At 36.0% G+C, this 99,846-nt stretch carries 93 protein-coding genes and 1 pseudogene; 59 read left to right on the top strand and 35 right to left on the bottom strand.

All coding sequences use genetic code 11. The annotated features are described in order from the left end of the window. Positions 1-192: 192 nt before the first annotated feature. Positions 193-2,376, bottom strand: coding sequence for a DNA helicase RecQ (gene recQ / locus LB452_RS12105; RefSeq protein ID WP_262903013.1), 2,184 nt, complete (start codon positions 2,374-2,376; stop codon positions 193-195). Between the two features lie 89 nt (positions 2,377-2,465). Between recQ and LB452_RS12100 the strand changes: the two genes are divergently transcribed. The 5 genes from LB452_RS12100 to lptB are packed head-to-tail and all read left to right on the top strand — an operon-like array spanning position 2,466 to position 6,064. Next, the gene (locus LB452_RS12100) at positions 2,466-3,428 is read left to right on the top strand and encodes a KpsF/GutQ family sugar-phosphate isomerase (protein WP_224461997.1); all 963 of its coding nucleotides are present in this window, start codon (positions 2,466-2,468) and stop codon (positions 3,426-3,428) included. 1 nt (position 3,429) lies between these two features. Next, on the top strand, positions 3,430-4,275 hold the full coding sequence (tatC, locus tag LB452_RS12095) for a twin-arginine translocase subunit TatC (RefSeq protein WP_224461996.1): 846 nt from the start codon (positions 3,430-3,432) through the stop codon (positions 4,273-4,275). Positions 4,276-4,277: 2 nt separating this feature from the next. Further along, the gene (locus LB452_RS12090; RefSeq protein WP_224461995.1) at positions 4,278-4,637 is read left to right on the top strand and encodes a carboxymuconolactone decarboxylase family protein; all 360 of its coding nucleotides are present in this window, start codon (positions 4,278-4,280) and stop codon (positions 4,635-4,637) included. 9 nt (positions 4,638-4,646) lie between these two features. Further along, a complete protein-coding gene (locus tag LB452_RS12085) occupies positions 4,647-5,312 on the top strand; it encodes a hypothetical protein (RefSeq protein ID WP_224461994.1) in 666 nt (221 codons plus the stop codon). After that, positions 5,309-6,064: an LPS export ABC transporter ATP-binding protein gene (gene lptB, locus LB452_RS12080; RefSeq protein WP_224461993.1), complete on the top strand. Its 756-nt coding sequence runs from the start codon at positions 5,309-5,311 to the stop codon at positions 6,062-6,064. Before LB452_RS12085 ends, lptB begins: the two co-directional genes overlap by 4 nt. 4 nt (positions 6,065-6,068) lie before the next feature. Here the strand turns inward: lptB and LB452_RS12075 are convergent, their stop codons facing one another. The 5 genes from LB452_RS12075 to tgt all read right to left on the bottom strand — a co-directional run bounded on the left by LB452_RS12075 (position 6,069) and on the right by tgt (position 12,289). Next, on the bottom strand, positions 6,069-7,253 hold the full coding sequence (locus tag LB452_RS12075; RefSeq protein ID WP_407692607.1) for an asparagine synthetase B: 1,185 nt from the start codon (positions 7,251-7,253) through the stop codon (positions 6,069-6,071). Positions 7,254-7,334: 81 nt separating this feature from the next. Continuing rightward, the gene (gene dnaB, locus LB452_RS12070) at positions 7,335-8,879 is read right to left on the bottom strand and encodes a replicative DNA helicase (RefSeq protein ID WP_224461991.1); all 1,545 of its coding nucleotides are present in this window, start codon (positions 8,877-8,879) and stop codon (positions 7,335-7,337) included. A gap of 165 nt (positions 8,880-9,044) precedes the next feature. Then, the gene (locus tag LB452_RS12065; RefSeq protein ID WP_224461990.1) at positions 9,045-9,998 is read right to left on the bottom strand and encodes an acetyl-CoA carboxylase carboxyltransferase subunit alpha; all 954 of its coding nucleotides are present in this window, start codon (positions 9,996-9,998) and stop codon (positions 9,045-9,047) included. Positions 9,999-10,072: 74 nt separating this feature from the next. Continuing rightward, the gene (locus tag LB452_RS12060) at positions 10,073-11,149 is read right to left on the bottom strand and encodes an LptF/LptG family permease (RefSeq protein ID WP_224461989.1); all 1,077 of its coding nucleotides are present in this window, start codon (positions 11,147-11,149) and stop codon (positions 10,073-10,075) included. A gap of 9 nt (positions 11,150-11,158) precedes the next feature. Beyond that, positions 11,159-12,289, bottom strand: coding sequence for a tRNA guanosine(34) transglycosylase Tgt (tgt, locus tag LB452_RS12055; protein ID WP_224461988.1), 1,131 nt, complete (start codon positions 12,287-12,289; stop codon positions 11,159-11,161). A 141-nt stretch (positions 12,290-12,430) separates the two neighbouring features. On the opposite strand from tgt, the gene LB452_RS12050 reads away from it, so the two are divergent. Further along, complete coding sequence (locus LB452_RS12050; protein ID WP_224461987.1) at positions 12,431-13,276, top strand: transketolase; 846 nt, start codon at positions 12,431-12,433, stop codon at positions 13,274-13,276. A 45-nt stretch (positions 13,277-13,321) separates the two neighbouring features. Further along, on the top strand, positions 13,322-14,278 hold the full coding sequence (locus LB452_RS12045) for a transketolase family protein (protein ID WP_224461986.1): 957 nt from the start codon (positions 13,322-13,324) through the stop codon (positions 14,276-14,278). A 107-nt stretch (positions 14,279-14,385) separates the two neighbouring features. Here LB452_RS12045 and LB452_RS12040 read toward each other — a convergent pair whose 3' ends face one another. Beyond that, a complete protein-coding gene (locus LB452_RS12040; protein ID WP_224461985.1) occupies positions 14,386-14,814 on the bottom strand; it encodes a BLUF domain-containing protein in 429 nt (142 codons plus the stop codon). Between the two features lie 150 nt (positions 14,815-14,964). On the opposite strand from LB452_RS12040, the gene LB452_RS12035 reads away from it, so the two are divergent. The 11 genes from LB452_RS12035 (at position 14,965) to LB452_RS11985 (ending at position 24,160) form a co-directional block, all read left to right on the top strand. Continuing rightward, positions 14,965-15,735 carry a 3'-5' exonuclease gene (locus tag LB452_RS12035; protein ID WP_224461984.1) on the top strand — a complete coding sequence of 257 codons (771 nt, stop codon included), beginning with the start codon at positions 14,965-14,967 and terminating at the stop codon, positions 15,733-15,735. Positions 15,736-15,746: 11 nt separating this feature from the next. Continuing rightward, complete coding sequence (locus tag LB452_RS12030) at positions 15,747-16,361, top strand: fumarylacetoacetate hydrolase family protein (RefSeq protein WP_224461983.1); 615 nt, start codon at positions 15,747-15,749, stop codon at positions 16,359-16,361. A gap of 3 nt (positions 16,362-16,364) precedes the next feature. After that, positions 16,365-17,612 (top strand): competence/damage-inducible protein A, encoded by a 1,248-nt coding sequence (locus tag LB452_RS12025; protein WP_224461982.1) that lies wholly within the window; start codon positions 16,365-16,367, stop codon positions 17,610-17,612. An 84-nt stretch (positions 17,613-17,696) separates the two neighbouring features. Continuing rightward, positions 17,697-17,936, top strand: coding sequence for a 50S ribosomal protein L28 (gene rpmB, locus LB452_RS12020; RefSeq protein ID WP_224454780.1), 240 nt, complete (start codon positions 17,697-17,699; stop codon positions 17,934-17,936). A 22-nt stretch (positions 17,937-17,958) separates the two neighbouring features. Further along, the gene (gene rpmG, locus LB452_RS12015) at positions 17,959-18,141 is read left to right on the top strand and encodes a 50S ribosomal protein L33 (protein ID WP_164004590.1); all 183 of its coding nucleotides are present in this window, start codon (positions 17,959-17,961) and stop codon (positions 18,139-18,141) included. A 3-nt stretch (positions 18,142-18,144) separates the two neighbouring features. Continuing rightward, positions 18,145-18,297: a DUF4295 domain-containing protein gene (locus LB452_RS12010; protein WP_224454779.1), complete on the top strand. Its 153-nt coding sequence runs from the start codon at positions 18,145-18,147 to the stop codon at positions 18,295-18,297. A 104-nt stretch (positions 18,298-18,401) separates the two neighbouring features. Next, positions 18,402-19,361, top strand: a complete 960-nt coding sequence (gene ftsY, locus LB452_RS12005; RefSeq protein WP_224461981.1) for a signal recognition particle-docking protein FtsY — start codon at positions 18,402-18,404, stop codon at positions 19,359-19,361. Between the two features lie 3 nt (positions 19,362-19,364). Beyond that, a complete protein-coding gene (locus LB452_RS12000; protein WP_224461980.1) occupies positions 19,365-19,667 on the top strand; it encodes a hypothetical protein in 303 nt (100 codons plus the stop codon). 100 nt (positions 19,668-19,767) lie between these two features. Next, on the top strand, positions 19,768-21,090 hold the full coding sequence (gene rimO / locus LB452_RS11995; protein ID WP_224461979.1) for a 30S ribosomal protein S12 methylthiotransferase RimO: 1,323 nt from the start codon (positions 19,768-19,770) through the stop codon (positions 21,088-21,090). A 64-nt stretch (positions 21,091-21,154) separates the two neighbouring features. After that, positions 21,155-22,768: a bacillithiol biosynthesis cysteine-adding enzyme BshC gene (bshC, locus tag LB452_RS11990; protein WP_224461978.1), complete on the top strand. Its 1,614-nt coding sequence runs from the start codon at positions 21,155-21,157 to the stop codon at positions 22,766-22,768. Between the two features lie 3 nt (positions 22,769-22,771). Further along, entirely contained in the window at positions 22,772-24,160 is a 1,389-nt protein-coding gene (locus tag LB452_RS11985) for a pyridoxal phosphate-dependent decarboxylase family protein (protein WP_224461977.1), read from the top strand. Between the two features lie 245 nt (positions 24,161-24,405). On the opposite strand, the gene LB452_RS11980 is transcribed toward LB452_RS11985, so the two are convergent. Next, positions 24,406-24,939: a DUF2911 domain-containing protein gene (locus tag LB452_RS11980; protein ID WP_224461976.1), complete on the bottom strand. Its 534-nt coding sequence runs from the start codon at positions 24,937-24,939 to the stop codon at positions 24,406-24,408. Positions 24,940-25,172: 233 nt separating this feature from the next. On the opposite strand from LB452_RS11980, the gene gyrB reads away from it, so the two are divergent. The 4 genes from gyrB to secDF all read left to right on the top strand — a co-directional run bounded on the left by gyrB (position 25,173) and on the right by secDF (position 32,306). Further along, positions 25,173-27,113: a DNA topoisomerase (ATP-hydrolyzing) subunit B gene (gene gyrB / locus LB452_RS11975; RefSeq protein WP_224461975.1), complete on the top strand. Its 1,941-nt coding sequence runs from the start codon at positions 25,173-25,175 to the stop codon at positions 27,111-27,113. 9 nt (positions 27,114-27,122) lie between these two features. Further along, positions 27,123-28,139, top strand: a complete 1,017-nt coding sequence (locus LB452_RS11970) for a DUF6588 family protein (RefSeq protein WP_224461974.1) — start codon at positions 27,123-27,125, stop codon at positions 28,137-28,139. A gap of 25 nt (positions 28,140-28,164) precedes the next feature. Further along, positions 28,165-29,088, top strand: a complete 924-nt coding sequence (locus LB452_RS11965; protein WP_224461973.1) for a malate dehydrogenase — start codon at positions 28,165-28,167, stop codon at positions 29,086-29,088. A 185-nt stretch (positions 29,089-29,273) separates the two neighbouring features. Next, entirely contained in the window at positions 29,274-32,306 is a 3,033-nt protein-coding gene (secDF, locus tag LB452_RS11960; protein WP_224461972.1) for a protein translocase subunit SecDF, read from the top strand. 86 nt (positions 32,307-32,392) lie between these two features. On the opposite strand, the gene LB452_RS11955 is transcribed toward secDF, so the two are convergent. From LB452_RS11955 to LB452_RS11945, 3 genes are all read right to left on the bottom strand, one after another. Next, on the bottom strand, positions 32,393-33,397 hold the full coding sequence (locus LB452_RS11955) for a 3-oxoacyl-ACP synthase III family protein (RefSeq protein WP_224461971.1): 1,005 nt from the start codon (positions 33,395-33,397) through the stop codon (positions 32,393-32,395). Positions 33,398-33,529: 132 nt separating this feature from the next. Continuing rightward, positions 33,530-34,837 carry an ABC1 kinase family protein gene (locus tag LB452_RS11950; protein ID WP_224461970.1) on the bottom strand — a complete coding sequence of 436 codons (1,308 nt, stop codon included), beginning with the start codon at positions 34,835-34,837 and terminating at the stop codon, positions 33,530-33,532. A 3-nt stretch (positions 34,838-34,840) separates the two neighbouring features. Continuing rightward, a complete protein-coding gene (locus tag LB452_RS11945; protein ID WP_224461969.1) occupies positions 34,841-35,503 on the bottom strand; it encodes a TetR family transcriptional regulator C-terminal domain-containing protein in 663 nt (220 codons plus the stop codon). A 154-nt stretch (positions 35,504-35,657) separates the two neighbouring features. Here LB452_RS11945 and htpG point away from each other — a divergent pair, with 154 nt between their 5' ends. The 8 genes from htpG (at position 35,658) to LB452_RS11905 (ending at position 43,024) form a co-directional block, all read left to right on the top strand. Continuing rightward, positions 35,658-37,550: a molecular chaperone HtpG gene (htpG, locus tag LB452_RS11940; protein ID WP_224461968.1), complete on the top strand. Its 1,893-nt coding sequence runs from the start codon at positions 35,658-35,660 to the stop codon at positions 37,548-37,550. A gap of 152 nt (positions 37,551-37,702) precedes the next feature. After that, positions 37,703-39,649 carry a threonine--tRNA ligase gene (thrS, locus tag LB452_RS11935; protein WP_224461967.1) on the top strand — a complete coding sequence of 649 codons (1,947 nt, stop codon included), beginning with the start codon at positions 37,703-37,705 and terminating at the stop codon, positions 39,647-39,649. Positions 39,650-39,709: 60 nt separating this feature from the next. Then, the gene (gene infC / locus LB452_RS11930) at positions 39,710-40,225 is read left to right on the top strand and encodes a translation initiation factor IF-3 (protein WP_323670377.1); all 516 of its coding nucleotides are present in this window, start codon (positions 39,710-39,712) and stop codon (positions 40,223-40,225) included. A gap of 28 nt (positions 40,226-40,253) precedes the next feature. Further along, entirely contained in the window at positions 40,254-40,451 is a 198-nt protein-coding gene (gene rpmI, locus LB452_RS11925; protein WP_093367423.1) for a 50S ribosomal protein L35, read from the top strand. 81 nt (positions 40,452-40,532) lie between these two features. Then, a complete protein-coding gene (gene rplT, locus LB452_RS11920; RefSeq protein WP_224454762.1) occupies positions 40,533-40,877 on the top strand; it encodes a 50S ribosomal protein L20 in 345 nt (114 codons plus the stop codon). 170 nt (positions 40,878-41,047) lie between these two features. Further along, positions 41,048-41,287 carry a hypothetical protein gene (locus LB452_RS11915; RefSeq protein ID WP_224461966.1) on the top strand — a complete coding sequence of 80 codons (240 nt, stop codon included), beginning with the start codon at positions 41,048-41,050 and terminating at the stop codon, positions 41,285-41,287. Between the two features lie 84 nt (positions 41,288-41,371). After that, positions 41,372-42,142: a helical backbone metal receptor gene (locus tag LB452_RS11910; protein WP_224461965.1), complete on the top strand. Its 771-nt coding sequence runs from the start codon at positions 41,372-41,374 to the stop codon at positions 42,140-42,142. Positions 42,143-42,211: 69 nt separating this feature from the next. Beyond that, positions 42,212-43,024: an alpha/beta fold hydrolase gene (locus LB452_RS11905; protein WP_224461964.1), complete on the top strand. Its 813-nt coding sequence runs from the start codon at positions 42,212-42,214 to the stop codon at positions 43,022-43,024. Here the strand turns inward: LB452_RS11905 and LB452_RS11900 are convergent. Continuing rightward, the gene (locus LB452_RS11900) at positions 43,021-43,725 is read right to left on the bottom strand and encodes a DUF4197 domain-containing protein (RefSeq protein ID WP_224461963.1); all 705 of its coding nucleotides are present in this window, start codon (positions 43,723-43,725) and stop codon (positions 43,021-43,023) included. The genes LB452_RS11905 and LB452_RS11900 overlap by 4 nt on opposite strands. Before the next feature lie 146 nt (positions 43,726-43,871). On the opposite strand from LB452_RS11900, the gene LB452_RS11895 reads away from it, so the two are divergent. From LB452_RS11895 to guaB, 7 genes are all read left to right on the top strand, one after another. After that, positions 43,872-47,306: a methylmalonyl-CoA mutase family protein gene (locus LB452_RS11895; protein ID WP_224461962.1), complete on the top strand. Its 3,435-nt coding sequence runs from the start codon at positions 43,872-43,874 to the stop codon at positions 47,304-47,306. 347 nt (positions 47,307-47,653) lie between these two features. After that, on the top strand, positions 47,654-47,935 hold the full coding sequence (locus LB452_RS11890) for a type II toxin-antitoxin system RelE/ParE family toxin (RefSeq protein ID WP_224461961.1): 282 nt from the start codon (positions 47,654-47,656) through the stop codon (positions 47,933-47,935). 12 nt (positions 47,936-47,947) lie between these two features. Beyond that, entirely contained in the window at positions 47,948-48,250 is a 303-nt protein-coding gene (locus LB452_RS11885) for a HigA family addiction module antitoxin (protein WP_224461960.1), read from the top strand. A 202-nt stretch (positions 48,251-48,452) separates the two neighbouring features. Then, positions 48,453-48,704, top strand: coding sequence for a hypothetical protein (locus LB452_RS11880; protein ID WP_224461959.1), 252 nt, complete (start codon positions 48,453-48,455; stop codon positions 48,702-48,704). 304 nt (positions 48,705-49,008) lie between these two features. Further along, positions 49,009-49,413 (top strand): hypothetical protein, encoded by a 405-nt coding sequence (locus LB452_RS11875; RefSeq protein WP_224461958.1) that lies wholly within the window; start codon positions 49,009-49,011, stop codon positions 49,411-49,413. Positions 49,414-49,471: 58 nt separating this feature from the next. Then, positions 49,472-49,705 carry a hypothetical protein gene (locus tag LB452_RS11870; protein WP_224461957.1) on the top strand — a complete coding sequence of 78 codons (234 nt, stop codon included), beginning with the start codon at positions 49,472-49,474 and terminating at the stop codon, positions 49,703-49,705. 123 nt (positions 49,706-49,828) lie between these two features. Then, the gene (gene guaB / locus LB452_RS11865; protein WP_224461956.1) at positions 49,829-51,295 is read left to right on the top strand and encodes an IMP dehydrogenase; all 1,467 of its coding nucleotides are present in this window, start codon (positions 49,829-49,831) and stop codon (positions 51,293-51,295) included. A gap of 75 nt (positions 51,296-51,370) precedes the next feature. Here guaB and LB452_RS11860 read toward each other — a convergent pair whose 3' ends face one another. After that, positions 51,371-51,919 carry an OmpH family outer membrane protein gene (locus LB452_RS11860; RefSeq protein ID WP_224461955.1) on the bottom strand — a complete coding sequence of 183 codons (549 nt, stop codon included), beginning with the start codon at positions 51,917-51,919 and terminating at the stop codon, positions 51,371-51,373. 51 nt (positions 51,920-51,970) lie between these two features. Next, positions 51,971-52,423 carry an SRPBCC family protein gene (locus tag LB452_RS11855; RefSeq protein WP_224461954.1) on the bottom strand — a complete coding sequence of 151 codons (453 nt, stop codon included), beginning with the start codon at positions 52,421-52,423 and terminating at the stop codon, positions 51,971-51,973. 115 nt (positions 52,424-52,538) lie between these two features. Here LB452_RS11855 and LB452_RS11850 point away from each other — a divergent pair, with 115 nt between their 5' ends. The 7 genes from LB452_RS11850 (at position 52,539) to LB452_RS11820 (ending at position 61,365) form a co-directional block, all read left to right on the top strand. Continuing rightward, positions 52,539-54,470: a peptidylprolyl isomerase gene (locus LB452_RS11850; RefSeq protein ID WP_224461953.1), complete on the top strand. Its 1,932-nt coding sequence runs from the start codon at positions 52,539-52,541 to the stop codon at positions 54,468-54,470. A 19-nt stretch (positions 54,471-54,489) separates the two neighbouring features. Then, complete coding sequence (locus LB452_RS11845; protein ID WP_224461952.1) at positions 54,490-55,320, top strand: hypothetical protein; 831 nt, start codon at positions 54,490-54,492, stop codon at positions 55,318-55,320. A 10-nt stretch (positions 55,321-55,330) separates the two neighbouring features. Continuing rightward, positions 55,331-56,737, top strand: a complete 1,407-nt coding sequence (locus LB452_RS11840; RefSeq protein ID WP_224461951.1) for a peptidylprolyl isomerase — start codon at positions 55,331-55,333, stop codon at positions 56,735-56,737. 1 nt (position 56,738) lies between these two features. Then, a complete protein-coding gene (locus LB452_RS11835) occupies positions 56,739-57,692 on the top strand; it encodes an AAA family ATPase (RefSeq protein ID WP_224461950.1) in 954 nt (317 codons plus the stop codon). Between the two features lie 229 nt (positions 57,693-57,921). Then, positions 57,922-60,189, top strand: a complete 2,268-nt coding sequence (locus LB452_RS11830; protein ID WP_224461949.1) for an aconitate hydratase — start codon at positions 57,922-57,924, stop codon at positions 60,187-60,189. A gap of 75 nt (positions 60,190-60,264) precedes the next feature. Continuing rightward, positions 60,265-60,834: a TlpA family protein disulfide reductase gene (locus LB452_RS11825; protein ID WP_224461948.1), complete on the top strand. Its 570-nt coding sequence runs from the start codon at positions 60,265-60,267 to the stop codon at positions 60,832-60,834. 48 nt (positions 60,835-60,882) lie between these two features. Then, on the top strand, positions 60,883-61,365 hold the full coding sequence (locus LB452_RS11820) for a glutathione peroxidase (RefSeq protein ID WP_224461947.1): 483 nt from the start codon (positions 60,883-60,885) through the stop codon (positions 61,363-61,365). Positions 61,366-61,389: 24 nt separating this feature from the next. Here LB452_RS11820 and LB452_RS11815 read toward each other — a convergent pair whose 3' ends face one another. From LB452_RS11815 to LB452_RS11805, 3 genes are all read right to left on the bottom strand, one after another. Further along, a complete protein-coding gene (locus LB452_RS11815; protein WP_224461946.1) occupies positions 61,390-62,559 on the bottom strand; it encodes a BamA/TamA family outer membrane protein in 1,170 nt (389 codons plus the stop codon). Between the two features lie 112 nt (positions 62,560-62,671). Then, complete coding sequence (locus LB452_RS11810; protein WP_224461945.1) at positions 62,672-63,172, bottom strand: dihydrofolate reductase; 501 nt, start codon at positions 63,170-63,172, stop codon at positions 62,672-62,674. Continuing rightward, positions 63,169-63,573, bottom strand: coding sequence for a 2TM domain-containing protein (locus LB452_RS11805; RefSeq protein WP_224461944.1), 405 nt, complete (start codon positions 63,571-63,573; stop codon positions 63,169-63,171). The genes LB452_RS11810 and LB452_RS11805 overlap by 4 nt, the downstream gene beginning before the upstream one ends. Before the next feature lie 49 nt (positions 63,574-63,622). Between LB452_RS11805 and LB452_RS11800 the strand changes: the two genes are divergently transcribed. Next, a complete protein-coding gene (locus tag LB452_RS11800) occupies positions 63,623-64,705 on the top strand; it encodes an aminotransferase class V-fold PLP-dependent enzyme (RefSeq protein WP_224461943.1) in 1,083 nt (360 codons plus the stop codon). Positions 64,706-64,724: 19 nt separating this feature from the next. On the opposite strand, the gene LB452_RS11795 is transcribed toward LB452_RS11800, so the two are convergent. The 7 genes from LB452_RS11795 to LB452_RS11765 form a co-directional block, all read right to left on the bottom strand. After that, positions 64,725-65,699, bottom strand: a complete 975-nt coding sequence (locus LB452_RS11795) for an L-histidine N(alpha)-methyltransferase (RefSeq protein WP_224461942.1) — start codon at positions 65,697-65,699, stop codon at positions 64,725-64,727. Between the two features lie 15 nt (positions 65,700-65,714). After that, positions 65,715-66,857 carry an ergothioneine biosynthesis protein EgtB gene (gene egtB, locus LB452_RS11790; protein WP_224461941.1) on the bottom strand — a complete coding sequence of 381 codons (1,143 nt, stop codon included), beginning with the start codon at positions 66,855-66,857 and terminating at the stop codon, positions 65,715-65,717. 71 nt (positions 66,858-66,928) lie between these two features. Next, positions 66,929-67,753 carry a thymidylate synthase gene (locus tag LB452_RS11785; protein ID WP_224461940.1) on the bottom strand — a complete coding sequence of 275 codons (825 nt, stop codon included), beginning with the start codon at positions 67,751-67,753 and terminating at the stop codon, positions 66,929-66,931. A 112-nt stretch (positions 67,754-67,865) separates the two neighbouring features. Beyond that, on the bottom strand, positions 67,866-69,563 hold the full coding sequence (locus LB452_RS11780; protein ID WP_224461939.1) for a NupC/NupG family nucleoside CNT transporter: 1,698 nt from the start codon (positions 69,561-69,563) through the stop codon (positions 67,866-67,868). Between the two features lie 3 nt (positions 69,564-69,566). Beyond that, positions 69,567-70,181, bottom strand: coding sequence for a bifunctional nuclease family protein (locus tag LB452_RS11775; RefSeq protein ID WP_224461938.1), 615 nt, complete (start codon positions 70,179-70,181; stop codon positions 69,567-69,569). Between the two features lie 88 nt (positions 70,182-70,269). Beyond that, positions 70,270-71,238 (bottom strand): electron transfer flavoprotein subunit alpha/FixB family protein, encoded by a 969-nt coding sequence (locus tag LB452_RS11770; protein WP_224461937.1) that lies wholly within the window; start codon positions 71,236-71,238, stop codon positions 70,270-70,272. Positions 71,239-71,256: 18 nt separating this feature from the next. After that, positions 71,257-72,003, bottom strand: coding sequence for an electron transfer flavoprotein subunit beta/FixA family protein (locus LB452_RS11765; protein ID WP_224461936.1), 747 nt, complete (start codon positions 72,001-72,003; stop codon positions 71,257-71,259). A 153-nt stretch (positions 72,004-72,156) separates the two neighbouring features. Here LB452_RS11765 and LB452_RS11760 point away from each other — a divergent pair, with 153 nt between their 5' ends. From LB452_RS11760 to LB452_RS11745, 4 genes are all read left to right on the top strand, one after another. Then, positions 72,157-73,134, top strand: coding sequence for a pyruvate dehydrogenase complex E1 component subunit beta (locus LB452_RS11760; protein ID WP_224461935.1), 978 nt, complete (start codon positions 72,157-72,159; stop codon positions 73,132-73,134). Between the two features lie 65 nt (positions 73,135-73,199). Further along, positions 73,200-75,692: a DUF5686 and carboxypeptidase-like regulatory domain-containing protein gene (locus LB452_RS11755; protein WP_224461934.1), complete on the top strand. Its 2,493-nt coding sequence runs from the start codon at positions 73,200-73,202 to the stop codon at positions 75,690-75,692. 62 nt (positions 75,693-75,754) lie between these two features. Then, complete coding sequence (locus tag LB452_RS11750) at positions 75,755-76,732, top strand: hypothetical protein (protein ID WP_224461933.1); 978 nt, start codon at positions 75,755-75,757, stop codon at positions 76,730-76,732. Between the two features lie 182 nt (positions 76,733-76,914). Next, the gene (locus LB452_RS11745; protein ID WP_224461932.1) at positions 76,915-77,700 is read left to right on the top strand and encodes a DUF4382 domain-containing protein; all 786 of its coding nucleotides are present in this window, start codon (positions 76,915-76,917) and stop codon (positions 77,698-77,700) included. A 933-nt stretch (positions 77,701-78,633) separates the two neighbouring features. On the opposite strand, the gene LB452_RS11740 is transcribed toward LB452_RS11745, so the two are convergent. Beyond that, positions 78,634-79,671: a hypothetical protein gene (locus tag LB452_RS11740; protein ID WP_224461931.1), complete on the bottom strand. Its 1,038-nt coding sequence runs from the start codon at positions 79,669-79,671 to the stop codon at positions 78,634-78,636. A gap of 124 nt (positions 79,672-79,795) precedes the next feature. Between LB452_RS11740 and LB452_RS11735 the strand changes: the two genes are divergently transcribed. From LB452_RS11735 to ffh, 6 genes are all read left to right on the top strand, one after another. After that, on the top strand, positions 79,796-80,317 hold the full coding sequence (locus LB452_RS11735; RefSeq protein ID WP_224461930.1) for an RNA polymerase sigma factor: 522 nt from the start codon (positions 79,796-79,798) through the stop codon (positions 80,315-80,317). Positions 80,318-80,360: 43 nt separating this feature from the next. Then, positions 80,361-81,245 carry a FecR family protein gene (locus LB452_RS11730; RefSeq protein WP_224461929.1) on the top strand — a complete coding sequence of 295 codons (885 nt, stop codon included), beginning with the start codon at positions 80,361-80,363 and terminating at the stop codon, positions 81,243-81,245. Further along, positions 81,232-83,760, top strand: a complete 2,529-nt coding sequence (locus LB452_RS11725) for a TonB-dependent receptor plug domain-containing protein (RefSeq protein ID WP_224461928.1) — start codon at positions 81,232-81,234, stop codon at positions 83,758-83,760. Before LB452_RS11730 ends, LB452_RS11725 begins: the two co-directional genes overlap by 14 nt. 131 nt (positions 83,761-83,891) lie before the next feature. After that, complete coding sequence (locus LB452_RS11720; protein WP_224461927.1) at positions 83,892-84,308, top strand: DUF2141 domain-containing protein; 417 nt, start codon at positions 83,892-83,894, stop codon at positions 84,306-84,308. A 135-nt stretch (positions 84,309-84,443) separates the two neighbouring features. Beyond that, positions 84,444-84,950, top strand: a complete 507-nt coding sequence (locus LB452_RS11715) for an inorganic diphosphatase (protein ID WP_224461926.1) — start codon at positions 84,444-84,446, stop codon at positions 84,948-84,950. A 114-nt stretch (positions 84,951-85,064) separates the two neighbouring features. Next, positions 85,065-86,393, top strand: a complete 1,329-nt coding sequence (gene ffh, locus LB452_RS11710) for a signal recognition particle protein (protein WP_224461925.1) — start codon at positions 85,065-85,067, stop codon at positions 86,391-86,393. A 37-nt stretch (positions 86,394-86,430) separates the two neighbouring features. Here ffh and LB452_RS11705 read toward each other — a convergent pair whose 3' ends face one another. The 6 genes from LB452_RS11705 to LB452_RS11680 are packed head-to-tail and all read right to left on the bottom strand — an operon-like array spanning position 86,431 to position 90,477. Then, the gene (locus tag LB452_RS11705) at positions 86,431-86,844 is read right to left on the bottom strand and encodes a YkvA family protein (protein ID WP_224461924.1); all 414 of its coding nucleotides are present in this window, start codon (positions 86,842-86,844) and stop codon (positions 86,431-86,433) included. After that, entirely contained in the window at positions 86,807-87,874 is a 1,068-nt protein-coding gene (locus tag LB452_RS11700; RefSeq protein WP_224461923.1) for an AI-2E family transporter, read from the bottom strand. The genes LB452_RS11705 and LB452_RS11700 overlap by 38 nt, the downstream gene beginning before the upstream one ends. A gap of 1 nt (position 87,875) precedes the next feature. Next, complete coding sequence (locus LB452_RS11695) at positions 87,876-88,301, bottom strand: VOC family protein (RefSeq protein ID WP_224461922.1); 426 nt, start codon at positions 88,299-88,301, stop codon at positions 87,876-87,878. 18 nt (positions 88,302-88,319) lie between these two features. Beyond that, entirely contained in the window at positions 88,320-89,024 is a 705-nt protein-coding gene (locus LB452_RS11690; protein ID WP_224461921.1) for a pseudouridine synthase, read from the bottom strand. Between the two features lie 2 nt (positions 89,025-89,026). Next, on the bottom strand, positions 89,027-89,875 hold the full coding sequence (locus tag LB452_RS11685; RefSeq protein WP_224461920.1) for an alpha/beta fold hydrolase: 849 nt from the start codon (positions 89,873-89,875) through the stop codon (positions 89,027-89,029). A gap of 38 nt (positions 89,876-89,913) precedes the next feature. Continuing rightward, positions 89,914-90,477 (bottom strand): hypothetical protein, encoded by a 564-nt coding sequence (locus LB452_RS11680; RefSeq protein WP_224461919.1) that lies wholly within the window; start codon positions 90,475-90,477, stop codon positions 89,914-89,916. A 110-nt stretch (positions 90,478-90,587) separates the two neighbouring features. Here LB452_RS11680 and LB452_RS11675 point away from each other — a divergent pair, with 110 nt between their 5' ends. Next, positions 90,588-91,220, top strand: coding sequence for a 7-carboxy-7-deazaguanine synthase QueE (locus LB452_RS11675; RefSeq protein WP_224461918.1), 633 nt, complete (start codon positions 90,588-90,590; stop codon positions 91,218-91,220). 110 nt (positions 91,221-91,330) lie between these two features. Continuing rightward, positions 91,331-93,271 carry a CHRD domain-containing protein gene (locus tag LB452_RS11670; RefSeq protein ID WP_224461917.1) on the top strand — a complete coding sequence of 647 codons (1,941 nt, stop codon included), beginning with the start codon at positions 91,331-91,333 and terminating at the stop codon, positions 93,269-93,271. A 51-nt stretch (positions 93,272-93,322) separates the two neighbouring features. Here the strand turns inward: LB452_RS11670 and LB452_RS11665 are convergent, their stop codons facing one another. Then, positions 93,323-93,862, bottom strand: coding sequence for a pyridoxamine 5'-phosphate oxidase family protein (locus LB452_RS11665; protein ID WP_224461916.1), 540 nt, complete (start codon positions 93,860-93,862; stop codon positions 93,323-93,325). Positions 93,863-93,931: 69 nt separating this feature from the next. On the opposite strand from LB452_RS11665, the gene guaA reads away from it, so the two are divergent. Together guaA and LB452_RS11655 are read left to right on the top strand one after the other, a co-directional pair. Continuing rightward, the gene (gene guaA / locus LB452_RS11660) at positions 93,932-95,461 is read left to right on the top strand and encodes a glutamine-hydrolyzing GMP synthase (protein WP_224461915.1); all 1,530 of its coding nucleotides are present in this window, start codon (positions 93,932-93,934) and stop codon (positions 95,459-95,461) included. Then, the gene (locus LB452_RS11655) at positions 95,461-97,392 is read left to right on the top strand and encodes a LysM peptidoglycan-binding domain-containing protein (RefSeq protein WP_224461914.1); all 1,932 of its coding nucleotides are present in this window, start codon (positions 95,461-95,463) and stop codon (positions 97,390-97,392) included. Before guaA ends, LB452_RS11655 begins: the two co-directional genes overlap by 1 nt. Positions 97,393-97,406: 14 nt before the next feature. Here the strand turns inward: LB452_RS11655 and LB452_RS11650 are convergent, their stop codons facing one another. From LB452_RS11650 to LB452_RS13730, 3 genes and pseudogenes are all read right to left on the bottom strand, one after another. Continuing rightward, positions 97,407-98,357 (bottom strand): NAD(P)H-dependent flavin oxidoreductase, encoded by a 951-nt coding sequence (locus tag LB452_RS11650; protein WP_224461913.1) that lies wholly within the window; start codon positions 98,355-98,357, stop codon positions 97,407-97,409. Positions 98,358-98,366: 9 nt separating this feature from the next. Then, on the bottom strand, positions 98,367-99,560 hold the full coding sequence (gene mnmA / locus LB452_RS11645) for a tRNA 2-thiouridine(34) synthase MnmA (RefSeq protein WP_224461912.1): 1,194 nt from the start codon (positions 99,558-99,560) through the stop codon (positions 98,367-98,369). Positions 99,561-99,727: 167 nt separating this feature from the next. Further along, a pseudogene (locus LB452_RS13730) lies at positions 99,728-99,846 on the bottom strand (IS30 family transposase); the annotation flags it as partial.

The raw sequence follows: 99,846 nt of genomic DNA, 5'->3' as shown, positions 1-99,846 counted from the left end.
TCGACTACCTGAAGCTTAAAAGAAAGCGAATAATCTTTTTGGGTTCGCTTTACATACCCTTTATTTGTTGGTGATTCCATATACACTTGATTTTAGTGTATCGCTATATTAGGACGGGACATAAAATATTACAAAAAACCCCAACTTTATTCAAGTTGGGGTTTTTTGTAATATTTTAAAATTGGATTACTTCTAATTTGCTTCTTCGCTTATAAATTTGATTCTATAGAGCCTTAGTTCTTCTTCATCATAATCACCATCAAATTCATCGATGGCTTCATTGATACTATCTGAATCTGCTTCCAAGAAATAGTCATGTATCTCTTCCTGTTGGTCTTCGTCCAACAGATCGTCCAGCCAGTAATCGATATTGAGTTTGGTGCCACTGAAGACAATAGCTTCCATTTCTTTGATAAAATCCTTCATCTCAAACCCTTTACCTTGAGCAATGTCTGTGAGTGGGAGTTTTCTATCAATATTCTGGATAATATAAAGCTTATTGGCGCTATTGGCACCTGTACTTTTAACTACCAGGTCATCTGGTCTTAAAATGTCATTCTCTTCTACATAGTTTTGAATAAGATTAATGAACTCGCTTCCAAATTTTTTAGCCTTTCCTTCACCAACACCATGAATATTGACGAGTTCTTCTTTATTTATGGGGTATTTTAAAGCCATATCTTCAAGAGAAGGATCTTGAAAAACGACGAAAGGTGGAACTTCTTTTCGTTTAGCAATCTTCTTACGTAAATCTTTCAGCATTTTGAGCAACTTCTCATCGGTTCCTCCAGTAGGTTGTGAAGATGTGGTGCTAGTAGCTTGGCTGAAGTCATTGTCTTCCGTCATCATGAAAGAAGTAGGACTTTTTAAAAACTCTTCTCCTTCAGGACGTATTTTTACAACGCCGTAGGACTCCAATTCTTTTTTAAGAAATCCAAATATGATTACTTGCCTCAATAAGGCTGTCCAATAACTGGCTGGTTTATCTTTTCCAGCTCCAAAAATTTCTAGAGTATCTGCCTTATTAGATTTTATAAGCACATTCGTTTTACCTGTAAGGGTGTGAACAATTTCCTTGGATTTGAAAAGTTGTCCAGTTTCTTTTACTGTTTTTAAAATAAGCTCGACATCTTCTTTGGCTTCTTTCTTGGTTTTTGGATACCGCACATTATCGTCCATATCACCGCCTTCACCCGTTTCATTGTCAAATTCTTCTCCAAAATAGTGAAGAATGTATTTTCTTCGAGAAATAGAGCTTTCAGCAAAAGCAACAACATCCTGAAGGAGGGCGTGACCAATTTCCTGTTCAGCGATAGGTTTACCACTCATGAATTTTTCTAGCTTCTCAATGTCTTTATGATTGTAGTAAGCGATACAGTGACCTTCTCCGCCGTCTCTTCCGGCTCTTCCCGTTTCCTGGTAGTAGCTTTCAATACTTTTAGGAATATCGTTGTGTATAACAAATCGTACATCTGGTTTGTCGATACCCATCCCGAAAGCTATGGTCGCCACTACAACATCAATATCTTCCATCAGGAACATATCCTGATGTTTACTTCTTGTTTTCGCATCCAATCCGGCATGATAAGGAACGGCCTGTATGCCATTAACCTGAAGCGTTTGAGAGAGTTGCTCTACTCGCTTTCTGCTCAAACAATAGATAATACCACTTTTGCCAGAATTCTTTTTTACAAATTTGATGATGTCAGAATCTACTTCATCTGTTTTTGGCCGAATTTCGTAATAGAGGTTCGGTCTGTTAAAAGAAGCTTTGAAGGTGTTGGCATTTGGGATTCTTAAGTTTTTAAGAATATCCTCCTGAACTTTTGGGGTAGCAGTTGCAGTCAGGCCAATAATGGGGATGTCGCTACCTATCCGTTCAATTATATTTTTAAGATTTCTGTATTCTGGTCTGAAATCGTGACCCCATTCTGAAATGCAGTGCGCTTCGTCAATGGCTAAAAATGAAATATTTTCATCTTTCAGAAAGTCTATGTATTCTGTTTTGGTAAGAGACTCCGGTGCAACATAAAGCAACTTTGTAATACCGTTGGAAATGTCCTCTTTTACTTGTTTGACCTGCGTTTTGTTTAGCGATGAATTTAAAACATGAGCAACACCTTCGTGTTCTGAAATGTTTCTTATGGCATCCACTTGATTTTTCATGAGAGCAATAAGAGGAGAAACCACAATTGCAGTTCCATCTTTTATTAAAGCTGGTAGTTGATAACACAGAGATTTACCACCTCCAGTAGGCATTATCACAAATGTATCTTCATTGGCAATGATGCTCTTTATAACGCTTTCTTGAAGTCCTTTGAACTCGCTAAAGCCGAAGTATTTCTTTAATTCTTGATGTAAATTGATTTGTTCCAATTGAATAGTTACTATTATGTTTTATTTACCTTTGTAAAATTAAATATACGCATTCTTTAAGAGCGCGCAATTGTTAAATATAGTATTTTATGAAAGATGTAGCAATACAGTCTTATGCCAAGGAAATTATTCACATAGAGTCCAAAGCTATTGAAAATCTTGAAAATTTAATTGATAACTCTTTTTCTGATGCTGTAAATGCTATTTACAATTCTAAAGGCCGCGTCGTAATAACGGGTATCGGCAAAAGCGCAATTATAGCTACCAAAATTGTAGCTACGCTCAATTCTACAGGTACACCAGCTGTTTTTATGCATGCTGCGGATGCTATACATGGTGATCTTGGTACTATTCTGAGAGATGACATAGTAATTTGTATTTCAAAAAGTGGAAACACTCCTGAAATTAAAGTATTGGCACCACTCATTAAAAATTTCAAAAACACACTCATAGCGATTACAGGAAACAAGGATTCATTTTTAGGAAAACAAGCAGACTTCGTTTTGAATTCTTATGTAGACAAAGAGGCTTGTCCAAATAATCTTGCACCAACCACTAGTACTACTGCACAACTTGTACTCGGAGATGCTTTAGCTGTATGTTTGCTCAAGCTGAGAGGGTTTTCCAGTGATGACTTTGCAAGATTTCATCCTGGTGGGTCCTTAGGGAAAACCCTTTACTTAAGAGTGAGAGATATTACTTCACAAAACATGAAACCTCAGGTTTCTCCAGAAACGACCACAAAAGATGTGATTGTTGAAATTTCTAAAAACATGCTGGGGGTTACTGCAGTTTTGGAAAACGGAAGAGTTGTTGGAATCATAACTGATGGTGATTTAAGAAGAATGTTAAGTTCCACAGAAGATTTCACCAAACTTAAGGCTAAGGATATCATGTCTAAAAACCCTAAAACCATTAAAAATTCAGCAATGGCAATAGATGCCTTGGAGCTTTTGGAAAATAATGATATCACTCAACTTATAGCTGTAGATTCTGGAGAATATGCTGGAATTGTCCATCTTCATAATCTTGTAAAAGAAGGCATCATTTAATATGGCAAAAAAAGCGAAGACGAGAAAGGATCCAAATGATATGTCATTTTTGGATCATCTTGAAGAATTGAGATGGCATTTATTGAAGGCCGTGTTGGCAATACTAATCGCTGGTGCAATAGCTTTCGCAATGAAATCTTTCATTTTCGACGTGATCATCTTTGGTCCAAAAAACGCCGATTTTTACACCTATAGCTTACTTTGTACTATTTCAGAATATCTCAATCTCCAGGAAAGTTTCTGTTTTGACGAACTCCCTTTTAGGATACAAAGTAGAACTATGGCGGGGCAGTTCAGTGCACACATCTGGACATCGATAACAGCTGGTTTTATCATCTCATTTCCTTATGTCATCTATCAGTTTTGGGCCTTTATTGCTCCAGGACTGGAGTCTTCAGAAAAAAAATCTGGTAGAGGTTTTATCTTCGTGACTTCATTTTTATTTATGCTGGGTGTATTATTTGGATATTATGTCATCACTCCGTTATCCATAAATTTTCTGGGTAGCTATACTGTGAGTGAAGTTGTGTTCAATGACTTTGACCTTAGTAGTTATATAGGACTTGTAAGGGCTTCTGTGCTGGCAAGCGGACTTATATTTGAGTTACCAGTGATTATCTATTTCCTTACTAAAGTTGGTTTGGTCACACCAGAATTTTTGAAGAAAAACAGGAAGTATTCATTGGTTTTTATATTGATCATTTCCGCATTGATTACTCCGCCAGATATTGCCAGTCAGGTAATCGTGGCGATTCCAGTCTTGATTTTGTATGAAATCAGTATTTTAATTTCAAAACTAGTATTAAGAAAACAACGTAAACAAGAAAAGCAAAAAACAAATAAATAATTATGATTGATTTAGTTGACGAATTCGAGGCCTATAGAGCTAGGATGAACGGTAAGATTTTAGAAGAAAACAATAAGGTCTTGAAGCGGATTTTTAATCTGGACACCAATTCTTTTACTGAAGGTGCTTTGGATGTTAAAACCAAAGAGCTCTTAGGTTTAGTATCTTCATTGGTGTTGAGATGTGATGACTGTGTAAAATATCACTTAGAATCATCTTATAAAGAAGGACTTAAAAGGGCACAAGTGGTCGAAGCTTTGAGTATTGGAACACTTGTAGGGGGTACAATAGTTATTCCTCATCTGAGAAGAGCTTTTGAATATTGGGAAGCTTTAGAAAATAAATTTGGTAAAACAGAATAAATTAAACCTATGAAACCCCTATATCCACTTATTGTTAGGCTTTTTGCATATGCAGGTCTTATGTTTTTGATGTCTTTGGCTATACAATTCGATTTCGCAGAAGGTGAAGTGAAGGAAGATTCTTTAATTGAAATTACTCAAGAAGTACTATTACTGATTAGTTCCTTACTACTTATTGGATTTTCTTCAAAAGCTAAGAACTTTAAAATTTTTAATTTAACACTTGCTGGATTTCTGGGAGTTCATTTTGTAAGAGAGTTTGATTTCTGGCTGAACACTCAGCTTTTTGACAAAGCCTGGCAAGTGATTTCACTTGTGATTGTTATAGCTGTTATTATCATGCTTATAAAGAATTGGAAAAAACTAATTCTAGAAATCGTTTCTATTTCAAAAACTTATGGGTTTGCCTTTTTCTTTTCAGGTCTTGTTATACTTCATGTCTTTTCAAGACTTTATGGGCGTAAGTTAATGTGGATCGATTTACTAAGAGATACACACCACAAATATGTGATTTCAGAAAACGGCGAGAAGATAGTAGAATTGAGAGACTTTATGAGACCTGTAAAGGATGCTTCCGAAGAAAGTATAGAACTTTTAGCTTATTCTATCATGCTTATAGGTGTTGTTGAGATGATTATCTTTGGTGTGAAATCTTCCAGAAAAATCAAGTTATGAGTTCAAATCGAGCAACTTTAAGAGCAGATAATCTTATTAAATCTTATAAAGGTGTAAGAGTTGTCAAGGGCATAAGCGTTGAGGTTACTCAGGGTGAAATTGTTGGTCTTCTAGGTCCTAATGGAGCAGGGAAGACCACTTCTTTTTATATGATTGTCGGCTTAATAAAGCCCAACGGCGGAAATATTTATCTGGATGATACGAATATTACCAAATATCCTATGTACAAGCGGGCTCAAAATGGTATCGGTTATTTAGCTCAGGAGGCTTCTATTTTTAGAAAACTGAGTATAGAGGACAACATCATGAGCGTTTTAGAGCTGACTGACCTGAACAAAAAGCAACGCGAGGAAAAGATGGAATCTTTGATCAGTGAGTTTGGTTTAAATCACATTAGAACCAATCGGGGAGATTTACTTTCTGGTGGTGAGAGACGGCGAACTGAGATTGCTCGAGCACTCGCCACAGATCCAAAATTTATCTTGCTGGATGAACCATTTGCTGGTGTAGATCCCGTGGCAGTGGAAGACATTCAAAAAATCGTAGCTCAGCTTAAGGATAAAAACATTGGTATTCTGATCACAGACCACAACGTACAGGAAACACTAGCGATTACAGACAGAACATACCTAATGTTCGAAGGTGGTATCTTGAAACATGGAAATCCTGAAGATCTGGCAAGTGATGAAATGGTAAGAAAAGTTTACTTGGGTCAAAACTTTGAACTCAGAAAGAAAAAAATATTTGAGTAGAAATTTAAGTTTTCTGCTTCTTCTTTTCTGCAGCAGGAAACAAAATATTGTTGAGAATAAGGCGGTAGCCTGGTGATTTTGGATGCAATTCCAGCTCTGTTTTAGGATCACCAACCCGATGTTGATAGTCTTCAGGATCGTGTCCTCCATAGAACGTAAAAAAACCTTTCCCTTTTATACCGTGGATATATCGAGCTTCGTCGTTAAGCTTATTTTTTCCCATGATTAGCACATTAGATTTAATCTGAGTGGGATTAAAAGCCGTAGTTTGTCCCATAAAACCTTTTACAACCGCGGTGTGATTCTGGCACAACATTGTAGGAATAGGATCCCACTTCGCAGAGTAATCCATCAGAGTAAAGTAGTCTTTAGATTTTGGAATATTCCTTTTCTCTGTCATGTCAATAGAAGAATATTCATACACCATTGGGTTCCTTTCCAGAACATAATCGGTAAATGCAAAAGTTTTAGAGTAATCTATTTTGTTTTGATATCCTGATTCAGAAGCATCTCCATCAAACATAGGCTCGCAAATATCGACTCCGTCTGCTGATAGAGCAATATCAAATGAATCTGTGGCGCTACACATGGCAAACATGAACCCACCGCCAATGACATATTCATTTATTTTCTTAGCTACAGCAAGTTTCTCTTCAGAAACCTTATCGTATCCAAGTGACAGAGCCAGTGCTTCTGCTTCTTCTTTCTCTTCGATATACCAGGGTGCAGATCTGTAGGCTCTGTAAAATTTGCCATACTGGCCTGTAAAATCTTCATGATGCAAATGAAGCCAATCGTACAGAAGCAACTCATCATTTAAAACTTCCTTATCATAAATCGTTTTATAAGGAATTTCAGCAAACTCCAAAACCATGGTCACCGCATCATCCCAGGGCGCATTTCCCTGTGGAGAATAAACGGCAATTTTTGGTGCCTTTTCAAGTAGCACCGCTTCCATATTTTGAGACGGGCTGCTTATCGTTTTTAAAATTTTTTCTGATTTTGAATCTGAAATCACTTCAAAAGAGACACCTCTTATGGTGCATTCTCTTTTGAGTTCTTCAGAATAAGGAGAGAGAAAAGAACCGCCTCTATAGTTAAGAAGCCATTGTACTTTTTGATTTTTCTCTAAAAGCCAGTAGGAAATTCCATAGGCTTTAAGATGATTGTCTTGCGTTTCAAAATCCATAGGGATCAAAATAAAGTTGGAATGTCCGTTCCAACCCATCAATAACATCACTATGAAAATTAAAACTCTCATTTTTTCTTTCTAAAAGGGTACTTCATCGTCGCTTTCATTACCGAAATTTTGGTTAGGAGGTGTGGAGCCGAACACATCTTCAGCATTAGGGAATGACGGGGAGTCTGCTTTGCCAGAATTCATGCTCGAATTGATTTCAAAAGGGGAATCGAAATTATCCATATTTTCGAACTTACCAAGGTGACCAATAAATTTCAATCGTATGTTGTCCAAGCCACCATTTCTGTGCTTAGCAATAATAAATTCAGCCTGACCTTGTGTAGGGGATTGTGTATCATCGTCCCACTCATCAATATCGTAGTATTCTGGTCTGTAAATAAAAGATACAATATCCGCATCTTGCTCAATGGCCCCAGACTCTCTAAGGTCACTTAATAAAGGTCTCTTGGTACCGCCTCTGGTTTCTACAGCTCTGGAAAGTTGTGATAGTGCAAGAACTGGAATGCTTAATTCCTTCGCTAATGCTTTCAGGTTTCTGGATATCGTGGAGATCTCTTGTTCTCTGTTTCCTCCTTTTTGAGACCCGCCGCCGGTCATCAATTGCAGGTAATCCACAACGATAAGCTTGATGCCGTGTTGTGATGAAAGCCTTCTGGCCTTTGCACGCAAATCGAAAATAGAAAGTGAAGGGGTGTCATCTATGAATAAAGGCGCTTGTTCGAGAGACTTTACTTTAACGTTCAATTGTTCCCATTCATGAGGCTCAAGGTTACCGGTTCTCAGTTTCTCCGAACTTAATCCAGTTTCAGAAGAAATAAGCCTGGTGATCAGTTGTACAGAGGACATTTCAAGCGAGAAAAACGCCACAGGTATATTTTGACCTACTGCAATATTTCTTGCCATCGTAAGAGTAAGAGCAGTTTTACCCATACCAGGACGAGCTGCAATAATCACCAGGTCACTTGGTTGCCATCCAGAAGTTAATTTATCTAAATCTGTAAAACCAGAAGGAACTCCACTCAATCCTTCTTTATTTGAAATTTCTTCAATTCGCTTTTTGGCTTGCATCACCAAATTTTGGGCAGTTTCAGAAGAGCGTTTTATATTTCCTTGGGTAACTTCATAAAGTTTAGATTCAGCATGATCAAGTAAGTCAAAAACATCGGTTCCTTCGTCGTAGGATTCTTCTATAATTTCGTTGGAAATTTTTATCAAACATCTCTGAATATATTTTTGAAGAACAATACGAGAATGGTATTCAATATGGGCAGAAGAGGAGACTTTTTGAGTCAATTGAATCAGATAATATTCACCTCCAGAGGCTTGTAGCTTTTTGGACTTCTTTAATTCTGTGGAAACGGTTAATAAGTCAATAGGATCTCCTTTCTCAAAAAGCACGATAATGGCTTCATAAATATTTTTATGGGCTTCTTTGTAGAATACATCGGGGTGAAGAATGTCAATGACTTCATCAACCCCCTTTTTATCAATCATCATCGCTCCTAGTATAACCTCCTCAAGATCAATGGCTTGAGGTGGTATTTTTCCTTTTTGAAGACTGATAACATCGCCTTTCGGCTTGGTTTGATATGAAGATTGAGTTGCGTTTTCCATGTTACGAATGTAAATAAAAGGTTATGAAGTTTGGAGAAAATAGTTCAGCTTAACACTCTGGCTTTTCCACAATGCGGTGTGGATAACCTCAAATTATTGTGGATAACTAAAAAAATCCAGATAAATATTATCTGGATTTTTATGTGAGATTATGTTTTGTAGGGTTTATTCAGAATAAACTCCAATGTCTATGAATTTTTGCATTCTTTTTTCAATCAAATCTTCTGGGGAAAACTTTTTCAATTCATCAAATTCACTCAATATAGACTTCGTTACAATCTCAAAAGTTTTCTCTCTGTTGCTATGTGCACCACCAAGAGGTTCTCTGATAATTTTATCTATAATTTTTAGCTTTTTCATGTCGGTGGCTGTCAATTTCAAAGCCTCCGCAGCTGTTTGTTTATGTTCCCAGCTTCTCCATAAAATAGAAGAACAGGATTCTGGAGAGATGACAGAATACCATGTGTTTTCAAGCATCATCACTGTGTCACCAACCGCAATGCCTAAAGCACCACCGCTGGCTCCCTCGCCAATGATAATTACAATAATTGGAACCTTGAGCTGGCTCATTTCCATGATATTTCTTGCAATAGCCTCACCTTGGCCTCTTTCTTCAGCCTCAAGACCTGGAAAAGCTCCTGGAGTATCCACCAGAGTTACTATAGGTAAGTTAAACTTCTCCGCTTTTTTCATCAAACGTAAAGCCTTTCTGTAACCTTCTGGATTGGCCATACCAAAGTTTCGATACTGGCGTGTTTTTGTGTTGTAACCTTTCTGCTGTCCTATGAACATGAAACTTTGCTCATTTATTTTTCCTAAGCCACCAATCATCGCTTTATCGTCGCCAAAAGTTCTATCTCCGTGCAATTCCATAAATGTATTACCGCAAATAGCATTGATGTAGTCTAAAGTATATGGTCGACTAGGATGTCTGGAAAGTTGAACTCTCTGCCATGCATTGAGATTGGAATAAATTTCCTTCTTCTTGTTGTCAAGTTTGGACTTTATTTGCTTGCAGGTTTCTGTGACATCTACTTCACTATCTTCTCCGATTTCACAAGCTTTTTCATATTGCTCCTGAAGTGCTTTTATAGGTAATTCAAAATCTAAATATTCCATGAATACAGTGTATTTCTTTAAAATCTAATTGGCAAATATATGAAAGATATATCTGTTTATCTCAAATTTACTGATTAGCGTTTTGATTTGAAAAGAAGGTAAATGGCAAGAATTCCAAATAAAATATTTGAAAACCAGACCGCCAGGAGTGGGGAAAATGTTGACTTTTCAGCAATGGTACCAAATACCTTATCCAGAAATATGTAGCCAAAAGCAATCACGATTCCAATCGCAAGATTAGCGCCCATGCCACCCCGTCTTTTCATTGCTGATACAGATACAGCAATAATAGTTAATATAAATGCAGAGACAGGAACACTCCAGCGTTTATAAGCTACAATCTGATAGCTGCTTATATTTGCAGAACCTCTTCTTTTTTCTATTTCTATAAATTCTTTTAGTTCTCCATAATCTAAAGTTTCTGCGATATATTCCACAGGAGTAAGCTCGTCAAATTCAAAAGGGAGAACCGTATCAATAGAAGATTTTCTCAAAATGATATCTTCTCTATCTTGTATGATCCGCTTTTCAAAATTGCTAAGCGTATATGTTGAATCTTCAGGATTGAACTTTAATCTGGAGGCTGAAATTTTGAATTTCATTTCGTTATTTTCAAAATGTTCTAAAGTGAAATTTCTAGCTGTTCTGGTGCTAGGCTGAAAATTTGTTGCAAAAATAAACTCTTCATCGTTCACTTGTCTGTAAACATTTTGAGTTTGCTGTGATTGTTTCCCTCTTTTGAAGTATTGATATTTAAATTCATTAAAACCCTGACTGGCATTCGGCACCAGGTACATCGTAAATATCAGAGCAACTCCGCAGACCAATGTTGCTCCTATAATATAAGGTCTCAAAAACCGCCAAAAGGAAATTCCTGAACTTAATATGGCTATAATTTCAGTATTATTGGCCAATTTGGAGGTGAACCAGATGATGGAAAGAAACAGAAAAATAGGGAAAAGCAAGTTGGCAAAGTAGATAGTGAAATTTCCATAAAAGACCAAGACCTCCTCCAAGGGCACTTCATTTTCAGTAATTTCATCAATCTTTTCTGATAAATTGACGATGATTCCTATAGGAATAAACATGAGTAACAGCGCAACAAAAGTGGCTAAGTATCTCTTTAATATGTACCAGTCAATTATTTTCAAAATCTAAAATTATAGTCTTACCGATAGTTTTTTAACCATAACGTCCTTCCAGGCTCTAAATGTTCCAGCTTGTATTTGTCTTCTTGCTTCTCTTACTAACCAAAGGTAAAACCCTAAGTTGTGAATGGTAGCAATTTGTTTTCCCAACAGTTCTTTTACGGAAAATAAATGTTTTACATAAGCTTTAGTGTATTCGGTATCTACCCAGGTGTAGCCTGCCGGGTCAAGAGTGGAAAAATCGTCCTCCCATTTTTTATTTTTGATGTTGATGGTACCTTCAGAAGTAAATAACATACCATTTCTGGCATTTCTTGTCGGCATTACACAATCAAACATGTCAACACCTAAAGCAATATTTTCCAATAAATTAGATGGTGTTCCCACTCCCATAAGATATCTCGGTTTATCCTCTGGTAAAATATCGGTAACGACTTCTGTCATGGCATACATTTCATCATCAGGCTCTCCAACAGACAAACCACCAATCGCATTTCCTTCCGCACCAACATTGGCGATGTATTCTGCAGATTGTTTCCTTAAGTCTTTATAAGTACTTCCCTGTACAATTGGAAATAAAGTCTGATCATGACCATAGAGTGGTGACGTTTTTTTCATGTGAGTCATGCAACGGTCGAGCCAGCGATGCGTCATGTGCATGGAACGCTTCGCGTAACTGTACTCGCAAGGATAAGGCGTGCATTCGTCAAAAGCCATAATAATATCGGCTCCAATTTCTCGCTGAATATCAACAGCACTTTCTGGAGTGAAAAGATGAGTAGAGCCGTCTATATGGGATTTAAATTTTACGCCTTGTTCATTAATTTTTCTATTGGCCGAAAGTGAATAAACCTGATAACCACCGCTATCGGTTAAGATATTTCTATCCCAATTCATAAATTTATGAAGTCCACCAGCCTTTCTTAAGATGCCAGTTCCTGGACGTAAATAAAGGTGATAGGTGTTTCCTAAAATAATGTCTGGATTTATCTCCTCTTTAAGTTCTCTTTGGTGAACACCTTTTACAGTAGCAATGGTACCAACAGGCATAAAAATAGGCGTCTCTATAACGCCATGGTCTGTTGTAATTTTTCCTGCTCTTGCTTTAGAATTAGGGTCTTTACTTAGTAATTCAAATTTCATATGTATTCTAATAGCCAGCAAATATACTCAACTCTATCAAACTTTTAATTCAGCTGAGGTATATTCGGATTGATAAATCTACAGACTGGTATTTTATAATAAATCCTTACTTTTGAGCAACTTAAAATTCTTAAATATCTCATGTCAACAACACAACATTTGCAAGATTTTGTTACACAAGTCAGAAGAGACATTCTTCGTCAGGTTCATCAAGTCAATTCTGGCCACCCTGGAGGTTCATTAGGATGTGCAGAATTCTTTTCAATACTTTATCAAGAAGTTATGGAGTATTCCAGCGACTTCGATATGGATGGAAAAAATGAAGACTTGTTTTTTCTATCCAATGGTCATATCTCACCAGTATTCTACAGTGTTTTATCAAGGTCAGGATTTTTTCCGGTTGAAGAACTTAAAACTTTTAGAAAAATCGACTCAAGACTTCAAGGTCACCCCACAACTCATGAAGGTCTTCCTGGAGTAAGAATTGCTTCAGGTTCTTTAGGTCAAGGAATGTCAGTCGCAATTGGAGCTGCCCTTACCAAAAAAATGAACAAGGATTCACATCTTATTTATAGCCTCCACGGTGATGGTGAGTTACAAGAAGGTCAAAACTGGGAAGCGATTTTATATGCCGGTTCCAAAGGAGTTGATAATCTTATCGCTACGATAGACTACAATAAAAAGCAAATCGATGGGGCGACAGATGATGTTTTGCCACTTGGAGATCTTAAAAAAAAGTTTGAAGCTTTCGACTGGAAAGTTTTAGAACTAAAAGAAGGAAATGACATTGAAGCTATTAAGAATACACTTGCAGCAGCTAAATCCCTGACCGGGAAGAAACAACCTGTTGTGATCTTGATGGAAACTGAAATGGGGAATGGTGTTGACTTTATGATGGGAACTCATGCTTGGCATGGTAAAGCTCCGAATGATGAGCAACTTGAAACAGCTTTAGCTCAAAACCCTGAAACTCTTGGAGATTACTAAAAAGCTTTTCTCATTAAATAAAAAAACTAGAAAGACCACACAATAATGAAAATATACAAAAACACAGGAAATATAGATACACGTTCTGGATTTGGAGCAGGCTTGGCAGAACTTGGCAAATCCAATCCAGATGTAGTTGCGCTTTGTGCAGATCTGACAGGATCTCTCAAAATGGACGAATTCAAAAACAATCACCCAGACCGATTTTTTCAAATAGGGATTGCTGAAGCGAATATGATTGGTATTGCCGCAGGAATGACCATTGGTGGGAAAATACCTTTTACGGGTACTTTTGCCAATTTTTCTACGGGTAGGGTTTATGATCAGATTAGACAATCTGTAGCCTACTCAGGGAAAAACGTTAAAATTTGTGCTTCTCACGCTGGTTTAACATTAGGGGAAGATGGTGCAACTCACCAGATTTTAGAAGATTTAGGCTTGATGAAAATGCTTCCAGGGATGACTGTTATCAATACCTGTGATTACAATCAAACCAAAGCAGCGACCATCGCGATTGCCGAGCACGACGGTCCCGTTTACTTAAGATTCGGAAGACCAAAAGTAGCTAACTTCACTCCAGAAGACCAAACCTTTAAAATCGGAAAAGCAGTAACACTCACTGAAGGTAACGATGTAACGATTATAGCAACTGGACATTTGGTATGGGAAGCTTTAGAAGCGGCAAAGGAATTGGATGAAAAAGGAATTTCAGCCGAGGTGGTCAATATACACACCATAAAACCACTTGATGAAACTGCTATTCTTAAGTCAGTAAGAAAGACAAAATGTGTTGTGACTGCAGAAGAGCATAATATGCTTGGAGGACTTGGAGAAAGTGTAGCCAGAACTTTGGCACTTCATCATCCTGCACCTCAGGAATTTGTAGCTACAGAAGACACATTTGGTGAAAGCGGAGAGCCAATTATGCTTCTTGATAAATATGGCTTAAATGCTAAAGCCATTTCAGAAAAAGCTGAAGCGGTTATACTAAGAAAAGAGTAGTTCAAAATAAAAGTGTCTCGTCGAGAGCAGTTGAGACCCTATTTAATCTAATAAACCTCAGGGTATAGATATAAAAAACCTTCGGAAAGCAATTTTCCGGAGGTTTTTTAGCTTGAAAGTGTTTTTACAAAATCGTACAATACTGTCAATACAGGGTGATTTTTAATGTCTTTACCATTCAGGAAAACATCTTCCAGGTGAAGATCTTCTTTTCCTACAATTTCTTTGATCTGTTTATCATCCACTTCCTTATAAGCCATAGACCAGTCCTTAAATTGACGCTCTGTTAAGCTTCCGGAATCCAGCATAATCATTTCAGTGTGCCTTTTGTCCTTACTTATAGATTCATATACTTTATCAATTTCTTCAGCTGGGCCTTCTATATATTGAACGAATTTTCCTTGGATAAGTAAAAGAATACCAGTTATTGCTAAGCGCTTATTTTTATCTCTGACCTGAAATAAGAAATCCTCAATACTTTGCTTTGTCATTATGCGAGATTGGGAACTTATATAGGATACAAATTTTAAAGACATCTATGGTTGGATTGATTTGATCGTAATTTAATCTTTTTTTTCGAAATTTCAAGACACACTTTTTTGCCTAGCCTAAGGCAATTATTTCAAATTTTAGTTAATTCAGGATTTCTTTGGCTTCAAATACTAACTTTGCATAAAATATCTATAATGGAATTAAAGTTGACGCGTCCTATCTGTTTTTTTGATCTTGAAACGACAGGTACAAATATTTCAAAAGACAGAATTGTTGAGATTTCAATTCTCAAAGTTTTTGAAAACAATAATAAAGAGAGTTACACCTGGAAGGTGAATCCAGGAATACCAATTCCAAAAGAAACTACTGCTATTCATGGCATTAGCGATGAAGATGTAGTCAATGAACCAAAATTTGATGAGTTGGCACCAAAAATCAATCAGATGATTAAAGGTTGTGATTTGGCAGGTTATAATAGTAATCGGTTTGATATTCCATTGCTTGCCGAAGAAATGTTGAGAGTAGGAATTGATTTTGATTTAAAGAAGGTTAATGCAGTTGACGTACAAACCATTTTTCATAAGAAAGAGAAAAGAACTTTGGAGGCAGCTTATAAGTTCTATTGTGATAAAGACCTGACTGATGCCCATAGTGCTGAAGCAGATACAAATGCGACTTACGAAGTTTTGAAATCTCAGCTCGATCGTTATCCAGATTTAGAAAATGATACCAAATGGTTATCGACCTACAGCGCTCACAAGAAGTTTGCTGATTTGGCAGGCTTTATTGTTTTGAATAAAAAAGATGAAGAAGTCTTCGGTTTTGGAAAGCATAGAGGTAAAAAGGTAGAAGACGTCTTAGAGAAAGAACCCGGCTATTTTGGTTGGATCCAAAATTCAGACTTTCCACTTTATACCAAAAAAGTCCTGACAGCGATTAAGCTGAGGAAATTAGCGACTAAATAAATTATACCGTTATGAAACTGATTTGTATAGGTAGAAACTACGCTAAACATATTTCTGAATTAGATAGCGAAAAGCCAGATCATCCTGTTGTGTTTATGAAACCGGATTCTTCGGTCTTACTAAGAAACAATCCGTTCATTATTCCTTCTTTTTCTGATGATGTGCACCATGAGGTTGAAGTATTGGTCAAAATCAAAAAGGTTGGAAAGCACATTCAGTCTAAATTTGCTCATAAGTATTATGACGAAATCGGTTTAGGGATTGACTTTACCGCCAGAGATATTCAAAATCAATTGAAAGATAAAGGTTTGCCCTGGGAAAAAGCTAAAGGCTTTGATGGTGCAGCTGTGATTGGAGAACGCTGGTTTCTTAAGTCAGAGCTTGAAAATTTCAATGACATTTCATTCAGATTAGAAAAAAATAAAGAAATAGTTCAAGCTGGATCTACCTCAGAAATGCTCTGGAAAATCGACGAGCTTATCGCTTATGTGTCTCAATATTTCACGCTCAAAATTGGAGATATTATTTTCACTGGTACACCTTCAGGAGTAGGAAGAGTTGAAGAAGGTGATGTATTAGAAGGCTTTATTGAAGAGTCTTCGTGTTTTTCAATTCAAGTTAAATAAATTATGCAAGCAGAAATAATTACGATTGGTGATGAGATTCTTATTGGCCAGATTATAGACACCAATTCAGCCTACATCGCCAAACAACTCAATAAAATTGGTGTAGACGTTTATCAAATCACTTCCATTGAAGATGAAAAGACTCATATCTTAAATGCGTTTGAAGAAGCTTCAAAGCGGTCTAATATTATCATCATCACTGGAGGCCTTGGCCCGACTAAAGATGATATTACCAAACATACTTTTTGTGAGTACTTTAATGATGAGTTGGTGTTGGACCAAAAGGTGTTGGATCATGTAGAAGATATTTTCAAAAAATACGTCAATACTCCAATTCTTGAAGCGAACCGCTCTCAAGCCTGGATTCCTTCTCAGGCGATTACACTTCATAATGAGTACGGCACCGCGCCAGGAATGTGGTTCGAAAAAAATGGAGTGGTCTATATTTCTATGCCTGGTGTTCCTTATGAAATGAAATCCATTTTGACAGAACAGGCGATGCCGAGATTACAAGATCGATTTAAAACGCCTTATATCATTCATAAAACAGTTTTGACTTATGGTTTGGGTGAAAGTGCCATTGCCGAGCGAATTGAAGATTGGGAAAATGAATTACCTCCTTATATCAAGCTGGCTTATCTGCCAAGTCTAGGGAGAGTTCGGTTGAGGTTGAGTGCTCGAGGAGAAGATGAACAAGTCCTGAAAGACGGTTTGAGCTCTGCAGTAGAAAGCTTGAATCGAATCATCGGAGACATCATAAAAGGTTATGAGGATGAGCAAACTTTGGAAGAACGCATCGCTGAAGCTTTTACGACTAAAGGCAAAACCTTAGTTACTGCTGAAAGTTGTACTGGAGGAAGATTGGCAGCAAAATTTACTGAAATTCCAGGGGCATCTTCTTATTTTAAAGGCTCTGTTGTGACCTACGCCACCTCGGCAAAAAGTGGTGTTTTAAAGATTTCTAAAGAACTGATTGAAAAATACTCTGTCGTAAGTTCTGAAATTACAGAAGCAATGGCCATTAAAGCCAAAGCGATGTTCAATTCGGATTTTGCTATAGCGACAACTGGCAATGCCGGTCCCACTAAAGGTGATAGCAATGCAGAAATCGGAACCATTTTTATAGCTATTTCCACGCCGGAAGAGACACAAGTTCATGAATTTCAATTTGGTAAACATCGCGAGCGTGTGACACAGAAAGCCGTAAACAAAGCCTTAGAGTTGATTTATGAAGTCATTTCGAAAAATTGAAAATCAGTAAAATTTATTTTTTCTAATTCAGAAAAAAGTCGTTAATTTGCAACCTGTTTTTAATAACATCTAAAAGTATATATAATGTCAAGAGTTTGTGAGCTTACTGGAAAAAGAGCATTGTCAGGAAATAACGTTTCCCACGCATTAAATAGAACTAGACGCAAATTTAGCGTCAACTTGGTTAAGAAGAGATTTTACATCCCTGAAGAAGATAAATGGATATCCCTTAAAGTATCAACTTCAATCTTAAAAACCATCAATAAAAAAGGAATTCACGCTGTTTTGAAAGAAGCTCGTGCTAAAGGATTCTTGACTAAATAAGAGATTATAAAGCATTAAGATTATGGCAAAGAAAGGCAATAGAGTTCAGGTTATAATGGAATGTACAGAGCACAAAGATTCTGGACTTCCTGGAACTTCAAGATATATTACAACAAAGAACAAAAGAAATACTCCAGATAGACTTGAGCTTAAAAAGTTCAACCCTATCATGAAGAAAATGACTGTTCACAAAGAAATTAAATAAGTTATGGCAAAGAAATCGGTTGGTACAGTACAAACGGGAACAAAAAGACTTACAAAAGCTATCAAGATGGTGAAATCACCAAAATCTGGAGCTTATGTATTTGTAGAAAAAATAATGAATCCAGAGGAAGTCAATGATTTCCTAAAGAGCAACTAAATTTAGGACTTTATTATATATGAAGCCGTCGCTAATCATGCGAGGGCTTTTTTGTTTTGTCTATATTTGTTATGAATTAAGTCCTAATCTTGATAACATAAATAATGAGTTTTTTCAAAAAAATATTCTCAAAAGAGAAAAAGGAAAAGTTAGATGAAGGTTTGGAAAAATCTAAATCTGACTTTTTTGGTAAACTGAGTAAAGCGGTTGCCGGTAAATCAAAAGTAGACGAAAGTGTTTTAGATGATCTTGAAGAAATTCTTGTTTCCAGCGATGTTGGTGTAACTACGACCATCAAAATAATTGACAGAATAGAAGCTAGGGTAGCAAAGGATAAATACCTCGGTACAGACGAACTCAATCTCATATTGAGAGAAGAAATTGCAGGCTTATTGAGTGAATCCGAAAACGGAGAACTTGAAAGTTTAGAACTGCCAGAAGGTAAAAAACCTTATGTGATCATGGTTGTTGGTGTGAATGGTGTTGGAAAAACGACGACCATTGGCAAACTTGCAAAACAATACAAACTGAAAGGCAAAAAAGTGGTTCTTGGAGCTGGTGACACCTTTAGAGCTGCTGCTGTCGATCAATTACAGATTTGGGCAGACCGCGTTGGTGTTCCGATTGTAAAGCAGAAAATGGGAAGTGATCCTGCTTCAGTTGCTTTCGATACCGTACAAAGCGCTGTAAAACAAGATGCAGATGTTGTTATTTTGGATACTGCAGGGCGACTGCATAATAAAGTTAACTTAATGAACGAATTGACCAAAATAAAACGAGTAATGCAAAAGGTTACTCCTAATGTCCCGGATGAGGTGCTTTTAGTTTTAGACGGGTCTACAGGTCAAAATGCTTTTGAACAAGCCAAGCAATTTACAGCGGCTACCGAAGTTACAGCACTTGCCATCACAAAACTAGACGGGACTGCAAAAGGTGGAGTTGTAATAGGAATAAGTGATCAGTTCAAAATTCCTGTAAAATATATTGGAGTAGGGGAAGGGGTAGATGATCTTCAGATTTTTAATAAGTATGAATTTGTCGATTCATTTTTTTCAAATAAATAATACATGACTGAGCAAAGACCAAAGCCGTTTTCAGCAGCAAAGAATAAACTCATCATCACCAAAATCATTGTGATTTATTCTGCATTTTTTTTAGTTCTAAAACTTTCAGCAATCTTTCAGGGAGGTTGGATTGCTTCAAACTTGCTGGTAGCATCACCAATTGTGCTTTTGGGACTTCTGGGATTTTATTTTCTTAAAACTAACTCTACAAACTGGCTCTACGCTATTGGAAGTATTATCGTCATATCCGCTATGCGGTACTACGAACAGGATTTAATACTTTGGGTTCATAACACAATAGCCTAATCTTTAATTATTTATATCTAGTCTTTTAGTTAAGCTTTAAGGCAACTTCATCTTCAGTCAGTTTCAGAGATCGTATCTTTGCAATTCAATTTTAAAATACATGAGAACAAAGTCAATCAAAAAAAATAAAATCAACGTTGTTACCTTAGGTTGCAGTAAAAATATTTACGATTCTGAAGTTTTAATGGGTCAGCTTAAAGCTAGCGGTAAAGAGGTTGCACACGAAACTGAAGGAGATGTTGTGGTGATTAATACCTGTGGTTTTATTGATAATGCCAAGGAAGAATCTGTCAACACGATTTTAGATTACGTTCAAAAGAAAGAAAATGGCGAAGTTGAGAAGGTTTTTGTGACAGGATGTTTATCGGAACGCTACAAACCAGATTTACAAAAGGAAATTCCAAACGTTGATCAATATTTTGGTACTACTGAACTTCCAGCTCTACTAAAAGCACTCGGCGCTGACTACAAGCATGAATTGATAGGTGAACGTTTGACGACGACCCCAAAGAATTACGCCTTTTTGAAAATTGCTGAAGGCTGTGATAGACCTTGTTCGTTTTGTGCCATCCCGTTAATGCGAGGTGGACATAAATCTACCTCTATCGAAGATTTGGTGACTGAAGCTAAAAATCTAGCAAAGCAAGGTGTCAAAGAATTGATTTTGATCGCCCAGGATTTGACGTATTACGGTTTAGATTTATACAAGAAAAGAAACCTGGCAGAATTACTCAAAGAACTTGTAAAGGTAGAAGGCATTGAATGGATCCGTTTGCATTATGCATTTCCAACAGGTTTTCCAACCGACGTCCTCGACGTCATAAGAGAAGAACCCAAAGTTTGTAATTATATAGACATACCGCTTCAGCATATTTCAGACCATTTGTTGAAATCCATGCGAAGAGGAACCACCCATAAAAAAACTACTGATCTACTTTACAAATTCAGAAGGGAAGTGCCTAACATGGCTATCAGAACTACATTGATTGTTGGATATCCTGGGGAAACTGAAGAAGATTTTCAGGAATTGAAAGACTGGGTAGCTGAAATGAGATTTGAGAGACTGGGTTGTTTTACCTATTCTCACGAAGAAAATACGCATGCTTATAACCTTGAAGATGACGTACCTGAAGATGTCAAAATTAAGCGTGCCAATGAAATTATGGAAATTCAATCTCAGATTTCATGGGAACTGAATCAGCAAAAAATCGGAGAAACCTTCAGATGTGTGATCGATAGAAAAGAAGGTGGATACTTTGTTGGAAGAACTGAATTTGACTCCCCAGATGTGGATAATGAAGTTTTAATCGATGCTCAAACTCATTATTTAAAAACTGGAGAATTTGCTGAAATCAAAATTACAGATGCCGGCGATTTTGATTTGTATGGAGAACCAGTCTCTGTAGATGCGATTTTGAATTAACTTATCTTTTAAAGCTTTTTAAAATGCCTCCTCTATATTTGCGAGTATTCTAAATTCTTAAAACATGGCTGACTGTTTACCTTTTCGATCCACAGGTTTTTTTACTGATTTGATTTCAGATTACATCGAAGAAAAGAAAAATTTAAAGCCATTTTACAATAGATTTCCTTCTATTGATAATTTTAAAGCACAAATAGAAGAGAAGAGCAAATCTTATGATCAAGATAATCGAAAGGGTTTAGTTGAAGTGTTGACAAATCAATACAAGTCGTTATCAACTTCAGAAGAAACACAGCAACATATTGATTTACTTATAGAGAATTCTACTTATACAGTTACGACTGGTCATCAACTGAATTTATTCACTGGACCACTTTATTTCCTGTATAAGATTGTTTCAACCATCAATTTGGCTAAGCAACTCAAGGAAAAATATCCTGACGACAATTTTGTTCCCATTTACTGGATGGCTTCAGAAGATCATGATTTTGATGAAATCAATTTTTTCAATTTCAAGCAAAATAAATTAGAATGGAAAAAGGATGCAGAAGGAGCAGTAGGTCACTTGTCAACTTATGGATTGGAGGAGTTATCCAAAACCATTGAAAAAGAATTCGGAAAAAGTGACAATGCTGAGTATCTCAAGGGGCTTTTCAAAGTGGCATACCTTGAACATGAGACTTTAGCCAGCGCCACTCAGTTTTTGGCCAATGAGCTTTTTGGAGAGTATGGCCTTGTCGTTCTAGATGCCGACGATGCTATATTGAAAACCATGTTTACTAAGCATATCAAAAATGATTTGCAATACCATACTGCCTTTCGTCAAACCGAAAAACAAGCTGATAAACTAGCCGATCTTGGCTACAATATTCAGGTCAATCCCAGAGAAATCAACTTATTCTATATGCATGAAAGCATAAGGGAAAGAATCGTAAAACAGGATGATAGGTATCTAGTTATCGATTCAGAATTAAGCTTTTCAGAACAAGAAATTTTAGATTTTGTTGATGAACACCCTGAGCGATTTTCGCCAAATGTTGTCATGAGACCGCTTTATCAGGAAGTGATTCTTCCAAACTTGGCCTACATCGGAGGTGGCGGAGAATTGGCATATTGGCTGGAGCTAAAATCTTTATACGAAGCAGAATCCGTCACTTTCCCAATACTGATGTTAAGAAATTCAGTTTTATTATATTCTGATAAAACAGCAAAAAAGCTTAAAAAATTGGACACTGAAATCAAAGATCTATTCTTGACTCCTGATGCTTTAGAAGCTAAGCAAACCAAGAAAAATTCTTCAATTGATATCGATTTTCAAAGTCAAAAAGAGATTTTAGAAAAGCAGTTTACGGATTTATATGAGCTAGCTGAAAAAACAGATCAATCGTTTTACGGAGCAGTGGCTGCGCAAGAGAAAAAGCAAAAAAACGGTTTGGATCATCTTGAAAAACGACTGCTAAAAGCTCAAAAGCGAAAGCTAAAAGATGAAAACGAACGCGTTTTGGAATTACAACGCATGTTGTTTCCTAACCAATCCTTACAAGAGAGAACTTTCAATTTCAGTGAAATTTATTTGGATTACGGAGATGAACTTATTCCAAAATTAATGGAAGAACTAAATCCTTTCCAATTCGAATTTCTCTGTCTGGAACTAACTATTTATAACACAAAATCATAAACTATGAAGAGCATGCACGCTGTTGATATGGAGACTGTCGAGATGACACTCGATATCATGAAATATGCGATCAATAGAATATCAAATACATCACCCGAATTAGGAAAACCAAAACAGGAGCATGAATTATTGGAACTTGTCGGAGATACGGTGACTAAAGAAGGGATAGGAGGAGAGAAAGCTTTTCAATTATTCAGAGACATTTTGGTGAAAGCGTCTGTCCCGGTCGATCATCCCAGACATCTCGCATTTGTACCTGCTGCACCAACACGGGCAGCGGTTTTGTTTGATCTTGTCACTTCTGCGGCTAGTATTCACGGCGCATACTGGATGACTGGTGGTGGCGGAATTTTCTGCGAAAACAGAGCTATGGAATGGTTGGTTTCTCTCACAGGAATGCCAGAAGGAACTTTTGGAGTTTTCACTAGCGGTGGAACAGCAGCCAATCTATCAGCAATAGTTACTGCAAGAGAATACTGGAGATCCATCAACGATGACAACAAAAAGCTGAAAGGACTTATAATTACTTCAAGCGGTGCGCATTCCTCTGTAAAAGCTATGGCTCAGGTTATCGATGCGGATATTATAACTGTAGATGACAATGATGAGCATAAACTCACTAAAGAATGCCTGGAGAAAGAAATCAAAAGTTTATCAGATTTCGATAGAAAACGCTTGTTTGCGGTTGTAGCAACTGGTGGAACTACAAATGCTGGAATCATCGATGATTTAGACGGAGTGGCAGAGGTGACGGAAAAAGAACAGCTTTGGTTTCATATAGATGCTGCTTACGGTGGAGCAGCCTTGGCCGCACCTTCTGTAAGACATCTTTTCAATGGTATTGAAAGAGCAGATAGTGTAACTATTGATCCACACAAATGGATGTTTTCTCCCTACGATTGTGGAGCCATTATTTACAAAAATATGGAGTTGGCCAAAAATGCTCATTCCCAAAAAGGTGCTTACCTGGATATTTTTAAAGACGAAGGTGCCCAGGGGTTTAATCCATCAGATTATCAAATTCAATTAACCAGAAGGCTTCGGGGTCTTCCATTATGGTATTCTCTTGCTATGCACGGGACAGATCGTTACACCACAGCTATCGAAAGAGGTTTGGAATTGGCAAATAATGCGGCTAAGCAAATCGAACAATTACCACATGTAGAGCTAATTCGTGAGCCAGGACTTTCCTGCGTGTTATTTTCGAGAATTGGATGGACTGCAGAAGATTATAAGGAATGGACTTACACCAACCACGATAGCGGATTTGCCTTAGTCACTCCCACCAAATGGAATTCACAGGAAGGAGAAATCACCTGTGCAAGATTTTGTTTTATCAATCCAGATACTACCGAAAAAGACGTTAAAGAGATTTTGGAGTCTATGAAATAAGTTTTTTCAATGTTGAATTTATTCTGAATTTGATTCTGTTTTTTTAATGCTTTTAGATACATTGCTTGAGGCCATGAGTTAACTTGATGATCCAGTCTTTATCTAGAAAGATTTAAAGTTTCTAAGAACAAATTCAGTAAAAAATCACCTGAATTAGATTTAGAAAATTTTTAAAGCAAATGAGAACAAAAAATCCCAATCTTTTGATCAAAAGACTGGGATTTTTTTGGAATTAATCTGAATTATTATTCAGCTTTCCGGATAGGGATTTCTACAAAAGTGTCATCCCATCCCATTAGAAGGTCAGAGCCATTTGCAGCAGGTTTGAAGGTGATTGAAAAATCTTCTACCGGTGCAGCAGTATTTCGTGTAGGTACACTAGTTCTCAAAAGATCTAAAGATTCATCATAACTATACGCTCCCCAAACATTAATTTGTTCGTTCACAATTATAGTCCATTTGTCTTTTTCTGGTATGGTGTATAATGAATAGGTGCCTGGTTCAACCTCAACACCGTTAAAGAGGACATCTTCATAAAATGTAATTTCGGTAGCCTCGTTGGCTCCAGTCCTCCAAACTTTATTGAATGGAACTAATTGACCAAAAATTTCGCGGTTGTTCTTTTTAGGCCTGCTATAAATAATTCTTGCCAGTGGAGAATTGTCCTGATTTCTGGTGATCACTGCATCCATTGGACTTTTGTCCAGATCCTTAAATTCTTGAGCTGTCGTAGTAAGTGTAACTAAGCTTAAAATAAGAAACACGTTAAATAATTTCATAAGTCTAAAATTTTAAACAAGTTTAAATCTAAGTTTCCTCTTTATGAGTTTAATTCTTGTTAAAGTAATATTTATAGTGTTACAGAAATAGCTTTTCAGGCTGATTTTACAATTTCTAAGAAAAAACACCGTTCAGGATTTTAGCTCCAACATAATCGATTTAATAGCGTTAAAAACTTCAAAAAACACATCCGATTTACTATATTTGTTTGTTGTTAATCTAATAATAAATTATGAGCGAAGAAGTCAAAAAACACAATTATTCGGCTGATAGTATTCAGGCTTTAGAGGGTATGGAGCACGTAAGATTGCGTCCATCCATGTATATAGGAGATGTAGGAGAGCGAGGTCTTCACCACTTGGTTTATGAGGTGGTAGACAACTCTATAGATGAGGCTATGGGTGGCTATTGTGATAAGATTGACTTGATCATAAATGAAGATGGATCTGTAACGACTATGGATAACGGTCGTGGAATTCCTATCGACATGCACAAGAAGGAAGGTGTTTCGGCACTGGAAGTAGTCATGACCAAAATTGGTGCTGGTGGTAAGTTCGATAAAGATTCTTATAAAGTATCTGGAGGTCTTCACGGTGTAGGAGTTTCTGTAGTGAATGCACTTTCCGTAAAACTTCACGCACGAGTTTTTAAGGATGGTAGAATCTGGGAACAAGAATACACCCGTGGAAAAGTGGATTATCCTGTAAAATCTACAGGTGATACAGAGATGAAAGGAACTGAAATCACTTTTAAGCCCGATTATGAGATTTTTAAAGAATCAGTCGAGTTCAAATATGAAACCTTAGCCAAGCGTTTAAGGGAGTTGGCCTTTCTAAATAAGGGTATTAAAATTTCTTTGATTGACAAACGTCAAAAGAACGAGAATGGAGAGTACCGTTCTGATGCCTTCTACTCTGAAGAAGGATTAAAAGAGTTTATTCGTTTTATAGACGCTAATCGTGATCCAATTATCACGGATGTTATAGCTATGGAGGGAGAAAAGAATGACATCCCGGTAGAAGTTGCTATGATTTACAATGACTCTTACGGTGAGAATCTGCATTCTTACGTTAATAATATTAATACACACGAAGGTGGTACCCATTTGTCTGGTTTCCGAAGAGGTTTAACGGCTACTTTAAAAAAATATGCCGATAACTCTGGAATGCTTGACAAATTGAAATTTGAAATTACCGGAGATGACTTTAGAGAAGGACTTACAGCTATTGTTTCTGTAAAAGTAGCTGATCCACAATTTGAAGGACAAACCAAAACCAAATTAGGTAACCGCGAAGTAACTTCAGCAGTATCTCAAGCAGTTACAGAGATGCTTGAAATTTACTTGGAAGAAAATCCTAATGATGCTAAAACCATAGTTCAAAAAGTAATTTTAGCTGCTCAAGCCAGACATGCCGCTAAAAAAGCGCGTGAGATGGTTCAGCGTAAAACTGTGATGAGTGGTGGAGGTTTGCCAGGAAAACTTTCTGATTGCTCTGAAACAGATCCAAATGCATGTGAAGTTTTCCTTGTTGAGGGAGATTCTGCGGGCGGAACTGCCAAGCAAGGTAGAGATCGTAATTTTCAGGCCATTTTGCCTTTAAGAGGTAAAATTCTGAATGTTGAAAAAGCAATGCAACACAGAGTGTTTGAAAATGAAGAGATCAAAAACATATATACTGCACTTGGTGTAACGATTGGAACCGAAGAAGATACCAAAGCCCTAAACCTCTCAAAATTACGATACCATAAAGTCATCATCATGTGTGATGCTGACGTCGATGGTAGTCACATTGCTACACTTATCCTTACATTCTTTTTCAGATACATGAAAGAGTTAATTGAAGCGAGTCATATTTACATCGCGACACCTCCCCTGTATTTGATTAAGAAAGGAAGTAAAAAACGCTATGCCTGGTCTGAGAAAGAAAGAAATGAAATTGCAAACGAATATAAAGGAGGAGTAAGCGTTCAGCGTTACAAAGGTCTTGGTGAAATGAATGCTGAGCAACTTTGGGATACCACTATGAATCCTGAAAATAGAATCTTGAGACGAGTCACTATTGATGATATGGCAGAAGCAGATAGAATTTTCTCTATGTTGATGGGAGATGAAGTGCCACCACGAAGAGAATTTATCGAACAAAATGCTGTTTACGCAAATATTGATGCTTAATACAAAGGGATGAAAAGCTTAAAGCTTATTTGTTTGATTCTTTTATCGGTTTTGTCTGTGGAATCTTATTCACAAAATGGAATCAGAAACCTTCTTTCATCAGGCTTCGAAGATGCGAATAGATTTGCAAACGCATACACCAGGCCTGGATCCGATGCCATCATCTTTGGTTTGGCTAATGGATGGTATAATACAGCCAAAGTTAAAAATCTTGGCGGATTTGAAATTTCTATCATTGGTGGTGTTTCACAGATTGGTAATAAGAATACTTCTTTTGCTATAAACGAAAATGATTATAACTTCCTGAGGTTTGAATCTGGTCCTTCAACTCAACAAGTAGGGACTGTTTTTGGACAGAATTCACCAGAGGTGACCATGAATATTGTAGAGGGAGGCCAGGAATTGGGCTCAATCACATTGCCACAAGGTTTGGCTTCAGAAAATGTAGAATATTTGCCCAATATTATTTTGCAAGGAAGTGTAGGCCTGCCTTTCAGTACCGAACTGAAATTGAGATTCCTTCCTGAAATTGAAAACAAAGATGTGACTTCACAATTCTATGGGGCTGGATTTCAACATGAATTTACAGACTGGATACCAGGTTTTAAAGTTTTACCAATCGCAATTTCTGGCTTTGTAGGTTACAATAAATTTGAGGGAGAGTATAGATTTTCAGAACAATCTAGTTTGATATCAGCCACCAATCAAAGCATAACTACAGATATTAATTCCTGGCATTACGCCGTGCTGGTGTCTACAAAACTTCCGGTTATCAATTTTTATGGAAGTTTGGGAGCTGTCACAGGATCTGCAGACACTCGATTGAGGGGAGAATATACGATTGAAACGGGAGTCGCGGAAGTTGAAGGTCAAACAATTACAGATCCAATCCGATTGGATTCTTCAGTAAATGGTTTAAGAGCCACCTTAGGAACCAAGCTCACATTGGCCTTTTTTAGGTTGAATATAGATTATAGTTTTCAGGAATTCAATACATTGAATGTTGGAATCAATTTTGGAATTTAAATATTAATTATAAAATAAATTTAAGATGAAAATTACAGTAGTAGGTGCTGGTGCCGTAGGTGCTAGTTGTGCAGAGTATATAGCAATTAAAGATTTTGCTTCAGAAGTCGTTCTTTTAGATATTAAAGAAGGTTATGCAGAAGGAAAGGCGATGGACTTGATGCAAACAGCAACACTTAACGGTTTTGATACAACAATTACAGGAACAACAGGAGACTATTCCAAGACTAAAGATTCTCAAGTTGCAGTAATTACCTCTGGTATTCCTAGGAAACCAGGAATGACAAGAGAAGAACTTATCGGAATCAACGCTGGTATCGTAAAAGATGTCGCGTCACAATTGGTAAAACATTCACCAGACGTTACTATAATCGTCGTGAGTAACCCAATGGATACGATGACATACCTAGCTCACAAAGAATTGAATCTGCCTAAAAACAGAATTATAGGAATGGGTGGTGCTTTAGATAGTGCTAGGTTTAAATATAGACTAAGCGAAGCTTTAGAATGTCCAGCATCTGATGTGGATGGTATGGTCATCGGTGGTCATAGTGATACAGGAATGTTACCTTTAACTCGTTTAGCAACACGTAATAGTGTAAGAGTGACAGAATTTCTTTCTGAAGAAAGACTTTCTCAAGTGTCTGAAGATACTAAGGTAGGAGGTGCAACTTTAACGAAATTACTTGGAACAAGCGCTTGGTATGCACCAGGAGCTGCGGTTTCTTCTTTAGTTCAATCCATAGCTTGTGATCAGAAAAAAATGTTCCCATGTTCTTCGCTTTTAGAGGGTGAATACGGACTTAATGATATATGTATTGGAGTTCCAGTTATCATTGGTAAAAATGGAATCGAAAAGATTGTAGACATCGATCTTAACGATGAAGAAAAAGCAAAACTAAAAGAAAGTGCAGAAGCAGTAAGAAAGACAAATGGTCTTTTGGAATAGTTTCAAACTTTTATAAAAAAAAACAGACCCGACATTTGTCGGGTCTGTTTTTTTGAATCACAAGTACCTTTTTAAGGGGTAAAATAGGCTTTCAAAAGTTAAAATTATCTTTAATAAAAAAATTGCCATTTCTATATCGAAAACCTATATTTGCCTGATTTTATAACAGCACTAATAATTTAAAAATGCAGAATAAAGGACTCATAAAGCTATTTGCTATCCTATTTGGTTTGGTAAGTATTTACCAATTGTCATTTACGTTCATAGCTAACAATGTTGAAGAAAAAGCAGAAGCTTTTGCAGAAAGACAAATTTCTGAAGGTGAAGAAAACTTCACTGAAAAGCGAGCAGTTATCGTAGATAAATACCTTGACTCTATTGGTAATGAGCCGATTTTTGCTGGTATTACTTACAATACCTCCAAAGATAAAGAGCTTAACAAGGGCTTGGATTTGAAGGGTGGTATTAATGTAATACTTCAAATATCTGTTCAGGATCTTTTAAAAGGTCTTGCTAATGATTCAAAAGACCCTGCTTTCAATCAAGCTTTAAGAGATGCTCAAGAAGCCAGGAAAAACAGTCAAGATAGCTATTTAGAATTGTTTTTTGAAGCTTTTGATAACATCGAGGGCGCAAAGCTGGCCTCACCAGATATCTTTGGAACTAAAGCACTTGCAGATGAAATTAGCTTCGATATGACTAACAGTCAGGTTAGGCCAATCATCAATAGAAAAATCGACGAAAGCGTTACTTCAGCATTTGAAGTTTTAAGAGAGCGTATCGACAAGTTTGGTGTAACGCAACCAAACATTCAACGTTTAGGTGAATCTGGGAGGATTCTTATTGAATTGCCTGGCGCAAAGGACATAAGCCGAATTCAAAATCTTCTACAAAGCACTGCTCAGCTTGAATTTTGGGAAGTGTATAAAGCCAATGAGCTTTCTGACTTTTTAGTGACTGCAGATGCAATCGTTGCTGAGAACATGAAAGCAGAAGACGCTAAGTCTGAAGAAGACCAAGCGCAAACTTCAGAAGAAGGTCAAGAAACTACAGATGAAGATGATTTAGAAAGGTTACTTTCCACAGAAGATGATACTGATGAAGATTTTACAAAATCAAATCCGCTTCTTAGTTTAGTCCAGTCTGCAGGTCAGCCACAAGGTCCAGTCATTGCTTATTTTGCGATTAAAGATACTGCTAAGGTGAATTCATATTTATCTATGCCTCAGGTAAAATCACAATTACCTTCAGATAAAAGATATGCGGAATTTGCATGGGGAAAGCCACCTAAAGACTCTGAAGTCATTGAATTATACGCATTGAAAGGGAATAGTAACGATGATCCACCTTTGAGTGGGGCAGTTGTTACTGATGCTCAGCAAACTTATGATCAAGTAGGTAGAGTTGCTGTGAGTATGCAAATGGATGGTCGTGGAGCCAAAATCTGGGAAGATATGACCGGTAAAGCTTCAGCCCAAGGTACTCAAATCGCTATTGTATTGGATAACATTGTTTATTCTGCTCCTGGTGTTTCTAGTGGAGCTATCTCCGGAGGAAGGAGTGAAATTACTGGACAATTTACTATTGAAGAAGCACAAGATTTAGCGAATGTTTTAAGAGCTGGTAAATTACCTGCTTCAGCTGATATTGTTCAAAGCGAAATCGTAGGTCCTTCTTTAGGCCAGGAAGCAATTGATAGTGGTATACTTTCATTTGCTATCGCTCTAATATTCGTTTTATTATATATGATCTTTTACTACGGTAAAGCTGGTTTGTATGCTGACATTGCGTTAGTAGTAAATATTTTATTCATATTCGGGGTTTTATCAGGACTTGGAGCTGTACTTACATTACCTGGTATTGCAGGTATCGTGCTTACCATTGGTATGTCGGTAGATGCGAATGTCCTTATTTTCGAAAGAATCAGAGAAGAAATAGCCAAAGGTAAAACACAAGCCGAAGCCATCAGCGACGGTTTTAGAAATGCATTATCCTCCATTCTTGATGCGAACATCACTACAGGTCTTACCGGTTTAATCTTATTAACCTTTGGGACGGGTCCAATTAAAGGTTTTGCAACCACTTTACTTATAGGTATTGTAACCTCTTTATTTTGCGCAATATTCTTAACTCGTTTATTCATTGCTGGAGGTGGTAAAAAAGGAAAATCCTTGCCATTCTCTACTAGCTTAACTAAAAATTGGTTCCAAAATGTTGATATAAATTTCTTGAAGAAAAGAAAAGTAGCTTACATCATTTCAGCAATTGCTATCCTGATAAGTGTTGGATCATTAGTTACCAAGGGTCTTAATCAAGGTGTTGATTTTGTAGGTGGTAGAACCTACACAGTAAGATTTGATCAGCCGGTTAATCCTTCAGAAATTGAATCCAATTTAATTCAGGAACTGCAAAGTGTTGAGGCAAAAACATACGGTGCTTCTAGTCAATTAAAAATTACTACCAACTTCAAAATTGAAGAAGAAGGAACAGGCATTGATGACGAGATTCAAAATATTTTATTCAATGGCTTAAAAGAGTATTTGCCTAGTGGAATTACAATAGATGAATTTAAAATTGGCGATAACAGTTCCAACGAAAAATTCGGGATAATGTCTTCAATGAAAGTTGGGCCAACTATCGCAGATGATATTAAAACTGCTTCTTATTATGCCATTATAGGATCACTCATAGTAGTATTCCTATATATTCTTATAAGATTTAGAAGATGGCAATTCTCCCTTGGTGCAGTAGCCGCAGTCATCCATGATGTTATAATAGTCTTAGGCTTATTCTCTCTATTATATAATGTATTACCATTCAGTTTAGAGATTGATCAAGCATTTATAGCAGCGATCCTCACTGTAATTGGTTATTCCTTAAACGATACGGTTGTTGTGTTTGATAGAATTCGTGAGTTCTTCAACGAGCATCCAACCTGGAAAATGGATAAACTAATCAACCTGGCTGTAAGTTCAACGATAAGTAGAACAATCAACACCTCTTTGACAACTCTTGTTGTATTGGTAGCTATATTTATCTTCGGAGGTGATAGCATAAGAGGATTTATGTTTGCCCTTATCATTGGGGTAATTGTAGGTACTTATTCTTCTGTCTTTATTGCTACACCAGTTATGTTTGATTCTGTTAAGAAAAAAGGTATTGATCTAGCTGATAAAAAGCCTGAAGACGTTGAACAAAAAGATAAGCTTAAGATGTAAGCATCAATTTATAGTTAAAAAAAAGGTCCTGTGAATAGTATTCACAGGACCTTTTTTTGGTCTAAATAAAAGTTTTTAATAAATCTCTACCAGCGTATGATAACACTTCCCCATGTGAAACCACTTCCAAAAGCAGCAAGAACCACCAAGTCGCCTTTTTTGATTTTTCCTTTTTCCCAGGCTTCTGTCAGTGCAATTGGAATAGAGGCAGCTGTGGTGTTTCCGTACTTTTGAATGTTATTATGAACTTGGGTATCCTCTAAGCCTAATTTCTTTTGAATAAATTGAGAGATTCTTAAGTTAGCCTGATGGGGAATGAACATGTCGATGTTTTCTTTCTTCAATCCATTGAAATCTAAACCTTCATTAATGACTTCTGAAAATCTTACCACTGCATTTTTGAATACAAGTTGTCCATTCATCTTCGGATAGTAGGGAATATCTTCTTGTGGATTCTCAGCAATAATTTCTGGCACCCATTTTTCTGTTGAGGGTCCTCTTAAAGAAAGTTCATCTATGTACTCTCCCTGAGAATGTAAATGCGTGGATAAAATCCCAGATTCATCATCGCTTCTTGTTAAAACTGCAGCTCCGGCACCATCACCAAATATGACAGAGACATGTCTGCTTCGATTGGTCATGTCTAAACCTCCACTGTGATTTTCACTTCCTATGACTAAAACATTTTTATACATTCCTGTTTTAATGAATTGATCTGCAACAGATATCCCGTAAACAAAACCGCTGCATTGATTTCTGACATCCAATGCTGGACAAGTTTTGATACCTAGTTTCTCTTGAATTTGAACTCCACACCCAGGGAAATAGTAGTCTGGACTAAGCGTGGCAAATACAATAAGATCTATTTCATCTTTATTGATTTCTGCTCTATCAATAGCTTGCTTAGCAGCCTTCAGCCCCATTATAGCTGTTGAATTTCCATCTCCTTTTTTGATGTGTCTTCTTTCCTGTATTCCTGTTCTTTCCTGGATCCACTCATTTGAAGTATCCATGAGTTTACTCAAATCATCGTTAGTAACTATATTATCAGGAACATATTTTCCTAAACCTATTATTTTTGATTGATACATATTTTTTAATTATTTAACAATGCAAGATACGTATTATCGCTTATTTCGTAATCTTTAAAGCAAAAGAAAACGCTCTTTTACTAAGTTTCAAAGAGCGTTTTCCAACCAACCTAACCAATAATCTTGAATATCTTACATGTATTTCTTGTAATCGTTGATGTCAACTTTAGCTTTTAGATCATGAAGCAGATTAAAAAGCCCGAAGAATGTCCTATTGATATAAAGGAAGTGTTGACTTCCTCGGTTACCATTCATCTTTCTTAATTCTTTGTCACTACTATACTTTTCACTCAATCCAGAAATTTGATTCCAAAATTCTTCACTTCCAAAGTCAAAAGTTTCTTGGTGAAAAGGACTTGTAAACAGGCTAAGCATTTCATGGAAAAGCGCTGAGAAATATTTAATTTCCTTTTCAGTGTCATCTGGCCTTATGATTTCCAATTCTCTCAATTTCTTTAGAAAAAAATTAGGATCATTTATGTTCTTAGGAACTGCTAATTCGAAATAAGGTGTATAAAATTGATCCGGAATGTTTTTAATACAACCAAAATCAATAGCGATAAGGTTGTAATCCTTATCAATTAAGAAGTTACCTGGATGAGGGTCGGCATGTACTTCTTTTAACTTGTGGAATTGGAACATATAGAAGTTCCAAAGAGTTTGACCAATTTCATTTCCTACTTCTTCAGAAAAATCTTGCTTTACAAACTCACTTAAATGTTTCCCTTCCATCCAATCCATCGTTATGATTCTCTCGCTGGAAAAATTTTCGTAATATTTAGGAAATTTCAAGTTTGGAATCATACCACACGCTTCAGAAATGCGCTTGCTTTGCTCAACCTCAAGTATGTAATCTGTTTCTTCTACCAGTTTATCTTCAATTTCTTTGAAGTATTTTTCAGAATCTTTTCCCTTCAGATTAAACATTCTAGTTGCAACTGGTTTGACCATTGCTAGATCCGAACTTATGCTATCCGCAACACCGGGATACTGAATTTTGATAGCGTATTTATTTCCGTCTTTTTCTGCTCTGTGGACTTGACCTATACTTGCAGCGTTTACAGATTCTGATGTGAATTTGTCAAAAATCTCCTCAGGATATTTTCCGTTATATTTTTTAAAGGTTTTTCTCACCAATGGAGCCGATAATGGTGGAACACTAAATTGAGCCAAACTAAATTTTTCAACATAAGCGTTTGGTAATAAGCTTTTCTCCATGGAAAGCATCTGCGCAACCTTTAGGGCACTTCCCTTTAGGTTTTTAAGCCCATCATAAATATCAGATGCGTTATCTTCATCTAAGCTATCTCTGGTTAACTCAGGATTAAAAGCTTTTTTTGAATAGTATTTTAAATAGTTAGCACCAACTTTAGTTCCTGTTCCAATTAATTTTGAGGTTCTACTAAATTTTCCAGTTGGAATTTTATCAATTGTCTTCATGTATTATTTCATTGTTTCTTTGTAAAGAAATTTTCCAAAATCGAAAACTTTCTCTAGGGGTGTGTTGTCAAAAACATCAAAAATGGTATTGACTGATTTTTCAATGGCTACATCTGTTTTTTCAAAATCTGGTGATGAGTCATCTTTCCAGAATTTAAGTAAAAACAAAAACTGTATCCAGGCACCTTCAGAATAGATATTTTCATTTCGCTTCAAAAATGAATACGCTTTTTCATCATTATCATCTTCAATCAAGTCTTTTGCAAAAGATTTAATATGTTTACGAAGCCCTTTGAGCTGCTTCATATTTTTCATCTGGTCGCCATGTTCATTCAATACATAAAGAACATAACTTCTGTTGGCAGAAAGAATTTCAAAAAAAGTGTAAAAGAAAGTGAGCATTTTTTCTCTGCTACCATAATTTGCAACCTCTTCATTATTCGACATTAATGAGTGCGCATTCTGAAAAAAGGTTTCCCAAATTCCTTCTCTTAAAGCGTCAAAATTTCCGAAATATTTATAAAAATTCTTCTCTTCAAATTTATGATCTTTAGCAAATTTATAAACCGATTTAGGTACATGTTCATGTAACAAAACGTGATCCATGTAAAAGGTTATGATATCTATTTTGGATAATTTTTTTTCGGTTTTAGGTTTAGTTGCCATAGTAAAAATTTTATATACAAATATAATTATTGTTTAATCTTCAAACTTCAACTTTAAACGAAATCTTTTGTTAAATGTGCTGTGCTCTGTCAGTTTGTCAGAATCTGATACACGGTATTTCCTTTGATATAAGTGTTGTAAATAAATTTTAATTATGGCTACAGGTAATATTAATGTTTCAGTGGAAAACATCTTTCCACTTATCAAAAAATTTCTTTACAGCGATCACGAAATATTTTTAAGAGAATTGATATCCAATGCAACGGATGCAACGCTTAAAATGAATCATTTGGTAAGAATAGGTGAAGCGAAAATCGATATAGGTAAACCTAAAATTGAAATAAAAATTGATAAAGACAACCAGACTCTTCACATTATAGATGAAGGTGTTGGTATGACAAAGGGCGAAGTTGAAAAATACATTAACGAAGTTGCTTTCTCTGGTGCTGAAGAATTTTTGGAAAAATATAAAGATTCAGATGCTAAGGAGACGGGCATCATTGGTCACTTTGGACTTGGTTTTTACTCAGCTTTTATGGTTGCCAACAAAGTTGAGATAAAAACTAAATCCTGGAAAGATGAACCAGCAGCGCATTGGACTTGTGAAGGGACTACTCAGTTTACCTTAGAAGAATCTGATAAAACAGATCGTGGAACTGAAATTATTCTTCACATCAATGATGATGAAAAGGAATTTCTTGAAGAGTATAGGATAAACGAGCTTTTAATAAAGTATAATAAGTTTATGCCTATCCCTATCAAGTTTGGAACTAAGGAAAAGGAACTTCCAAAGGCTGAAGATGCCAAAGAAGACGAAGAACCCAAAAAGGTAACGGTTGACAATATCATTAATAATCCAGATCCTGCATGGACTAAACAGCCTGCCGAACTTGAAGAAGATGACTACAACTCTTTTTACAGAGAATTATATCCTACTCAATTTGAAGAGCCTTTATTCCATATTCACTTAAATGTAGATTATCCATTTAATCTTACAGGAATACTTTATTTCCCTAAATTGACAAATGACTTGTCTATACAGAAGGATAAAATTCAGCTTTATCAGAATCAGGTTTTTGTAACAGATAATGTGGAAGGCATTGTTCCGGAATTTTTAACCATGCTGAAAGGTGTTATCGATTCTCCAGACATTCCTTTGAATGTTTCTAGATCCTACTTGCAAGCAGATGGTGCAGTGAAGAAAATATCTAGTTACATAACTAGGAAAGTAGCAGACAAGTTGAATTCGTTATTCACCAACAACAGAGAAGATTTCGAGAAGAAATGGAATGATATCAAAGTTGTGATCGAATACGGAATGTTGTCTGAAGACAAATTTTTTGAAAAAGCTCAAAAATTTGCCTTGTATCCAACGACTTCAGATGAATATTACACTTTTGATGAGTTAAAAAATAACATCACTGAATTACAAACAGATAAAGAAGGAAAGCTAGTAGTACTTTATGCTTCAAATAAAGATGAACAACACAGTTACATCAAAAGGGCAGAAGCTAAGGGATATAAAGTATTGCTCTTAAATTCTCCTATAGTTTCTCACTTGATTCAAAAACTCGAACAAGAAAATGAGCAAAAAGTTTCTTTTGTAAGAGTAGATAGTGATCACGTTGATAACTTGATAAAAAAGGAAACAGAACAAGTTTCTAAGCTTTCAGATGAAGAAAAAGAAAATGTAAAAGCAAGTTTTGAAACTGTAGTGCCTAAAGAAAAATATACAGTCCAGCTTGAAGCTTTAGACTCTGATTCTGCCCCAGTTATGATTACACAGCCAGAGTTCATGCGTCGTATGAAGGAGATGCAGCAAACAGGTGGCGGCGGAATGTTTGGAATGGGTAATATGCCAGAAATGTATAATTTGGTCGTTAATACCAATAATCCACTGATTTCAAAAATCCTGAAAGCTAAAGAGGGTTCTAAAAAAGAAGGCTTAATCAAGCAATCTTTAGACTTGGCATTGCTATCTCAGAACCTTTTAAAGGGTGAAGAATTAACAAATTTCGTCGAAAGAAGCTTTAAAATGATCAAATAAAATTATTTAAATATTTTGGATTTAAGCCACTTTTGATAAGTGGCTTTTTTCTTTTAAAACTAATTGTTCGAGTATCAATGTGAGATCAAACAAACAAGATTTCATGTTGCAAAGAAATATTAACATAGTATCTTTGTTCAAAATTAAAACTAATGATCAATATTACCTTACCAGATGGGAGTGTAAAGCAATATGAGGAAGGAACAACCCCTCTTCAAGTAGCTTTAAGCATAAGCTCAGGCTTAGCTAGAAATGTGATTTCTGCAAAATTCAATGATACAATTGTAGAAACCACCATGCCACTCAATCAAGATGGTAATTTGGTGCTTCTGACTTTCAATGATGATGAAGGGAAGCAGGCTTTCTGGCATTCATCTTCGCACATTTTGGCACAGGCTTTACTGAAGTTATATCCAGGAATCAACCTGACGATAGGCCCTTCAATTGATAATGGTTTTTATTACGATGTGGATCTTAAAGATCAATCCATCTCTGAAAATGATTTTCCTAAAATTGAAGCCAAGATGCTTGAGCTTGCAAGAGGGAAACATGATTTTGAAATGCGTGAAGTTTCAAAAGCTGATGCTCTAGAATATTACAAAACCAGAAATAACCCCTACAAAGTAGAATTGATAGAAAATCTTGAAGACGGAGAAATCACGTTTTGTGATCATGATGATTTTACAGATTTATGTCGAGGTGGACACATTCCTAATACCGGTTTTGTAAAGGCTATCAAGTTGATGAATATCGCTGGAGCCTACTGGAGAGGTGATGAAAATAATCCGCAGTTAACGAGGATCTATGGAATTTCTTTTCCTAAGCAAAAAGAACTTAAAGAATATTTAGAGCTACTTGAAGAAGCCAAAAAACGAGATCATAGAAAATTAGGTAGAGAATTAAAACTGTTTACTTTTTCTCAAAAAGTTGGTCAGGGTTTGCCATTGTGGTTACCTAAAGGTGCAGCTCTGAGAGACAGACTTGAAAAGTTCCTGAAAGATGCACAAGAAAATGCTGGCTACCAACAAGTGATATCTCCACATATTGGTCAGAAAGAATTATACATGACCTCAGGTCATTATCAGAAATATGGAGAGGATAGCTTTCAACCTATCAAAACTCCTCAGGATGGTGAAGAATACCTTTTGAAGCCTATGAACTGTCCTCATCACTGTGAAATTTTCAACTCACAGGCTTGGAGTTATAGAGATTTACCACAGCGTTATGCAGAGTTTGGGACGGTTTACCGTTACGAACAAAGCGGAGAGCTTCATGGTCTTACACGGGTAAGAGGATTTACACAAGATGATGCACATATTTTTTGTATGCCCGAGCAATTGGACGAAGAATTTAAGAAAGTAATCGATCTTGTGCTCTATGTCTTCAACTCTTTAGGTTTTGAAAACTTTACAGCTCAGGTTTCTTTAAGAGACCCAGATAATCCTTCAAAGTATATAGGATCTGATAAAAACTGGACAAAAGCTGAGGCTGCTATTTTAAATGCAGCAGAAGAAAAAGGTCTAAATTATAAAGTGGAAACTGGAGAGGCCGCCTTTTATGGTCCAAAATTGGACTTTATGGTAAAAGATGCATTAGGAAGACAGTGGCAGCTTGGAACTATTCAGGTAGATTATAATTTGCCAGAGCGATTTGAGTTAGAATATAAAGGGAGTGACAACGAAATGCACCGTCCCGTAATGATACACAGAGCGCCTTTCGGAAGTTTAGAACGATTTATAGCCATCTTGTTAGAGCATACTGGGGGAAATTTCCCATTATGGCTAATGCCAGAACAGGCTACTATCCTATCAATCAGTGAGAAATATGAAAATTATTCTAAAAAAGTTTTAAGTTTACTTAAAAAACACGAAATTCGCGCTACTATTAATAATCGAGGTGAAACCATGGGTAAAAAGATCCGGGAAGCCGAGATGAATAAGATTCCTTACATGTTGATAATAGGCGAAGCTGAAGTAGATAACGAAACGGTTTCTGTGAGAAGACATGGGGGAGATGATTTAGGTGAAATGCCAATAGAAAGCTTTGCCAAAATTTTAGAAACTGAAATAGAAAATGAAATTTATAAATTCGAAGTTTAATTAAAAAAATATTTAGCCATAGCAATACGTAGAAAAAAATCAAGACAGGCACCGAGGCAGATAAAAGAAAATCCTCATAAAATCAACGACAAGATAAGAGCTCCAAAAGTTCGAGTTGTTGGTGAAAATGTAAAAGTAGATATCTATTCGCTCAAAGAAGCTTTGGCCATGGCCGAAGAGCAGGAGTTGGATTTAGTTGAAATATCTCCAAAAGCAGACCCTCCTGTTTGTAAAGTTATGGATTACAAGAAGTTCTTGTATGAACAAAAAAAGAGAGAAAAACAGCTCAAGCAGAAAACTACCCAAGTCGTTGTAAAAGAAATTCGTTTCGGTCCTAATACAGACGATCATGATTACGAATTCAAAAAGAAAAATGCAGAGAAGTTCCTTAAAGATGGAGCTAAATTAAAAGCCTTTGTGTTTTTTAAAGGCCGTTCCATAGTCTTTAAAGATAAAGGCCAAATCTTGCTCTTAAGACTTGCTCAGGATCTTGAAGATCTTGCTAAAGTAGAGCAAATGCCTAAGCTGGAGGGTAAGAGAATGATTATGATTCTTGCTCCAGTTTCCAAAAAATAATTGCGATAATCCTTAATATATATTCCAGATGCCTAAGATGAAAACAAAGTCGAGTGCTAAAAAGCGTTTTAAACTTACCGGAACAGGTAAAATAAAACGTAAACATGCATTCAAAAGTCACATTTTGACTAAAAAGTCAAAAAAGAGAAAATTGAAGTTAACTCACAGCGGTTTAGTAGACAAAGCTGATGAGCATAGCATCAAAACTCAATTACGCTTAAAATAAGTAAACAAGGTTAATTATTAATCCATGGAGTTAGGCTCACAAAACGTTTATTAAACTGCCTACTACAAAAAACTTTAAAATATGCCAAGATCAACAAATTCTGTCGCTTCCAGAGCCAGACGTAAAAAAATAATGAAGCAAGCAAAAGGTTACTACGGACGTCGTAAAAATGTTTGGACAGTAGCCAAAAATGCAGTCGAAAAAGCAATGTTATATGCTTATAGAGACCGCAAAACCAAGAAGAGAAATTTTAGATCACTTTGGATCATAAGAATTAATGCTGCTGCAAGACTGCACGGTTTATCTTACTCTCAATTTATGGGAAAAGTAAAAGCTAACAACATTGAATTGAATAGAAAAGTTCTTGCGGACTTAGCTATGAACAATCCTGAAGCTTTTAAAGCCGTAGTCGACCAAGTCAAATAAATTCTAACTTTTATCGCAATTACAAAAGCACCTGTTTTAATTAACAGGTGCTTTTTATTTTTAATCAGTCTAATAACGTATTGTAAGAGTTTGAGTTGTAATTAACAGCTTTAATGTATTTCCTATATACATTAGAGAAAATTTTGATAATAACTTAAAAACTAAACATTATGGCCATTAGATTCGCAAATAACTGTAGCAACTGCACCAACTTAATTGAAAAGACATTTTGCAGTAAACACGAAGTCTTGGTATCTCAAAAATATACTTGTGACTTATTTAATATGAAGGCAGAGTTGAAAAACGAAAGAAGCTGTTCCAATTGTAAGAAACATGAAACAGATTCTTGCGCTCATCCAAGTAAAGCTGCCCCAGGAATGCTTTGTGCATCATGGGCACCTTCAACGTAAGTTTTTTTCAAAATCCACAAAAAACCTTGAATTTAATTCAGGGTTTTTTATTTTAGGGCAATTGGATATCATTTATAAAGGCTAATGAAAGATCAACTAAAGCGGTCACTTCACAAAACTTCTGTTCCAAACCGGATTGTCTGTTTGGTTCCTAGTCTTACTGAAATGCTTGTAGATTTAGGACTGAAAGATAAACTGGTAGGAGTGACCAAATTTTGTGTTCATCCTGAAGATATAAGATCAACGGCTGAAATCATAGGTGGAACTAAAACCGTAAAGGTTGATAAAATCAAAAGTTTACAGCCAGATCTTATTTTAGCCAATAAAGAAGAGAACGAGTTAGAAGTCATTGAGAAACTAACAGAAGACCATTCAGTTTATGTAAGTGATATCAATAAGATCGAAGATCTGCTTCAGTTGATAAGAGATATTGACGAAATCTTTAAGATCCCTGAAAACTCCAAGCAACTTGTTGACAGCATTGAAACTAACTTTATCAAATTCCGAAGAAAAAGTAAAGAGCAACCTAAACTCAAAGTAGCTTACTTCATTTGGAGAGATCCTTGGATGGTTGTTGGTGCCTCAACATTTATCAATTATATGTTGGAACTTAATAATTTTGAAAATGTATATAAAGAACTTCCAAGATATCCTGAGGTAGATATTAAGAATCTAGTAGCGGTCGATTATGTTTTCTTGTCTTCGGAGCCATTTCCCTTCAAAGATCAACATAAGTTAGAATTCAAAATTCCAGCGGAAAAAATTAAAATTGTGGATGGCGAATACTTTAGCTGGTACGGTTCCAGGCTTTTACAAGCCTTTGACTATTTCTTAAAGCTTAGGGACAACTTATAAAATTTTACTAGTATTTAAGGACATTTTAGTTTTAACGATTATCCTGTGTATATTTACAAAAAGAAAGCTTTGATACACCATTCAGTTTATCGTCACGAAAACTCCATAGAGTGGGTTACCTTTGTGCATGGTGCTGGTGGAAGTTCTTCCATATGGTTTAAGCAACTCAGAGCCTTTAAATCTCAATTTAATGTTTTACTATTAGACCTTAGAGGTCATGGCAATTCAAATCCAAAATTGCAGGATTCGCTTGATGAAAATTACACTTTCGATGCTATTACCGGCGATATAGTTGAAGTTTTAGATATCAACAATATTGAAAAATCTCATTTCATAGGTATCTCTCTGGGTACCATTTTAATAAGGAACTTAGCTGAGAACTATCCAAATCGCGTTTCTAGCATGATCATGGGCGGAGCTATTATGAAAATGAACGTGAGGTCCAGGTTTTTAATGAATGTTGGAGTAATATTCAAATCGGTTGTGCCTTATATGATTCTTTACAAATTATTTGCTTTCATAATAATGCCTAGAAGGAATCATAAGAAATCAAGAAATCTCTTCGTGAACGAGGCTAAAAAATTATACCAGAAAGAATTCATCAGATGGTTTAAGCTAACTTCTGAAATAAATCCTTTGCTCAAGTTCTTTAGGCAAAAAGCGATCAATATACCTTCCCTTTACATGATGGGTGAACAAGATTATTTGTTTCTACCTGCGGTTAGAAAAATTTCTGAAACTCATAAAGAAGCCAAATTATTTGTCATCAAAAACTGCGGTCACGTGGTGAATGTTGAACAGCCAAAAGTGTTTAATTCCAAAGTGATAGATTTTATTAAAAGTCTGGAGAACAATACTAAATTACAATTGCAAGCGACTTAATCCTGAAGCGCAAAAACTCGTCTTAATAGATCTGTAGATCTTTCCCTAACGTCATTTCTGATTCGTTGTTCTTCCAGTTCAATCATTTTATAAACGCCCTTTAAGGCTTCGTTGGTGACGTAGTCTGTGAGATTTGGATTTACATTAGAGGTAAAAGGCACCTGATTGTATTTTTCAATCACATTTTTCCATATTTGATCGGCGCCTACTTTCTGAAAATTATCTCGTACGATGGGCTCAAATTTTTGATACAATTCTGTTTGTGTCTTATCTCTTAAGTAAGACGTTGCTGCTGAATTTTCTCCGAGCAGAATAGATCTGGCTTCCTCAAATGTCATGTCGCGTATCGCAGATAAGAAAATGAGTGTCGCTTCTTTAACAGCTTGCTGAGCGGTCGTGTTAAGTGCCTTGATGCCTTCGTCAGCTAAATTACCTAAACCTAAGCTTCTCATGGTGCTCTCCACACTAGATAATTCCTCAGGAAGTTTGATCCTCACCAAATCATTATTATAAAATCCATTTCCCTCAGTCAATTTGGAAACTTGCTCATCTACACCTTTGGATAGTGCTTGTTGTAGGCCATTGGCTATTTGTTGGTCAGTAACCCCGGCAGACTTTGTCATCTCTCTAGAAATCTGTTCAAGTTCTGCGCATGAACTCAATGAAATAGAAACTAGCATAAGTAATAAAAATCGTTTCATAGAAATGAATTTTAGATCTATTGTAAAGATAGAGACTTTTGAAGACAACCTTCTATTTTTTCGTTATTAGAAGCTTAAATCAATGAGTTTAAATTGAATATTTCGTAATTTCACGCCATAAAAATTATTTATAATTCAATTTTATAATGCAGCAACAAAAACCATATACTCCTAAAAATCAAATTCGAATAGTCACCGCAGCTTCTTTATTTGATGGCCACGATGCCTCCATCAATGTGATGCGTCGTATCATCCAATCTACCGGCGTAGAAGTGATTCATTTAGGTCATGACAGAAGTGTAGAAGAAGTCGTCAATACCGCCATACAAGAAGATGTGAACGCAATTGCTTTGACGTCTTATCAGGGTGGGCATAATGAGTATTTTAAATACATGTATGATTTGCTTCAGGAGAAAGGAGCCGGGCACATCAAAATCTTTGGTGGTGGAGGAGGAGTCATCCTGACCGAAGAAATCGAGGAATTGATGAAGCACGGAATTACTAGGATCTATTCTCCAGATGATGGACGCGAAATGGGATTACAGGGTATGATCAACGACCTAGTCAAACAAGCTGATTTTAAAACACCTGAGCTAAAAGCTCCAAAAAAGACCAAAGAAAACTTAGATAATAAAGACGTCAATACCATAGCACGTTTAATTTCCTTAGCTGAAAACAGACACGACGAATTTTTAGAGGTGTTTGAATCTATTCAGAAAAACAATGAGAATAAAGTTCCCGTTCTTGGAATTACAGGAACTGGGGGTTCCGGCAAATCTTCATTGGTCGATGAGTTAGTTCGTCGATTTTTAGTGGATTTTGAAGACAAACAAATCGGGATTATCTCGGTGGATCCTTCTAAACGTAAAACTGGAGGTGCTTTGCTTGGAGATAGAATTCGTATGAATGCGATCAACTCATCAAGAGTATACATGCGTTCATTGGCTACAAGACAATCCAACTTGGCTTTATCCAAATATGTGCAGGAGGCAGTAGAAGTCTTAAAAGCGGCTAACTATGATTTAATTATTTTAGAAACTTCGGGAATAGGTCAGAGTGATACAGAAATTCTCGATCACTCGGATGTGTCGCTGTATGTCATGACACCAGAATTTGGAGCAGCTACTCAGTTGGAGAAAATCGACATGTTGGACTTTGCCGATTTGGTGGCTATCAATAAATTTGATAAACGTGGTGCTAAAGATGCTTTGCGTGACGTCAAAAAACAATACCAGCGCAATCACAATCTGTGGGATGTTAAGCCAGATACTTTACCAGTATATGGAACCATCGCTTCTCAATTTAACGATCCAGGCATGAATATTCTTTACAAGAGAATCATGGATCAGTTGTCAGAAAAAACATCAACAACACTTAAGAGTGATTATCAGATTTCTGATGAAATGTCAGAAAAAATATTTGTCATTCCACCAGCCAGAACCCGTTACCTTTCAGAAATTTCAGAAAACAATCGGGCCTACGATCAGAAGGCGAACTCACAGGTAGAAGTGGCTCAAAAGCTTTACGGGATTTTCAAAACCCTTGAAAGTGTCACCGATACAAAATTAGAACTTGATAAAAATGGCATTGAAGAAACACAATTGGAAGAGGTGGCCACTTCAGACAATGAAACTTTGGTAGGTTTGCTGAAGAAGGAATTCGACCGTGTCAAGATGGACTTTGATCCATACAACTGGGAAAAAATATTGGATTGGGGCAATGTTGTTCAAAAATATACCGACGAGGTGTACACCTTTAAAGTAAGAGACAAAGAAATCAAAATTGATACTCATACCGATTCGCTTTCTCATACCAAAATTCCAAAAGTAGCTTTACCTAAATATAAAGCCTGGGGAGATTTGCTCAAGTGGTTGCTACAAGAAAATGTGCCTGGAGAATTCCCATATACCGCAGGACTATATCCGTTCAAAAGAACTGGTGAAGATCCTACCCGAATGTTTGCCGGGGAAGGTGGGCCGGAACGAACTAATCGCAGGTTTCATTATGTGAGTGCAGGCTTGCCTGCTAAGCGTTTGTCTACAGCTTTTGATTCGGTAACACTGTACGGAAACGATCCCGACCATCGACCAGATATTTACGGTAAAATTGGTAATGCGGGTGTTTCTATTTGCTGTTTAGACGATGCCAAAAAGTTGTATTCAGGATTCGATCTGGCAGATGCCATGACTTCTGTGAGTATGACCATTAATGGTCCAGCTCCGATGCTGCTCGGGTTCTTTATGAATGCCGCCATCGACCAGCAGTGTGAAAAATACATTGCAGAGCACGGACTTGAAAAAGAAGTTGAAGCCAAAATCAAAGAGATATATCAGAAAAACGGAACAGAACGACCAGTCTACCAAGGTGAACTTCCAGAAGGAAACAATGGCCTTGGCTTGATGCTGCTTGGTGTTACTGGCGATATGGTCTTGCCGAAAGATGTATACGAAAAGATAAAACAAGACACCATTGCTGTTGTTAGAGGAACGGTTCAGGCGGATATTCTTAAAGAAGACCAGGCGCAAAACACCTGTATTTTCTCTACAGAATTCGCTATCCGATTGATGGGTGACGTCCAGGAATATTTCATTGAAAATAAAGTCAGAAACTTTTATTCGGTGTCAATTTCAGGTTATCACATTGCCGAAGCAGGCGCCAACCCCATTACACAATTGGCATTGACGCTTTCCAACGGCTTTACTTACGTAGAATATTACTTGAGCCGAGGCATGGATATCAATAAATTTGGTCCTAACTTAAGTTTCTTTTTCTCCAATGGTATCGATCCAGAATATGCGGTCATTGGTCGTGTGGCCCGACGTATCTGGTCCAAAGCCATGCGGGATAAATACGGCGCCAACTCCAGAGCGCAGATGTTGAAATACCACATCCAGACCTCAGGACGTTCGCTTCACGCCCAGGAAATCGACTTTAACGATATCCGGACCACGCTACAGGCGTTGTATGCGATTTACGATAACTGTAATTCGCTGCACACCAATGCCTACGATGAAGCTATCACGACGCCAACCGAAGAATCTGTACGCCGTGCCATGGCCATTCAGTTGATTATCAACAAAGAATTAGGGCTGGCCAAAAACGAAAACCCAATCCAAGGCTCTTTTATTATTGAAGAATTGACAGACCTTGTGGAGGAAGCTGTTTTACTTGAGTTCGACCGTCTTACCGAGCGTGGTGGCGTGCTTGGTGCCATGGAAACCATGTACCAGCGTAGCAAGATTCAGGAGGAAAGTTTACATTACGAAACCCTCAAGCACACCGGAGAATTTCCAATTATCGGAGTGAACACCTTCCTGAGTTCCAAAGGTTCGCCAACAGTCAAACCTAGAGAAGTCATCCGCGCGACTGAGGAGGAGAAGGAATTCCAGATCAATACTCTGGAAAAACTTCACAAAGTCTACGAAAACAGAGCCGACAAGAACCTAAAACGCATACAGGAAGCAGCCATCCACAACGAAAACATCTTCGAAGAATTGATGGAAGCCACCAAATACTGCTCTTTAGGCCAGATCACCGAAGCCCTGTTTGAAGTCGGCGGCCAGTATAGAAGGAATATGTAAACATAGAGCCATATTTTGCTTTACAAAATGTATGTGAATCACTTACCCGAGAACGACAGCGATTCGGGATATTTTTAAATTTTATTAGAGCCTGCCCCCCAATGCTTTTGGGGCAGGCTTTTCTCTATTACACCTTCCTCAATGCTTTGGGAATCGGGGTAACCGCTGCAATCTCTCACGTGGGACTTTGCGGTTGACTGATGTTTTTATGATTTAGAAACTTGGGCTCGTAACGCTATGGGTTAAAAAATGAAATTCACTCTTCCTTAAGTAATTAAAAGCATTTTGTTTTAATTCTAATTTAGAAATTTTGCTTACTTTTACCGTTAGTAACGTAAAGCATTAGTATGATTGTTTCATTTCGCTCAAAAGTGACAAAACAAATTTGGAATGGACATCGAGTAAAAAAAATACCTATTGAAATTCAAAGAATTGGACGCCGAAAATTGAGAATGTTGAATAACTCTCAAAATATAGCTGATCTGAGAATTCCACCTTCAAACCGACTTGAAAAATTGAGTGGAAATTTGAGTGGATTTTACAGTATCCGAATCAATAAACAGTGGCGAATAATTTTTGAGTGGAGCAACGGAAATGCGAGCGAAGTTGAAATAGTTGATTATCATTAAAAGACAAAGAAAATGGAAGAGTTAGAAAATATACACCCAGGCGAAATTTTACTTTACGAATTTCTTGAGCCACTTGAAATTTCGGCTTATCGACTTTCTAAAGATTTGAAAATTCCACAAACTCGAATATCTGAAATCGTAAAAGGTCGTCGACGAATAACAGCTGACACGGCTTTACGATTGAGTAAATATTTTGGTAATTCAGCTAAATTTTGGCTTGGACTCCAAGATGATTATGATATCGAAGAAGGAAAAGAAAACAAACAATCTGAACTGAACGAAATAAAACAATTCGTTGATAAAAATATTGCTTAATTAAGGCTACGTTTAATTTGCGCTAATGGTTCTATTTTGTTGATTGCAAAAGACAAACAAATTATTAAATGAACAAGTAAGTGCCTTTTAATTCTACCCTTAAAATCCAAGAAAACTATAGGCATCAGTTTGAATTCACCAAGGATTTTCAACAATTCAACACAACCATTTCTAAAAAAAATCACCCTTATATATAAACCTTATGTCAATTTCAAATTTTATTCAAAAATCTATGTTGTTGCTTATTCTTATATTCAGCATCGTAAGTTGCAATCAGGATAATGATGACGACAACCTTGTTACTGATCCTGGTGGTTCTGCAGACTATTTCATAAATAATGAAACCGCTATGGATATTGTTGTCATCTTTCAGAAATCTGAACCCTTAGGATCAGAAATTGATACAACCGATGTTATAGAAAGAGACGCTTCAGTAAAATCTTTAGAGATGTAATTTTAGGTGACAACCCAACACCTGAGGATTCATACAAAGAAATTAAATTCTTTGAGTCACCTGATTTAGAGAACCCTTTTAAGGTATTATTACCTATTGATAATGAAGACTGGACAATTGTTAGTAAAGATTTTGACAGCATAGATTTTTACGGAAATACTATTTATGAAATCAAATTAATGAATTGAAATTTTCACGGACTCAATATTCAGTCACTTATAATAAGTCTTATTCGACTTCAAAGAAATTTAGTCCTCTAATAGTTCGGAGTGATATTTGAAATTTTGAATAATACTTTTGAAATATGAAATATAAAGTAATGAACTTCTCAAAACTCTTCAGCCTTCTTTTATGTATCAGCCTTTTGTTTTCCTGTAGCGATAGCGATGACCTCACTCAAGAGCAGGAAGCAGAGCGCTTAAGTGAGTTATTTACTGAGATCGAGAACTTAGCCAGCAGTGTAGATTGTGAAGATTCTTCTAACTGGACATTTACTCCTTACGGGAGTAAAACTTGTGGTGGGCCAGTTGGGTTTATTGCTTATTCGACTGTGATCGATACCCGAGATTTTCTGAACAAGATCGAAGAACACCGAACTCAACAAGAAAACTTCAATAGAAAATGGGGAGTTTTCAGTGATTGTTCTGTTCCGCCGCAACCTAAAGGTATTAGATGCGAGGAGGGAAAGCCTGTTTTTGAATATGAATAATTAAGGCTTAATAAAGATTGTTATATTTACTTTTTAAACATTAACCAAGTTAAACTATATGGATTTTTTTCTTCCTTATTGGGCTTATAAGTTAATCCTCTACACTTTAGTAGGAATATTTTTTTCTGTATTAGCCTACATTCTGATCAACAAAAAGTTGAAATTAACTGAAAAACTTTTCCTCATCATCTTATGTGCAATGCTTCCATTTTTTGGTCCTCTAATTTCTATTTATTATGTGAAAGATTTTGAACTCATTGATCTCCTGAAACTAAACAATAAGACGCCTTAAAATTATAATCTCTTCAAAAAACTTAAAATTGTGCCCGGTATAGTGAAAACCAAACTAAACCTTAAAGTCTCAGTCACTTAATTACAAATTGTGTATTTTTGCACGCAATTAAATCTAATTGCAATGACAAATTCAAAAGTAAAAGGACTTGGACTTACCTACGACGATGTTCTTTTAGTACCGGCTTACTCAGACGTTCTTCCAAGAACTGTGAGTATCGAGAGTAAATTCACCAGAAATATATCCCTTAATGTTCCAATAGTTTCTGCCGCCATGGATACGGTGACAGAATCGAGAATGGCCATTGCAATTGCTCAGGAAGGCGGCATTGGTGTCTTGCATAAAAACATGACGATCGAAGAGCAGGCTCTTAAAGTACGTCGAGTAAAACGTGCGGAAAGCGGAATGATCATCGATCCAGTGACTTTGCCTATCACAGCGACGGTTAAGGATGCCAACGATAACATGAGAGAACACAGTATTGGTGGAATTCCAATTGTAGATGATGCCTATAAGTTGATAGGTATTGTGACCAACAGGGACTTGCGTTTCGAAGTTAAAAATGACCGTCCCATTAAAGAGGTCATGACTATTAAAAACCTGGTCACAGTAAGCGAAGGTACTTCGCTTAAAGAAGCTGAGGTTATCCTTCAAAAACATAAAATCGAGAAACTTCCTGTTGTCGATAAAAATGATAAACTCGTTGGTTTAATCACCTTTAGAGATATAACAAAACTCACTCAAAAACCTTTTGCTAATAAAGATGAATACGGTCGATTGAGAGTAGCTGCCGCACTGGGCGTCACCAATGATATTGTAGAACGTGCTTCTGCTTTGGTCAAAGCTGGCGTTGACGCTGTGGTTATTGATACCGCTCACGGACATACCAAAGGTGTGGTTGAGGTATTGAAAACCATCAAAAAAGAATTTCCAAAACTGGACGTTGTAGTGGGTAATATCGCCACTGCAGACGCTGCAAAATATTTGGTAAACGCTGGAGCTGATGCTGTAAAAGTTGGAGTAGGTCCTGGATCTATTTGTACCACAAGAATTGTTGCAGGTGTTGGTTTTCCACAACTTTCTGCAGTAATGGAGGTTGCAGAAGCTTTAAAAGGTTCTGGAGTTCCAGTAATCGCTGATGGTGGAATTCGTTACACTGGTGATATTCCTAAAGCCATTGCAGGAGGTGCAGATTGTGTAATGTTAGGTTCATTACTGGCAGGTACCAAAGAATCTCCCGGGGAAACTATTATTTATGAAGGACGAAAATTTAAGTCCTATAGAGGAATGGGTTCTATTGAAGCCATGGACAAAGGCTCTAAAGACAGATATTTTCAGGATGTGGAAGCCGACATCAAGAAATTAGTACCGGAAGGCATCGTAGGTCGGGTTCCTTACAAAGGAGAATTGGTAGAAAGCATGGTTCAATTCATCGGTGGTTTAAGAGCAGGGATGGGCTATTGTGGTGCAAAAGACATCCAGACCTTAAAGGAAAACGGAGAATTTGTACAAATCACAGCTTCCGGAGTTATGGAAAGTCATCCTCATAGTGTCTCTATTACCAAAGAAGCACCAAACTATAGCAGATAGACTTTTAGAATATATACTTATTAAAAAAGCTCGAAATGAAAATTCCGAGCTTTTTGTTTTTAGATGAGTTAGGATTTAATTACCAGAATTTCCTTCCGGAATTACATCTTCTGCTGATTCTTCTTTAATTTCAATTCCAAGTTTGTCTATAACCTTTAGAGTAATGTCAAATTCAGGATCTATATAAATGATACTGTTGTTTTCATCAAAAATTTGAGTAAAATCTTCTTCATTGACAATTTCTTCGATAGCAGTACCAATTTTGTTGTAAAGCGGTCTCAAATATTGATCTTGTTGTAGTTGTAGCATTTGTGATGAATTTTGCTGAAGCTTTTTGAGATCTTCTTCCAGATCTACAATTTCTTTTTGCTTTATTTTTTTCATCACATCGTTCATGCCTTCTTTTTCCTTTTCGTTGTAATCGTCCAAAACTTCACGATAAGCGACATACTTTTCTTGAATGGTACTGTCCAGTTTGGTGCTGTAGACTTTTAATTTTTCTTCTACATCTTTGATCTCTGGCATCTGAGAAAGGATGTATTCGTTGTTAACTGTACCCACTTTGGTTTGGGAGAAAGAGGTAAAACTAAGCGCTAATAAGGCAATACAAATTATGTGTTTCATTATTTATTTTTTTACAAATAAAGTCAATATAAATATTAAAACAAACCTTACTTAATTTGTTTTCACACTCTTACCTTCTTCTATAAATGCTTTGAAATCTTGTTGAACGACTTTTGACCTTTTTTTGAATATGTCCGGAAGCAATTTACTGATTAGCACCATAAACCCTGAGAACTTGAATTCACTGTAAGACGTCCATTTGGTTTGATTCTCGCTTATCGCTTCAAAGTAATTTTTTTGAGTGCTTTCCATTCCTTTGGAAGTGTATCGCCCATGCCATTCGTTTGGTAAGTCTTTTTTTAATATGGTCTCTGTCATTTTGATGGATTGACCTTCCATGTTGATGTACAGTTTTCTCTTACTGCCAACCTCTCCATTTTCTCCGCTAATCACCCGACTTCGTTTTAAGCCACGCTGCCAATGTGGGAGCAAATCGGGGTTTTCAAAAGCGTCGATAATCTCTTGTCTCGGTTTATCAATAATAACTTCAGTAGTATATTTCATAAGGCAAGTTTACTTTTATCTTTCTAAAGTTGAGGCTGTAAACGGCATTTTTTAAAAAAACTTAAACATTGTGTGCATTGGCATTTTTCTTACTTTTGCCTCCAAAATCTTAAAAATGAAATCACTTTTTAGTATTTGCATATGTCTAATATGTTTTGTTTTTGTTTCCAATGCTCAAATTAAAAATGAAGTTCTTTTTAAAATTAATGATGACGAATACAAAGTTGAAAAGTTTGTCACTTCTTTTCAAAAAAATGCTGATCTCATTTCTTCATCAAACGAATCTATTGAACAACATCTAGATCGATTCATAAATTTCCACTTAAAACTCAAGTCTGCTTATCATCTTGGATTAGACACTCTTCCTTCTTTCCAAAAAGAGTTCGGTAGGTATTATAAACAAATAGCTGATAATTATATATCCAACGGTGAAGTTACGGAAGCCATGGTGAAAGAAACTTATGATAGAACCAAAACTGAAGTGAGAGCCAGTCACATTTTATTAAACCTTCCCAAAACTGAAGCCGATACAACTGCTGTTTATCAAAAAGCTTTGATGCTTAAAAAGCGTATTGAAAATGGTGAAGACTTTGAAAGTTTAGCTAAACAGTTTTCTGATGATCCTTCGGTGAAAGCTAATGGAGGTGATCTTAACTGGTTCAATACGTTCAAGATGGTTTATGAGTTTGAAAATGCAGCCTATAATCTAGAGGTTAGAGAAGTTTCCGACCCTGTAAAAACAGATTTTGGCTATCATATTATCAAAAAAACTGGTGAGCGTCCATCCAAAGGTCAGTTAAAAACAGCTCATATCATGTTGCTTCCAAGTGATTCCCTTCAGGATCCAGAGGTGAAGATTCAAAAAATCTATAAACGTTTACAGGAGGGTGAGGACTTTCATGAGCTAGCGATCAAATACAGTCAGGACCCTAACACAGCAAGTAATGGAGGCTATGTTTCCCCTTTTAGTTTGGGAGGATTGAATTCAAAAGTTTATGAAAACGAATCTTACGAACTTGAAAATGAAGGTGATTATACCGAGCCTTTCAAGACCAGATTTGGTTGGCATATTGTCAAATTAATTGAAACTATTCCTTTAGAGCCTTATGATGAGGTTAAGGATGACTACAAAAGAAGACTTAAAAGTTCTTCGCGTTCAAAAGTATTAGTTTCCAAAATCAAAGAAGGCCTTGAACAATTATATGAAGTTGAAATTAGCGAGGAAGCCAAAAATCACTTTTTGAATTTGATGGATGAGAGTTTTTCTAAAGGAAAATGGAAGTATCAACCTGATGAGGAAGATGCTACTCAGACAGTCTTTAGTGTTGAGAATTTGAATGTAGATTATAAAACCTTCGGAGAGTACCTGGAAAGACAGCAACGCAGTCTGTCGAAATTGCCAGAAAATAAGATTGTGCTTGAAACTGCTGTAAATGATTTAGTCTACAGTAAACTCCTTGAGTATCATAAAACCCAACTACCAGAAATCGATAAAGAGTTCAGTGAGAAAATTGATGAATACAAAAATGGTATTTTGATTTTTGATTACATGACAGCTAAAATCTGGGAGCCAGTCTCTAAAGATACTCTGGCGCAAAAGAAGTATTATGAAAATCACAAAAAAGAGTTTGTGATTCCTTCCAAAGTGCAAGGACAGCTTTACACTTCTAAAGATAAAAAATCACTTAAAGTTCTTAGATCAGAATTGAAAAAGAGAAGCAAGACAGACACTTTGGCTATCAATTTATCGGAGGATATAATTATTGAAGAAGTTATTCTTGCTGAAGATTCAGATAAACTTCCAAAAAAATTTAATTTTAAAGGAGGATTAAGTAAAATATATAAGCACTTGGACCAGTTTATGATAATGGATGTTAAGGAAGTTGAAATTTCAAAAATTCCGGAATTTAAAGAAGTAAATGGTAAAATCATAAGTCATCTTCAAGATCAAAAAGAAGAGGATTTAATTTCAGAGTTGAGAGCTGATTATGATGTCGAAATAAATAATGATGTTTTAAAACAATTAAAAGAAGAACTTGAGAAATAAACAGTTAATACTCTTGATTTTGTTTTCCTTTATCTTAGGGGCTTGTTCTCTTTTTTCAGAAAAGGAAAATTCAAATTACGTTGCCAGGGTCAATACCCATTTCCTAAAATTTGATGAGCTCAACCAACATATTTCAAAAGACTTGTCTGAACAGGATAGTACAATTGCAGCAAAAACTTATATTCAGAATTGGGCTACAGATAAACTTTTGTTGGATAGGGCTAAGCTGAATTTACCAGAAGAAAAACAAATCGATTTTAGAGAGTTGGCCAAAAAATACGAAGAGCAGCTGTTTAAAAAGGCTTACAAAGATGCTCTTATAGAAAGAGAATTAAAAGATGTTATTGATTCATCTGATGTGGATGAATATTACAAAAACAACAAATCTAATTTCAAGCTCAATGAAGAGTTGGTCCAATTGCGTTATTTGCAATTAGATAAAAAAATGAAGGCTTTAAAGGACATAAAACGTCAGTTTCAACGTTTTAATCCTGAAGATATGCTATCATTGCAAGAGAAATCTTTGGAATTCAAATCTTTATCGCTTAATGACTCTATATGGGTTAGATACTCTGAAGTTGTAAAAGAGTTCAAGGAAAGTAAAGGTTTACAACTGGATAAGACTGAGCTCTTTAAATCTGGAAATTTTATTGAAATTGAAAGTGAAAATGACCTCTATTATATTTTTATAAAATCAACTTTAAAACGTAACGAGGAAGCGCCAATTGGATATATAAGACCTACGATTGAGCAAATATTGCTCAATAGAAAAAAAATAAATATTGCTAAGAAAATTGAAAAAGAGATTACAAAAGATGCTACAAAAAATAATGAATTTGAAGTCTATTAATATAATTACAATGGCTGTAATTATGCTCATAAGTTTGACCTCTACAGCTCAGGTAACTGTTGACGAAAAAGACAACCTTCTCAAAAATTCTGATATTGCTCCAGAAGTGCTCGAAGCCACTAAAGTGACTGAGGATGGAAGAATAAAAATCGATGGTGTTGCTGCAGTTGTTGGAAATTACCTCGTACTGGAAAGCGATATTTCCAAAGCTTATCTGGATATGAAAAACCAGCAGATCGGCGAAATCTCCTATTGTGATGTTGCAGAAACCATAATGGAAAACAAGTTATTTGCTCACCATGCAGAACAAGATAGCTTACCTTTTAATCCGGCGAGAGTAGAGAGTTTTACAGAACAACAAATCAGTCAATTCGTAAGCCAGGTAGGGAGTATGGAGAGGCTACTTCAGTTTTATAAACTTGAGGATGAAACTGAGCTAAGAAATCAACTTAATGAGATCAATAAGCAGAGAATGCTGGCAGAGGAAATGCAAGGAGCTATTGTGGATGAAGTAGAAATTACTCCAGAAGAGACCAGAGATTTTTTTGAAGCTATCCCAGAAGACGAAATCCCTTTGATTAACGATGAGGTAGAGCTTGCTCAAATCATTGTGCGACCAAAAGTTGGAGAGAAAGAGCGACAAGCAGTTATAGATAAACTGAATTCTTTTAGAGACGATGTCCTATCTGGAGGAAGCTTTGCAACCAAAGCAGTTTTGTATTCTGAAGATCGAGGATCTAAAAGTTCGGGTGGAAAGATTACACTTACCAGAGATGATAACTATGTAAAAGAATTTAAAGATGCTGCTTTTAGTTTGCAAGAGGGAGAGATCAGCAAGCCTTTTGAAACTGAATTTGGATGGCACATTTTGACTGTTGACAGAATTAGAGGTCAGCAGGTGGATGTAAGACACATATTGCTTTATCCTGAAATCAGTTCTGAGGCCATAGAGAAAGCGAAGGAGGAAATTGAAAAAGTTAGAGAATTGATCGTTGATGGTTCCGTAAGTTTTAGAGATGCTGCTAGAGAAGTTTCAGATGAAAAAGAAACAAGAGAAAGTGGAGGTCAGCTTATCAATAATGCCACTGGAGATAGAAGGTTTGAATTGACTAAAGTAGATCCCGCAATTTACGATCAGGTTGTGGATCTTAAAGAAAATGAAGTTTCACCAGTAATTAAGGATTCTGAACCAAGAACAGCTAAGGTGTTTTTCAAACTCATTACTGTGACCAAAAAAATACCAGAGCATATTGCTGAATTTAGTGAAGACTATACTCGTATTCGTGAATTGGCCCTACAGCAGAAAAAGCTTAAAGAAATAAACGCCTGGAAAGGGAAGAAAGTGAAAGACACCTATATTAAAGTAAATGGAGATTATAAGGCTTGTAAGTTTTCCAAGTCTTGGATAAAAAAATAGTATGCCAGACGTTGCTGATTTAGATGAGTTTGTAAAGAAGTATGAAATCTTAAAGTCTGAGATCGCTAAAGTTATAGTGGGTCAGGAGAAGGTTGTAGATACTATACTTCTATCTATATTTTCCGGAGGTCATTCCTTACTTGTCGGAGTTCCGGGATTGGCTAAAACTTTAATGGTAAATACGATATCTCAGTCTCTAGGGCTGGATTTTAGCAGAGTTCAATTTACACCAGACCTCATGCCAAGTGATATCATAGGTTCTGAAATTCTCGATGAGAATAGATCTTTTAAATTTTTGAAGGGACCTGTGTTTACAAATATTTTATTAGCCGATGAAATAAATAGAACCCCTCCAAAAACTCAGGCGGCGCTCCTGGAAGCGATGCAGGAAAAGGCAGTCACAGTGGGAGGTAAAAACTATTTATTGTCAAACCCATACTTCGTTCTCGCTACGCAGAATCCGATTGAGCAGGAGGGAACTTATCCACTTCCCGAGGCTCAGCTAGACCGATTCATGTTTGAAGTGAACTTGAAATATCCTAGTTTTCAGGAAGAAGTTGATGTAGTGAAAGCTACCACACAGAATAAAGAAGTCAAAGTTGAAGCTCTTTTTAATGCTACAGAAATTATTCAACTTCAGAAGTTAATTAGAAAAATGCCTATAGCGGATAATGTTATAGAATACGCAGTAAACTTAGTTAGTAAAACCAGGCCGAATACTGAAAAAAGTTCAGACTTTATAAACACTTATGTTGACTGGGGAGCAGGTCCCAGAGCTTCGCAAAATCTTGTTTTGGCTGCTAAAACTCATGCTGCTACGCGAGGTAAATATTCTCCAGATATTGAAGATGTACAGGCGGTAGCACTAGCAATTTTGAGGCACAGAGTCGTGCGTAACTACAAAGCTGAAGCTGAAAATATTTCCATAGAGCAAGTGATCAATAAGCTGTTATAACAATTATTGATACTCAGTCTAAATTATACTTCCAAAAGACTATAATTCGTAATTTTCATTTGCATTTTTATCAATTTATCATTTTTAATTTATAAAAAATGTAAATCTGATAATTATATGTATTAAAATTACGGTTAGTGTGAAATATTGTTAGGGATTTTGCTTTAATCTTACAGATTTTCTAAATTCATCCAAAAACGTTATTTTTGCAATCTAAAATTTATATACTATGGCTTTTGATATTGATATGATAAAAGAAGTGTATAGCCAGATGTCGGAAAGAGTTGAAAAAGCTCGTGAAGTCGTTGGCAAACCACTTACACTTTCTGAAAAAATTCTTTATTCCCACCTATGGGAAAACAAACCCAACCGAAAACTTACTAGAGGTAAAGATTACGTAGATTTTGCCCCAGACCGTATTGCTTGTCAAGATGCAACAGCTCAGATGGCTTTGTTACAATTTATGCAGGCAGGAAAAGAAAATGTTGCAGTACCAACAACTGTTCATTGCGATCACTTGATCCAAGCTAAACAAGGAGCTGCTAAAGATCTTCAAAGAGCAAATGAAACCAGTAATGAGGTTTTTGACTTTCTAGAATCTGTTTCTAGTAAATATGGTATTGGATTTTGGAAGCCAGGTGCTGGAATTATTCACCAGGTGGTATTAGAAAATTACGCATTTCCTGGAGGTATGATGATTGGTACCGATTCTCACACCGTTAACGCAGGTGGATTGGGAATGATTGCCATTGGAGTAGGTGGAGCAGATGCAGTAGATGTGATGGCTGGTATGCCATGGGAGCTTAAATTCCCTAAACTTATTGGAGTAAAGTTAACCGGTGCTCCACAAGGATGGACGGCTGCTAAAGATGTTATCTTGAAAGTTGCCGAAATTCTTACTGTTAAAGGTGGAACTGGATGTATCGTAGAATATTTTGGAGAAGGTGCCAAAAATTTATCTTGTACTGGTAAAGGAACGATTTGTAATATGGGTGCCGAAATAGGAGCAACAACCTCTACTTTTGGTTATGATGATTCAATGGAGCGTTTCCTAAGAGCGACCGATAGAAATGAAATAGCAGACGAAGCCAACAAAATAAGAGAACACTTAACAGGTGATGACGAAGTTTACGCTAACCCTGAAGAGTATTTCGACCAGGTTATTGAAATAGACTTAAGTACCTTAAGACCTCACTTGAATGGACCGTTTACTCCAGATTTAGCTACACCAGTTGGTGAATTAGGAGAAAAAGCTAAGAAAAATGGTTGGCCAATTAAAGTAGATTGGGGACTTATAGGATCTTGTACCAATTCTTCTTACGAAGATTTAACAAGAGCTGCATCCATTGCTCAACAAGCAGTTCATAAAAAATTAATTCCAAAATCAGATTTTGGTATCAATCCAGGTTCTGAGCAAATTCGTTTTACAGCAGAACGTGATGGTTTATTGAAAGTTTTTGAAAACTTAGGTGCAACTATATTCACCAATGCTTGTGGACCATGTATTGGACAATGGGATAGAAGCGATAGAAAAGGTGAAGAAAAAAATACAATTGTTCACTCTTTCAATAGAAACTTCTCCAAGCGTGCCGATGGAAATCCAAATACACATGCCTTTGTTGGTTCGCCAGAGATGGTCGCTGCTATTGCAATTGCAGGTCGCCTAGACTTCGACCCAATGAATGACACTCTTATTAATGAAGATGGAGAAGAAGTAAAACTAGACGCTCCAAAAGGTATTGAGTTACCTGAACTAGGTTTTGATGTAGAAGACAATGGTTTTCTAGCTCCAAAAGAAGATGGAAGCTCTATTCAAATAAAAGTGAATCCTGAATCTAATAGAATTCAGCTTTTAGAGCCATTCGATCCCTGGGATGGAGAAAATCTAACGGGTGCTAAGTTGTTGATAAAAGCTCACGGAAAATGTACGACAGACCATATCTCAATGGCAGGACCTTGGTTGAAATACAGAGGTCATTTGGATAATATTTCTGATAACTGTTTGATTGGAGCCGTTAATGCTTTCAACATGAAAACCAACTTTGTGAAAAGTCAGTTAGATGGAAAATATGATGCTGTGCCAAAAACACAACGTGCTTACAAAGCTGAAGGAATTCCAACAGTAGTAGTAGGTGATCATAATTACGGAGAAGGATCTTCCAGAGAACATGCTGCTATGGAGCCAAGACATCTTGGTGTAAGAGTAGTATTGGTGAAATCCTTTGCGAGAATCCATGAGACCAACTTGAAAAAGCAAGGAATGCTTGGAATCACTTTTGACAAAGAAAGCGATTATGATCTGATTCAGGAAGATGATACTTTCAACTTTGTAGATCTAAAGGATTTCCAAGAAGGAAAACCCATAACCATTGAAGTTGTTCATGCTGACGGATCTAAAGATACCATCAAAGCAAATCATACGTATAATGATACTCAGATTGGCTGGTTTAGAGAAGGATCTGCTCTTAATATGATCAAGAAACAGAATAAGGCTTAAGATCGTTTTTTACTAATAGTTATATAGAAGCCATCCGCCTGACGTGGATGGCTTCTCTTATTCCAACCCAATACCATGTCAAAAAAAGAAAAGAATTTTATACAAAAACACTGGAGTAATCTCCTGTTTGGAGTATTTATTGTGTTGATCATTATTCCACAGACCCGTCAGCCTATTCAGGTTGTTCTCAATCGAATTATTGCCTTTAGTCCCACTGAAATCAATAAATCAGACCGCGACATCTTAAAAGATTATGAGTGGTATTTTAAAAACGAAAACAATCAGACAGTAAATTTCATACAATCTGAAGGAAAGCCAGTTTTAGTCAATTACTGGGCAACGTGGTGCGCACCATGCATAGCTGAAATGCCAGACCTTCAAAAGTTGTATTCAGATTATAAGGATGAGGTTGATTTTTACTTTATCACTTCAGAAGAACCCAGAATAGTTGAGGCTTTTCTGGACAAAGAAAACTATAACCTTCCTGTGTACTATTTTCTCTCAAGTCCGCCCGATTTGCTAAAGAGTTCGAGTTTGCCAACTACTTTTCTCATAGATACCCGAGGTGAAATCATCATGAAAAAGACCGGTGCTGCCAACTGGAATAGTAAAACCGTAAGAAAGACAATTGATAAATTAAAGTAAAGACTTAGAGGAGGTGAGTAGATTATTTTAAATTTGTACAAAAATAATATGAGTAATAGTATACATCAGCTCGTCGCTACAGATATAAAAGGAAATACCTTCGATTTTTCAACCTTAAAAGGGAATAAAGTTATAATTGTCAATACCGCTTCCAAATGTGGTTTAACGCCTCAATATGAGGATCTACAGAAGCTTTATAATACTTATAAAGACTCCAACTTTAAGATTATAGGGTTTCCTAGCAATGATTTTATGGCACAAGAACCTGGAAGTAATGATGACATATCTAGGTTTTGTGTAGAAAATTATGGGGTTTCATTCCAAATGATGGGTAAAATTAAAGTCAAAGGAGAAGATAAACACGACGTGTTTCAGTTTTTGACGAATAAATCCTGGAATCAAAAAGTTGATAGTGAAGTAGAATGGAATTTTCAAAAGTTTCTTTTAAATGAAAAAGGTGAACTTGAAAAAGTTATTGCTCCTCAAACTTCACCCTTAGATAAAGAAATTATTGACTGGATTGAAGCTTAGGAGAAATCATAATTAGCAGAAGTTTTAGAAGGCTTCTCCTACACCTATATAAAATCCATTTTCATCTGGAGTAATGGCATAATCAAACCTAAGATAGACATCTTTTTGTTGAAAAAGCAAAAATCGAGCGCCTACACCAGCAGCCCATTTGACTTCTTTCACACTGAGTTCGTTCCACTCTGAAAACACATCGCCAACTCCAGCAAATACTGTTGCTCCAAGACGTTTTGAAAAACCTAAATCCAAAGGTAACATCCTGTATTCTATCTGTGCGGCAATCTGGTTCTCATCACGAAATCTACCTCGGAAGTAACCTCTCATAATGTTTTCTCCACCCATTTGGGAAAGTTGATTGAAAGGAATATCGCCACCAAAATTGAATTCACCCATAAGTTGCATGGCTAGTACATTTCTCTTATTGAAAGATTTGAAAAATCGAGTATCTGAAATAACGCTACTAAACTCGACCTCACTTTCCCAAAATGTGTTGTAATCTAAAAAGGCAACTTCACTGAAAAAAGCATCTCGTTCATTCAAAACATTTCTACGCTGATCGAATATCAATCCTAAGCCAAGCCCTAAGTTCGTGGTTCCTTCTGCACCAAATGGTAGGGGAAAGTCCACATTTTGATTACTGTCAGGATCTTTAAAAGTCACATTGCTTAGGCTCACAAAATCAGTTTCCAGACCTAAATAAAAGTTTTCGGCTAGTCTTCTAAGTACTCTTTCTCTTATTCGTATCTGAGTAGCATCTACAAGTGCGATATTATCCTCTGGAGCATCATTCCCAATTCCGTAATACTGTAAGGGAAACTGTTCAAAATTTAAATCTCCAAGAAAAAACCATTTGTCTTTGTCTGAGTAAATCGCGTGATCTACGCGCAATCCGTATTGAGACTTTAAAGTTATAAACCCATAAGCATTGATCTCACTCAGGCGATTGCTGGTATCTTCTTTAGCGTAATAGACATATAAAGGAGCAACACCAAATTCAATCCCAGTTTCTGGCCGATAACCTATAACAGGGTAAAAAAAGAATTGTGATTTTTCTTGAGATACGGTATCATTGACTATCCTATTGACATAATTCTTGAGAAAGCCGAATGTTTCCTTTTCCGAATTTTCTTCTTGAGCATTCACAGTATTGCCCAAAAAAATAAGACTGATAATAAGTAGGATATAAGTTTTTTTCATAACAAAAAATATCATTCAAAACTAATTTATTATTCAACTCTAAACCACTACATAGTAATTGCTTAACAATTACAAGGCGACTTTTAATATCTAATTTTGAAAAATTGATTTTCTAGGTGGGATTTAGGGGGTTTTTGGAGTATGTTAAGTAAGTGAAGTCAATTTTATGCTTTTCATCTTTTTCGTGGTATTCCGAACTTACAAGTTTCCAAACTGATTCCTCTATTTCTGGAAAAAAGGCATCTGCTTCAAAGGTATCGTGTACTCTGGTAAGCTCAATTTTATCAGCATAAGGTAACGCTTGCTTATAAATTTCACCACCGCCTATGATAAAAACTTCATCTTCACCAGGGCATTGTTTTAGTGCGTCCTCTAGTTTATGAACCACTGTGACTCCTTCTTTTTTATAATCTCCTTGTCTGGTGATGACAATGTGCTTTCTGTTCGGAAGTAACTTGGGGAAGGACTCAAAGGTTTTACGTCCCATAATGATATGATGATGAGAAGTAATAGCCTTGAAGCGTTTAAAATCATCTGGCAGGTGCCAGATCAGGTCATTGTCTTTTCCTAAAGCATTGTTTTCTGCTGCAGCTGCAATCATGGTTACCTTCATAAATCATTATTTTTTTGGATTTTAGTTGAACCTGTGTCTATAGGATGTTTTTTATCCACTTTTTTCTGAAGCTCACGTAGTCTCTCCAGTTGCTTCTCGACCAACTTATTCATTTGTTTTTCCTCCCATTCTTTTCCCATTAGATTATTCACTACAAACACATTGATGGCGTGAACAAGAAAGAAAAAAAGCCATATTAGAATAGCGGTTACAAACCAGTCCATGCCAAGAGGTTTGAATTCAGATTGGTAACCAATTATAACATTCAAAACAATGAAAATGACAGAACCTGCAATAAAAAACACCAGGTGCGTCATCAATCTTTTCTTCTGTTTGACGCGTTGATGAGCATTTTCATAAAGCGCTCTGATTTCGGGATCTATTTTCTTTGTTGAATCCATTTTAAGTATATTAGAGCTCAAATTTACTAATACTTTTATTGACTTATCTATGACAAGCCTAAAAAAAGAATTCCCTCTAATTACAAACTATACCTATTTAAATACACCCTTCACAGGCGTTTTGTCCTCTTCTGTTCAATCTAAAATAAGAGTACTTGAAGATGACTACAGGTTGCGAGGAAGTCTTTTTACAGATGAGAATGAAAATAGTCTAGTAGAGCAAACGAAAACACATATTTCTGAAATTTATAATGCAAAGATTGATGAAATAGGAATTTTAAATAATTTCTCCACCGGATTAAACCTTATTCTGAATGATCTTCCAGAGAAATCTAAAGTCCTATTGTTAGCCCAGGATTATCCTTCTGTGAATATGCCGGTTAAATCAAGAAAATTTGAGGTACATGAAGTAAATATTGATCTAAACATATACGAAGAACTTCGACGAAAACTTCTGAAGCTAAAACCAGATTTTTTCATTTTTAGCATCTCACAATTCATAAGTGGATTTCAGCTTGACTTGGAAATCTTAAAACATCTAAAGCAAGATTTTCCAGATACTAGTTTTATAGCAGATGCTACCCAATACTGCGGTACCAAAGCTTTTGATTTTGAAAACTCCCCATTCGATGTATTTGGAACTAGTGGTTATAAATGGCTTAATGCAGGTTTAGGAAATGCTTTTTTCCTTATGAAGTCTAGTTTTGTTGCGAAGCATCATTTCACTTCGATTGGAAGTAATTCACTTCAAGAAAAACCAAGTGGAGATTCTAGACCAACTGGATTTTTAGAACCTGGTCACTATGATATTTTAGCTGTGGCAAGGCTTAAGTTTGCCTTGGAATTTCATTATAAAACCATTGGCCTAAATTTTATTGAGTCAAAAATTAAAGAACTTTCCAAGAAGGCAAAGTCAGAATTTATGAAGCTAAATCTATTAGATACTAACCTAATAAAAGAGAATACCCCACAGAATATCTTTAGTCTCAGAGGTGAAGAACATCACATCGATCTTTTAGAAAAACGAGGAATACTTTCTTCCTTCAGAGGGGGGAGAATACGAGTAGGTTTTCAATATTTTAATACTGAAGATGACTTACAAAAATTACTAGACGCAATTCAAGAATTTTAAAACTTGTTCTAGATTGATATCAAGGTATCATTTTTTTGAATGTGTAATTTTTATAGTATTTAGTTTCACTTTCAAATACCCTATCGATACTTAGGTTTGCTTTTGAGGCTAGCCATTCTACGGTATCATCATCATATTTTTGAGAAATTTCAGTATGAATGGTTTCCCAGGCTTTGAAGTCAATATCCAAATTGAGTCTCTCGATTCTTACGTTTTGAGCTTTTTTACTCACCAGAAAACTCTTCGCAGTTCCTGTTTCAGGATCGTAAGTTTCCCAGTGTAGGAATTCATCAAGATCAAAATTACCTTCCAATTCTGTGTTGATCCTCGCGAGTAAGTTTTTATTAAACGCTTCAGTTATACCATTGGGATCATCATAGGCGTCAATAACAACCTGAGGATGCTTTTTTTGATCAAAGCCCATAAAAAGAAGATCTTCAGAAGACATATTTTCCTGTATCTTCTTTAGAAAGTCTATGGCATCGCTATGCATTAAATTACCAATATTAGAGCCTAAAACAAGAATTATCTTCTGCCTTTGATTGTAACTGGAGAGCTGATTCAAAACATCAAAGTAGCTTCCTTGTAAAAGTTCAAAATCCACTTCCGGAAGCTCCTGCTCCAAATCGTTTCCAAGTTCATTCAAAACGTTTTGACTGATATCTACTGGCAAATACCTGAAATTTGCCTTGATCTCTGATAAATGGTTTAGAAGCAGCTTTGTCTTTTTTCCATCGCCTGCCCCAAGTTCTATGAGATCAAAACCTTCATCAAGATTGAATTTCTCGGCAATAATAGGCGATTGATTTTGAAGGATGCTGTATTCACATTTAGTCAAATAATATTCTGGCATAGCCATGATGTCCTGGAATAATTTATCTCCCTTTTCATCATATATAAATTTTGAGGAGAGTCGTTTTGGATATTCAGTAAATCCAGATATGACATCCTTTTCAAACGCAGTATAGGTAGTTGGTTTTGCTGTTGGTTCCATGAAGTTTTTGTCGATTTATTTTGCTAGCCTTAAGCCACTCTGTTGCCACCTCATGTGAGGGTGGAAAAAATTTCTATAGGTTTTTCTTGTATGCTTGCTTGAAGTTAAGGCTGAACCTCCCCGAAGTACTTTCTGATTGACCATAAATTTACCATTGTATTCACCAAGTGCCCCTGGAGCTTTCTTATAGTTAGGGTATGGTAAATAAGCACTTTCTGTCCATTCCCAGCGTTTTCCCCATGAAAATTGTTCTTGTGCTACTTCCCATTCAGACTCAGTTGGCAATCTGTATCCTTTCCACTGGGCAAAAGCAAAAGCTTCATAATAAGAAATATGACTTAAAACATGATTTGGATTTAAGCGCTTCAAACCATTTAAGTGATATTCCTTCCAGCCTTTTTTGGTTTTCTGCCAATATAAAGGATGTTCAATTTTTTCGTCTTGTATCCAATCCCAGGCATCAGCATGCCAAAGCAAAGGATCTTTATAACCACCGTTTTCTATAAACTCCAAAAACTCTCCGTTGGTCACTAAGCGATTGCTGATTTCAAAGTTTTCTAAAAACACTTTGTGTGCTCCAGATTCATTGTCATAACTAAACTCATGGGTATCATGTCCAATTTTGTAAAGTCCTTCCTCAATACTCACCCATTTTTGTTCGGAGTCTTCAGTAGATTTTTCATCAAAATTTTCATTGTAAACAGGAAATAGCGGATTATGACCAAAGCAGTATTTGATATCCATCAACAGCAACTCCTGATGTTGTTTTTCATGGTGGATACCGATATGAACTAAATCTAAAAGTTTTTCATCCTCTAAAGTTTCAAGTAGTTCTTTCATGGCCTGAGTAACATGAGTACGGTACTGGAAAATATCATCGACCGTTGGTCTGGACATGTTGCCTCTATTGGCTCTCATCACTCTTTCGCCTTTTGATTCATAGTAGCTATTAAATAGAAAGGGAAAATTTTTATCGTAGAGCTGGTAATCGTTTTTATGTTTGGTTAATATGAATACTTCAAAGAACCAACTGGTATGCGCTAAGTGCCATTTTGTGGGCGAGACAAACTCAACAGGTTGTATAACAAAGTCTTCTGTTTGAAGGGGTTCGCAAAGCAGTTCAGAAAAAGCTCTTGTTTCTATAAATTCCTGAATCATAAATCAGTTTTTTTTGAATTTACTAAAAAAGCCTTGGTTAGAGAAATTACTTTTGAATAATTTACCTTGCTCTAAATAGCGACTTTACCCTTGATATGGGGGTGAGGATCATAGTTTTCCAGCGTAAAATCACTAAATTCAAAATCAAAAATAGATTTGATTTCAGGATTGAGTTTCATAGTAGGTAACGGCCTAAATTCTCTTGAAAGTTGAAGTTCAACTTGTTCAAAGTGATTGTTGTAGATATGAGCATCGCCAAAAGTGTGGATAAAATCTCCTAATTTTAAATCGCAAACCTGAGCAACCATCATTGTGAATAAAGCATAAGAAGCAATATTGAAAGGAACACCCAAAAATACATCTGCGCTTCTTTGGTAGAGCTGGCAGGACAGTTTCCCGTCGGCTACATAAAATTGAAAAAAGGCATGACATGGAGGTAATGCTGCTTTACCATTAGCCACATTGGTTTCAAAAGACTCGGAGGTATCTGGCATTACACTTGGATTCCAGGCAGAAACCATCATCCTTCGGCTATTTGGGTTTGTTTTTAAGGTGTGTATCAATTGTGAAATTTGGTCGATGTCTTCAGAATTCCAATTTCTCCATTGGTGACCATAAACAGGACCCAGGTCTCCATTTTCATTGGCCCATTCATTCCAAATCTTAACTCCATTTTCCTGTAAATATGAAATATTGGTATCACCTTTTAGAAACCAGAGTAATTCATAAATGATGGATTTGAGATGAACTTTTTTCGTTGTAACCAATGGAAAACCTTCATTAAGGTCAAATCTCATTTGATAGCCAAACACACTTTTGGTTCCAGTCCCAGTTCTGTCTCCCTTCTGGACACCATTTTCGAGTATATGTGAAATTAAATCGTGGTATTGTTTCATGAAACTAGAGTTTGGTTTAAAAATAGAAATTTTATTGACTAGACTTGAGAAATTTTAAATAGAATTTATCAATTTGATTTACTTACCTGTAATTAAAATTTCAAAATAGTACCTAACCAAGAATCATCCCAGCAATGGTTGCAGACATGAGCGAAGCCAATGTTCCACCAATCAAAGCTCTTATTCCAAATTCTGAAAGCGTTTTTCTTTGGCCTGGTGCCAGAGAACCAATACCACCAATTTGAATACCAATAGAAGCAAAGTTTGCAAATCCACATAACATATAAGTCGCCATTATGACCGACTTTTCGAAATTAAGGCTAAGTACGTTTGCAGTGTTTTTGAGTTCAGCAAGCTGAATGTATCCTACAAATTCGCTTTCAACTAGCTTAATACCAAGAAGTTGTCCCATTAACATGACATCTTCCTTGGCTACACCGATCAGCCACATTAAGGGAGCGAAAATAATTCCCAAAATGGCCTCAAGAGAAAACTTATCGTAAGGAGTATTTTCAGCTACTAAAGCATTGAGGCTTGTAAATTCTCCTATTTTCTCAAATCCGTAATTGATAAAAGCAATTAAGGCCACAAAAACAAGAAGCATTGCAGCAACATTGGCAGCTAGTTTCAGTCCTTCAGTAGTTCCGTTGGCAATAGCATCAAGGATATTGGATCCAATTTTTTCTGAAGATACCTCTACGTTTGTATTGACTTTCTGTTGTTGCGGATATAGGATTTTAGAAATCACAATTGCACCCGGAGCAGCCATTACTGAAGCTGCTAGAAGATGTTTAGCGAATGCCAGCCTCATAATAGGGTCGTCACCTCCAAGAAAACCAATATAAGCTGCCAAAACCCCTCCAGCGACTGTAGCCATGCCGCCAATCATGACCAAAAGTATTTCTGAACGTGTCATTCGTTCCAGATAGGCTTTTATCATAAGAGGTGCTTCAGTTTGACCCAGAAATATATTTCCAGCCACACTCAAGCTCTCAGCCCCCGAGATTCCTAATAATTTGGAAAGTATCCAAGCCAAAGCTCGTACTACTTTTTGAATGATACCTAGGTAGAATAGAATAGAGGTTAAGGCTGAAAAGAAAATGATTGTCGGTAGAATCTGAAACACAAAAATATACCCGTAAGTACTCGTATCCATGAGGTCACCGAGAAGAAATTCAGAACCCGCCGAGGTGAAATCTAAAATTTTCACAAAAATATTTCCAACAAATTCGAAAGCTGATTGAACAAAGGGAACCTTTAAAACTCCGATGGCTAAAATCAGTTGAGCTAGCAATCCAAAACCTACTGTTTTCCAATTAATGGCTTTTTTATTTTTACTAAGCACAAAGGCTATCAAAAGAAGACTGAGCATTCCTAAGACACCTCTCCATAAGCTATTAAAGCTAAAATTTTGATTAGCAACAATGATTTTGGATTCTAATTCTTTTTTAGAACCAACAAAATTTTTGGTGTTTTGTTTCTTTAGTTGAAGGTCAAACGCACTCGAAGCTAAAGTAATTAAGGAGTCGGAATTGAATTGAACCGCAAACTTTGTTTTTTCTAAAGCTCTTAAATTTGGGATAAGTTCCAAAGTATTATCGCTTAACTTATAATTACCTTCATAGATAAGCTCTTTCTGATCATGATTAATACTGAAAAGTGAATCCTTAAAACTTATAATCTGCTGATCCTCAAAATATGTAGTCGAATCTTGATTTTGTTTTAATTCTATTTTCCAGTCACCTTGAAACGATTGAGAAAAAAGTAGAGTGGGAAGACACAACAAAAGTGCCCAAGTAAAGATTTTCATACTTTAGCTTCGTTTAGAAATTTCATCACGAATCTTTGCAGCTCTTTCATAGTCTTCGTCATTTACAGCTTTATCTAAAAGATCATTCAGTTTTTTTGTAGTCATTTGACTGAACTCGCTTTTGAAAGAAGTTTTTCTTTCATCTTTTTTATCTTCGGTTTTTTCAAGATTCTCTGAGCTATAAATGTCTGCATCCTGATTCTTGTCACTCAGAAAAATCCCTGCCTTATCCAAAATATTCTTGTAAGTAAAAATAGGAGCATCAAATCTCAAAGCTAAAGCAATGGCATCACTTGTTCTCGCATCGATAGTTTCTTCAAGGCCATCTCTTTCGCAAATAAGACTTGAATAAAAAATGCCATCAACTAGTTTGTGTATGATGACTTGCTTTATTGAAATTTGAAATCTATCTGAAAAAGTTTTGAATAAATCGTGAGTAAGTGGTCGGGGAGGTTTAATTTCTTTTTCTAAAGCTATTGCAATAGATTGTGCTTCGAAAGCACCAATAACGATAGGAAGCTGTCTGTCACTATCCATATCACTAAGTAGCAGGGCATAAGCCCCATTTTGGGTCTGGCTGTAAGAAATTCCTTTTATGCTAAGTCTAGCTAAGCTCATACTAAATTTTATTGAATAAAAAAGCGGTCTAAAATTTAAGAGCTGCTTAAAAATTAGACCGCCCTTAAAGGGGCACAATTTATAAAAATTATGAGTTATTCGCCTTAAATTCCTTCAGTTTTTCAATCAGTTGAGGAACGACTTCAAAAGCATCACCTACTATTCCGTAGTCTGCAGCTTTAAAGAAAGGCGCTTCAGGATCTGTATTAATGACTACTTTATTTTTGGAAGCACTAATACCAGCCAAGTGTTGGATGGCACCAGATATACCAATGGCTATATATAAATTGGAAGCTACTGGTTTTCCAGTTTGCCCCACGTGTTCTCCATGAGATCTCCATCCCATGTCACTTACTGGTTTAGAACAAGCCGTAGCAGCACCAAGAACGTCTGCAAGCTCTTCAATCATTCCCCAGTTTTCAGGACCTTTCATACCACGGCCAGCAGAAACAACCACTTCAGCATCTGCAATACTTACTTTATCTTTGTTTTTATCAACAGATTTCACATTGATCTTAAAATTATCATCAGTCAATTCTGGTGAAAAATCTTCTTCTGAAAGTGATACTTCGTTTTCTTTTAGACCAAAAGCATTATTAGATAATCCTAAGACCCTTACATCTGTAGAAATTGAAGTCATATTAAATGCTTTGTTGGTGAAGGCTGTTCTTTCTACCACAAATCCATCATCAAGTTTTGGTAAGGCGACCACGTTGGAGGCGTAACCAGCATTCAGATTAACTGAAAGCAATGGGGCTAAATACTTGGCATTTGCACTTTGACTTACCACTACAACTTTCGCTTCTTCTTTTTTAGAAGCTTGAGTGATTACTTCTGCGTAAGCATCAGCATTAAATTTTGATAATTTGTCATGAGACACTTTCAAAACTTTTTCAACTCCATAAGTCTTGAGTTCATCAACATTTTCAGCATTAATAGTAACTGCGGTTACGCTGGTTCCCATTAAATCTGCTATTCCTTTGGCAAATGAAGCAACTTCATAAGCTACTTTCTTAAGCTTGCCATTCTCTGATTCTGTATATACTAAAACTGACATAATCTTTATTTTAAAAAGTTATATAGCTTTTGCTTCATTGTGAAGCAAGTCTATCAATTTATCTAAATTATCTGCATCTACAAGTGTTACTTCACCTTTAGGCTCAGGTTTTCTGAAGTTTTTAGCTTCAGTCTGTGTTTCTGCAGAAAGAGGTTCAACAACATTCAATGGTTTTTTTCTAGCCATCATGATTCCTCTCATATTGGGTATTTTAAGATCGCTTTCTTCAACAAGACCTTTCTGACCACCAATGACTAAAGGTAATGAAGATTTTAAAGTTTCTTTACCACCATCAATTTCTCTTACAGCAGTTGCAGCTTCTCCATCGATTTCGAGACTCACACAAGTATTGATGAAATTAGCTCCAATAAGTTTAGCAAGCATTCCGGGCACCATTCCTCCGTTGTAATCAATTGATTCTCTGCCTGCAATTATTAGATCGTATTCACCATCTTTTGCAACTTTTGCGAGTTCTTTGGCGACTTGAAAACCATCAAGTGGTATAGTATCAATTCTATGAGCAGTGTCTGCTCCAATAGCAAGAGCTTTCCTTATTGTAGGTTCAGTGTCTTTTCCACCAACTGTTACTACATCTACGGAGGCTCCTTGTTTTTCTTTAAACCACATTGCTCTGGTTAACCCAAATTCGTCATTAGGATTAATAACATACTGAACTCCGGTAGTATCAAATTTGGTATCATTTTCTGTAAAATTGATCTTCGAAGTCGTATCAGGAACGTGACTAATACATACTAATATTTTCATGATTTTGAATTTTTTCTTGAATGATACAAATATAGTAGTTTCCTTTCAAAAATACTATGCATGCATAATAAAATTTTTATAAGATTCTTATGGTATATAGAAATTTGAATTGCTATTTTTGTGTTTCTTTTTAATAAAGGTAAATACATTTAAATGAGGACAATTCAATTTAGAGAAGCTATTGTAGAAGCAATGAGTGAAGAAATGCGTGCTGATGAAACTATCTACTTGATGGGAGAAGAAGTTGCAGAATACAATGGGGCATACAAAGCATCCAAAGGAATGTTGGACGAGTTTGGAGAGAAAAGAGTCATTGACACTCCAATTTCTGAGTTAGGCTTTACTGGAATAGGGATAGGTTCTGCCATGAATGGTAACCGTCCCATTATTGAATTCATGACTTTCAATTTTTCTTTAGTTGGGATTGATCAAATCATAAATAATGCTGCCAAGATGAGACAAATGTCTGGCGGTCAATTCAATATTCCTATCGTCTTTAGAGGTCCAACAGGTTCTGCTGGGCAGTTGGGGGCCACTCATTCTCAGGCTTTTGAGAGCTGGTTTGCAAACACTCCGGGCCTTAAAGTTGTCATTCCATCAAATCCATACGATGCCAAAGGTTTGTTGAAGTCAGCTATTCGTGATGATGATCCTGTTATTTTTATGGAAAGCGAGCAGATGTATGGCGATAAAGGAGAAGTCCCTGAAGAAGAATACACCATTCCGTTGGGTGTTGCAGACGTGAAAAGAGAGGGAACAGATGTGACCATCGTGTCTTTTGGAAAAATTATTAAGGAAGCCTACAAAGCGGCTGAAGAACTTGAAAAAGAAGATATCTCATGTGAAATCATAGATTTAAGAACCGTAAGACCTTTAGATTATGAGGCTATCTTAAAATCTGTAAAGAAAACTAATAGACTTGTGATACTTGAAGAATCTTGGCCTTTTGGGAATATATCAACTGATATCACTTACAAAATCCAAAATGAAGCTTTTGATTATCTTGACGCTCCCATTATCAAATTAAATACAGCGGATACTCCAGCTCCATACTCTCCTGTTCTTTTGGAAGAATGGTTGCCAAACAGTAAAGATGTTGTAAAAGCAGTTAAGAAAGTATTATATATTTAGCGTTAATCAACTCAAATAATTAGCTTCATTTGTACAATACTACATTTGAAGCTTTTTTTTATTTAATGAAAAACATCCTGTCCTTAATACTGTTATTTTTGACATTGTCATCATTCGCTCAAACCAAAGTGAGTGGTTACGTCAAAGATACGTTTGGAAATCCAATACCTTACGTCAATGTGTTTTTTTCAAACTCATCTGAAGGGACTATTTCTGATGAAAATGGAAAATTTTATCTCGAATCCAATAAATCCTATTCAATATTGGAGTTTTCTTTTATGGGCTTCAATAATTTAAAATTGCCTCTGGAGGAAAAAACCACCTATAATATAGAAGTTAAGCTTGAAGAGAATTCCTCGGAACTAAGTGAAGTTGTAGTTTATTCAGGAAAAACTTCAAAAAAAAATAATCCTGCAATTGATATTCTTCAGAATATTTGGGAAAATAAACGCGAAAACGGAATTAAAAAGTTTGACCAATACCAGTATGATAAATACGAAAAACTTGAATTCGATCTTAATACAATAGACAGTTCACTTATAAATTCCAGAATTTTTAATGGAATGGAATTCATTTTTGACGATTTGGATACCAATAATGTTACCGGTAAAACATATCTGCCAATCTTTTTAAACGAAGCTGCCTCCAAAGTATATGGCAGTAATGTTCTTGATGCTGAAAAGGAAATTCTATTAGGTAACAAAAACTCTGGCTTTAATAACAATCAAAACCTTATTGCATTTATAAAAGACCTCTATGCAGATTATAATATTTACGATAATTACCTGAAGTTTTTCAGCAAGAGTTTCGTGAGTCCTTTGTCTACAACAGGAGTTGATAACTATAATTACGTTTTAACCGATAGCACCTTTATTAAAAATAAATGGTGTTACAATATTGTATTTTATCCAAGACGTAAGGGGGAATTGAATTTTAAGGGAGATTTCTGGGTTAATGATACGACCTGGGCTATTAAGAAAATTAATCTTTCCATGTCCAAAGGAGCAAATATCAATTGGGTGAAAGATGTGTATATAGAGCAAGAATTCGACGTCCTTAACGATTCAGTTTTTCTGATTACCAAAGATTTGTTTATGACTGACTTTTCCATAAACAAAAAAGAAGAATCGCGAGGTGTCTATGGCAAACGAACAACGCTTAACGATAATTATACTTTTGATAATCCTAAGGGAAAGGCATTTTACAAGTACCAACCGGAGGTTTTTAATGAACAAGCTTATAACAGAGATGATAAGTTTTGGGCTCAAAATAGACAAGAGGATCTGAATAAGGATGAACGTCAAGTTTACAAAATGCTTGATACCTTACAAACAGTCGATGCTTTTAAGAGGCTTTACAATGTAGGTACTATATTGGCAACTGGTTACTGGGAGCAAAAAGGTTGGGATTTTGGACCTGTATTTTCTACGTTTGGTTATAACGAAGTAGAAGGGATTCGCTTAAGAGTAGGAGGTAGAACTTATTTTTCTCAAAATGACAGATGGAGGCTACATGGGTTTTTGGCTTATGGTTTTGGAGATGATAAGTTTAAATATGGCCTTTCTGGAAAATGGTTGATAGACCCTAAGATGAGGCTTATCATTAGTGGAGGAAATCGCAGAGATATCGAACAATTAGGAGCTAGTCTTACAAATACTACAGATGTATTGGGAAGAAACCTGGCATCTTCATCTGTACTTACAGTTGGTTCCAATACGAGTCTTACCAACATTAATCTGACTAGTTTATCGCTTAGCTTTGAAGCACTCAAGAATTTTAATTTGAGATTTGAAAGCAACTTTAAACGTTTGGAATCTGCTTCAGGCCAATTTAGTCTTGATTATTTCACCAATCCAGAACGTACAGAAACTAAAGGCGTAACAGAACAAGTTGAAATTTCTACTGTAGCTCAATTCTCACCAGGCCGTAAAACTACAGGGTATGGTGTGGAGCGTGTTATAGTAAACGATGACGACTATCCAGAATTTCTACTCAATTATACCAAAGGTCTAGGAAACATAACCACATCGGATTTTGATTATGAAAAAATTCAGTTCTATTACAGGCAGCCTATACAAATAGGAGGATTTGGTAAATTTGTCTCAAATATTGAAATAGGTAAAACCTTTGGCCAAGTGCCATTAAGTCTTCTGGATATCGTTCCTGGAAATCAGACTTTATTTTCCATACAGGGAACATTTCCTCTTCTGGATTTTTATGATTTTGTTACAGATACTTATGCCAGTGTAAATTTTGAACACAATTTTAATGGAAGATTTTTCTCAAGAATTCCCTTTTTGAGAGAACTGGATTTAAGAGAGATTATTTCTGTAAGAGCCGTTTCCGGAAGTATTTCAGAAGAAAACCAATTGCTCAATGCCTCTTTCACCAATCCAATATTAAGAGCTCCAGACAAAGAACCTTACTGGTCTTACAGTTTTGGTGTAGATAATATTTTTAGAATTTTAAGGATAGATTTCCACTTTAGAGGAAATTACAAAAATTTACCAGAGGCTAGAAACTTTGGAGTGACAGGCGGGTTTGGCTTTAGTTTTTAGAATATAATTTAGGGTAAATTTTCTTTGAGTTGTTTTATAGTTGAATATAAAACAATTACACCATGAAAATTTTAAAACCAATAGCAGGAATTTTAGGAATAGCATTGCTATTTTCCTGTACACCAGATGATTCAGAATCAAATCTGGCAAATGTAGAAAAATCTAATCTCGAAATCAAAGCAAAGGCATCTAGTGATGCTAGTAGTTCAAGGGAAGCTAAATCAGTTTCAGATGTTGAAGTTTCAGAATTTTTAATCAATATCAAAAATATTGAATTTGAATTTGCGGAAGGTTTTGGTATACCAGACAGTTCTTCAGGCAACTCAGAAGGTGATGAAGATGACTTAAGTTTTGATGAATTACCAAATGAAATTGCAGCTTATCTTGATGAAAATTATCCAAACGATCCTTTTTGTAAAGGGGAGTTGGAGGATGAAGATGAAGACCCTTATAGATATGAAATTGAACTACAGAGTGGAACCGAGATTTACTTTAAAGCAGACTTTAGCGTTTACGCTATAGATCCAGATGACGAGGGTTGTGAGATTGATGACGACAATGACGATGACAGATTCGATTTTGATGATGAATTTGAACTCAGAGGTCCATTTGAACTTAACCTAAGTTCAGGAGAGGTAACAGTAGTAAGTGTTGAAATTCCAGTAGGTGAGTATGATGAAGTTGAGTTTGAAATGGATAGAAGTAGTAATCCTTCCAGCGATTTGTATCAAAAATCTATCTTAATGAGAGGAACTATTTCAGGAACACCTTTCGAATTTTACCACACTTTCAGTGAAGATTTTGAAGTAGATGACGAAGATGCAAATCAAAATCTAATCATTACACAAGATAATAATAACACAGTGGTCTTTGAATTTGACTTAGTATCTGTTTTTAACTTGGTAGATATTTCCAACGCTACCGATGCTAATGGAAATGGAACCATTGAAATTAGTCCAGAAGATGAGGATGGTAACAATCAATTGGCTAATCAAATTAAAAATGCTATTAAAGCTTATGTTGATCTTTTAGATGACTAATTAAGTTTAGGACTCATTATTAGAAATCCCTATCGCTAGTGCGGCAGGGATTTTTTATCTTCTAACTCTTTGTTACTATCTCAATAAATGGTTGAAATATTTTGGAATTGGGTTAGGGTAATTTGAATCAAGATTGTTTAAGTATAAAGGGCATTAAATATTAAACCCCAAAACAAAAAGATATGAAAAGTTTATTTAAATTATTTTTATGTGTAGCTGTAGCCAGTGCCACATTTATCAGTTGTAACTCAGACAACGAATCAGAAGGAACCTCCAGTATATCAGTTCGTCTTGTTGACGCTCCTGGTGATTATGAAAAAGTATTCATAGATGTAGTGGGTGTAGAAGCAATTGTTGATGGAGAAATTGTAGTTCTCGACTCCAATGCTGGAGTTTATGACTTACTTACTCTTACGGGAGGAGAATTTGTAAATTTAGTTAATGAAGAAATTTCTTCAGGTGAATTAAGCCAAATGAGACTTATTTTAGGTTCAGAGAACAGTTTAGTTCTTAATGGTGGACAAGAAGTTAGCTTAAAAACACCAAGCGCTCAACAGTCAGGTTTAAAACTGAATATAAATTATGATCTGCAACCTGGTGTTTCTTACGAGTTTATTATGGATTTCAATGTTGATAAGTCTATTGTAGAGTTAGGAAATTCTGGACATATCCTTAAGCCAGTTATTCAAATCACTACTACAGCAGAAAGTGGAGCTATCTCAGGAATTGTTTCGCCTTCAGAAATTGATGCTTTAGTGACAGCAACAAATAGCGCAGATGATACAGTACAAGTTTCTGCACACACAGATAATACTTCTGGTGCATTTCTCCTTTACGGTGTTCCAGAAGGAACGTATACTGTAGTGGTTGAGCCAGAAGTTGAATCGGGTTTCTCAGCTGTTATTGTAGAAAATGTTGTAGTGGAAACAGGAAGTACAACCGCTATAGAAACCGTTGTTTTTGAATAATAAAATCAATCGTAGCTATTAAATTAAAAAAGAGGTTGCTAAAAAGCAGCCTCTTTTTTGTATTAAACCCAAATTATGCCTTAGAAAACTTTCTAATGCATAAACGAATAAGAAAACTCTACCATTACGATGTTTTTGCAAAAACCAAAATGGTGATTTTCTAACTCGGGTCCCGATTCTATTTTAATTCAATAATTGAATTAAAAATTAGATCGAGGACTCTCGAATAACTACAAATTAAAATTATGATAATTTAATTTGTGTTATTCGGAGGTTAAACCCGACTAATGCATTAATTCGGCTCATGCTTCACCTTTTAATGCATAAATCGGGTTAATTATACAAGCATTTCATACCACTCAAAATGCTTTTAATATTGCATTACTAATTCAAAGATTATCTGATTAGAAAATAGAAATAATGCCGATTCTTTTTTAATAAGTTAAAAGGAAATAGCTTATACTATCTATCTTATTCGGTAATGATTTTCCTATAAATACTTTGAAATCCGCTAAGTAAAAGCTATAAAAATTAATGAATCCGTCTAAGGAGAATGCTTGTATTCATACAAAGATGTAGAAAAAGAGGTCTTATTTATCTTGGTATAATATGAAATTTATGCGAGGTTGAATTAGATAGAAACTTAAAAATTATGTTATTTTTTGTTTTGGTTGTAGAATTATATTACACTCAAGAAACTATCTCTTTTTTAATTTTAGACTTTATTTGGCTTAAGACGATAAGTATGGCGACAATTGGTATTGTGCCAATGAATAGGGAAGTGGTTTCATTTCCTGTTATCAGTTTTGAAATGATAAAGCCAATGCAAACAAGCCATATAATAAAAATGATATAAAAAATGACGTTTAAGGTTTTTAACTTTGATTTGAGGTCGTGTTGAGTTGGTTTCTGATTATCCATAAAAGCTGAGGTCTATATCTTTTCGAAAATTAAAATGCTGTTTTCACTTAGGTTGTTTTCATCGTTTAGAATAATTCTGTTTGGATTCGCAAAACCTTCTACAATCCAATCCTCCTCGAGTTCTTCTAAAATATCATTTTCTTCAAAATCCAAGTCCAGATTAAGGTTGTCATCATTAATTTCTGCTGACCAATCGCCAGAGAAAGTTTCTCCACTAATAAGGTTTTTAACAAAAATGTTAGCATCCGTATTGAAAGTAAATCTATAGTTTTCGTAATCAAGAGTTTTATTCTGCCCCTCATCTATAAAGTTTAAAACTCCAAATTGGTTTGATGTAATAAAGGCAATGAACTGTTCCATTCTGTAGGAATTATTAGTCAGTAACGAAGGATTAAAGCAGTCTTCATCGAGGTTATCTATTGTGGAATTTAAGTCTAAATTGGAAGACAAAGATTGAGCCTGCCCCTCAACAGTTACCGTTATAGGATAAATGAATTGATAAAACCCGTTATTTTGCTTTAAATCCTGAATTAGATTATAAAGTTGGGCTTTATTTTGTATGGTTCTCCTGTTAGTAATTCCATTATCAACATCAAAACTATTAATATCAATCGGGAAATTATACTCCAAGCAATTAATTTCTGAACTTCCCTCTACACTAGCATCTAATGCTAAAAACTCAGCTTGATTTTGAATTGTAAGCACTTCATAATTCGGAAGTGAAACGTTTACGGGAAAGTTTATATTTATGGTATAATCTTCAGATTGAGGTGGTAATTCCTGAATAAGAGGTTGGTAATCCGAAAATTCATTGAGGGTGTAGGTCGTTTCAGAATTGACTTTTACTTCGTAAGGGAATTCGATTTGTATACTGCTTGAGTTGTCTATAAAATCATCAAAAGCTGTAGGGTTTTGCGTAAGTCTTGAAATAAGATTGCTCAATTCACTTTGGCTGGATAAACTAGTAGTGTCTTCAACTTGTTCAAAAAACTCTTCATCCTGGCAACTAGCAAGTAGAACTATTATCAAAATGAAATAAAGTTGCTTCATTGTTTGTAAATTTATAAAACCCTTTTATATACAACAAATAAGATTCATTTTACCCTAAGTATGTTTTAGGGTAAAATTATATTAAATTGTTTTATTACTGTACAGAGTATTGCATATTTAGCCCATGGAAAAAAATCTAGTTGACAATGTCTGCGAAGAAAAAGTATATGAACGTGTTTATAACACTTACTCCGAGGTCATAAATAATTATTTTTATTACAAATTCGGCAACCAGGAAATGGCTGAAGAATCTGTGCAAGAGGCGTTTATCAAGTTATGGGAAAATTGTAAAAAAGTACCCTTTGCAAAGGCTAAATCTTATCTATACACTGTTGTCAATAACTTGTCGTTAAATAGATATAAGCATAAAAAAGTCGTGTTGAAGTATGCCAAGACTGTTCCTCAACAAACAGAGGATATGCAAAGTCCAGACTATAAAATGGAGGAAGAGGAGTTTAAAGTCAAACTAGAGAAGGCCATTCAAGATCTATCGGAAAAACAACGAACGGCCTTTTTACTTCACCGTATCGATGAAAAATCTTACAAGGAAATTGCCGAGATATTGAACATAAGTGTAAAGGCAGTTGAGAAGAGAATGCAGAAGGCTCTTGAAAGCCTTAGAGAAAAAATTGAAGCCTTTAAGTAGGGTAAGAGTCAATTGAGGTGTTTTAATTATAGAATCGAATCCTATGAAAAAAAAATACAATTTAGCCCACTGGCTTGATAATAAAATAGAAGATCAGTCCATAGAAGATGTGAGTGGGCTTGATACCCTGAAGAAAATTAAACATTATTCGAGACAATTAGAAAAGCCAGAATTCAATAAAGATAAAGTACTTGAAAATTTAAAAAGTACAAGAACAACCAAAAAGAAAAAATTCAATTGGTCTATTGCCGCTTCTATTTTAATCATTTTAGGGATTTCTTCCCTTGTCTTTATTTTATCGGTCAAAGATTTCACCTCACAAATCAATTCACAAGAAACCGTCTTATTGCCAGATGATTCAAAGGTTATTTTAGCTCAAAACAGTAAGTTTCAGTTTAATAATTGGTTCTGGAATTTTGACAGAACAACCAAACTCAACGGACAAGCCTACTTTGAAGTTGCTAAAGGAAAAACATTTACTGTAAAAACTAACTTTGGAAAAGTAAAGGTATTAGGAACTCGATTTGATGTAAAATCTAGAGATTCGATTTTTAAAGTGGTTTGCTATGAAGGTTCTGTGAAAGTGACTTTCAAGGATGAAGATAACATTCTCAAGAAAGGTCAATTCATCACCTATCAAAACGGAATTAAACTGGAGCAGAGCAATATTTACAATGAAAAACCAGAATGGATCTCAAAAACTCATCAGTTTAAAGGTGTAAGTCTCTCTGAAGTCATGCAACAGCTTGAACAAGATTATCAAATTGAAGTCGATATAACTCAAGTTTCTGAAGATAAAAGATTTTCAGGCACATTGCCTTCAGATAGTTTGTCTCTTGCTTTAGACATTTTGAGTAAAACTTATCAAATGAATTTCTCAGTCATCAACGAAAATAAATTTATTTTTGTTGATAATGATCAAGAATAAATTTAGGCTCAACTCTTTTTTTGTAGTTATTCTGATTTTAATTAGCTACAACGTACAAGCTCAATCTCAAGAAAAGATTGAGCTTATTGTATTGCTCAATGAATTTGAAGAGGACTATTCGGTTAACTTTAACTATTTATACGAAGATTTTGTAAACACTGAAGTGATAAGACCATCAAGAACCAATTCTCTTGTAGAAGCTTTAGATTTTATAAGTTATCAATTTCCATTAGAATTTACTTTTATTTCAGGAAGTAGCATTTCTGTCAATTACAATAAAACAGTTTACTGCCTCAGTTTTTTTAATGCCAGAACGAGTAAATCGATACCTGGTGTTGAAGTTATCTACGATAATCAAACTATAGGCTATTCCAACCCGATGGGTAGAATCTTTATCGATGAATCTATAAATGCCATTGAGCTTCAGTTTGCTCATCCCAACTATTACGATACTGGGGTGAAATCCTCAATTCAAAACATAGACTCCTGCAAAACGCTCTACTTGTTTCCGGAAATTGAACTTGATGAGGTATTGATTAAGGAATACCTCACCAAAGGTATTTCTCTCAATCCCGATAATAGCCTAGAGATAATCCCTCAAGAATTTGGAGTCCTTCCAGGTTTGATTAATGCAGATGTTTTGCATAGTTTGCAATATGTTCCAGGAATCGTAAATACCGATGAAACTATAGCTCAAATAAACGTTCGAGGCGGAACACATGATCAAAATCTTGTGCTTTGGAATGGCTCAAGAATGTACCAAACCGGCCATTTTTTTGGAATGATTTCGGCAATTAACCCTTTGATCAACCATGAAATCAAAGTTATCAAAAATGGAAGCTCTGCGTTTTACAATGAAGGTGTTTCTTCCGTCATTGATATTTCTTCAAGGAAGCACTCTCAAGAATATAATCACAAGCTACAGCTGGATTTTTTAAGCGCTAATGCTTCCGCTTTCCTGGAGCTGAATAGAAAATCTAATCTACAGGTGGCTTTGAGACGATCTTTGACAGATGTCTGGGAATCTCCAACCTACAATGGATTTACAGATAAAGTCTTCCAAAATACTGAAATTCAGGATCTGCTTCAGGACAATAATAATAGAATTACAACACAGCAAGAATTAAAGTTTTTTGATGTGTCACTCCAGTACGATTATGAGTTTGACTCCGGGGATCAATTAAATGTTGATGTTCTGGCCATCCAAAATGAACTCACCTTCGATGAAGTTTTAGAAACAACCCAGGAGCAAAAGCGAAACGATTTTAAACAAAGAAATTTCCTAGCCAACCTCAATTATAAAACTGACTGGAGTGATAAGCACTCCAGTTCTATAGCTTTTAATGCTTCCTTTTACGAGCTTGAAGCCTTTAATCAATCTGTGTTGTCCAGCCAGGAATTATTGCAGACCAACCAGGTTGTCGACCTTAAATTCAGTTTTAGGGATTCTTTCCAACTTTCAGATCGTTTTTATCTAAATAATGGATACCAATTTAGCGAAGTCGGAGTTAGAAACAACAACGAAGTAACTTCTCCAGAGGTCATTCTAAGAGCGAAAGATGTACTGAGAACACATTCTGGGGTTAGTGAGTTGACTTATACATCCAAAGACGAAAAATTAAGGGCTCGTGTAGGAGTTAGAGCCAATTATTACGATGGCTTTGATGAGGTGAGGTGGGAGCCAAGATTCAATTTTAGTTATCAAGCCAACCGCTATTGGCGATGGAATCTGCTTGGGGAGATCAAAAACCAAACACTTACTCAAGTCATCGATCAGCAACAGGATTTTCTTGGAGTAGAGAAAAGGCGATGGATCCTTGCTGACGAAGAAAACTTCCCAATTATAAACAATCAACAAATCGAGGCTGGTTTCAATTTTAATAAAAAAGGCTGGTTATTGCAGGGTAGTTTATATCACAAAATTGTCGAAGGCATTTCATCTGGAAGTCAGGGATTTCAAAATCAGTTGGAATTTTTACAGATCAATGGAGATTATGAAGTAACTGGAGTGGAGGTATTAGTTCAAAAGCGCATTGATAATTTCAACTTTTGGGCAAATTTTTCTGTGATGGATAACACCTATGATTTCAACAACTTCAACCCTCAGCAATTCGCCAATAATTTTGAAATTACCCAGAGCTCAGCTTTTGGCACAAGCTACACCACAGATGAATTGAAGTTATCACTCGGGGGGCGCTATTTTGCTGGAAGACCTACCACGGAGATAGATTCAGAAAACCCTATTTTAACACCAGAAACCAATCCAAGGCTTAATTTTTTAAGTCCCAATGAAAGTAATCTGGAAGATTATCTTCAAATTAATTTTACAGCTACTTATCAGTTTCAGCTTTCAAACTCTTCGATAAAGACTGGTTTTAGTATTTTGAATTTGTTCAATAGCAACAATCTTACACAGCAATTTTTTAGACTAGCCGACTCCAATACGTCTGTAGAGAATGTTAGAATCAAAAGCCTTGAGTTGACGCCCAATGCTTTTATTTCAATTCAATTTTAAAACTTGACCGTGTTTTCACTTTCTTCTGAATTTGTTACCATTCATCTTAAACATTCTACGACTCATCAAAAACTTCAGAATAAAACTAGACTTCCACTTTACTTTTGGATTGAACTTAAAACCTAAAAGTCATGAAAAATTTAGTAAGATTAGCTTTAATGCTTGTAATGTTTAGTTATCAAAATCTAACTGCTCAAGGAAAAACAACACTAATCGTAGAATTTGAAAACATTGAAAACGTATCTGGAACTTTGCATATCGGAGTTTTTGAGAAAGAAAATTTCCTTAAAAAACCAATTGTCGGGAAAAGCATTGATGTAAAAAACTCATCTCATAGGATTGAGTTCAAGGACCTGGACTATGGCGTTTATGCAGTTTCTGTTTCCCAGGATCTAAATGGCAATGGAACAATGGATGCGCAGAGCAACGGAATGCCAACGGAGCCTTGGGCAATGTCTGGAACTCCAAACCCTATGGCTCCTCCAATTTGGGAAGAAGTAAGCTTTCAATTTGATGATAAAAATAAAGCAGTAAAATTTAAGATTTAAACAACAATACATTTTCCTAAGTAAAACCTGATGAAGAAAGACTTCAGCATCAGGTTTTTATTTGTTTAATGTTGTTAGAATAGTCAAAGTTTTTCTTATTTTTGCCCTCCTTAAATTTTATATAAAAAAGTGATTATGACATTTGATGTGTTGATAGAAATTCCGAGAGGAAGTAGAAATAAATATGAGTACGATTTCGATCTAAAGCAGATTCGTTTTGATAGAATGTTACATACATCTATGATGTACCCAGCAGATTATGGTTTTGTGCCAGAAACATTGGCGCTGGATAATGATCCTATAGATGTTTTAGTACTGTTCACAAATCCAGTAGTTCCTGGGTGTGTTGCCAAAGTAAGACCTGTGGGCGTTTTGAACATGTCTGATGAAAAAGGGCCTGATGAAAAAATTATATGCGTACCTGTTGCAGATCCAATGGGGGACGAGGTTCATAAATTTTCAGATTTGAACCCTCATACGATCAAGGAAATTGAGCATTTCTTCAGAACTTATAAAGACCTTGAGAACAAAGAAGTAATTATTGGGAACTGGGGAGATGAAAAAGAAGCCCAAGAACTAGTGGACAAAGCTATTTCTAGATATAAAGAAAGCGATACAGTTACTCATAACTTTAGTTTGTAGTAACAACGCTTAACCTAAACAAAAAAGCCACTTTATTGAAGTGGCTTTTTTAGATTACAAAACATTCAAAAATAGATTTCAAATTCTTATTTTTGCTGAAATTCAGAAGAAATTATGTTCGATAGTTTAAGTGATAAGTTAGATAAAGCCTTTCATGTTTTAAAGGGGCACGGTCAGATAACAGAGGTAAATGTAGCAGAGACACTTAAAGAAGTGCGTAGAGCTCTTGTGGATGCCGACGTCAACTTTAAAACTGCCAAAGAATTTACCAATACAGTTAAAGAAAAAGCTTTAGGTCAAAACGTACTGAAAAGTCTTAAGCCTAATCAGCTTATGGTTAAGATTGTCAAAGACGAATTGACCGAGATGATGGGTGGTGATGCAGAAGGTATCGACTTATCCGGAAACCCTAGCGTCATTTTGATGTCAGGACTTCAAGGTTCTGGTAAAACCACTTTTTCTGGTAAGCTTGCAAATTTCCTTAAAACTAAAAAAACAAAGAAACCTTTACTTGTTGCCTGTGATGTATACAGACCAGCTGCAATCGATCAGTTGCATGTGGTTGGTGAGCAAATAGGAGTTGAGGTATTTTCTAACAAAGAAGAGAAAAACCCAGTTGCTATTGCAGAAGCTGCTATAGCTCACGCCAAGCAAAACGGGCATAATGTTGTTATTTTGGATACGGCTGGTCGTTTGGCTGTTGATGAGGTGATGATGAATGAAATATCTGACATCTACAAAGCTGTTCAACCTCAGGAAACTTTGTTTGTTGTAGATGCCATGACTGGTCAGGATGCAGTGAATACTGCAAAAGCCTTTAACAATGTTCTCGACTTTGATGGTGTTATTTTGACCAAACTTGATGGTGATACAAGGGGTGGTGCTGCTATTTCTATTAAATCTGTAGTCAACAAGCCTATTAAGTTCATTGGTACTGGTGAGAAAATGGATGCTATAGACGTATTCTATCCTTCAAGGATGGCAGATCGTATCTTGGGAATGGGAGATGTGGTTTCCCTTGTTGAAAGAGCTCAGGAGCAATATGATGAAGAGGAAGCCAGAAAGATTCAGAAAAAAATTGCTAAAGATAGATTTGGTTTTGATGATTTCTTGAAGCAAATTCAGCAAGTCAAGAAAATGGGTAGCATGAAGGACTTGATGGGTATGATTCCTGGTGCTGGAAAGATGATGAAAAACATGGATATAGACGATGATGCTTTCAAGCACATTGAAGCCATGATTCATTCTATGACTCCCTTAGAAAGAGAAAATCCTACTAGGATTAATGCTAGTCGTAAAAAAAGAATAAGTAAAGGTTCCGGTACTACAGTTCAGGAAGTCAATCAACTTTTGAAGCAATTTACCCAAATGAGCAAGATGATGAAAATGATGCAAGGTGGTGGTGGAAAGAAGATGATGGAGATGATGAAAAACATGCAGTAAAAGTATTAACTACAATTTTAATCTTTAGAAGAAACTACTATTCCTCAGTAGTTTCTTGTTCTATTTTCCACTCTTGGTAACTGGTTAAATCTTTCTCAATGAGTCTAATTACAAAACCAAAAACAGTCAAATCATCTAGGTAACCCACAAAAGGAATAAAATCTGGAATAAGATCTAGTGGATTGATGATATAAAGAGAAGTAAAAATAATTGCTGCCAGAGTTTTCCAAGGTGTTTCAGGATAGTTTCTTTCTTTTACATCTTTTAAGAAATGAAACATCAGCATAACCTTATCCTTATACTTTTTCCAATCCGGATGATTTACTTTCACAAAGAGTTGATCTTTTTTGTCAAGAACAACATCAATATCTGTTTCTGAAACAGATTTGATGCCATCCTTTACAAAGTTTTCATCAACTTTCTTCTCCGTTTTTCTCCCTAATACTTTCATTTAATTTCTTTTCAGCTGCAGATTCAAATTCTCCATATTCTTTTTTATAGATCATAACTATCAGTAAAAATAAGGATAATAACAATGGTCCAAAAATAAGGCCTATAAATCCAAATAAAGGAACTCCAATAATAACTCCAATTAAGGTGATCAGCGGGTGTTCATTTGCCATTTTCTTGAGAACAAGAAGTCTTACAATATTGTCTGAAGAACCCACAACAATTAGTCCATAAGCCAATACACCTATGGCTCCAAAGGTGTCACCTTGATAATACATCAACAAGGTAACTGGTATAAATCCTATCGCAGTTCCTATAAATGGAATCATAGAACCAATGGTTGTAATGACAAACCAAAACATAGCTTCAGGAACTCCAAATATCCAATACCCAATCAATGAAATTATTCCTTGAAACAGTGCCACTAAAGGAATACCAATAGCATTGGCTTTCACTTTTTTAGCAGATTCGGAGGCTATTAGCTTAAGGTTTTCTACATCTATGGGAATATAAGTTTCCATAGAGATGGTTAGTTTTTTCTCATTCAGAAGCATGTAATACAAAAGAAAATACATAATACTTATGGCAATGAAAATTTCAAAAGTGCCACCTGCAAGACCCTGAAGATTACTGGAAAGCCAGTCTGTTACTGCTGAGCTATCAATTTTATCACTGATTTTGTAACCGCTAATTTCCTCAAGCTGGACAAGCTGCGCTTTTGCCGCTTCTACCACTTTTTCAGAATTCTTTATAGCTTTGCTCACCTTTGAAGAAAGCATGAGAATAATACTGAGCACAGGAACTAAAATCAAAATAAATGAGCCTAGCATCAAAATACTTACGCTTAAAGTAGCATTCCAGCCTTTTTTTAACATTTTCTGCATTAGACCTTTCAGCAATACATAAAAAGTGATTGCTCCTAGAACTCCGGAGATGTATGGTAGAATTTCACTAAATATAAGCCATCCTAAGGATAGAATAATCAATAAGATAAAGAGTTGCCTTACTAATCTCGGCGTAAGCTTTTCCATTTTATTTAGCAAAAATTTGGCTCATATCTTTAAAGCTCTTGAATTCGAGGGCATTGCCGCTAGGATCCTTAAAGAACATTGTGGCTTGTTCTCCTGGTTTGCCTTCAAACCTGATGTAGGGTTTGATTATAAATTCAATCTTATTTTGTTTTAACCGATCAGCAAATTCGTGAAATGCCTCCCATTCTAAAACCACTCCAAAGTGAGGTACAGGGACTTCATGGCCATCAACAAGACTAAAAGCTTCTGGGTTGGGCTGATGGTTTTTGTCTTCATGAATCACAAATTGATGTCCAAAAAAATCGTAATCAACCCAATGGGTATCGCTACGCCCTTCTTTGAAATTTAAGGTGTTTGTATAAAATGCCCTGGATTTTTCTAGATTATTAACTGGGACTGCTAGGTGAAATGGGTTTAGTGAGGACATGTCAATTTGTTTTATGAGTTAGTTATTTTGATAAAGATCTTTTACTTCGTCTTTTGTAAGATGTCTGTACTTCCCTTTATCCACGTCTAAATTAATATTTTTTATTCTTGTACGTTTCAATGTCCTTACTCTATAATCTAAAGCTTCACACATTCTACGTATTTGGCGGTTGAGGCCTTGAGTCAAAATTATTTTAAAGCTTCGGTCACCTAGCCTTTCAACTTCACATTTTCTGGAAATCGTTTCCAGGATTGGAACTCCGTTTCTCATTTTGGTAATAAACTCATCTGTAATTTGCTTATCCACAGTTACTAGGTATTCTTTGTCGTGGTAGTGTCGGGCTCTGAGGATTTGGTTGACAATCTCTCCATCGTTTGTCATAAGAATTAGGCCTTCACTCATCTTATCTAAACGACCTATTGGAAAAAGTCGAGTTGGATAATTGACAAAATCGACGATGTTGTTCTTTTCAACTCTAGAATTTGTTGTGCAAACGACCCCTTTTGGCTTATTGACTGCCAAATAAACTTTTTCTTCTGTTTCAAATTCCACTAGATTCCCATCAACAAATACCTGATCGCCAGGATTTACCTTAGTACCCATTTCAATAAAGTTACCATTGATAGTGACTCTGCCTTGTTCAAGAAGTTTATCGGCTTCTCTTCTGGAGCAAAATCCAGCCTGACTTAAGTACTTATTTATGCGAATTCCGTTTTCACTCATTTCTATTGCTTTAAGAACTTTAAAATTTCTTCATGAATACCAACTTTGTTAAGAGAATGACCAGCGCCTTCTGTTATTTTAAGTACAGAATGCTTTAGGTTCTCATGTATCGCCTTAGCTGCTGAAACTGGAGCAACCTTATCATATTCATCATGAATGATCAAGGCTTCCTTTTCAATGTTCTTCGAAAAGTCAGCGATTGAAAACTCATCAAAGTGATAATCAAATTTCTTTTTAAAAAAATTATCTAGTGCAAGCATGAATTTATCACTCAAGCGGAGTATGCGTTTGTAATCACTCATTATGTCTGTCATTTCTGAAGGTGCTCCCAGTAAAACCATCTTTTCCAGAAAAGGACTTTGCTTTAAATATTGGTTGTAAACTATGGTCATAGCTCCAACGCTATGGCCTATAATGAACTCTGGTCGATATAACTTCAATAGGCGGTCAAGACATCTTGAATACATTGGAACACTTAATACCTTTCCATCAGAATATCCATGGGCAGGACCATCGAAGGCAATGATGTTGTAACCCTCTTTTTGCAAGCGTTGGATCAAGTCCTTCCACCTAAAAGAATTGCTGTCCCAGCCGTGAATTAGAACCACTGTTTTGCCTTCCCCTTTCCAGTGATAAATTTGAACTTTATTGGATTCTAATTCAATAGAGGTTGCTTTAGCTTTGTTTAGAAAAGTCTCTTGCTCAGGCTTTACTTTTCCTTTTCTTGGAGAGGAGAAAAGCTTATAGGCCTTTAAGACAGCTTTTTCAGGATTTATCCTGAAAAGTGAATTCAACCTTAATCCTATAATTTTCGGTAAATACTTATTGACGATTTTTTTTGAAGCTTTCATAGTAAAGAAAAATTATAGGATGATAGTAATACAAGGCACTACAAGTTTGGCTCTTCAAACCTTATCCAGAAATATTTAAAAGGAGCCTCATCTGGAATTTGATTGGCCTCAATTTTAATTTCTGAATCAAACTTTAGCTTGCTTGGTAAATGTTTTTTATCAATGACAATGTAAGCGCCTATCTCATCAATACTTAATATAACACTATTGATACTATTTTGAATATTATCAATTTTATAATTTTCGTAGATCGTTTTGAAATTACTATCAATACTCAAGCCTTTTTTTGTCCTGTATTTTGGATCTAAAATTTGAACTTCATTAATGGTAACTAAAGAGTCGTTTTGATAATTAGGTTCAATCACTAAGGATATGTTTCCCTCTTTATTGAAAACTTCTATTTCACTGACTTTATTGAATTTGGATTCCAAATCAAATTCAGCAATAGAATCGTTAATCAAAATCGTATTGACCTCGCTTACTTTAGTAGAAGGAGATAGAAGGCCCAGCTTATTTTTTGCAATAATCGTTTCAGAATCTGAAGTATTACAGCTTGTTGCGAGGATCAACAAGAAAATGGAAGTAATAGGTATGAGCTTCATGATAATTTTTTTCAAAAATAAATAAAGTCGCCAACATGAAAGCATGCTTTCTGCTATATAAGTTTAGAATTATGTTTTAATTCAAATTATGCTTTCAGTATCTTTGCAACATGCAAAATGAGAATATAGAAAAACTTGTACGTAAAGGTATTATGCTTCCCCTTATGGAAGAATTTTACACCATACAAGGCGAGGGATATCATACAGGAACAGCAGCCTATTTTATTAGGATTGGAGGATGTGATGTTGGTTGTCACTGGTGCGATGTAAAAGAAAGCTGGGATCCAGAAAAACATCCACCTACTCAAATTGGTTCTATCATAGAAAATGCTAAAAAATATAGTAATACGATTGTTATCACTGGAGGTGAACCTTTAACCTGGGACATGTCTTTGTTAACTGAAGGTTTGAAAGCAAACGGATTGAACATTCATATAGAAACCTCTGGGGCTTATGATATGACTGGTGTCTGGGATTGGATTTGCTTGTCACCAAAAAAAATAAAACTACCAAAACCTGAGATTTATCCACGAGTAGACGAACTCAAAGTAATTATCTACAATAAAAGCGATTTTAAATTTGCTGAAGAACAAGCAGCACAAGTTTCAGAAGATTGTGAGTTATTTCTTCAGCCTGAATGGAGTGTTAGAGAAAAAATGACGCCTCAAATTGTTGAATATGTGATGAAATATCCAAAATGGCGTATTTCTCTTCAAACTCATAAATACTTAAATATACCTTAAAGCATCGTCGTTTTAGTTAATAAGTGTTAATAGTGAACTTTTATAACATAAATTTTAAAACCGTAGCTTTCTTCTTTTCGTAACTATGTCAAACAACAAAATATATACTTATGAAAAGATTAAAAAATTTTACTCTATTATTTATTCTAGGGTTACTAGTGGCATCATGTGATAATGATGATAGTTTAAATCCTGTGACAGATCCTGTCTTAGATAATATTAGATATGATCTGGATGAAAGATCAGAATCCGGTGTCAGTGGTGATGCTGTTTTTAATGAACAAGCTGACGGCTCTGTTCAACTTATTCTTGAAGTTGAAGGAACTTCAGCTGGAAATATGCACCCAGCCCATATCCATATGAATTCTGCTGTAGAGGGCGGAAGTATCATTGTATCCTTGGAGCCTGTTGACGGAGAAACTGGTTTAAGTATTACAACATTTACATCCTTGGATGATGGTACACCTATAAGTTTTGAAGATATCTCTGAACTTGATGCTTATATCAACGTACATTTAAGTGCTAATGATTTAGGCACTATTGTAGCTCAAGGAGACATTGGTCAAAACGAATTGACTGGTGAATCCAAAAGTTATGATCTTGAGGAAAGAGCAGTACCTGGAATTGCTGGGTCTGTCCTATTTGAAGAGCGTATGAGTGGTGAAGCATTAGCTACAATTAGTCTGGGAGGAACTCCAGATGGTGGAATGCATCCAGCGCATATTCACATGAATTCAGCTGTAGAAGGTGGAGGTATACTTTATACTTTTAACCCAGTTAATGGAACAACAGGAATGAGTCAATCCAATGTAGCGACTTTGGATGATGGTTCTGAGTTTGTTTATGCTGACATATTAGAAGTAGACGGTTATGTCAATGTACATTTAAGTGCAGATGATTTAGGTACTATTGTAGCTCAGGGTGACATTGGTCAAAATGAATTGACAGGTGAGTCTAAAAGCTATGAACTTGAAGAAAGAGCAGTGCCTGGGATTAGTGGTTCTGTCCTTTTTGAAGAGCGTATGAGTGGAGAAGCATTAGCAACAATTAGTCTGGAAGGAACTCCAGATGGAGGCGAGCATCCAGCACACATTCATATGAATACTGCAGTAGAAGGCGGAGCTATACTTTATACTTTTAACCCAGTTAATGGAACAACAGGAATGAGTCAATCCAATGTAGCAACTTTGGATGATGGAACTGCTTTTGTATATGCTGATGTTCTAGAAGTAGACGGCTATGTAAATGTACATTTAAGCGCAGATGATTTAGGAACTATTGTTGCTCAAGGAGATATCGGTCAAAATGAATTGACTGGTGAATCTAAAAACTATGAACTTGAAGAAAGAGCCGTACCTGGGATAAGTGGTTCTGTCCTTTTCGAGGAGCGTTTGAACGGTGAAGCATTAGCTACAATTAGTCTGGAAGGAACTCCTGATGGCGGTGAGCACCCAGCTCATATTCATATGAATACCGCAGTAGAAGGTGGAGGTATACTTTATACTTTTAACCCAGTAAACGGAACAACAGGAATGAGTCAATCCAACGTAGCTGCTTTAGATGATGAAACAGAATTTGGTTATGCTGATGTTTTAGGGGTAGACGGTTATGTCAATGTACATTTAAGTGCAGATGATTTAGGAACTATTGTAGCTCAGGGAGATATTGGTCAAAATGAATTGACTGGTGAATCTAAAAGTTATGTTTTAGAAGAAAAGGATGTTACAGGAATCAATGGAACTGTTCTTTTTGAAGAACGTTTGAATGGTGAAGCTTTAGCTACAATTAGTCTAGTAGGAACTCCAGATGGTGGCGAGCACCCAGCACACATTCACGCTAATTCAGCATCTGAAGGTGGTGGCATTATTTATACCTTTATTCCTGTTGATGGAACAACAGGTATGAGTATGTCTAACGTCGCAGCTTTAGATGATAATACAGAATTTGGATATGCTGATGTTTTAGAAGTTAACGGTTACGTTAATGTTCACCTAAGCGCAGCAGAATTAGCAACTATTGTAGCTCAAGGCGACATAGGTGCTAATGAATAAGACTATTAATTTTAATGTTGAAATTTAAAAGCGACCCTCGGGTCGCTTTTTTTATGGATTGAGAAATTGTCCTTCCCAATTATTTGACTTGTCAAACCTCGCACGAATGTGATTTGGTCGTTTAAGTTCGAGATACTCCATGCTTTCAGGAACCAGTTTGAGTAAACAGAAATGATGTTCGTCCTCATTATATCCTACATGATCTGGATTATCAATTGGGGTCCCAGGCGGATTTTTGGTGATAAAGTCTTTTTGAGAGTTACCTTGAACTCTGCTCCAGTGGTAGTCGTACTCTTCACCGGACTTTATCATTTTCATTTTACCCTCAACTTTGACTTGTAGTAGTTTTTTGTGATTGTAAAATAAAAGACTTGAATTAGGATTGTCTTCGAAGTGACTTATTTTTTCGCTTCTCCCGTCTGTGTAGATTATTAAATCAAAGTCTGCTGTTGTGTCTCTTAGAACAACAGTTCTTTGAATAGGAATATTATCTTCAATACTAGCAAGACTAGGGTAGCGGAAAGCGTGTTTTTTTTTAAGGTAACCGAACTTTACTTCGTTTTTTAAATCTTTAAAAATTTGGTCTAGCATTTTTGTTTAAAAGTAAAAAAAGAGAGCCTAAACAGAAGCCTGTTTTATCGCAAATTTATACTTTTGTCTATGCAAAAAAATGTCCTTATTCTCGATTTTGGATCCCAGTATACTCAGCTCATTGCCAGACGAGTTCGTGAACTTAATATTTACTGTGAAATCCATCCTTTCAATAAATTACCTGAAGATTTATCTGTTTTTAAAGCAGCGATTCTCTCAGGAAGTCCTTTCTCCTGTAGAAATCCAGAAGCTCCAAAGCCTGATCTTACGAAGATCAAAGGTAAAATTCCTCTTTTAGGAGTTTGTTTCGGAGCTCAGTTCATGGCTCACAATTACGGTGGGAAAGTGGATAGCTCAAACACACGTGAATTTGGTAGAGCAAATCTTTCTTTTATAAAAGATGGTGAATTGTTCTTTAAAAACATATTGGAACAATCACAAGTGTGGATGTCGCATAGCGACAGCATCAAAGATCTTCCAGAACATTTTACAAGAATTGCAAGCACTGCTGATGTTCTAAATGCAGCTTATAAAATTGATGGAGAAGACACTTACGGGATTCAGTTTCATCCTGAAGTTTACCATTCAACCGACGGTGCTCAATTGTTGGAAAATTTCCTTGTTAAGATTGCACAAGTACCTCAATCCTGGACGCCGTCTGCTTTTGTAGACATGACCGTATCAGAATTAAAAGAAAAGATAGGGACTGATAAAGTCATTTTGGGCTTAAGCGGAGGAGTTGATTCCACGGTTGCGGCCACGCTTCTTCATAAAGCCATTGGAAAAAACCTTCACTGTATTTTTGTCAACAATGGTTTATTAAGGAAAAATGAATTTGACTCTGTTCTGGATCAATATAAAGATATGGGGCTTAATGTGAAAGGTGTTGATGCTACAGACCGGTTTATGGATGCTTTAAAAGGCATTTCGGACCCTGAGAAAAAACGTAAAGCAATTGGAAATTCTTTTATTGAAGTGTTTGATGATGAGTCCTCATTGGTAGAAGATGCCACCTTCCTAGCTCAAGGTACCATTTATCCAGATGTTATTGAATCTATTTCTGTCAACGGGCCTTCCGCTACCATAAAATCTCACCACAATGTTGGTGGACTACCAGATTTTATGAAATTAAAGGTCGTTGAACCTTTAAGGATGCTTTTTAAAGATGAGGTGAGGCGTGTAGGAGCTGAGATGGGTATTGATCAAAAACTTCTTGGTAGGCATCCATTTCCAGGACCAGGCTTAGCCATCAGAATCCTTGGTGACATTACTTTAGAAAAAGTAAGGGTTCTACAAGAAGTAGATGCTATATTCATAGATGCTTTGAGAGAATGGCATCTCTATGATAAAGTATGGCAGGCTGGAGCTATACTTCTTCCTGTAGATTCCGTCGGTGTCATGGGAGATGAGCGGACTTACGAAAAAGTTGTAGCTTTAAGAGCTGTAGAATCCACAGATGGTATGACGGCAGATTGGGTAGACTTGCCACATAAGTTTTTACAAAAAGTCTCCAATCAAATAATAAATCGAGTTAAAGGCGTTAATAGAGTAGTATATGATATCAGCTCAAAGCCACCAGCAACTATAGAATGGGAATAATGAAAAAGTTTTTTTTAAGTACAGTTTTACTACTCTTTGTTTTTAGTCTCAGTGCTCAAGACCTAAAAAGCTATCAAGCAGGGACAAATGAAAGTTTGGAGGATGTTGCTTCCAGATTTCAAGTGGATATTGCTACTTTAAAAAGATTAAATCCTAATGTAAAAAACATAAGAGATATATCTGGTAAACTTTTGGTAGTCCCTTCGGTTCGAAATTTTGAGCTGAATCCTAGAATTCAGCTTATAGCTTATGAAGTAAGTCCCAAAGAAACTCTTTACAGCATTTCTAAATCTTATAACCTCAAGGTAAACGACCTTAGGAAGTACAATCCTTTTCTTTATGAACGAGAACTGGATTACAATGATGTTATAAGAGTACCAACTTATGAGCTTAAGGATAAGGACCTGGATATCAATCAAAGTGTTAAAAACTCAGAGTTTAGCACGTTGATGCACCTGGTACTTCCAAAAGAAACTAAATACGGAATATCAAAAAAATACGGGCTAACCGTTAAAGAACTGGAAGATTTAAATTCCGGTATAAATGAAAAAGAGATACAACCCGGTCAATTTTTGAAAATTAAAAGGCCTATTGATACAGCATCGACTTCCAGAATTACTAAAAATCAAAACTATGCTTTCCTCAAAATAGATTCTAAAAATTCAATTGAATCTATTTCTGAAAATTATGACGTTACAGAACAACAGTTGATCCAATCGAATCCTTCCTTAAAATTTGAGGGGATCAGTGAAGGACTTGTTTTGAAAATCCCTCAAACTGAAGAAATAGATTATTCTAAATATGAAGCTTTTACTTTGGAAGATAAGCTTAAATATTTCGATACAAAAAAAATTGCTGTGATGCTTCCCTTAAATTTGGAACGCACAGAAATTGATACAATTACAACGAAATCTTTAATCAAGGATAGTGGCTTGCTTAGAATTTCTCTTGACTTTTACGAGGGAATCCAAATGGCAATTGATTCTGCTCAGGCTAAAGGCATCACTGTGAACCTAGATGTTTACGACACTAGAAATGATCCGTATCATGTGAATCAATTGCTGAATGAAAATTTTAAAAATTACCAAGCTGTAGTTGGACCACTTTTAGATCCAAGTCTAAAAGTTGTTGCAAATTATCTTGAGAGAGATAGTGTACCCGTTATTTCACCACTTGTCAATCCAAATTTTGAATTTGAAAATCTTTTCAACACTTTACCCAAAGATGAGGAGATGCAAGAAGTGCTTATTACCTATTTACAAAAGATTCATACTGATGAAAATTTAGTTATTCTCTCAGATAGTATTTCAAAACCAGTACAAAGAAAATATACTTACACCTTTCCAGATATTAATATTGCAAGTCAAAAGGGAAGTAATGGTTACTTGAAAAAATCTGACTTACGTCCACATTTAGATTCTCTTGGTACCAATTGGTTTATTTTAGAAGCACAAAATATAGGAATTGCAGAATCTACTGTTTCGTTTCTAAAATCTTTTCAAAGGGATGGTTTTGACATTAGATTATTTACTTCAAAAAGAGGAGCTTTTTACGATGATGAGATTTCAAATTATTATCTGAGTGACCTCAAGTTCACATTTCCTTCTATATCCAAAACACAACTTATTACAGGGGATCAAAAGCATAATAACAGCTTTCTGCAAAAACACGGAGTCTATCCCAATAAATACGTGATAAGAGGTTATGACGTTATGATGGATTTACTTTTGAGGCTGTCTTATGCAGAAACTCTCCAAGCTTCTACAGAAATAAAAGGCTTTACGGAGTATGCTGAGAATAAATTTAGTTACAAGAAAAAGGAGTTTACTAAAGGATATGAAAACGACGCTATTTACCTTCTACAATATCAGAAAGGTCTTGAGATAAAGTCATTAAATTTAGTAGATTTTCTAGCTCTGGATGCTAACTAAGCCTTAGATAAGATTTAGAATTCAATGGCACTGGCTTCAATCTTTGCAGCTTCAAATTCAGCAATAAGATTTTCCATAATTTTTTTAGCGGGTAGGATTTCATTTATTAATCCAGAAATTTGCCCTATTTCAAGTTCGCCTTCTTCAAGGTCACCTTCAAACATTCCTTTTTTGGCTCTTGCTCTACCCAATAAATCCTGAAGATCTTCTATAGTTGGTGAAGTCGAGTACAATTTTTCGATGTCCTGATAGAATTTGTTTTTCAGCATCCGCACCGGAGCCAACTCCTTTAAAGTAAGTCTGGTATCACCTTCCTGAGCTTTGATGACTTCTTTTTTGAAATTTATATGCGAAGAGCCTTCTTCACTGGCCACAAAACGAGTTCCTATCTGTGCAGCATCTGCACCAAGAATCATAGCAGCAAGAATTCCAGAACCCGAAGCAATGCCTCCAGCAGCTATAAGGGGAATGGTCAATTCTTTCTTAACCATAGGGATAAGTGTGAATGTAGTAGTTTCTTCGCGACCGTTGTGTCCACCCGCTTCAAAACCTTCCGCTACAACTGCGTCTACTCCAGCTTCCTGAGATTTCAAAGCAAATTTCACGCTACTTACCACGTGAACTACTTTTATATTATGGGATTTTAGATGAGGTGTCCAGGTTTTGGGATTTCCTGCGGAGGTGAATACAATCGGGACTTTTTCTTCAATGATGATTTCCATGATTTTATCCAAATCAGGATAAAGCATAGGAACATTTACTGCAAATGGCTTTGAAGTAGCTTTTTTGCATTTTTGAATATGCTCACGTAACACATCCGGATACATAGACCCAGCGCCAATAATACCAAGTCCGCCGGCTTCACTAACTTCACTTGCCAATTTCCATCCACTTGCCCAAATCATCCCTGCCTGGATGATTGGATATTTTACATTGAATAACTTTGTAATTCTGTTTGCTTTCATTAACTAGTTTTATGCGATTACACCGGAACCGATGAGTTCATCCTCATTGTACCAGGCTACAAATTGACCTTCGGAAATAGCTGTTTGTTCTTTTTCGAAAATGACATAAAGTTCATTTGCCATTTGGTAAAGTTTAGCTTTTTCTAAAGGCTGTCTGTATCGGATTCTAGCTTTTACATCCATAGTTTCTCCTTCACTTAAGCTCAAGTCAGGTCGAATCCAGTGCACTTCAGAATTATCAACCCACAAGCCTTTTTTATGAAGCCCGGGATGATTTTTACCTTGTCCGGTATATAAAATGTTGTTTTCAACATCGGTGTCAATGACAAAAAGAGGCTTCTTGGTTCCACCGATAGCCAGACCTTTTCTTTGCCCTTTAGTGAAAAAGTGAGCACCATCGTGAGAGCCAAGGACTTTCCCGAATTCTGGTTTTAAATTAAGTTTTTTACTGTCTCTTTTCAGCTGAGTTATCAACTCTGAATTTGTCTCTGCTTCACTAATGTTTGAGAAAACTTCATGTGAAGAATCAATTTCTATAACTTGACCTTTTTTGGGTTGAAGCTTTTGCTGAAGAAAATCTGGAAGTTTCACCTTGCCAATAAAACAAAGTCCTTGCGAATCTTTTTTGTCTGCAGTGATTAAATCTTGCTCCTTAGCAATTTGTCTTACTTCAGATTTTTGAAGTTCACCAACGGGGAAAAGAGTTTTTTCTAATTGTTGTTGAGAAACCTGACATAAGAAATAGGATTGATCTTTGTTTTGATCCTTACCTGCTAACAATCTGTATATAGTTTTACCGTCCTTTTCAACTCTGTCTTTTCTGCAGTAATGACCCGTTGCCACATAGTCAGCACCCAGTGAAGTAGCAATATCCATAAAAACATCAAATTTGATTTCTCTATTGCAAAGTACGTCCGGATTTGGTGTTCTGCCTTTTTCGTATTCAGCAAACATATAGTCTACTATACGCTCTTTATATTGCTTGCTTAGATCAACTGTTTGAAAAGGTATGCCTAGTTTTTCTGCTACTAACATAGCATCATTACTGTCTTCCAGCCAAGGACACTCATCACTAATTGTAACAGAATCATCGTGCCAGTTCTTCATAAAAAGGCCTATCACTTCATATCCCTGTTCCTTGCATAAATAGGCAGTCACACTAGAATCCACACCACCACTTAATCCTACAACAACTCTTTTCATTTTTAAAATATTAAAATGCAAAAATACGAAAACTTGAACAGAGTTCTATTAATAGGAGTGCCATCATAATTGGTATTCTAATTTTGTTTAATACTATTTAACTTTACTTAAACACAACTACCTGTTTCAGTAACTATCTTCGAGGAAAAAATTATGAAAAGCTGTGTTCAACCCATTAGTGCAACACACTTGTTTTTTAGTTCTTCAATAGGGTTATTATAATTAAACTTTCTAATCGGTCTGTAATTTAGTAATCTTTCTACTTCTTTTATTCTTTGTTCTGATA

The organism is Psychroflexus longus, assembly GCF_020164595.1.
GTDB lineage: Bacteria > Bacteroidota > Bacteroidia > Flavobacteriales > Flavobacteriaceae > Psychroflexus > Psychroflexus longus.
Note: the sequence above shows the minus strand (reverse complement) of the source record. Positions and strands in the feature narration are given on the sequence as shown.

Excerpts from the sequence above, each read along its gene's own strand:
- LB452_RS12100 (WP_224461997.1), top strand. The coding sequence starts at position 2,466 with ATGAAAGATGTAGCAATACAGTCTTATGCCAAGGAAATTATTCACATA.
- tatC (WP_224461996.1), top strand. The coding sequence starts at position 3,430 with ATGGCAAAAAAAGCGAAGACGAGAAAGGATCCAAATGATATGTCATTT.
- LB452_RS12090 (WP_224461995.1), top strand. The coding sequence starts at position 4,278 with ATGATTGATTTAGTTGACGAATTCGAGGCCTATAGAGCTAGGATGAAC.
- LB452_RS12085 (WP_224461994.1), top strand. The coding sequence starts at position 4,647 with ATGAAACCCCTATATCCACTTATTGTTAGGCTTTTTGCATATGCAGGT.
- lptB (WP_224461993.1), top strand. The coding sequence starts at position 5,309 with ATGAGTTCAAATCGAGCAACTTTAAGAGCAGATAATCTTATTAAATCT.
- LB452_RS12075 (WP_407692607.1), bottom strand. The coding sequence starts at position 7,253 with ATGGATTTTGAAACGCAAGACAATCATCTTAAAGCCTATGGAATTTCC.
- dnaB (WP_224461991.1), bottom strand. The coding sequence starts at position 8,879 with ATGGAAAACGCAACTCAATCTTCATATCAAACCAAGCCGAAAGGCGAT.
- LB452_RS12065 (WP_224461990.1), bottom strand. The coding sequence starts at position 9,998 with ATGGAATATTTAGATTTTGAATTACCTATAAAAGCACTTCAGGAGCAA.
- tgt (WP_224461988.1), bottom strand. The coding sequence starts at position 12,289 with ATGAAATTTGAATTACTAAGTAAAGACCCTAATTCTAAAGCAAGAGCA.
- LB452_RS12050 (WP_224461987.1), top strand. The coding sequence starts at position 12,431 with ATGTCAACAACACAACATTTGCAAGATTTTGTTACACAAGTCAGAAGA.
- LB452_RS12045 (WP_224461986.1), top strand. The coding sequence starts at position 13,322 with ATGAAAATATACAAAAACACAGGAAATATAGATACACGTTCTGGATTT.
- LB452_RS12040 (WP_224461985.1), bottom strand. The coding sequence starts at position 14,814 with ATGTCTTTAAAATTTGTATCCTATATAAGTTCCCAATCTCGCATAATG.
- LB452_RS12035 (WP_224461984.1), top strand. The coding sequence starts at position 14,965 with ATGGAATTAAAGTTGACGCGTCCTATCTGTTTTTTTGATCTTGAAACG.
- LB452_RS12030 (WP_224461983.1), top strand. The coding sequence starts at position 15,747 with ATGAAACTGATTTGTATAGGTAGAAACTACGCTAAACATATTTCTGAA.
- LB452_RS12025 (WP_224461982.1), top strand. The coding sequence starts at position 16,365 with ATGCAAGCAGAAATAATTACGATTGGTGATGAGATTCTTATTGGCCAG.
- rpmB (WP_224454780.1), top strand. The coding sequence starts at position 17,697 with ATGTCAAGAGTTTGTGAGCTTACTGGAAAAAGAGCATTGTCAGGAAAT.
- rpmG (WP_164004590.1), top strand. The coding sequence starts at position 17,959 with ATGGCAAAGAAAGGCAATAGAGTTCAGGTTATAATGGAATGTACAGAG.
- LB452_RS12010 (WP_224454779.1), top strand. The coding sequence starts at position 18,145 with ATGGCAAAGAAATCGGTTGGTACAGTACAAACGGGAACAAAAAGACTT.
- ftsY (WP_224461981.1), top strand. The coding sequence starts at position 18,402 with ATGAGTTTTTTCAAAAAAATATTCTCAAAAGAGAAAAAGGAAAAGTTA.
- LB452_RS12000 (WP_224461980.1), top strand. The coding sequence starts at position 19,365 with ATGACTGAGCAAAGACCAAAGCCGTTTTCAGCAGCAAAGAATAAACTC.
- rimO (WP_224461979.1), top strand. The coding sequence starts at position 19,768 with ATGAGAACAAAGTCAATCAAAAAAAATAAAATCAACGTTGTTACCTTA.
- bshC (WP_224461978.1), top strand. The coding sequence starts at position 21,155 with ATGGCTGACTGTTTACCTTTTCGATCCACAGGTTTTTTTACTGATTTG.
- LB452_RS11985 (WP_224461977.1), top strand. The coding sequence starts at position 22,772 with ATGAAGAGCATGCACGCTGTTGATATGGAGACTGTCGAGATGACACTC.
- LB452_RS11980 (WP_224461976.1), bottom strand. The coding sequence starts at position 24,939 with ATGAAATTATTTAACGTGTTTCTTATTTTAAGCTTAGTTACACTTACT.
- gyrB (WP_224461975.1), top strand. The coding sequence starts at position 25,173 with ATGAGCGAAGAAGTCAAAAAACACAATTATTCGGCTGATAGTATTCAG.
- LB452_RS11970 (WP_224461974.1), top strand. The coding sequence starts at position 27,123 with ATGAAAAGCTTAAAGCTTATTTGTTTGATTCTTTTATCGGTTTTGTCT.
- LB452_RS11965 (WP_224461973.1), top strand. The coding sequence starts at position 28,165 with ATGAAAATTACAGTAGTAGGTGCTGGTGCCGTAGGTGCTAGTTGTGCA.
- secDF (WP_224461972.1), top strand. The coding sequence starts at position 29,274 with ATGCAGAATAAAGGACTCATAAAGCTATTTGCTATCCTATTTGGTTTG.
- LB452_RS11955 (WP_224461971.1), bottom strand. The coding sequence starts at position 33,397 with ATGTATCAATCAAAAATAATAGGTTTAGGAAAATATGTTCCTGATAAT.
- LB452_RS11950 (WP_224461970.1), bottom strand. The coding sequence starts at position 34,837 with ATGAAGACAATTGATAAAATTCCAACTGGAAAATTTAGTAGAACCTCA.
- LB452_RS11945 (WP_224461969.1), bottom strand. The coding sequence starts at position 35,503 with ATGGCAACTAAACCTAAAACCGAAAAAAAATTATCCAAAATAGATATC.
- htpG (WP_224461968.1), top strand. The coding sequence starts at position 35,658 with ATGGCTACAGGTAATATTAATGTTTCAGTGGAAAACATCTTTCCACTT.
- thrS (WP_224461967.1), top strand. The coding sequence starts at position 37,703 with ATGATCAATATTACCTTACCAGATGGGAGTGTAAAGCAATATGAGGAA.
- rpmI (WP_093367423.1), top strand. The coding sequence starts at position 40,254 with ATGCCTAAGATGAAAACAAAGTCGAGTGCTAAAAAGCGTTTTAAACTT.
- rplT (WP_224454762.1), top strand. The coding sequence starts at position 40,533 with ATGCCAAGATCAACAAATTCTGTCGCTTCCAGAGCCAGACGTAAAAAA.
- LB452_RS11915 (WP_224461966.1), top strand. The coding sequence starts at position 41,048 with ATGGCCATTAGATTCGCAAATAACTGTAGCAACTGCACCAACTTAATT.
- LB452_RS11910 (WP_224461965.1), top strand. The coding sequence starts at position 41,372 with ATGAAAGATCAACTAAAGCGGTCACTTCACAAAACTTCTGTTCCAAAC.
- LB452_RS11900 (WP_224461963.1), bottom strand. The coding sequence starts at position 43,725 with ATGAAACGATTTTTATTACTTATGCTAGTTTCTATTTCATTGAGTTCA.
- LB452_RS11895 (WP_224461962.1), top strand. The coding sequence starts at position 43,872 with ATGCAGCAACAAAAACCATATACTCCTAAAAATCAAATTCGAATAGTC.
- LB452_RS11890 (WP_224461961.1), top strand. The coding sequence starts at position 47,654 with ATGATTGTTTCATTTCGCTCAAAAGTGACAAAACAAATTTGGAATGGA.
- LB452_RS11885 (WP_224461960.1), top strand. The coding sequence starts at position 47,948 with ATGGAAGAGTTAGAAAATATACACCCAGGCGAAATTTTACTTTACGAA.
- LB452_RS11880 (WP_224461959.1), top strand. The coding sequence starts at position 48,453 with ATGTCAATTTCAAATTTTATTCAAAAATCTATGTTGTTGCTTATTCTT.
- LB452_RS11875 (WP_224461958.1), top strand. The coding sequence starts at position 49,009 with ATGAAATATAAAGTAATGAACTTCTCAAAACTCTTCAGCCTTCTTTTA.
- LB452_RS11870 (WP_224461957.1), top strand. The coding sequence starts at position 49,472 with ATGGATTTTTTTCTTCCTTATTGGGCTTATAAGTTAATCCTCTACACT.
- guaB (WP_224461956.1), top strand. The coding sequence starts at position 49,829 with ATGACAAATTCAAAAGTAAAAGGACTTGGACTTACCTACGACGATGTT.
- LB452_RS11860 (WP_224461955.1), bottom strand. The coding sequence starts at position 51,919 with ATGAAACACATAATTTGTATTGCCTTATTAGCGCTTAGTTTTACCTCT.
- LB452_RS11855 (WP_224461954.1), bottom strand. The coding sequence starts at position 52,423 with ATGAAATATACTACTGAAGTTATTATTGATAAACCGAGACAAGAGATT.
- LB452_RS11850 (WP_224461953.1), top strand. The coding sequence starts at position 52,539 with ATGAAATCACTTTTTAGTATTTGCATATGTCTAATATGTTTTGTTTTT.
- LB452_RS11840 (WP_224461951.1), top strand. The coding sequence starts at position 55,331 with ATGGCTGTAATTATGCTCATAAGTTTGACCTCTACAGCTCAGGTAACT.
- LB452_RS11835 (WP_224461950.1), top strand. The coding sequence starts at position 56,739 with ATGCCAGACGTTGCTGATTTAGATGAGTTTGTAAAGAAGTATGAAATC.
- LB452_RS11830 (WP_224461949.1), top strand. The coding sequence starts at position 57,922 with ATGGCTTTTGATATTGATATGATAAAAGAAGTGTATAGCCAGATGTCG.
- LB452_RS11825 (WP_224461948.1), top strand. The coding sequence starts at position 60,265 with ATGTCAAAAAAAGAAAAGAATTTTATACAAAAACACTGGAGTAATCTC.
- LB452_RS11820 (WP_224461947.1), top strand. The coding sequence starts at position 60,883 with ATGAGTAATAGTATACATCAGCTCGTCGCTACAGATATAAAAGGAAAT.
- LB452_RS11815 (WP_224461946.1), bottom strand. The coding sequence starts at position 62,559 with ATGAAAAAAACTTATATCCTACTTATTATCAGTCTTATTTTTTTGGGC.
- LB452_RS11810 (WP_224461945.1), bottom strand. The coding sequence starts at position 63,172 with ATGAAGGTAACCATGATTGCAGCTGCAGCAGAAAACAATGCTTTAGGA.
- LB452_RS11805 (WP_224461944.1), bottom strand. The coding sequence starts at position 63,573 with ATGGATTCAACAAAGAAAATAGATCCCGAAATCAGAGCGCTTTATGAA.
- LB452_RS11800 (WP_224461943.1), top strand. The coding sequence starts at position 63,623 with ATGACAAGCCTAAAAAAAGAATTCCCTCTAATTACAAACTATACCTAT.
- LB452_RS11795 (WP_224461942.1), bottom strand. The coding sequence starts at position 65,699 with ATGGAACCAACAGCAAAACCAACTACCTATACTGCGTTTGAAAAGGAT.
- egtB (WP_224461941.1), bottom strand. The coding sequence starts at position 66,857 with ATGATTCAGGAATTTATAGAAACAAGAGCTTTTTCTGAACTGCTTTGC.
- LB452_RS11785 (WP_224461940.1), bottom strand. The coding sequence starts at position 67,753 with ATGAAACAATACCACGATTTAATTTCACATATACTCGAAAATGGTGTC.
- LB452_RS11780 (WP_224461939.1), bottom strand. The coding sequence starts at position 69,563 with ATGAAAATCTTTACTTGGGCACTTTTGTTGTGTCTTCCCACTCTACTT.
- LB452_RS11775 (WP_224461938.1), bottom strand. The coding sequence starts at position 70,181 with ATGAGCTTAGCTAGACTTAGCATAAAAGGAATTTCTTACAGCCAGACC.
- LB452_RS11770 (WP_224461937.1), bottom strand. The coding sequence starts at position 71,238 with ATGTCAGTTTTAGTATATACAGAATCAGAGAATGGCAAGCTTAAGAAA.
- LB452_RS11765 (WP_224461936.1), bottom strand. The coding sequence starts at position 72,003 with ATGAAAATATTAGTATGTATTAGTCACGTTCCTGATACGACTTCGAAG.
- LB452_RS11760 (WP_224461935.1), top strand. The coding sequence starts at position 72,157 with ATGAGGACAATTCAATTTAGAGAAGCTATTGTAGAAGCAATGAGTGAA.
- LB452_RS11755 (WP_224461934.1), top strand. The coding sequence starts at position 73,200 with ATGAAAAACATCCTGTCCTTAATACTGTTATTTTTGACATTGTCATCA.
- LB452_RS11750 (WP_224461933.1), top strand. The coding sequence starts at position 75,755 with ATGAAAATTTTAAAACCAATAGCAGGAATTTTAGGAATAGCATTGCTA.
- LB452_RS11745 (WP_224461932.1), top strand. The coding sequence starts at position 76,915 with ATGAAAAGTTTATTTAAATTATTTTTATGTGTAGCTGTAGCCAGTGCC.
- LB452_RS11740 (WP_224461931.1), bottom strand. The coding sequence starts at position 79,671 with ATGAAGCAACTTTATTTCATTTTGATAATAGTTCTACTTGCTAGTTGC.
- LB452_RS11735 (WP_224461930.1), top strand. The coding sequence starts at position 79,796 with ATGGAAAAAAATCTAGTTGACAATGTCTGCGAAGAAAAAGTATATGAA.
- LB452_RS11730 (WP_224461929.1), top strand. The coding sequence starts at position 80,361 with ATGAAAAAAAAATACAATTTAGCCCACTGGCTTGATAATAAAATAGAA.
- LB452_RS11725 (WP_224461928.1), top strand. The coding sequence starts at position 81,232 with ATGATCAAGAATAAATTTAGGCTCAACTCTTTTTTTGTAGTTATTCTG.
- LB452_RS11720 (WP_224461927.1), top strand. The coding sequence starts at position 83,892 with ATGAAAAATTTAGTAAGATTAGCTTTAATGCTTGTAATGTTTAGTTAT.
- LB452_RS11715 (WP_224461926.1), top strand. The coding sequence starts at position 84,444 with ATGACATTTGATGTGTTGATAGAAATTCCGAGAGGAAGTAGAAATAAA.
- ffh (WP_224461925.1), top strand. The coding sequence starts at position 85,065 with ATGTTCGATAGTTTAAGTGATAAGTTAGATAAAGCCTTTCATGTTTTA.
- LB452_RS11705 (WP_224461924.1), bottom strand. The coding sequence starts at position 86,844 with ATGAAAGTATTAGGGAGAAAAACGGAGAAGAAAGTTGATGAAAACTTT.
- LB452_RS11700 (WP_224461923.1), bottom strand. The coding sequence starts at position 87,874 with ATGGAAAAGCTTACGCCGAGATTAGTAAGGCAACTCTTTATCTTATTG.
- LB452_RS11695 (WP_224461922.1), bottom strand. The coding sequence starts at position 88,301 with ATGTCCTCACTAAACCCATTTCACCTAGCAGTCCCAGTTAATAATCTA.
- LB452_RS11690 (WP_224461921.1), bottom strand. The coding sequence starts at position 89,024 with ATGAGTGAAAACGGAATTCGCATAAATAAGTACTTAAGTCAGGCTGGA.
- LB452_RS11685 (WP_224461920.1), bottom strand. The coding sequence starts at position 89,875 with ATGAAAGCTTCAAAAAAAATCGTCAATAAGTATTTACCGAAAATTATA.
- LB452_RS11680 (WP_224461919.1), bottom strand. The coding sequence starts at position 90,477 with ATGAAGCTCATACCTATTACTTCCATTTTCTTGTTGATCCTCGCAACA.
- LB452_RS11675 (WP_224461918.1), top strand. The coding sequence starts at position 90,588 with ATGCAAAATGAGAATATAGAAAAACTTGTACGTAAAGGTATTATGCTT.
- LB452_RS11670 (WP_224461917.1), top strand. The coding sequence starts at position 91,331 with ATGAAAAGATTAAAAAATTTTACTCTATTATTTATTCTAGGGTTACTA.
- LB452_RS11665 (WP_224461916.1), bottom strand. The coding sequence starts at position 93,862 with ATGCTAGACCAAATTTTTAAAGATTTAAAAAACGAAGTAAAGTTCGGT.
- guaA (WP_224461915.1), top strand. The coding sequence starts at position 93,932 with ATGCAAAAAAATGTCCTTATTCTCGATTTTGGATCCCAGTATACTCAG.
- LB452_RS11655 (WP_224461914.1), top strand. The coding sequence starts at position 95,461 with ATGAAAAAGTTTTTTTTAAGTACAGTTTTACTACTCTTTGTTTTTAGT.
- LB452_RS11650 (WP_224461913.1), bottom strand. The coding sequence starts at position 98,357 with ATGAAAGCAAACAGAATTACAAAGTTATTCAATGTAAAATATCCAATC.
- mnmA (WP_224461912.1), bottom strand. The coding sequence starts at position 99,560 with ATGAAAAGAGTTGTTGTAGGATTAAGTGGTGGTGTGGATTCTAGTGTG.